Source organism: Bifidobacterium primatium (genome assembly GCF_002802875.1).
Lineage (GTDB): Bacteria > Actinomycetota > Actinomycetes > Actinomycetales > Bifidobacteriaceae > Galliscardovia > Galliscardovia primatium.
Window position 1 is genome coordinate 1 of record NZ_PEBI01000001.1, and the last position, 87819, is coordinate 87819.

The window sequence follows — 87819 nt, forward strand, 5'->3', positions numbered from 1 at the left end:
GCCTACCGTTTGCGCCGTGCAGAATCGTTGAAAATAAAGGGCTTACGGGTTTTGTATTCAATTCCCGCCGGCTCCACTGAGATAACTGAGATAAAGGGCAGAACGTCGGCAGGCGTTCTGCCTTTTTTCGTTTCCGCACTCGTCCATACATGCAACCATCACTCGCTGCCATCACTCGCTGTTTTCGGCCACTTGCTCCCCCAATCACTCACCGTTTCCGGACACTCGTTGTTTTCGGACGCGAAGGGACCGCTCCCCCGGCGTGTCGTGGCTGAAAACGATGAGTGACCACGGTTTTGAACGTGGCAAACGTGATTTGTGGCGGTATCGTTGATTGCATACACGACGAAACGCGACGCGCAGCGAAGGAAGGTCAATGATGACGGTTGCCGAATGCGGTTCCATATCCGCTCTGACGTTGGGATTGCCAAGGACCACGGCCATCCCCGCACAGAAGGGAACCCTGCCCAAGCAGGTGTTCTATGCCAAGGCGCCGATATCTTCACGATTGAAGAGGCAATTCACCGAACGCGTACAATCCATCACCATGCTCGGCCTCATCCGCCCGGCGAACGCCGGAGTCGCCGACGGCGCGCGATGTCATGAGGTTCTGGTCCTCGGCATCCTCATCGCCGGCGATGAGGTTCCCGAGGATGTGCTGGCGTTCATCGCCGCGCGACGAAAAAGCGGCATCGTGTTCGTCGTGGTCCGCGACTCCACAGCGGACGAATCGGCCGGAAAAGAGGAATGCGCGTTCGCCGTATGCCGCAAGGCGCCCGGCAGGGTCGGCCATGTCGCCGAAACGAAGACGTATGTGGGCTCGTGGAATCCGGCGGGCAACGTTCGTCTGACGTTGCATGGCGCGACATTGGATGAAATCTGGGATTCCCTCTGCGCACAGGCCATTCTTGGCAGCGAGGACGGAACGGACCTCGACGCCCGCATCCTCCGTCGAAGTGGAGTCGCCACGTTGCAGGACCAGATTGCCAAGCTGGAACGTGACCATGCCCGTGCAAAAGCCCCCGCGCAACGCAACGAAATCTATGCGAAACTGCATAAGGCGCGCAAGCAGCTGGAGGATCTGCAGGGGTGACAATTCCACGCGATGCGACCCACGCGGCATGACGTTCAACGCGACGTCCCGCCGAATCGTAGACTGAACCATATGCGTATCGTTGTACAGAAAGTATCACAGGCCTCGGTTTCCGTCGTACCGGAATCGGAGGAGGACGAACCGTTCAAGCCGCAGTCCATCGGCAGAGGATACATGTTGCTGGTGGGCGTCGCCGACGCCGACGGCCCCGAACAGGTGGCATGGCTGGCACGGAAGATCGCCCATCTGCGGGTGTTCGAGGATGAGAGCGGCAGGATGAACCGCTCACTGCTCGACGTCGGCGGCGAGGTGCTGTCGATATCCCAGTTCACGCTGTTCGCCGACGTGCGCAGGGGCAACCGTCCGGGATTCACCGGCGCAGGCAGGCCCGACCATGCCGAACGTGTCTGGCATGATTTCAATGCGGAGCTGACATCCTACGGCATCGTCGTGCGCGAAGGACGTTTCGGGGCGCATATGCAGGTGTCATTGGTCAACGACGGACCGGTGACCATCTCATATGACACTGATGTTCTTATGAAATAATCCCCAGGCCTTTACGGCGCAGAGGGCCGTTCGCCCGTCCACGGCAGGCAAGAACGGCCCTCTGTCGCATGCCACGGCTGTCCACGCATCGAATCCTCTTTTGGTTACTTGATGGTGGCCTTGTCGGGCGCGGCGACGTTGATGGTCTTCGCGCCGTCGAGCTGCTTCGGATTCTCCAGCAGCTTGTCGACCACGGCCTTCTTCAGGGCGATGTCCGACGAATTGCCCCAGATGATGGTATAGCCGTCGCTGAGCTTGGTCGTGACGGAGTCCTGGGTCTTCGCCTCGACCTTGACTATCTTGCGTCGCATCGATTCGTCGAGCGTGCCCAGGATCTTCAGCGCCTGCTGCACCGCCTTGTTGTCGAGGCTTTTCTCGGCGTTCTTCACGTTGATGACGGGAATGCCCTTCACCGAGGCGTTGACGGCGTTGAGCACGCGTCCTTCCCTGTCGACCGCGGTCAGGGAGCCGCCGTCGGACTTCAGCACGGCGGCGGGAACCTCGGCCTTGACGGTGACGCTCAGGCCGTGGGGATACCGTTTGGTCGCCTCGGCGGACGTGACTCCCGGCAGGTCGCCGATGTCGGTTTCTATCGTCGAGGTGTCGACGAGTATCAGTGATTTGCCGGCCTGCTCATGGGCGATGTCGAACACCTGGTTCTCGGAGACCCATGTGTTGGTTCCGGAGATGGTGATCTGGCTGGCCTGCAGCCGCAGCAGCGGGGAGAACAGCAACGCCCATGTCAGCAATGAGACGAGGACGACGATAAGCAGCGCGATGGCGGCGCGAATGATATTCCGACGCCGATACGCCTGACGACGTTCCGCGAGACGCTCGGGGAAGTTCACCACCTTGGGGCGGGCGAACAGTCCGGGACCGCCGAAATCGGGGCTGTCGAGACGTTCCGAGACCGATTTGCGACTTTCCATCCGCCGTGCGTCGACGAAATCCTCGGATTCCGTCCGATCGTCCTTCGTCAGGCGTGTCGACTTCGCCGCCACCTCGGATGCCGCCGATCTGACGGCACGGCGGCCCGACCTGCCGGCAACGCCTTCGGTGACACGACCGCGACGGACCTCACGGTCCGTGTCGCTGCGAAGCGTCCTTCCGCGGGGTTCGGCCCCGCCGTCGTCGGACTGTCCCGGATGCGACGAGACGACTCGTCCGGCCATGAATCACGCTCCTCCGTGCTGTCGTGTCACTGCTGGTCCTCCGCGCGTGTCTTGAGCACGCACAGCATGACGTCGGCCATGTCGGTGATGTCTCCGGCGCCGACGGTGAACATGACGTCGCCGGGCTTGCATCGCATCGCCAGCATCTTGGCGGCCTGGCACATGTCGGGCACCGATTCGATCCAGCCGTCGGACGGATCATGGGCGATGCCGGCCGCGGCATCGACGACCGTCCTGGAGCTGATGTCGGGATAGTCGGCCTGGCGTTCGCGCGCCGGGAAGATGCAGGTGACGATGACGTCGTCGGCCTTGGACAGCGCCTCGGCGAAATCATGGGCGAAGAACTTGGTGCGGGAGAACAGATGCGGCTGGAACAGCACGCGAATCGTGGATTCGGGGAAGCGACGACGGGCCGCGTCGAGCATGGCGGCGATCTCGGTGGGGTGATGGGCGTAGTCGTCGACCACGGTCACGCCGGCGGCCTCGCCTCGGATCTCGAAGCGGCGGGCGGCGCCACGGAACGCACCGGCGGCCTTCGCCGCATCGGCGGGGTCCATGCCCAGCAGCGCCGCGGCGATGATGGCGGCCGTGGCGTTGCGTGCATTATGAATGCCGGGGATGCGCAGATGCACCGGAATGTCGCCTGCGGCGTGCAGGGATTCGGGCATGTGCAGGATGAACGACTCCACCGCATCCGAAGCCGCGGCGTTGCCATGGCCTGCGGAGGCCTCGGCCTCATGGTCGATATGCACGAACATGGCCCCGTTGACGTCCCCGATTTCATCGAGGGTGTGCGTCGAATAGGCGACGGCACGGGAGGCGGCATCGGCGTCCATGGAACGCAGCACGGACAGCGCGCCCTCGTCGTCGGCGCACAGCACCACATGGCCCGTGGCGTGGTGGGCGTGGTCGACGAACGCCTGGCGGTAGGCCTCGGCCGTGCCGTAATGGTCGAGGTGCTCGGCCTCGACGTTGGTGATGACGGCGACTTCCGGATGGTATTTGGCGAAGCTGCCGTCGGATTCATCGGCTTCGGCGACCAATACCGCGCCCTTGCCGGCATGACCGCCGTCAACGGGACCGTCCGGCCCCTGGATCGAACCGCCGATGGCGTAGCTGGGGTCAGCGAGCTCTCCCTTGCCGCCGTGAACGAGGATGTGCGCGATCATGGCACTGGTCGTGGTCTTGCCATGTGCACCGGCGACGGTGACCGCGCGGGCCGATGTCATCAGCAACGCGAGCACATCGCTGCGGTGCATGAGCCGCGCACCGGCCTTGACCGCGGCGACGATCTCGGGATTGTCGGGCTTGATGGCGCTGGACCACACCACCGTGTCGACGCCTTCGACATTCCGGGCCTGCTGACCGACGAACACGGTGATTCCCAGCGACTGCAGGCGCCTGGCCTTCGGGCCGAGCTCCCTGTCCGAACCCTGGACCTCGACGCCACGCTCATGCAGGATCTCCGCCAACACGCTCATGCCCGCGCCGCCGATGCCGATGAAATGGGTCCGGCCCAAAGTCTGGACCGTCAGGGTTTCGGCGTCCTCGGGACGGCTGGTGGGCTCCAGCACGATGGACTTGCTGCAAGCGCAATCTGACACGACAATATCTCCTTTTGGAAAACGAACTCATTCCATTATCGACGCGGTCGGGATATTACGCGTCCGGCGTTCAGTGCCGCGCGAGGGCGAGCACGCGCCTCGCCATGGTCTCGGCCGCGTCACGGATGCCGTATCCCCATGCGGCGTGGGCGATGGATGCGAGACGATCCTTGTCGCCGAGCAGTCCGGGCACATGGGAGACCACCCATTCGCTGGTGAAGTCGTCGTCCTTCACGAGGAAGCCGCCACCGGCCTCGACGACCGGCTCCGCATTGTACTTCTGCTCGCCGTTGCCGATCGGCAGCGGCACGTAGACGGCGGGCAGGCCGAGTGCGGCGATCTCCGCGACGGTGCCGGCGCCGGAACGACACATGACCAGGTCGGCGCAGGCGAACGCCCGGTCGATGCGCTCCAGATATTCCGCGGCATGGTAGTCACCGACGCCGAGGCTGTCGGGACCGATGCCGGAAAGCACCTGCTCCCCCGCCGAGGCGGAGACGAGCTGACGCACCTGGCCGAGCTTGCCCTTGCCTGTGAGATGAATGACCTGGGCCACGTCGAGCAGCTCGCGTGCGGCGTTGGAGACGGCCACGTTCAGGCTTTGCGCGCCGAGCGAACCGCCGGTGATCAGCACGATGGGACGGTCGGGGTCGACTCCCAGCGCCTCGGCGCCCTCGCGGCGGGCGGCGGCACGATCCTGCTCCATCTTGGCCGCGACCTCGGCGATGGCGGGACGCAGCGGCAGACCGACGCGCTCGATGGTCGCGTGGGGGCCGGCCGTCAGTCCCGTATCCTCGTATACGGTGCCGATGAAGTCGGCCCAGCGGGCGCCGAGCTTGTTGGCCATGCCGGCGCGGGCGTTCTGCTCGTGGATGACCACGGGAATGCCCATGGCGTGTGCGGCGTAGTATGCGGGGGCCGAGGCGTATCCGCCGACGCCCACCAGCACGTCGGCGTGACGCTCCCGCAGAATCCTCTTCACCTTGCTGGTCTCGCTCACCCAGCGGAAGGGGAACCGGAATGCGTCGGCGTTGATGCTGCGGGGGAAGGGCACCTTCTCGATGGTGTCCATTTCGAATCCTGCAGCGGGGACGAGCCGCTGCTCAAGGCCGACCTTCGTGCCGATGACGCTGATCGAGGCGCTGGGGTCGATTTCGCGGATGCTTGACGCGATGCTCAGCAACGGATTGACATGACCTGCGGTGCCGCCACCGGCGAGCACGATGCTTACTCCTTCAGACATGCTTATGAGCATACCGCCCCATCCGCCCGAATCGACCCGTCGGGGCCGTTCAGGTGTTTCGCACCCCGTCAGACGCGGGATACCGCCGATTTGATCTCGCTTTGCGCCCGTGCCATGCGCACCGCCGTGCCCGACGCCGCAAGGCACATGACCAGCGCCGTTCCACCTGCGGAGACGAACGGCATGGGCAGGCCCATGACCGGCAGGATGCCGACGACCACGGAGATGTTGACCAGCGCCTGACCGGTGAGCCATACGGCGATGCACATGAGCACCATGCGGGCGTAGGCGTCCTGGTGACGTATGGCGATGTTGATGAGGCACCATCCGAGCACGACGAAGCCGAGCACCACGGCGCAGGTGCCGAGGAAACCGAGCTCCTCGCCGATGATCGCGAGGATGAAGTCGTTGTGGGCGGCCGGCAGGTAGTTCCATTTCTCGCGCGAATTGCCGAGGCCGACTCCGGCGAAACCGCCCGATGCCAAGGCATAGGTGCCGTGAATGGACTGGTAGCACACGGATTGCGCGTCCTCTGCGGAGCAGGTGCCGTATGTGGCCAGGATGCGGCTCATGCGGTTGGAGCTGCCGGTGACGAACAGCAGCAGGATGCCGGCGAATCCGAGGCCTCCGAGACCGAAGAACCACCGCAGCGGGAATCCTCCGCACAGCAGCGCCACGGCGCCGATGACCACGACGATCATGGCGGTTCCCAGGTCCTTGCCCACCATGACGGCCCCGAAGGCGGCTACGAAACCGCCGAGCGGAGCCGCATAGGCGCGCCAGCCGGGGAGCCGGAACGAACGCGACGCCAGCAGGGCCGACGGCATCCATATACAGACGCTCCATTTGAGAATCTCCGCCGGCTGGAAACGAATCGGACCGAGCACGATCCAGCCGACGTTGCCGCCGGCCGCGGAACCGATGCCCGGGACGAGCGTCAGCAGCTGGAGGAATATGGCGATGAGCAGCATGACCGGCGACAGTGTGCGGTAGAACTTCACCGGCAGCGTCGTCAGCACGAATCCGACGAACAGGCCGAGGCCTGAATACAGCAGCTGCGAGAGAATGGTGCTCCACGGGGAGTCGCCGCTGGCGACCGCGTCAACCGTGGAGCTGGAGAACACCATCATCATGCCGAACAACGTCAGCGCCGCCACGGAGATGATGAAGCCGTAATAGCACCATACTGGGTTGAGCAGGCAGCGGATGCCGGAATAGTTCACCGGACGGCGGTTCGGACGGCCACCGCTGGCGACCGGCGAGCCGTTCGTCACCAGGGCGACGGCCTTGTCCAGTCCCTTGAGCTGGACGTCGTCGCCGGGACGTTCGGCGTCGCGGACGACAAGCCGCTTCGAGGAGCCCGATGACCTGACGCCCGACGACGAAGAGCCCACCGCACGGGGGCCGGTCCTGCGTCGTTTATTCGGCATGGGCCGTCACCCAGCGGCGGGCCGCCTTCGCGAAGCGGTCGCCGCGGTCGGCGTATGACCGGAACTGGTCCATGGAGGCGCAGGCGGGTGCCATGAGCACCACGTCGCCCGGCTCCGCCATGGCTCCCGCCGCCTCGACGGCACGGTCCATCACGGTGTCGTTCGGTTCGGGTTCGATGAACGTGAGCGGGATGTCGGGGTCCTTGGCCGCGAACGCCGCCTTCATCGGCTCCTGATCGACACCGATGACGACCGCGGCGCGGATGGTCTTCGCCTGGTCGGCGACCAGATCCTCGAAACGGGAGCCCTTGGCGAGGCCACCGGCGATCCAGACGACGGACTTGGGCCCGAAGCTCGACAGCGAGGCCCTGGCCGCGTGCGCGTTGGTGGCCTTCGAATCGTCGACGAAGCGGATGACGCCGTTCTTCGACGAGGCCTCGGCCACCTTGACGATGCGATGGCCGCCCGGCTTGAACGCCTTCAATGCGGCGACGGCCACGCTGGTCGGGATGCCCCTGCCCAGCACCAGGGCAAGGGCGCACAGCGCGTCGGCCAGCAGGTGGGGGTATACCGTGCCATCGGGCTCGGTCAGATGGGCGAAGTCAAGGATCTTGGCCACGCGTTCGGGCGCGTCCGCGCTGCGCAGTCCGGAACGGTCCACGATCCAGCCGTCCTCCACGCCGATCTGCCCGGCGTGGGGCTCGTGCAGGGTGAATCCGACGCGGCGGCATCCTTCGGCGGGGCTGGCCGCCATGGCGAGTTCGCTTACGCGTTCGTCATCGGCGTTGTAGACCAGTGCTCGTTTCACGCCGTGGTAGACCTTGGCCTTGTCGGCGGCGTAGTTCTCGAATCCGCCGTGCCAGTCGAGATGGTCGTCGGCGAGGTTGGTGATCGCGGCGCAGTCCAGCTCCAACGAATCGGTGTAGTGCATCTGGAAGGAGCTCAGTTCCACGGCCAGGGCGTCGTTGCAGGGGTCGACGGCGGCGGCCGACACCGGCGTGCCGATGTTGCCCACGGCCGGCGCATGCAGTCCGGCGGCGCGCAGCATCTCCGAGGTCATCTCCGTCGTGGACGTCTTGCCGTTGGTGCCGGTGATGCCGATCCACGAGGCCGGCTTGCCGGTGTGGCTCGAGTCGACGCGCAGACGCCATGCGAGCTCGACCTCGCTCATGACGTCGAGGCCACGGCGTGCCGCCTCCTGAAGGAACGGCGTGGAGGGGGCGAACACCGGTGACGTCATGATGGCGTCGAGTCGGTCGAATTCGATCTCGTTCTCGGCGTGGTAGTCGGCTTCGGGCTTGCGCTCATCGAACGTCAGCACCGTGGCCCCGTGGTCGCGCAGCACCGTGCATGCGCTCCTTCCGGAGACCCCCAGTCCGGCCACCAGCACCGTTGCACCGGAAAAATCCTCAACTTTGGTCATACGACCTGCCTCCTTAGCATCGCCGCATGGCGTCGCGCCTCGGCACGGCCCCATGCGGCACATCCGAACGTCAGAACTGGCCCGATCCCACCAGCCAGTTGGAGTAGAACGCCACCAGTCCGACGAGCACGAACAGCATCTCGATCATCCAGAAGCGTACTACGACAGTGTTCTCCTGCCAGCCGCACAGTTCGAAATGGTGATGGATCGGCGCCATCTTGAAGACGCGCTTGTGCGTCATCTTGAAGTATCCGACCTGAATCACGTCGGAGCAGGTCTCCATGACGAACAGGCCGCCGAGGATGACGGCGAGCACTTCGGTGTGAGTGGTGATGGACAGCGCCGCGAACAGGCCTCCCAATGCCAGGGAACCGGTGTCGCCCATGAAGATCTTGGCGGGATTGGTGTTGTACCACAGGAATCCGAAGCAGGCGGCGACGGCGCAGGCGGCGATGATGGCCAGGTCCTGCGGATCGGAGACCGAGTAGGCGAATCCGGAGCCGGAACCGCCCTTGAGATGGTAGCTCTCCCAGTACGCGATGAGCGAGTATCCGACGAACGCGACCATGGAGCTGCCGGACGCCAGACCGTCGAGACCGTCGGTGAGGTTGAACGCGTTGGTCCATGCGGTCATGAGGAAGTTCACCCAGATGACGAAGATGACGATGGCGACGATGCGGCCGGCGAAATCGAACGACACGAACGGATGCTCGACGAATGCGATGCCCGCCTGCGCGCTGGGGAACCCGCTCTTCGTGGGCACGACGAGCGTGAGCACGGCGAACAGCGTGGCGAAGACGAACTGGCCGAAGAACTTGCCGCCGACCGAAAGGCCTTCGTTCTGCTTCTTGCGCACCTTGGCGAAGTCGTCGATGAAGCCCAGGGCGCCCATCGACAGCATGGCGAACAGCACGAGGATGGCCGTCCATGAGGGGGTGTCGTGATAGGCGAGGTGCCGGTACAGCGCAGAGCACGCCCAGCCGAGCACGATGGCGAGGTTGATCACGACGCCGCCGAGCGTCGGCGTGCCTCGCTTGACCAGATGGGACTGGGGACCGTCCTGACGGATGTACTGTCCGTAATGCAGCTTATGGACGATATGGATCAGCAGCGGTGTGCCGATGAGGGTCACTATCAGCGACACACCGAGACCGATGAGCAGCGAAATCACAGCGTTTCTCCATTCTGGATCGACTTGCCTTCCGAAAGACCGGCCAGGTCGGGGACCGAATCGTTGCGCTCCCACCGGGCGGCGAGTCCGCTCAGACCCGATGCATGCGAGCCCTTCAGCAATACCACGGCGTGCGGATGGCGCAGGGCCAGGCGCAGCACGGCCCTGTCGGCGGCGTCCACGTCATGCACCAGTTCGGCCGCGGTGCCTTCGCCGCCGGCGCGCACGCCTTCGACGAGGTCGCCGGCCAGGGAGTCGAGGGCGGGGTCGTGGTCACTGCCGACGGCGATCACCGCGTCGAGGCCCAGTCCGGCCGCGTATTCGCCGATGCCGCGGTGCAACGCCGCCTCGTCGCCGCCGAGCTCGAGCATCGAACCGAGCACCGCGATTCTGAACGGCGCGACGCCGCCCTCCGTGGCCTTCCATCCGGCGAGGCCGTCGAGGCCGGCCTTCATGGAATCGGGGTTGGCGTTGAAGGAATCGTCGATGACGGTGAAGGACGCGCCCGCACGCTCCAGCGTCGATACCGCCATGCGATGGGGGCTGATGCGCTTCTGCTCGCCGAGCACACGCACGATGTCCTCCGCGGGGACGTCCAGATACCATGCGGCGGCGGATGCGGCCAACGCGTTCATGACATTGTGACGTCCGGGGATGCCGAGACGGATGTGCAGCGGATCGGGCACGTCCGGCAACTTCATGTCGAAGCTTGCACGGTCGTGGTCGTCCGCGCTTACGTTCCAGGCGCGGATCTGTGCGTCGGAGCCCTGGCCGAACCAGTACACCAGTCCGGGGGCGAGGTTCGCCATGGGCACCACATGGTTGTCGTCGACGTTCAGGATGGCCACGCCGTCCTCGTCGAGGGCCCGGACGATCTCGCTCTTCGCCTGCTGGATGTTCTCCACGGAGCCGAATTCGCCGAGATGGGCGACACCGACCTTGAGCACGATGGAGATGTCGGGACGGGCGATCGACGTCAGGTAGGCGATCTCTCCGATATGGCTGGCGCCCATCTCGGAGACCAGATAGCGGGTCTGCGAATCCACTTCGAGCGCCGTCAGCGGCATGCCGATGTCGTTGTTGAACGATCCGATGGGAGCGATGGTCCTGGCCTGGCTCGACAACAGCGCCTTGAGCAGGTCCTTGGTCGTGGTCTTGCCGACCGATCCGGTGATGCCGACCACGGTGAACGGCTCGGACTCGGCGCGGCGACGGCGAATGTTCTCCCTGGCCAGCAGTCCGAGTGCGGCGACCGTGTCACTGACCACGATCTGGTCGATGTCCACATCGTCGACGACATGGTCCACCAGCGCGGCGACGGCACCGGCCTCAAGGGCCTTGCCAAGGAAGTCGTGACCGTCGACGCGTTCGCCGGCGATGGCCACGAACAGCGAGCCGGACTCGACCTTTCGCGAATCGGTCACCACCGACAAGATGGTCTCGGAGCCATCGTCCGCGGAGCCGCGGTGCAGCTCGCCGTCAACGGCCTGTGCCGCTTCCTTCACCGTTATGAGCATCATACGTAATCAACCTCTTCCGTCTTCTCGTGGTAGTTCGTAAGTCCCTTTCGGCGTCCACCCTCCGGTGGCCGCCGCCGACGCCTCCGTCAGCCCATTTCCTTGGTCACCCGCAAGGCGCTGCGAATATTGCCCTTGCGCACCCCGGCCTTCATCACCATCGCGATGGCGAGGGACAGCCGGCGGTTCGAGGACTCGTCGTTCGCCCCGTCGTAGTGGGCGGCCATATCGTCCGTCTCGGCGGTGCGGTGGGCCACATGGGTGCGTTCGCGCAGCACGGCGCCGTATCGCTCCATGGTCTCCTTGAGCGAGGGACGGGATGCCGCCGCGTCGTCGGGCTCGCTCAGCGCGCATACGTCGACGACGACGGACGAGAGCGCACCGGGCAGCAAGGTCTGATCGTCGGCACCGATGACGACCGCGGATGCGCCGTCCTCCACGAACACCGACAGCATGCGCTGGATGTCCAGGGCGTTGAGCGGATACTCCTCGACCAGATGACGTTCGAGGGACACGGAATGACGGAACCCGATCTGTCCGACGGGGTTGCCCAGCACGTGCAGCAGTCCGGCGATGTTCGACGCCTGCTTCGACGCCTGCTCGCCGGTCACCAGGAACACGGCGATGGCGTTGGACGGGTGTCCTGCGATGTCGGCGGCCATCTGCCCGTGCTCGGCATCGGTCAGGTCGCCGTAGAGAATCGGGATGTTGCCCGCGAACCCCTGGCCTTGCGCGGAGGACGGCAGCAGCACCGCATACGCTCCGCGACGTTCCGCCTGCAGCACCACGTCGGCGTTCAGCCCCATGGCCGGGGCGATATACAGCGCGCCGGGGCTCACGGAATCCATGTCGTTGGCCAGCGAGGTCACCGTGACCTTGCCGCAGGACCTGTTGTCGGTCATCAGACCGTACCGTTCACGGAGGTCGGCGATGGTGAGATGCTCCGTGCTCGCTTCGCTTAATGCGCTCATGCCTCACCTCTTGCTGCGTTGATCATGTTGTCTCGCATGGTCCCTTTCACCATTCTGTAGGAATAGCATTTTTCCTTGCGGACGAGGCAGGCACCTCGTACTTCTGCATAAGGAATTCACCAATGGTCGCGACGACCGGACCGGCGGTGATGCCGCCGTAGATGCCGTCGGGGTTCATCAGCACGACGGTGACCACATACCGGGGGTTGTCGGCGGGAATCGCGGCGATGAAATCGCCGATGTGGTTGTTGAGAGCGCCGCTGGAGTCGGCCACCTGCGCGGTGCCCGACTTGCCGGCGATACGGTAGCCCTTGATGCTGGCGACGTTCTTGTACTGGGAGGCCATCGACTCCATCATGTCCATGAGCTCGCTCGCCACGGATTCGTCGATGACCCGCACCGGCTGGTTGGCCGAGGGCGTGGTGTCGTTGCCGTCCGCGTCGGTCGACGATTCGATGATCGACTGGCCACAGCGCACGCCCTTGTTGGCGATGGTGGCGACGACGTTGGTCATCTGCAGCGCGGAGGCCGAATAGCCCTGACCGAACAGCACGGTGTTGCGTGTGCGCAGGTCCCATGACTGGTAGGGCGCCAGCTGTCCGCGCGATTCGCCGGGGAAGTTCAGTCCCGTGCTCTGTCCGATGCCGAATTTGGTGATGTAGTCGTAGCGCTGCTTGAGCGTGTAGTTCTTCGAGGCCATGACCGTGCCGACGTTCGACGACTCCTTGAGTATTCCGGCGAGCGTGAGGTTCTGCAGGCCGTGCTCGTGCGAGTCGTGGTAGGTCTGGCCGTTGATCTCGGTCTGGTACGGCACCTGGAACTTGTCGGTCGGCTTGTGCAGCCCCTCCTGCAGCAGCCCGGCGGCGGTGATGAGCTTGCCCGTCGAGCCCGGCTCGAACACCGTGGTCACGGCCTTGGACGCGTTCATCTTGGCCCCGTCGCTGCCGGCGGCGTAGGTGTCGGTGTCGGCGATGGCGCGGATCTTGCCGCTCTTGACCTCCTCGACCACGGCGATGCCCCAGTCGGCTCCTGTCTTCTTCTTGGCGTCCTGCAGGGCCTTCTTCACGTACCATTGGGTGTCCCAGTCGATGGTGAGCTTCACCTTGCCGCCATCCACCGGCTGCTCAGATTCGGTTCGTGTGCCGGGGATCTCCTGGCCGTTGGCGCCGCGCTGGTATCGGACGGAACCGTCCTTGCCGACCAGCGACGCGTTGGTCATCTTCTCGATTCCCGCGACTCCGGCACCGGAGTCGTCGACGCCGCCGAGCACGCCGCCGAGCAGGCCGTCCTTGTCGGAGTATTCGCGCTTGCTGGTGAGCTCGTAGTTGATGACCCCGGAGAGATGCAGCTTGTCGATGGATCGCTTGACCGCCGGCACCACGTTCTTCTTGAGGATCACGTACCGGCTTTCGCCCACGAGCTTGCCGCCAAGCTCCATGGTGTTCATGCCCAGCACCGGCGCCAGCAGCTTGGCCACTGCGGCGGCGCCCTCGGCGTTGACGTTCTTGCCGTCGATGGAGTGGCAGACGCTCTGGTTGTTGCCCTTGCAGTCGACGGGCTTGAAGTCGGCCACGGCCTTCTGATCGGCGTAGACCGTATAGCGCTCCACGCTCTGCGCCAGTACCACGCCATTGGTGTCGACGATGGTGCCGCGCTGCGATTGCAGCGGCTTGGTGACCGTACGGCTGGCGGTGGCCGCCTGCGCCATCGATTCGGCGGAGAACAGCTGGATGTACGACAGTCTCGCGATGCATGCCGACGCGAGCAGGGCGAGCACGATGCCGATGACCAGGGCGCGGCGCCGGAAGATGTCTCCCTGACTGCGTTGTGCCTTGCGGTTCACTTGCTTCCCTTCGCGTTGTTCGTTCCCGACTGGTATCCCTGCAGGTCGATGGTCAGGGCGTCCGAGCCGGGGACCATGCCCAGCTTCTGGGCCTTCTGCGGCAGGGACGCCTCAAGCGCGTCGAGCTTCGTCTGGCGTTCCTGCACATCCTGGGTGAGGCGTCCGATGGACTGCTGCGTATCGGTGATCGCGAACGAGTCCTCCACCATCTGGGTGCGCAGCACCAGCGAGCCGATCAGGCTGGCGGCGAGGAATACGATGGCGCAGACGAAATGGAGGATGCGCAGACGCTTCGGCCTCGCATTGCCCATCACCATCTTCAATCGTCCGCGCAGCGTGTCCGGGTCGGTCTGCTCGGCGGAGGACACCCGCAGATGGGGCCGCGACTGCGTCTGCGAGCGCATGCCGCGGGGTGCGGATTCGACGCGCTTGCGTGCGGTTCGTGATGATGCGCTCATCGGCGTCCCCTTCGTGTGGAGGTCCTGGTCGTTCTGGTGGTCTTCGTCGTCTTGGTCGCCGCGTACCCGGCATGCTGGCCTTCGGTGAACCGCCTGACCCATCGGTCGGGTATGGGGCGGGTCAGTTCCACGGCGCGCAGCCTCACCGATGCCGATCGAGGGTTCGAGGCGATCTCCTCGGCGTCGGCCTTGATGGCGCCTCGGGTGAGGTCACGGAAGAACGGTCGTGCGTCGTCGGGGATGACGGGCATGTCGGCCGGGACGTCGATCTTCAATCCGTTCGCCATGAACCGCTTGACGGTCTTGTCTTCGAGCGAATGATACGACTCGACGACCAGGCGGCCTCCCTCGGCGAGGTGCAGCGCGGCCTGCGGCAGGGTGGACGCCAGTTTGTCCAGTTCGCCGTTGACCTCGATGCGCAGTGCCTGGAACACCCGTTTCGCGGGGTTGCCGGCGGGCCTGTGGGCCTTCGGCACCACCCTGTCGACGAGGGCGTTGAGCTGCGCCGAGGTGCGTATGCGTTCGTGATTCCGGTTCTCCACGATGGCCTTTGCGATCGGTCCGGAGAACCGTTCCTCGCCGTATTCGCGGAAGATGCCGTGGAGTCGTTCCACGGGGTATTCGTTCAGCACGCTCTCCGCGGTGAGCGGCTGGGAGGGGTCCATGCGCATGTCCAGCGGGGCGTCATGGGAATAGGAGAAGCCCCGTTCCGTCTCGTCGATCTGCAGGCTGGAGAGTCCCAGGTCCATGAATACGGCGTTCACCTGGTCGATGCCTCGTTCGGCGAGCACGTCGGCGAGGGAGTCGAAGGCGGAGTGCACGGGGATGAAGCGATCGGCCAGACCGTTGTCCTCCATGCGTCGGGTTGCCAGGGCGAGGGCCTCCTCGTCGCGGTCTATGCCGATGAGGCGGGCGTCGGGAGCGGCCTTGAGGAATGCCGTGGCGTGGCCCGCGAGGCCAAGCGTGCAGTCCACGATGACGGAGCCGGGCCGCTGGGCCGCCCCCGAGACGAGACGAACGCAGTCCTCGAGCAGGACCGGCTGATGAATGGCTGTGATATCCATGTCTTTCCTAGAACTCCACCGTCGGTAATACGTCATCGGCAATATCGGCATACCCCTGTTCCTGTTCGGTCAGATAGGCCTCCCAGGATTCGCGGTTCCATATCTCGGCCCTGGTTCCGACGCCGATGACGACGACATCGTTGCCCAGTCCCGCGTAGTCCCGCAGCATGGGCGGGACCACCACCCTGCCCTGCTTGTCGGGAGCCTGGTCGACCGCTCCGGAAAGAAAGACACGCAGATAGTCCCGCGCGGCCTTGTTCCCCAGGGATGTGCGCTGAATCTGGGCGGCGACGCGTCGGAATTCGCTGTGGGGCAGCAGATACACGCATCGCTCCTGTCCTCGGGCCATGACCAGTCCGGAACCCAGCTGACCGCGCAGCTTTGCGGGAAGGGCCAGCCTTCCCTTGGCGTCGATCTTCGGAGTGTAGGTTCCCAGAAGCAGCGGCGGCAGATCCATCGAGGGCTCAGCGGCGGCGTCGGATGGCATAACGGAGTCATCGGCCATCGCGTTCACCTCCTTGCCCCACAATGCTGAACCGCGACCAACAGTTCACCACTCTACCCCACCAATCACCATTCTTCACCACCGAATGGCGTTTTTCACCCACATCTCATCACATTCGCCTCGTCGGACGCCACATCCGCGTCAGGAGAGGACGACCGGCCGTGGCCACGGGCCTTTTAGAGGGCTGGGCGTATAGTGGGCTGCCGAACTTTTTACGCCCCACATCTCAAGGAGCGACCTGAAATGTCGAATTATTCCTCGCAGTTGCGTGACGAACAGCATGCCGTCGACCGCGCCTATGGCAGGCTCGACGAGCTGCGCGCCCAGGCGTGGAAGAGACTGGAACGCGTAAGGGCGGCAGGCTCCCACGGGTCGCCGACCCAGCGCACGGAACGCGATTCGTTCGCCACCATGTACGAGGACCGTCTCACCCAGCTGAGGGCCGTCGAGGATCGGCTGGTGTTCGGACGTCTGGATGACTCCAAGGGAACCCGGCGCTATATCGGCCGCATCGGTCTTTCCAGCGCCGAACACGAGCCGATCCTGACCGACTGGAGGGCCGACGCGGCCCGACCGTTCTATGAGGCGACGCCGGCGCACCGCAGCGGCATCGTGATGAGACGACACATCACGCTCCGGTTCCGCGAGGTCGTGGGCATCGAGGACGAGGTGCTCGACGTCCACGCATCCCAGGTGGGCGAGGCCTCGGCATCCGGCACGCTTACCGGCGAGGGCGCGCTGCTCGCCTCGCTGAGCACCCGTCGCACCGGCAAGATGACCGATATCGTCGCCACCATCCAGGCCGAGCAGGACCGTATCATCCGCGCACCGCTGAACAGGGCCGTCGTGGTGCAGGGAGGTCCGGGAACAGGCAAGACCGCGGTGGCTCTGCACCGTGCCGCGTATCTCCTGTACACGCATCGCAAGATGCTGCAGCGTTCCGGGGTGCTGGTCGTGGGCCCAAGCCCGTCGTTCCTGCACTACATCGATCAGGTGCTCCCCTCGCTGGGCGAGACCGGCGTGGTTTCGCGCACCATGGCGAATCTCATCCCCGGCGTGGAGGCCGGCGCCGTGGATTCGCCGCGCGCCGCCGCCCTCAAGGGCGACAAGCGCATGGCCACCGTCATCGCCAATGCGGTCGCGGCCCGCGAGCGCGTTCCGCAGTCGCTGCCGTCGGTGAAGATCAACGGCTTCGTGGTGCCCATGCTGGCCAGCGACATCGCCACCGCGCTCAACGACGCGAAGCGCACCCGGCATCCCCATAACAAGGCCCGCGAGACCTTCGTCGATTCGATGCTGCATTTCATGGTCATGCGCTACACCGAGCAGCTGGACTACGATCCCGAGCGCTCCGAGCTCGCCCAGGTGCGCTCCACGCTGCGCATGAGCGATGATGTGCGCAGGGCCCTCAATCTCGCATGGCTGCCCATGACGGCGCAGTGGCTCATCGACGACCTGTGGGCCAAGCCGCACAAGCTGCGTCGGTACGCCCCATGGCTGAGCGACGACGACATCGCAGAACTGACCCGCGAGAAGGGTTCGCCGCTCACCGTCTCCGACGTCCCTCTGCTCGACGAGGCCATGGAGCTGCTCGGACCCGACCCGCGTGAGGCCGAGGCCCGCAACCGCAAGGCCGCGCAGCGTCGTCAGGACGAGGAGTTCGCCAAGGAGACGCTGGCACAGGCGGGCATCGGGTCGGGCATCGTCTCCTCGAGCATGCTGCTCGACCAGATCAACGGGCTCGACGAGGACACCACCGCGCAGCGCGCGGCCAGCGAACGGGAATGGACCTTCGGCCACATCGTCATCGACGAGGCGCAGGAGCTCACCGCCATGGACTGGCGGGCGCTGATCCGCCGCTGCCCCTCCCGCTCCTTCACCATCGTCGGCGACATCGCACAGACGTCGGCCCTGGCCGGGTCGCGGTCCTGGCGCAAGATGCTTGACCCGTTGTTCGGCCCGGAGGGCTGGGACCTCAACGAGCTGACGATCGACTACCGCAACCCGCAGGAGGTCTCCGACCTCGCCTCGCGGTTCGCGCAGGGCGAAGGACTGTATATCTCCACGGTCAAGGCGGTCCGGCACATACCCGATTCCGTCGAGAACATCGCGCTGCCGGACCTCGGCCAGGTGATGCAGACCGCCGGCGAGTACGCCGCCGACCTGGCCACGCGGTTCGTCTCCGAAGACGGGACCGGCCGTATCGCCGTCATCGCCGATCGGGAGCTGCTGCCTCGGCTCGGCGACGCCGTATGGCGATGCGTCGCACAGCGCCTGGGCGAGCATCGGACCGAATCCCTGCGCGCCCAAGCGGCATGGGAGAGCCAGGTGAGCCTGTGCACGCCCCAGGATGTCAAGGGCCTTGAATTCGATGCCGTCGTCGTGGTCGAGCCCGGTCTCATCGAGGACAACGCGCCGTCCCGTCTGGTGGCGGCGTCCGATCTCTACGTGGCCATGACCCGCCCCACCCAGAAGCTCGTTCTGGTGAGGACCCAGGATGACTTAGACCACCTTGCGATATAGAGTAGGGCACATGCCTAAAGCATTACTACTGGAAAACATCCATCCCTTCGCGTCGGAGAACCTGCGTCAGCACGGCTTCGAGGTCGTCACGACCAAGGGCGCGATGGATGAGGACGAGCTTATCGACGCCTTGGAGGGAGTCGACCTCCTGGGCGTCCGTTCGAAGACCAACGTCACCGCGAAGGTGATGGAGGCCCGACCGGATCTCACCGCCGTGGGCTGCTTCTCCATCGGCACCAACCAGGTCGACCTCGAGTACGCTGGGGCGCATGGCATCGCCGTGTTCAATGCGCCGTACTCCAACACCCGTTCGGTGGTCGAGCTGGTCATCTCCGACATCATCGCCCTGATGCGTCGGCTTCCGGCCCATTCGCACCATGTGCGTTCCGGCATCTGGGACAAGTCCGCCAGCGGATCGCATGAGGTGCGCGGCAAGACGCTCGGCATCATCGGCTACGGCAACATCGGTTCCCAGGTCTCGGTGCTCGCCGAGGCGCTGGGCATGCATGTGATCTTCTACGACATCGAGGAGAAGCTCGCTTTGGGCAACGCCGAACGCGCCGTCAGCCTCGAGGACCTGCTGGAGAAGTCCGACGCCGTCACGCTGCATGTCGATGGCCGCAAGTCGAACACGAACTTCTTCGGCGAGGCCCAGTTCGCGAGCATGAAGCAGGGATCGGTCTTCATCAACCTTTCCCGCGGCTTCGTGGCCGATCTCGACGCACTGAAGGAGCATCTCGACTCCGGTCATATCGCCGGCGCCGCCGTGGATGTGTACCCGGTGGAACCCAAGAAGTCGGGAGACGCCTTCCACACTCCGCTGAGCGAGGAGGACAATGTGATCCTCACCCCGCATATCGGAGGCTCCACCCTTGAGGCGCAGGAGGCCATCGGCCATTTCGTCTCGCACAAACTGCTTGACTACTGGCAGAACGGAGTCACCTCGCTGTCGGTGAACCTGCCCACGCTGAACATGAACGCGCGTCGCGGCGCCGCCCGCATCGCCCATCTGCACGCCAACCTTCCCGGCGTGCTGGCCAGCGTGAATCACGTGCTCGGCTCCGAGAACATCAACATCGCCGCGCAGGCCCTGGCCACCGAGGACGAACTCGGTTACGTGGTGACCGATGTGGCGACGATGCCCAGCCAGGCGGCCCTGGATGCATTGCGCTCGTTGCAGGGCACCATCCGAGTCCGCGTCATGAAGGACTGATTCCATATCGTCCTGCGCATCGGCGTGAATCGATGTAAAACGATATGGCGATGGCGGCCACCAGGTACTCCGGTGGCCGCCATCGCCATATTTACTGGCTGCTCAGCGTTGTTCACCGCATCGGGCGGCAACGCATTACGCCTCTTATCGAGACTCTTATCGACCTCTTATCAAAAAACTAATCCGCGTCCTGGGCACGTAGATCGCGGATGGCGCGCTCGAAATCGTCAAGACTGTTGAATTCCTGATAGACGCTGGCGAACCGCATGTAGGCGACCTCGTCAAGATTGCGCAGAGGCTTGAGGATGGCAAGGCCCACTTCCTCGGACTTGACCTGCGCAAGCCCCCGTGACCGCAGATCCTCCTCGACCTTCTGTCCCAGCTGCTTGAGGTCCTCCTCGCGGATCGGACGGCCCTGGCATGCCTTGCGCACACCGGAGATCACCTTGTCGCGGCTGAACGGCTCCACGTTCCCGGATCGTTTCACCACCATCAGCGTGGCGGTCTCAACGGTGGTGAAACGCTTCTGGCATTTCGGGCATTCGCGTCGACGACGAATGGCGTAGCCGTCCTCCCCCACACGGGTGTCGACGACCTTGGTATCAGGATTCTGACAGAAAGGACAATGCATATGCACAAGAGTAAACGCTGGTATTCCCATCCGCGTGTCTTCTGAGCCCGGTCCCATCCCGTGACGCCATTTACCGGTGCGCCACGTCGTCACGCGTCGCCGTGCCGGACCGGCACCACGATGCGTTGACCGACCTGCAACGCCGGCGAATCCAACTGGTTGACCCTCATCAGCTCGTCTACGGCATCGTTCACGTTTCCGCCACGCGGGGTTATCGTCTGCGCATATGACCACAATGTGTCGCCCGGTCCCACCGTATAGCTCGTGACTTCCATGGGTCCCGTGGCGGAATCCGCCTCCATGGCCGGCACCGCCATCGAATACGCGATGCAGGACAGCACCAAGGTCAGCATGGCGACGACGATGCGAGCATGCCACGCATTCCTCCGCGCAACGTCATGATGCCATACGCCATGCATCATCCCGCGGGATTCCCCGCCCACCGCGAATCGGCATCCCGCAGAGTCCACACACATTCGAACCTCGACGTCCCGCATGTCAACCACCCTTCTCGAACAGATGTTCTATCGAACAGCTGTTCTGATTATGGCACAGATGTTCGAATGTCGCAACCACCCTCGAACATCTGTTTGATTTCGCGAACGATTACGGGTAGTGTTGACATATATATGAAAGGAGCCCCCGTGAGTACCATCCCCTTTGCCTCATACGGCCACACGCCGAAAGGCCCCGCCGAGGATGCGCTCACCGAGCGTCAGCGCAGAATCCTCGACGCCATCCAATCGCATATCCGCCAGCGCGGATTCCCCCCGTCATTCCGCGAGATCGGCGAGGCGGTCGGACTGAAAAGCCCATCCTCCGTGAAGCACCAGCTCCGTGCGCTTGAGGACAAGGGCTTCATCCGCATCAGCGCCAACAAGGGGCGCGCCATCGAACTCATACGGGAATATCCCGATACCGACGAACAGCAGCCTACGGTGGCATCCGCGCATCTGCTGGCCTTCCCCGTACAGGCCGACTCGGCAGAGACCACCAGCGAATCCATCGCCGAGTCAAGGGACGTTCCGCTCGTCGGACGCATCGCCGCCGGAACGCCCATCACGGCCGAGCAGCATATCGACGATGTCATGCGTCTGCCCGAGCGTCTTACCGGCTCAGGCAATCTTTTCATGCTCGAGGTCCATGGCGACTCCATGATCGACGCCGCGATCTGCGATGGCGACTTCGTTGTGGTTCGCGAACAACATGAGGCCGAGAACGGCGATATCGTCGCAGCGCTGCTTGACGGCGAGGCCACGGTGAAGACATTCCGCAAGGAGAAGGGCCACATCTGGCTCATCCCCCACAATCCCGCCTACTCCCCCATCGACGGCAACAGCGCCAGCGTGATGGGCAAGGTCGTCACCGTCCTGCGCAAAATCTGAAATCGGTGGCGCAGGGAACGAAGGGGCATAACGGTACGTCCCAAGCTCCCTGCAACGTCAGTGCTGCCACTCCCTACGGTAAAAGGGGACCGATGCGTGCCACATCAAGGCGCGAGAAGTGAAGCACAAAGGTACGTCGAACCTGTTGAAGATAAAAAAGACTTCCACGTGTGTGGCCGCAAGGCGTGGGGAACGAAGACGTACAAAGGTACGTCGAGTTCCCCGCAACGCGGCGGACACTCCGTGGAAGTCTTTTTTATCAGAAGCCGAACTGGGCTGCGGTCTCCTTCAGCGTCTCGGCCGAGCGCTTGAGGGCGGCGAGCTCGCCGTCGGAAAGCGGGGTGTTGATGCGGGTGTTGACGCCCTGACGGTTCAGCACGGAGGGGACGGACATGCACACGTCGGAGATGCCGTGGAAGTCGTCGAGGAGCGAGGAGACGGGGAGGATGCGGTTGGAGTCCTTGAGGATGGACTCGATGATGTCGACGCCGGACATGGCGATGGCGTAGTTGGTCGCGCCCTTGCCTTCGATGATGCGGTAGGCGGCGTTCTTGACCTCCTGGTGGATCTCCTCGCGCTTGGCGGCATCGAGCGGCTCGTGACCGGGCAGTTCCTTCCAGTCGCACATGGGAACGCCACCGATGGTGGCGGAGGACCACAGCGGGACTTCGGAATCGCCGTGCTCGCCGGCGATGTAGGCGTGGACGTTCTTGACGTTGACACCGGTCTGCTGGGCGATGAGGAAGCGCAGTCGCGCGGAGTCGAGGTTGGTGCCGGAGCCGAAGATCTGGTTGGCGGGCAGGCCGGAGATCTTCATGGAAACGTGGGTGACGATGTCGACGGGGTTGGTGACGAGCATGTAGATGGCGTCGGGGGCCACGTTGACGACACCGGGGATGATCGACTTCATGATGTTGATGGTGGCGCCGGCGAGGTCCAGTCGGGACTGGCCGGGCTTCTGACGGGCGCCGGCGGTGATGACGACGACGTCGGCATCACGGCAGATCTCGACGTCGTCGGAGCCGCTGATCGAAACCGTGGGATAGAAGCTGGAGCCGTGCTGCATATCCAGCACCTCGGCCTCGACGCGCTTGGCGGCGATGTCCTCAAGGACGATTTCGCGGGCGATACCGCGCTGTGCGGCGGCGAAGGCCATGGTCGAGCCGACCGCGCCTGCACCGATGATCGCAAGCTTTGTGGGACGAATCGGTGAATTTGCCATAAAGGCACCTCTCTTTGAAATTGCTTTCAACCGTGACAAATCATGCCAACTTCGGGAAACACTATATCTACACCTTCTGACTATTGACAGAGACGGACCGAACATTCATCCCAATATATGAACCGGCATGTGAACGCTCACAGAACTCGCGGCAACGCCATGCCGGACCCTCCGGCCTCAGTGAGATCCCCGGCAGCGGAACGGTGGGAGATCACACCGCATCGTCGATGGAGCGGTCGACGATACGGGCGGCGAGATGACGGTCGACGTCGGCTTCGATGTATACGCCCTCGGGCCGGTAGTCGATGACGGAGACGACGCCGTTCTCACGGACGGACGACAGCAGCGATCCCGCATCATAGGGCAGCAGCGCGGTCACATGCACGTCGGGAACGGGAAGCAGCGCCTCGACGGCGGCCAACAGATCGTCAATGCCCTCGCCGGTCGCGGCGGAGACGATAAAGGCGTCCGGAGCGAGCTCGTGCAGCCTCGCGCGGGTGGCCTCGTCAATCATGTCGGCCTTGTTGAAGGCCAGCAGACGCGGAATGCCCTCCACGCCGGCGATGTCGGCGAGCACGTCGTTGACGGCGTCGATCTGCGAGAACGGGTCGGGATGGGACCCGTCGACGACGTGAAGGATGACGTCGGACTCGCCGACCTCCTCCAACGTGGATTTGAACGCCTCGACCAGCTGCGTGGGCAACCGTCGCACGAAACCGACGGTATCGACATACGTGTAGATGCGGCCGTTGGCCGACCTGGCACGTCTGACTGCGGTGTCGAGCGTGGCGAACAGGGCGTTCTCGACCAGTTCCGCCGACCCGGTCAGACGGTTGGTCAGCGAGGATTTGCCGGCGTTCGTGTATCCGACGACGGCGACGGACGGCAGCGCATTGCGTCGGCGGGAGCCGCGCTTGACCTCGCGGGCCGGAGCCATCTGACGAATCTGGCGACGCAGACGCGCCATGCGCGTGCGGATCACACGACGGTCCATCTCGATCTGCGTCTCGCCCGGCCCTCGCGAACCGATGCCGCCGGCCTGACCCGCCGCCTGACCGCCGGCCTGACGGGAGAGCGAGCCGCCCCAGCCGCGCAGTCGCGGCAGCATGTATTCCAGCTGGGCGAGCTCGACCTGCGCCTTGCCCTCCCTGCTGGTGGCATGCTGGGCGAAGATGTCGAGGATGACGGCGGTGCGGTCGACGACCTTCACCTTGGCCACGTCCTCAAGACCTCGTCGCTGCGACGGAGGAAGATCCGCGTCCACGACGATGGTGTCGGCGCCGAGCTCGTCGACGATGCGCGCGATCTCCTTGGCCTTGCCCGAACCCACATAGGTGGCCGAATCCGGTCGAATGCGATGCTGCAGCAGACCGTCCATGACTTCGGCGCCGGCGGTCTGCGCCAATGCGGCGAGCTCGCGCAGCGACTCCTCGGCCTTGGCCTGCGTGGTCTCCTGGCTCGACCACACGCCGACGAGCACCACACGTTCGAGCCTGACCTTGCGGTATTCGACCTCGGTGACGTCCTGCAGCTCACCGAGTCCGGCGATGTGCTTCAGCTGGTTGCGTGATTCGCGCTCGGCCCACTCCTCGCCGTCGCCGCCGACCGGCACGGCGCCGGTATGGTCCTGCAATACCTCGGAATGCTCCGCAAGCACCTCCGACGACTCGTCGCCACGGTCCCCGAAGGGCTCGAATTGCTGTTGCTGCATGCTGGTCTTTGCCACTGGCACCTCTCGAACGCTGTTCTATTCTGCCTTCTTATTATCATCGTGTGAGAAGACATGGCCGTTACGCCCACGGCACAGGGACACGACAGCGACGGATCCGGACGGATCCCAAGGAGATGCGATGACGACGACACCCAACGAACAGTATTTTTCGGCCTCCCCCTCCTCCGACGACGTGCGCCGAACGCTTCATGTGAAGCTGCGGGGCCGCAAGCTGGACGTGCAGACGTCGAACGGGGTGTTCTCGTCGGGCAGGCTCGACCTCGGCACATCGGTGCTGCTGCGCCACGCGCCCATGCCGCCGGCCAAGGGCGTTCTGCTGGACATCGGCTGCGGATGGGGACCCATTACGCTGGCGCTCGCGATGGAGTCGCCCGAGGCCGAGGTCTGGGGCATCGATGTCAACGAACGCGCGGTGGGGCTCGCCACCGAGAACGCTGCGGCGAATGGATGCGGCAACGTGCACGCCGTACTGGGCGATCAGCTGCCCGAGGATCTTGCCTTCGACACGATCTGGTCGAATCCGCCCATCCGCATCGGCAAGCAGGCGCTTCATGAACTGCTCATGGCATATCTTCCCAGGCTCAAGAAGGGCGGCGAGGCGTATCTCGTGGTGCAGCGCAACCTCGGCGCGGACTCGCTGATCCCCTGGCTGGCGAACGAGCTCGGCGATGGTTTCACCGTGGGCAAATACGCCTCCTCCAAGGGGTACCGTGTGATTGCAGTCGTGCGCCGGTGAGTTCTCGCGGCGGCGCGAACGAACGGACAGAGGAACAGACGAGGAACAGGAATCAGTGAAGTTTACATACCCTGCCGAGCTGCCGGTCAGCGCGGCGAAGGATGAGATCGCCGAGGCGGTGCGCACCCATCAGGTGGTGATCGTCTCCGGACAGACGGGTTCGGGCAAGACCACGCAGCTGCCGAAGATCCTGCTGGAGCTCGGCCGCGGCACCCACGGCCATCAGATCGTGCATACGCAGCCGCGGCGCATCGCCGCCAGGACCGTCGCCGAACGCATCGCAGCGGAGATGGATGTCCGCCTCGGCGACGAGATCGGCTTCCAGGTGCGGTTCACCGACGAGAGCTCGCCGAAGACGCGGCTGCGTGTGGTGACCGACGGCATCCTGCTGGCGCAGATCCAGCGCGACCCGAAGCTCAGCGCATACGACACCATCATCATCGACGAGGCGCACGAACGCAGCCTCAACATCGACTTTCTGCTCGGATATCTCACCGCGCTGCTGCCGCAGCGACGCGACCTGAAGCTCATCATCACGTCGGCGACCATCGATTCGGTGAAGTTCCAGGAGCATTTCGCCAAGGCATTGCACGCCGACGTGCCGGTGATCGAGGTCTCGGGACGCACCTATCCCGTGCAGGTCGTGTACGAGCCATTGGGCTCGGCACCGGCCCTCATGCACTATGTCCCCGGATTCGAGCGCACCTCGGACGATGACGACGACGCCGACATGGACATGCCGACGGCCGTGGCGCGTGCCTGCGCCGAACTGGTCATCCATTCGTCGCATGAGCCGGGCGCCCGCGACATCCTGGTGTTCGCGTCCGGCGAGCGCGACATCCATGATTTCGAATCGGCGCTTCGTCGTCATTTCGGCCAGCGTGCCGTGGACATGAATCGTTCGGACGCCATCGAGATCATGCCCCTGTTCGCACGCCTTTCGGCGAAGGAGCAGCATCGGGTCTTCGAGGCGCATACGCATCAGCGCATCGTGCTGGCCACGAATGTGGCGGAGACGTCGCTGACGGTGCCGGGCATCCGTTACGTGGTCGATCCGGGCACCGCGCGCATTTCCCGGTATTCGAAGGCGGCGAAGGTTCAGCGCCTGCCGATCGAACCGATCAGCCAGGCGAGCGCCGACCAGCGTGCCGGCCGATGCGGCCGTGTGGCGGACGGCATCGCGATTCGCCTGTACGACCGCACCGACTATGAGACCCGCCCCCGGTTCACGGAGCCGGAGATTCTGCGCACGGCGCTCGCCTCGGTGGTGCTGCACATGCTGTCGGTGGGCGTGGCCCGTACGGCGGAGGACGTGACGGGGTTCGGATTCATCGATCCGCCGGATACGCGCGCGGTGGCGAACGGCTTCAACGATCTGACGGAGCTGCGCGCGATCTCACGCTCCCGTGGCCGCGGCGACGTGCGACTGACGCATATCGGCCGTCAGCTGGCACGGCTGCCCATCGACGTGCGTCTGGCCCGTATGGTGGTCGAGGCGGCGAAGGATACGCCGAACACGCTGGCCGCCGTGCTGGTGGTCGTGGCGTTCCTGAGTCTGCAGGATCCGCGCGAGCGTCCGGAGGACAAGCGCGAGGAGGCGGACCGCGTCCATAACCGGTATGCGGACGAGTCGAGTGATTTTCTTACGGCGCTGAACATCTGGGACCGGTTCTTCCAGGCGGATGGCGAGACGTCGCATTCGGCGTTACGCCGCCTGTGCAAGGCCGAGTTCATGAACTATCCCCGTATGCGCCAGTGGCGCGACCTGTATCGTCAGCTTGTGCAGATGTGCCGGGAGCTGAAGTTCGAGGCGGGCGAGCCGCTGCCGTCGTCGCGGCCACCGCTCGAGGTGCGCCAGCTGCCGATGAACCAGCAGGCGGCGCATTCGCTCACCTGCTCGTGGGATGCCGTGGGCATCCATAAGGCGATGCTTTCGGGCCTGCTGTCGAGCATCGGCATGCAGCAGGTGCGCGAGCCGAAGGCGTCGGATTTCGCCGGCCTTCACGGGGCCGCCCGCGCGCGGGCCATGAAGCGCGCGCAGAAGCAGTCGAGGAACGAGTATCTGGGTTCCCGCGGCACCAGGTTCGCGCTGTTTCCCGCATCGGCGGTGGCGAAGTCCACGCCGCAGTGGGTGATGGCTGCGGAACTGGTGGAGACGTCGCGTCTGTGGGCGCGTTCGGCGGCGGCGATCGATCCGGCCTGGGCGGAGCCTCTGGCCGGCAGTCTCACCCGTACCACGTATGCGGAGCCGCATTGGTCGGCGTCGAAGGGTGCGGCCGTGGCGAGCGCGAAGATTCTGCTGTACGGTCTGCCGATCGTGCAGGACAGGACGGTGCAGTGGGGCGCCATCAACCCGGTGGAGGCGCGTGATTTCCTGATTCGTGAGGGATTGGTCGCCGGCGAGGTGCAGCAGCGCTTCCCGTATGACGATTTCATCGACGACAACCGCGCGGTGCTGGAGGAATCGGATGCGGAGACGGCCCGCACCCGTCATATGGTCGACAGGGTGACGGACGAGGATCTCGTCGACTTCTATGATGCGAAGCTGCCGGCGGACATCACGTCGATGGCGAAGCTGGGAGCGTGGTGGCGTCGTCATCATGACGAGGATCCGACGCTGCTGGACTTCGACCCGTCGAAGGTGGAGCGTCTGGCCGAGGCCGAGGAGGTCAGTCTTGACGACTATCCCGACCATTGGCATACGTTGGGTTCGGACGGCTCCCCCATCGATCTGAAGCTCTCGTACGTATACGATCCGCAGGCAGAGAACGATGGCGTGACGGTGCATGTGCCGTTGAAGTTCCTTTCGCGCATCTCCCCCGAGCAGTTCACGTGGAATGTGCCGGGACTGCTGGATGAGTTGATCGTCGCGATGATCAAGTCGCTGCCGAAGGCGCTGCGCGTGCAGTTCGTGCCCGCACCGGACACGGCGAGGAAGATCCGCGCATGGATCGACGAGCATTTCGACGCGCTGCCGGGATCGGGCGAGCAGGGCCGTCCGGCCGCCGCCCCGGTCGACGAGACGACAGGAGCGGCGCAGTGGCCCGATCTGAGGCACGTCTTCACACAGGCTGCGATTCATGTGGTCGGCGCGCAGCTGCATCCCGAGGTCTTCAACGAGGAGCAGCTGGAGCGTCTGCCTAAGCATGTGCGCATGACGTTCGTGGTGGAGAAGCCGGTCGCGTCGCGCGGCAACCGTCGTGGACGGGGTCGTGGGCGGGGCCCTCAGCGTATGACGGCTCTGGCGTCGTCGAAGTCGTTGACCGACCTTCAGGCGCGTTTCGCCGAGCAGGCGGCCGAGTCGGCCCGCCAGACGGTGAGGAAGCAGGCGACGAAGGCGGCGGACCAGGGCAAGGTGGTGCAGTCGGCGAACCTGCTGCACAAGGCCGGCGCCACGATGGTCTCGCGCTCGTCGATGCTGTGGAAGGCGGCATTGGATGCGCTGCGTCTGCCGGATGAACGCGTTTCGTCGCGTTGGCTGGGAGGCGAGGCGCTGATGCTGGCCTCCGCACCGTATAAGAGCACGAAGGACCTCGTGGAGGACCTGCAGCTGGCGGCGGTCAAGCGTCTGCTGCCGAACGTGGAGAGGATCAAGGACGATGCGCAGCTGGCGGATGCGGTCGGCGACGTGACGCAGGTGTACGAGGACACGGTCTATCAGGTGGCGCATGACGTGATCGCCGCGCTGCGTCGCTACGCCGAGGTGGACAAGGCCGTTTCGGGCACGGCCTCATTGCCGCTGCTGTCGGTGCTGCAGTCCATCCGCGAGCATATCGGCACGCTGGTCGTGCCGGGCTTCATCGGCGCGATGCCGCCGGACGCGCTACGCTCGCTGGAACGGTATCTGCATGCCGATCTGCTGCGTTTGGAGAAGGCGAAGGCGAACAAGTCCCGCGATGTGAACTGGGCGTGGGAGGTCGACGAGGCGCAGCGGCTCGTCGACAAGGCCCGTGAGCAGGCGGGCAAGCTGCCGGCCGGTCCGCGCCATGACGAGATGACGGCCCGTGTGGAGAAGGCCCGCTGGATGGTCGAGGAGTTCCGCGTGAGCCTGTGGGCCCAGGAGCTCGGCACGCCAAGGCCGGTGAGTCTCAAACGCATCACCAAGGCGTTGAAGGAATAGCCCACGCCTTCGGGTGATGCAATCGAAGAGCGGGCGGTCACGTTCCATGGGAACCGTGGCCGCCCGCTCTTATGCGTCGACGATGCTCGGCCGTTCAGCGGCGGCCGATGTTGTGGCGAAGGTTGCGTTCGGCGTGGTGGGTGTGCTGGTCGTTCATCACGGCGAAGTTGATGCCGATGAGCAATCCTCCGCCGACGAAGTTGCCGAGGATGACGACGATTATGGCGAGCACCTCCATGAGCGGGTCGCCCACGCCGTGCAGGCCCATGATGAGGAACAGCACGGAGTCGGCGACGGAGTGCTCGAAGCCGAGGTAGGCGAACACGAACACGGCGACCATCATGATGATGCACTTGGTGAAGTCGTTGACGATCTTGCCGTTGTAGCACATGAGCATGGCGATGTTGATGCAGAAGTTGCAGAAGATGGCGCGTACGAACAGGTCGGCGATGCCGAAGGCGCCCTGGGTGAGGTAGCCGGTCTTGGTGGCGACGGCGGCGACCATGACGGTGTAGATGTCGCCGCTGATGATGGTGGAGAACCGCATGAGCGCGGCCACGACGAGGCCGCCGAGCAGGTTGCCGACGAGGCACAGGCCGAGGATGCGCAGGCTGTGCAGCCAGCTGATGCGCTTGTGGTAGACGCCGATGGACACGATCATCATGTTCGAGGTGAGGAGCTCGGAGTTCGTGTAGTAGATGAGCACAAGCGCCCAGCCGAAGGTGCAGGCGCCGAGCACCTTGCCGGCGAGCGCCATGGCGGGGCCGGCGGCGGCGAACGTGGCGCTGATGGCGAAGAACGCGGTGAAGAAGATGCCGACGAACAGGCCGGCCATGAGGGCGCGCTGCATGTATTTGCTCACGAGGCGGCCGGTCATGGTCTCCTTGCTGTTGAGCACGTCGAGCACGGTGGAGACGAAGATGTTGCCGGGGAACAGGGGATGGAGCTTGGGGGCGGCGCCGAGCGGGGACGCGGGTGCTGCGGCCGGCGCGGCGGTTGCCGTGGCTGCGGTGTTGGCCGCGCTGTTGGCGGCGTCGGCTGCGGTAGCGGCCGCTGATGCGGCTGCTGCGGCCGCCGTTGCAGCCGCTGCCGCGGCTGCGGTAGCGGCTTCGGGGGCGGAGGCGGGCACGGCGGCTGCCGCCGCGTTCTGGGTGGATGCTGTCGTCTGTTCGGGATTCGATGACATGAATCGTCTCTCTATTCGTGATTTACTGCGTTTTCCTCTGGATACCGTCTCCACGGTAATTCACGATGGCGCCCCCATGCGTCATGTTGCCGTGAGATTCCCCACATCGCACTGTGAGCTAGCCGACGTTATCAGGACGATATACGACCGGAGAATCCCGATCAGAGGCCGGCCTCTCGGCATGGATTGATTGGTTTGATACGGATTGAATGGATTTGTGGGTCCGGACCATTGAATAACCGTGGACCAGACGGCTCATATGGAGGTTGGTGGGTCTGTGACGTACATGGGGACGTCGAAAACCGGCTCCTCGTGAAGCGTTAGGCCCACTTCCCCATTCTTGCAATCGGATAGACCCACAAACCCCTGGAAAAATAAAAATCCGTTTCACGTGTGCGGTATCGGACATTGGAAGACGAAGGCGTACAACAGTACGTCGAGTCTTCCAATGTCCGATAACGCTCCGTGAAACGGATTTTCCCTACAGCTTGGGGAGGTAGTGCTGCAGCTCGTAGGGGGTAATCTGCCCGCGGTAGTCCTCCCATTCCTTGCGCTTGTTGCGCAGGAAGTAGCGGAAGACGTGTTCGCCGAGGACGTCGGCGACGAAGTCGGATTTCTCCATGATCTTCAGGGCGGTGTCGAGGGAGTCGGGCAGGGGTTCGATGCCCATGGCCTGACGCTCCTCGTCGGTGAGCTCCCAGACGTCGTCACTGGTGGGCTCGCCGAGGGTCATCTGCTTGTCGACGCCGTCGAGGCCGGCGGCGAGGAGCAGCGAGTAGGCGAGGTAGGGGTTGGTGACGGGGTCGAGAGCGCGGAACTCCATGCGGGCGGAGTTGCCCTTGCCGGGCTTGTACTGCGGCACGCGGAGCAGGGCGGAGCGGTTGTTGTGGCCCCAGCAGATGTAGCTCGGTGCCTCGTTGCCGCCCCACAGACGCTTGTAGGAGTTGACGAACTGGTCGCACACGGCGGTGATTTCGGCGGCGTGGTAGAGGATGCCGGCGGCGAACTGGCGTGCGGTGAGCGACATGTTGAATTCCTGGCCGGCTTCGTAGAAGGCGTTGGAGTCGCCCTCGAAGAGGCTCAGGTGGGTGTGCATGCCGGAACCGGGGTGGTCCGCGAACGGCTTGGGCATGAAGCTGGCGTGGATGCCGCGTTCGAGGGAGATCTCCTTGACGACGGTGCGGAAGGTCATGATGTTGTCGGCCATGGTGAGGGCGTCCGCGTAGCGCAGGTCGATCTCGTTCTGGCCTGGGCCGCCCTCATGGTGCGAGTATTCGACGGAGATGCCCATCTGCTCGAGCATGTTGACGGTGGCGCGGCGGAAGTCCATGCCGGGGCTGCGCGGCACATGGTCGAAGTAGCCGCCTTCGTCGACGGGCTTGGGCGACTTGGACCAGTCGTCCTGCATTTCGAAGAGGTAGAACTCGATTTCGGGATGGATGTAGAAGGTGAAGCCCTTCTCCTTGGCCTTGGCAAGGGTGCGCTTGAGCACGTGGCGCGGGTCGCCGAGGCTGGGCTCGCCTTCGGGGGTGAGCACGTCGCAGAACATGCGGGCGGTGCCTTGCGGACCTCCTCGCCAGGGCAGGATCTGGAAGGTGGAGGGGTCCGGCTTGACGATCATGTCGTCTTCGGAGACTCGGGTCAGGCCTTCGATGGCGGAACCGTCGAAGCCGAGGCCTTCTTCGAAGGCGGCTTCGAGTTCGGCCGGTGCGATGGCCACGGACTTGAGTGTTCCGAGCACGTCGGTGAACCACAAACGAATAAAGCGCACGTCGCGTTCTTCGACCGTGCGCAAAGCAAACTCTTGCTGTCTGTCCATGTGTGTCATGGTTTCACGAGTTTGTTTCGTGTGCAGTTAACAGAGGCTCGCGTGTCGCATTGTGGACGGGAATGCGGGTATGGTGTTAGGGTCGGCCGTCCGGCGGACGGCATGTCGATTCGTGTGGATTCTCGTGTGAAGGAGTGTTGTTCATGGCTGCGATTGGAATTCCCGCAATGTCGCGGGGTTCGGTCCCGTTCGGTGATGGTGCGGATGGTGTGCAGGAGCCTCCGGTGGTGTTGGATTGGATCGAGGCGACGAATCCGAAGGATCGTATGCTGATGGGAACGATCGCGCGTCGTCGTGCGCCGTTGGGCAGTCATGCGATGTGGCATCCGATGCCGAACCGGGCGGAGAAGCTTGATTTGCTGGAGGAGCAGTCGGCGATTCGCGTGCAGGAGCTGATTCCGCTGCGGTATGCGAGGATGAGCGTCTCGCCGTTCACGTTCTACCGCGGCACGGCGCTGATCATGGCGTCGGATCTGGCGGCCACGCCGGTCAGCGGGATTCCGGTGCAGTGCGTGGGCGATGCGCATATCGCGAATTTCGGCATCTTCATGTCGCCGACGCGTCATCTGGTGTTCGATGTGAACGATTTCGACGAGACGCTGCCCGGACCGTGGGAGTGGGATGTGAAGCGTCTGGTGACGAGCGTGGAGATCTGCGCGCGCGACCGCGGCTTCGATAAGGCGACGCGTCGCCGTGCGGTGCAGGAATGCATCCGCTCCTATCATGCGTCGATGGACGAGTTCGCGCAGATGGACAATCTCGACGTCTGGTATGCGAACCTCGATGTGGAGAAGACGCTTCAGGAGTATACGAAGAACGGCATGCCCAGCAAGACGCTGCGCAAGGCGGTGAACAAGGCGCTGTCGAAGGATTCGAACCATGCGGCGCAGAAGTTCGGCGAACTGGTCGACGGCGAGCCCCGCTTCCGTTCGGATCCGCCGGAATTGGTGCCGATCGACGAGTTGAAGGGCTATGACCATGAGGGGCCGTTGGATGTGACGATCCGTACGCTGTTCGACCGGTACAAGGACAACCTGTATGCGGACCGCCGCCAGGTGCTGGATTCGTATCACCGTTATCATGATGCGGCGCGCAAGGTCGTGGGTGTGGGCAGCGTGGGCACGCGCGTGTGGGTGATGCTGCTTTCCGGCCGTGATGTGAACGACGCGTTGGTGCTGCAGATCAAGGAGGCGGAGACCTCGGTGCTGGAACGTTTCGTGGGGCGCAGCCGGTTCCGTACGCATGGCGAACGCGTGGTGCAGGGGCAGAAGGTCATTCAGACGACGTCCGACGTGCTGCTGGGCTGGACGAGCATGACGACGCCGGAGGGCCTGCGCAAGGATTACTATGTGCGTCAGCTGTGGAACGGCAAGGGGTCGATCGACCTGGACCATGCCGGCAAGGAGGGCATCATCAACACGGCCCGCATGAGCGCGTGGGCGTTGGCCCATGCGCATGCGCGCACGGGCGATGCGATGGCGATCAGCGCGTATATGGGCGACGACGATACGTTCGACAATGCGATCGTGACGTTCGCGAAGCAGTATGCGGACCAGAACGAGCTTGACTACGAGGTGTTCATGGACGCCATCAAGTCCGGTCGTCTGCCCTGCGCTAAGTAGCCGGGAAAACGAAATGCCGTCGATGATGCGGAATCGGTCCGTATCATCGACGGCAATTCATATGTTTGCGGCTACTGCATGAGCGTCGTCACGCGTTGGCTACCTCGAGGGCCTCCTCGAGGGTGAAGGCGCGGGCGTAGAGGGACTTGCCGAGGATGGCGGAGTCCACGCCGAGACCGTCGAGCGTCTTGATGGCGCGCAGGTCGTCGAGGCTGGAGATGCCGCCGGAGGCGGTGACCTTGGCGTCGGTGCGTTCGGCGACCTCGCGCAGCAGTTCGATGTTCGGGCCGCTCATCATGCCGTCGCGGGCCACGTCGGTGACGACGTAGCGGGAGCAGCCGACCGAGTCGAGGAACTTCATGGTCTCGAACAGATCGCCGCCTTCCTTGACCCAGCCGCGGGCGGCGAGGGTGTGGCCGCGCACGTCGAGACCGACGGCCACGCGGTCGCCGTACTTCCTGATGACGTCGGCGGTCCATTCGGGGTTCTCAAGCGCGGCGGTGCCGATGTTGACGCGGGCGGCGCCGGCGTCGAGCGCGGCGTCGAGGCTGGCGTCGTCGCGCACGCCGCCGCTCATCTCGATGTTGACCTTGTCGCCGAGTTCGCCGACGATGGCCTTGAGCTGGGCGCGGTTGTCGCCGGTGCCGAAGGCGGCGTCGAGGTCGACGAGGTGAATCCACTGGGCGCCGGATTCGACCCAGGTGCGGGCCGCGTCGAGCGGGCTGCCGTAGTCGGTTTCGGAGCCGGATTCGCCCTGACGCAGGCGGACGGCCTTGCCGTCGCGTACGTCGACGGCGGGAAGAAGGGTGAGCATGTTGTGGTCCTTTCGGGAATGTCAGAAGGTGGCGATCCAGTTGCGCAGGAGCTGGGCTCCGGCCTCGGCGGATTTTTCGGGGTGGAACTGGGTGGCGCTGAGCGGCCCCTGCTCCACGGCCGCGACGAAGCGGCTGCGGCCGTATTCGCACCAGGTGATGCGTTCGTCGCTTCCGGCGAGCACGCCGCCGTTCGCGCCGTCGCCGCTCGGATGGCCTACGGCGTAGGAGTGCACGAAGTAGAAGCGCTCGTTCTCCAGCCCCTTGAGGAGTCTGGAGCCTTCGGCCGCCTCGACGGTGTTCCATCCCATGTGGGGCACCACGTCGGCGTCGAGCGGTTCGACCACTCCCCCGAGGTATCCGAGGCCGTCGGCCGGGGTACCGCCTTCGACGCCCTGGGAGAACATCACCTGAAGTCCCACGCAGACGCCGAGCACGGGCTTGCCGGCACGCAGACGCTCATCGATGACGCGGTCGCCTCCCACGGTCTTCAGACCCTCCACGCAGGCGGCGAATGCGCCCACGCCCGGGACGACGAGACCGTCGGCGTCCATGGCCTGCCGGTAATCGCTGGTCAGGGTCACGTCGATGTCGAGGTTCGCCAGGGCGCGCACCATGGAGCGCACATTGCCGAAACCGTAGTCGAACACCACTACTGAAGTCATGCTTCTGCCTTTCTTCCGGCGTGCATCGCGCCGGTGCCGTCACGGCCGACCGGTCAGTCGACCTTCGATCCGCGGGTGGATCCGCCTCGTCCGAACTTCGTGTGCTTGGCGATGACGTTGAGGGCGTCGCCGCGTTCCATCGTGCCGGAGTCGACGATGGTGAGGTTCTGCCGTTCAAGTCCGGACACGTCGATCGCGCCGATGAGCAGATCCTCGACGAAGTCGGGCGTGGACATGAACAGCACGGGGGGCGCGAACTGCGTGCCGGGCTTGCCGTTGACCCATAGGGTGGCCTCGAGCTTGTCGGCGCGGTTCACGGCCAGCACGGCGGAGAGACCGGAGATCACGGTGGTCAGGTCCCTTGCCGCGGCCTCGGGGCCGTCGCCGTCGACGTTGCGCAGCACCGCCACCGCACCGGCGTCGGAGGCGACGCATTGCGCGGAGATGTCGGAAAGCTGGCAGAACGCGGCGAGCAGATCGGCGGCGCTCAGCTGGGTGATGAGCACGGCGGCCTTGGCCTTGTTGCCGAGCAGGCCCTGCAGTTCGGCGTCGAAGGAGTCCATGCCATTGAGCTCGTCCTCGAATCCGGCGAGCGCGGCGTTGATCTCCTCGTCGCTGAACGAGTCGGGGTCCCGGTCCGTGTTGCTGGGGGTGTTGGGGGTCTGGTCGCTCATAGCGATCCCTTCGTGCTGGGGATGAGGCCCTGGATGCGCGGGTCGGGTTCGACGGCGAAGCGCAGTGCGCGTGCGACGGCCTTGAATTCGGCCTCGGCGATGTGGTGGGGGTCTCGTCCGGCGATGAGCTGCAGGTGCAGGCACAGGCCGGCGTGCAGTGCGATGGATTCCATGACGTGCCGCACCATGGAGCCGGTGAAGTGGCCGCCAATCATGGCGTATTCGAAGCCTTCGGGCTCGCCGGTGCATACGGCGTAGGGTCGGCCGGAGATGTCGATGACGGCCTTGGCGAGGGCTTCGTCGAGCGGCACGGTGGCGTCGGCGAAGCGGCGGATGCCGCGTTTGTCGCCGAGGGCCTGCCTGAGGGCCTCGCCGAAGACGATGGCGGTGTCCTCGACGGTGTGGTGCACGTCGATGTCGGTGTCGCCATGGGCCTTGATGTCGAGGTCGATGAGCGAGTGCTTGCCGAGGGCGGTCATCATGTGGTTGTAGAAGGGCACGGAGGTGTCGATGCTGGTCTTTCCGGTGCCGTCGAGGTTGAGCGTCAGCTCGATGCTCGATTCGCTGGTCTCGCGTTTGATGGTGGCGGTTCTTGCCATGTCTCAGGCCTCCTTTTCGGCCGCTGCGAGCACTTCGACGAACGCCTTGCGGAAGGCGTCCATCTCCTCGTCGGTGCCCATGCATACGCGCAGCCAGCCGTCGGGGCCGACGTCGCGGATGAGCACGCCGCGCTTGAGCAGCTCGTTGAAGATGTAGTCGCGGTTGTCGAAGACGCCGAAGTACACGAAGTTCGACTCCGAGTGTGCCACGGTGAGGTTACGTCCCTTGTAGGTGAGCGTTTCGAGCCATGCCGCGGTCCGTTCGCGGGTCTCGCGCAGGTGGGCGACGGTGCTGAGCTGTTCGTCGGTGTGCTCGAGTGCGGCGAGGGCCGCGGCCTGCGTGACGGCGCTCAGATGGTACGGCATGCGTACGATGCGCATGGAGTCGATGATGCCCTTGTCGGCGGCGATGTAGCCGACGCGGGCGCCGGCGTAGGCGAACGCCTTGCTCATGGTGCGGCTGACGGCGAGGTTCGGATGCCCGTCGATGAGGCTGACCGCGGAGGGCACGCCGGGCGTGCGGAACTCCACGTAGGCCTCATCCACCACGAGGATGGGGTGTACGCCTTCGGGTGCGCCGTCGACCCCCGCCTCCTCGCAGGCGGCGAGCAGGGTCCGGGTCTGGTCCATGGGCAGCGGGGTGCCGGTGGGATTGTTCGGGCTGGTCACGAGCACCATGGCGGGCCGGACGTCCTTGATGGCGGCGACCGCCGCGTCGAGGTCGAGCGTGAAGTCGTCGTTGCGGGGCACGGTCACCCATTCGGTGAAGGTGTCGCGCGCGTATTCGGGGTACATCGAGTACGTGGGCGTGAAGCTCAGGGCCTTGCGGCCCGGTCCGCCGAACGCCTGGAACAGCTGGAGCATGATCTCGTTGGACCCGTTGGCGGCCCACAGCTGTTCGACGGCGAGCCGCGTGCCGGACTCCTTGGCGAGGTAGTCGCCGAACGCCTTGCGCAATGCGATGTGCTCGCGGTCCGGGTAGCGGTTGAGCGTCGGGGCGATCTCGCGTACGCGTTCGGCGATGGTGTCGACCACGTCGGGTGCGGGCGGGTACGGATTCTCGTTGACGTTGAGGCAGACGGGAACGTCGAGCTGGGGGGCGCCGTACGGCTCCTCGCCCCGCAGGTCGTTGCGCAGCGGCAGGCTTGCGGGGATGGCGTTGCTGGTGGTCTCGCTCATCGAAGGCCCGCTTCCTTCTCCTGCTCGCGCAGGGTGGCCTTGTCGTACGGGTCCTTGACGAAGCGGGACAGCACGCATTCGCCGTGGGCGGGCAGGTCTTCGGAGACGGCGAACGCGTTGATGCGCGCGGCCAGGGCCTTGAGACCCTCCTCGTCGTATTCGATGACCTCGACCGGCTTCATAAAGGTGTGCACGCCGAGGCCTGCGGCGAAGCGGGCGGTGCCGCCGGTGGGCAGCACGTGGTTGGAGCCGGACATGTAGTCGCCGAGCGGAACCGGCGAGTAGGGTCCACGGAAGATGGCGCCGGCGTTCTTGATGCGCTTGACGACCGCGTCGGCGTCCTTGGTCTGAATCTCGAGGTGCTCGGCGGCGTAGGCGTTGGCGGCGTCGATGGACTGGTCGAGGCCGTCGGTCAGCACGATGGCGGACTGGGTGCCGTTGAGCGACGTGTGGACGCGTTCGGCGTGTTCGGTGCGCGGCACGCGGTAGTTGAGGTTCTCCTGCACCTTGTCGGCGAGTTCAGGCGAATCGGTGAACAGCACGGATCCGGCGAGCTCGTCGTGCTCGGCCTGGCCGATGAGGTCGGCGGCCAGCAGGCTCGGGTTGGCGTCCTTGTCGGCGATGATGCCGATCTCGGTGGGGCCGGCGACGGCGTCGATGCCCACGAACGCGGAGACGAGGGATTTGGCGGTGGCCACGAAGATGTTGCCGGGGCCGGTGATCTTGTCGACCGGGTCGCACAGCACGGCACCGTCCTGAGGCTCGGAGCCCTTGGCGCCGTAAGCGAACATGGCGATGGCCTGGGCACCGCCGACGGCGTAGACCTCGTCGACGCCGAGGATGGCGCAGGTGGCGAGGATGGTCTTGTTCGGCAGGCCCTCCTCGTTGTCGCGGGCCGGCGGGGTGGCGATGGCGAGCGACTCGACGCCCGCGGCCTGGGCCGGCACGGCGTTCATGATCACGGACGAGGGGTAGACGGCCTTGCCGCCGGGCACGTAGAGGCCCACGCGCTGGATGGGGATCCAGCGTTCGGCCACGCGGGCGCCTTCGGCGAGGTCGGTGTGGAAGTCCTTCGGCACCTGGTTGGCGGCCACGGCGCGGGCGCGGCGCACGGATTCCTCGATGGCGGCGCGTACCTCGGGATCGAGGGTGTCGAGCGCGGCGGCGATGGCCTCCTTGGGCACACGCAGGTTGGCCGGGCGCACGTGGTCGAACTTCTCCTCGAAGTCGCGCAGCGCGGCGGCGCCACGCTCCTTCACGTCGTCGAGGATGGGACGCACGAGGTCGGTGGCCTCGGAGGTTCCCATCGCGGCACGCGGCATCGCGGCCAGCAGTTCGGCTCGGCTGAGGCTCTTGCCTCGAAGGTCAATGATTCGCATAATGTTCTCTGCCATGCTAACGATGGTAAGAACCGCCAATGACGAAAACGACCGTATTATGCACCTTGTCTCATACTTCGGAGACGAAAACGCCGTCCGGCCCATCGGGGCGCGGACGGCATGGACGAAAAGGCCGGTACGAAGGCGGCGGATCAGCCCTTCCACCAGGGACGCAGCGGATACCAGTCGCCCATCGGATGCCCCTCGCGGTCGGGCTTGACGGCGAGGAACTGGTGCACCTGAATGCCGTCGAGCTCGAAGTTCAGCGCGCATGCGGCCAGGTACAGGCCGTATACCTTGGCGCGCTCGAAGCCCACCTCGGCCACTTCGGCGTCCCAGTTGGCCTTGAGGTTGCGGTTCCAGTTGTGCAGGGTGAGCGCGTAGTGCTGGCGTAGGTTCTCCTGGTGCACCACGTTGAATCCTGCGTCGTGGATGCGCGATTCGATGAAGCCGGGCGAGGCGAGGTCGCCGTCGGGGAAGATGTAGCGGTCGAGGAACTCGTCGGTGCCGGGCCTGCCGTTCGGCCGGTTGTGGCTGATGGTGATCTGGTGGTTGAGCAGCCTGCCCATGGGCTTGACGAGCTTGAACATCTCGTTGAAGTAATGCTGGTAGTTCTTGGCGCCCACATGCTCCATCATGCCGATGGAGCATACGCCGTCGAAGTCGCGCTCGGGCACTTCGCGGTAGTCCATCACGCGCAGCTCGGCGAGGTCCTCGAGGCCTTCGCGGCGAATCCACTCCTGACCGTATTCGATCTGCTCGCGGGAGAGCGAGACGCCCAGCGCCTTGATGCCGCGTCTGGCGGCAGCGATGACCATGGAGCCCCAGCCGCAGCCGATGTCGAGCAGCCGCTGGCCGGGCTTGAGGTCGAGCTTGTCGAGCACGAGGTCGAGTTTGCGCTGCTGGGCCACGTCGAGGCTGGTCTCCGGGGTGTCGAACACGGCGCAGGTGTATGTCATCGACGGGCCGAGGAACCGCGAATAGAACTCGTTCGAAAGATCGTAGTGGAAGCTCACGGTCTCGGAGTCGGCCTTCTCGGTGTGCGGAATGAGCCCGTGCGTGATGCGCTCGAACCTGGACGGCCCCTCGGACTCGGGCACCTCCACCTTGTGGATGCCGTGACTGAGAACGGCGGCCGCAAGACGGGCCAGTTCGGCCGGCGAGGGCTTGCGCACGTAGGGCGACAGCGCCACGAGCTGCCGTAGCTGCGGATACGGGTCCGCGTAGTCGATGCCCTTGATGTCGAAGTAGCCGAGGATGTATGAGCGGGCCACGCCGATCTCGTTGGGATTGTGCACCAGCTGGTACATCATCTTCGGGCTGGTGATGGATATCTGCAGGTCGGCGTCGGACGGGCCGAACGACGACCCGTCGAACGCGTCGATCCTCACCGGGGCGTCCGGTTCGAGGAACGTGCCGATCATCTCGCTGACTTTCATGGATTTTCCGTTGCCCATACATCGCCCCTTTTCACGAATGACTCACGGAACAGTCTGCACTGATATTCGGCTATTCAGCCAAGCAGCAGTGTAGTCCGCTCACATCACCGTCATGGCCGGGAAAATCCGAATGCCGGAACATCATGACGTACGTTCATCGTTGGGCGAACACCAATCGACATATCACGGCGAGATGTCAGACGAACACCATCTGGACGAGCGCCATGTAGAGGATGGTGCCGCCGGCGATGGACAGCAGCATATTGCGCTTCCACGCATGCAGCGCGACGATGGCCGCCATGGCGATGAGTTCGGGGATGCCGTGACTGCCTGTCATGGGCGAGACGTCCTTGAGCGAGTACACGACCAGCAGGCCGGTCATCGCGTACGGCAGCACCTTGCCGAGGTATTCGATGAAGCGCGGCGGCTCCTTCGACTCGGGGAACAGCAGGAACGGCAGGAATCGGGTGAGGATGGTGCCCAACGACACCACCGCAATGGTCAGTACGCTCTGCAGCACGGTCATCGTCATGACGTCGCCTCCATATCCTCGGTGTCCTTCACGGCATCGCCGGCACTCCCATCGCCCTTCGGCCGCGGGTCGTCGAGATACGGCCGCAGCACGATGAACAGCACAAGCATGAGCACCAACGACGGAACCATGAACCGGTCGGGACCGAGCACGATAAGGCACGCCAGTGACGCAAGCACTCCCACCATGGCGGGCAGGTGCCGCCTCTCCCCCATCCACTGGTCGAGGAAGATGACGAGGAACAATGCAGTGAGCACGAATTCGATGCCCTTGGTGCTGAACGGCAGCAGGCCGCCGACGAGCCATCCGAGTGCGGTGCCGCCTATCCAGTACCAACGGTTGAGCAGGTTCACGAACAGCATGAACCATCCTCGGTCGACGTCGTCGGGAATGTGCGCCGAGGAGTTGATGGCGAAGCTTTCGTCGCACATCGCGAAGATGAGGTACGGCTTCTTCCATCCCATGTTCTTGTATTTGCCGAGCATCGACAGTCCATAGAACAGATGCCTGGCGTTGACCATCAGCGCCAGCATGAACGCGGCGAGGGGGTTGAACGCGCTGAGCAGCAGGTTCACCGTGACGAACTCCATCGACCCGGCGAAGATGAAATACGCCATGCACACCGGATAGAGGAACGCGAAACCCTTGGCATGCATGAGCAGGCCATACGAACAGCCAAGGAACAGGAAGCCTGCGGCGATGGGCAGGGTGAGTGGGAGCGCGGTCCGGAACGCCTTGCCGACGACTCCCGATTGCGACGGTGAATGCACGGGAGCTCCTTTCTTTTCCTTCCGTGGAACGACCCGATTCATGATAATCCCATGGAGGACAACCCGCCCGTACACGGCCCATACGGCCGCGTTACGCGGCGGCGAGGCAGGCCGGGCCGAAGACCGTCTTGATCTCGCCGAACAGGGACGTGTCCCTTCGCACGCGGAAGTTGTCGCCGAAGGTGAGCATCGTGGCCCCACCCTTGGCGTCGGTCACGGCAAGCCGCACCTCGCAGTATCCCGGATGCTGGCGCAGGATGCGGGCGAGGGCCTCCACATGCGCCCTGTCGATGGCGGTGGCCGGCAGCATGATGACCAGCGTGCGCTCGTCCTCGGCCTCGAGCGTGGGCACCTCCATCTCGGAGGCGCGCAGCGACACGGTCTCGTCGCGCACGTCGACCATGCCGCGGATGCGCACGACGGTGTCGAGCGCCATGTCGGCGGCGGCGGACTCGTAGGCCTTGCCGAAGAACATGCACTGGATGGAGCTCTCCAGATCCTCGATGGTGACGATGGCCCAGGGGTTGCCCTTCTTCGACACACGGCGGTCGATGTTGGTGATCAGTCCGGCGAGCGTCACCTGCTCGCGGTCCGGCATCGTCGGCGCGCGGTCGATGAGCTGGGCGATGGACATGTCTCGCAGTCCGGCGAGCACCGAGCTCATGCCGCTGAGCGGATGGTCGGAGACATACAGGCCGAGCATCTCGCGTTCGAAGTTGAGCTTGGTCTTCTTGTCCCATTCCTCGATGTCGGGGATCTGCACGTCGGCGTCGCCCATCACGTCGTCGCCATCCGCGTCGTCGTCGCCGAGGCCGGCGAACAGGTCGAACTGACCTTCGGCCTCCTTGCGTTTGAGCGGCACGATCTGGTTGATGGCCGTCTCGTGGATCTGGAACAGGGCGCGGCGGTTCGGGTCGATGGAGTCGAAGGCGCCGGCCTTGATGAGCGATTCGACGAGGCGGCGGTTGAGCGCGGTCAGCGGCACGCGCTTGATGTAGTCCATGAAGTTCACGAACCTGCCGTGGGAGCCCTTGCGCTCGGCGATGATGTCCTCCACGGCCTTCTCGCCGACGTTGCGGATGGCGCCGAGGCCGAAGCGCACGACGTCGCCGACTGCGGAGTACTCGTACACGGATTCGTTGACGTCCGGGGAGAGCACCTGGATGCCCATGCGCCTGGCCTCGCCGAGGTACAGTGCCGTCTTGTCCTTGTTGGTGCTGGCGCCCTGCAGCAGCGCGGCCATGAACTCCGTCGGATAGTGGGTCTTGAGGTAGGCGGTCCAGTAGGAGATCAGGCCGTATGCGGCGGAGTGCGCCTTGTTGAACGCGTATCCGGAGAACGGCACGAGGATCTCCCACACGGCCTCGGCGGCCTCCTCGGAGTAGCCGTGCTCCTTCATGCCGGCGAAGAACGGAATCTTCTCCTTGGCCAGCACCTCCGGCTTCTTCTTGCCCATGGCGCGCCTGAGCACATCGGCCTTGCCCAGGGAGTAGCCCGCGAGGATTCGCGCGGCGGACTGCACCTGCTCCTGGTAGATGATGAGGCCGTACGTCTCGTCGAGCACCTGCTTGAGCGGCTTCTCGAGCTCGGGGTGGATGGGCACGATCTTCTGCAGACCGTTCTTGCGCTTGGCGTAGTTGGTGTGCGAGTCCATGCTCATGGGGCCCGGACGGTACAGGGCGATGAGTGCGGAGATGTCGTTGAAGTTGTCGGGCTTGAGCGTCTTGAGCAGTGCGCGCATGCCGTCGGAATCGAGCTGGAACACGCCGAGCGTGTCGCCGCGGGAGAGCAGCTCGTACGTGGCCTTGTCGTCCAGGGGGATCTTGGTGTAGTCGAGTGTGCCCTTGCCGTTGTGCTCGATGTTCTTGAGCGTGTCGCGGATCACCGTGAGGTTGGAAAGCCCTAGGAAGTCCATCTTGACCAGACCCAGCGTCTCGCAGGTGTGGTACTCGAACGTGGTGGTCACCGTGCCGTCGGTGCGTTCCAGCAGCGGCGACGTGTCGGTGATCGGCTCGCTTCCCATGATGGTGGCGCAGGCGTGCACACCGGTCTGGCGGATTAGGCCCTCGATGCCCATGGCCTCCTCGGTGATGCGCTTGACGTCCGGGTCGGAATCGTAGAGCTCGCGGTATTCCCTCGCCTCGGCGTATCGCTTGGCGCCGGGGTCGAAGATGTCGTGCAGGCTGATGTCCTTGCCGCCGGTCGCGGCGGGCGGCAGCGCCTTGGTGACGCGCTCGCCCATCGAAAACTCGTAGCCCATGATGCGTGCGGAGTCCTTCAGTGCCTGCTTGGTCTTGATGGTGCCGTAGATCACGCACTGCGCCACCTTGTCGTGGCCGTACTTGTCGGCCACGTAGTCGAGCACCTTCATACGGCCCTCGGGGTCGAAGTCGACGTCGATATCCGGCAGGGAGACGCGTTCGGGGTTGAGGAACCTCTCGAAGATCAGGCCGTGTTCGAGTGGGTCGAGCTCGGTGATGCCCATGGCGTAGGCGACCATGGCGCCTGCAGCGGAGCCTCGGCCGGGGCCGACCATGATGCCGTGCTCCTTCGCCCAGTTGATGTAGTCGGAGACGACGAGGAAGTAGCCGGGGAACTGCATCTGGCAGATCACGCCGCACTCGTAGTCGGCCTGCTTGGAGACCTCGACGGGCACATTGCCCTCGTAACGCTTCTCCAGGCCCTCCTCGACCTTCTTGAGGAAGAGCGAGGTCTCGTCCCAGCCTTCGGGGCAGTCGAACCGCGGCATGAACGCGCCGTCCTCGCCGTCGTCGAACATCACGTTGCAGCGTTCGGCGATCTCCAGCGTGTTGTCGCATGCCTCGGGCAGGTCGCGGAACAGTTCGCGCATCTCCTCGGCGGATTTGATGTAGTAGCCGGAGCCGTCGAACTTGAAGCGGTCGGGATCGTCGAGACGCGAGCCGGAGTTGATGCACAGCATGGCGTCCTGGGCGCCGCGGTCCGCCTCCAGCACGTAGTGGGAGTCGTTCGTGGCGAGCAGCGGGGCGTTCAGCTTCCTGGCAATGGTCAGCAGGTCCTCGGTCACCTGGGTCTCGATCTTCAGACCGTGGTCCATGAGTTCGATGTAGAAGCTGTCCTTGCCGAAGATGTCCTGCAGCTCCCCCGCCGCGCGCAGGGCCTCGTCGAACTGGCCGAGCCTGAGCCTGGTCTGGATGATGCCGGATGGGCATCCGGAGGAGGCGATCACGCCTTTGGAGTAGGTGGCGAGCACCTCCTTGTCCATACGCGGATAGCGCATCACGCGACCTTCGAGGTTGGCCACGGAACTGGCCTTAGTGAGGTTGACGAGTCCCTCGTCGTTCTCCGCCCACATGGTCAGGTGGGTGATGAGGCCGCCGCCGGAGACGTCGTCGCGGCGCTGCGCCTCGGTGCCCCAGTGCACGCGGGACTTGTCCTGTCGGGCGGTCTCCGGGGTCACATATGCCTCGATGCCGATGATCGGCTTGACGCCGGCCTTCACTGCGGTGCTCCACATCTCGTAGGCGCCGTGCATGTTGCCGTGGTCGGTGATGCCGACGGCGGGCATGCCCAGTTCCTTGACCCGGTTCACCAGATTCGGGATCTTCGAGGCCCCATCCAGCAGGGAGTAGTGGGTGTGGTTGTGAAGCTGCACAAAGTTCTTCGCCGGTTCAGTCATACGTTCCACCATACCTCACGCCCTGCTGGAGGCATGGCGGCGGGTGGACGGGGCATCGGCCGACGGACCGGCGCCATGGTCCGCCGGCCGATGTGGACGGACGGTCACGTTTGTCCACATTCCCCCGGGAGCTTGATTTTCCCGTCCCGAGCGTCCGACCATGGAACCGATGGCCCGCATGACGGCCGTATGAAGGGAGTCGACGACGATGAACGAGCAGCATCCGGCGGTCGGTCATATCGAGGGAATGGGCCCTCGCCCGTTCTCCAAGGCGGCCATGGCGGCCTTCGGCCTCGCCATGGCCTGTGTGCTGTGCATGGGAGCGGCCGCGGGAGGGTATTGGCATCTCAATCGCGGCGAGTATGATCCCGCCGATGCATTGATGCTGCTGGCCGCGATCGCAGCCGCGCTGGCCGGTATCTGCTGCGCGGCCGCGGCGATCATCGTGGGTGTCGTGTCGCTGGTGGAATGCCTTCGACCGAACCCGCGCACGGGAATGAGGGCCCGCGGCCTGTGGCTGGCCGTCGCCGCCATGGCAATCGCCGCGATGCCGTTGGCGGCGCTGCTGTGGCTGCGCGCCGCCAACGGCTGATGCGAGCCGTTCAGCGAGCCGTGTCGTCCGTATGACGTTCGCGCAGTATGTCGAGCGCGTGCTGCAGATCGGCGGGGTAATGCGAGGCGACATGCGTCCACAACCTGGTGCGGGGATGTTTGAAGTCGAGCTCCATGGCATGGAGCCATTGCCTCTCGAGTCCGAGTTCGGCGGCGAGCTTCGGATTGGCGCCGTACATGTGGTCGCCGACGAGGGGGTGGCCGATGGACGAGAAGTGCACGCGGATCTGATGGGTGCGTCCCGTCTCGAGATTGATCTTCGCGAGCGTGGCCTCGCCGAAGCGCTCGAGAACATCCCAATGGGTGACCGCCGGCTTGCCTCCGGGTGTGACGGTGAATCGGAAATCCGACACCTTGGCGCGTCCGATCGGCGCCTCGATGGTGGCCTTGTCCTGCGGCAGGTCGCCCTGTGCCACTGCATGGTAGGTCTTGACCACCTCATGTTCGGAGAACTGTCGGCGCATCTCCTTGTAGGCGAGCTCGGACTTGCATACGAGCATGAGGCCGCTGGTGCCGACGTCGAGACGACTGACGATGCCCTGCCGTCCGGGGGCGCCGTAGTCGGTGATGTGAACGCCGCGGTGCAGCAGGCTGCCGAGCACGGTCGGTCCCGTCCATCCGACGGATGCATGGGCGGCAACGCCCACGGGCTTGTCGACCACGACGATGTCGTCGTCCTCATAGGCGATGGCCATGTCGTCAGCGATGGGCTCGGGCTTGGCCTGCGGGGTGACGATGTCGAACTCGACCATGTCACCGGCCGCGAGCGTGGTCGAACGGTCGCATGGGCGGTGCAGCAGCCTCACCTGGCCGGATGTGATGAGTTCGCTGGCCTTGGACCGTGACTCGCCAGTCATCTTGGCGACGGCCACGTCGAAGCGGCGGCCGATGAGCGCATCCGGTGCGGGAACGATCGTGGACATCAGCGAACCTCCGTGGCGTGTGTCGTGGCGGGGGCCGAACCGTCTTCCTTCCTCCGTGGGTCACGCAGCGGAATCGACAGGAAGACGAGTGCCACCAGTCCGATTCCCGCGACCATCAGCCAGATGTCGGCGACGTTGCCCACCGACCAGCCGTAGTCGAGGAAATCCACGACGCTGCCGTTGAGCATGCCGGAGGCATAGATGATGCGGTCGATGAGGTTGCCGACCGCTCCGCCGAATGCCAGACCGAGGCATGTCGACCACCATGGCGAGTCGGTGATGAGCCCGGCCACAAGCATGGCCGCAGACATGACGACGGCCAGCAGGGATATCGCCCATGTGGTCGACGATCCCATGCCGAGCGACGCGCCGGGGTTGTGCAGCAGGCGCAGCGACAGCAGATGGGGCACCACGGTGACGGAGGAATCGGTGCCCAGATGCCCGAGCGCCATGACTTTGGTCAGACGGTCGAGGCCGAGCGCCACTGCGGCGACGCATGCGAAGACGGTCACGCAGAAACCACGTGACCGTCTTGCGGAGAATAGTTCAGTCATACCTGATGATCGGCCGTCAGTGCTTCAGGCCGCTGGTTTCCATGGACTGATAGTTGTTCGTGTCCGAGATCTGGTTGGTCAGCTGGCCGAGGAACTCGGTCAGGCGGCTGCGGTACTCGGCCTCGAACTGCTTGAGGCCCTCGATGTTGCCCTCGATGACCTTGGAGTCGGCGTAGAGCTTGTCCTTGACCTCCTGCGCGTAGTTGTCGGCGGCGTCGCGCGTGCGGCGATCGTACTGATCGGCCACGTCGCGGGTCTTCTTCGCGTTCTCCTCGGCGTTGCGACGGGTCTGGGAAGCGTAGCTGTCGGCGTCCGTGCGGGTCTGCTTGCTGTACTCCTCGGATTCCTCGTGGGTCTTCTTGGAGTACTGGTCGGCCTGGCTGCGGGTCTTCACCGAGTAGTTGTCGGCCTCGGTGCGGGTCTTCTTGCTGTAGGCGTCGGCCTCGGAGTGGACTCGCTGCGAGTAGTTGTCGGCGTCCTGATGGATGCGCTTGCTGTAGGCGTCGGCCTTCTGGATGACATCCTCGTGCTTGGCCTGACCGTCGGAGATGAGCTGGTCGCGCTGGGCCTTGCCCTTGTTCACGTACTGGTCGTGCAGCTGCATGGCGAGGGCGAGCATCGCGGTGGCGCGCTCGGGTTCGGTGCTGGCGCCGTCGCCCGCGCCGGCGATCTTACGCAGGCTGCCGGTTTCGGTGGGCGGCTCGACCTTGGAGAGCTGCTCGCGCAGCTGCTCCTCACGGGCCTTGGAGGCTTCGAGCTCGCGGGTCAGGTTGGCGATCTGCGTGTTCGCCTGGGCGGCCTGGCCGTTGGAGCTGTTCTGGGAGTGCTGCAGGTTGGCAATCTGCTGCTTGGCCGCGTTGAGCTGGTTGTTCAGCTCGGCGGAGCGTCGGCGCTCGGCATCGAGCTGGGCGGCGGCACCGTCGCTCTTGGCGCTCTGGGCGGTGAGCTGGTCGATCTGGGCGTTGAGCTGGTCCACCTGGGACTTGAGCTGGGCGTTCTGGTTCACCAGCGCCTGCACCTGCTCGGCGTCGGCGCCCTGAGCCGGCTCCTTGGTGCTGGACTTGGCCTGGGCGAGCTCGTTGCGCAGCGAGTTGTTCTCATTGGTCAGCTGCGAGATCTTGTCGTTCAGCGCGGCCACATCCGGACCGAGAGACTGGGTGGAACCCGACTGCGCTGCCTGGCTGCCAAGGGCCTCTACCGTCTCGGTGACCTCATCGAGGAAGTCATCGACCTCGTCGATGTCGTAGCCTTCCTTGAAACGAACCGTCTGGAAAATATGGTTACGAATATCATTCGGTGTCAACAGGGCCATTGCAGATCCCAACCTCACTCTCAGCTCAACAAACGAGCTTATGAAATTACGTACTCAAACTCATGCTAGCACGCAGCCTAAGACTGCACGGCATTTTCTACGCGCATTCTCGCGTTTTGGAACGGGTGTGCCCCCGTCGCATCAGATCAGTATCTGGAGTATCACCAATGCAAAATACAGCACGATGAAACTCACGTCAAGATAGACCGCACCGAGCGGGACGGGACGGATGTACCTCCGCAGCCAGCGCAGCGGCGGCTCCGTCAAACCGTATATGACGTCGATGACCGACAGCAGTACGCCGCGCGGACGCCATCGCGGGGCCAGCACATTGGCCCAGTCGAGGATCATACGCACGAACAGCACGAAGATATAGGCGTTGATGAGCCAGTCGAGAACGAGTCGCAACAGATAGATCAGAGTCATACCGCAACAGTATCAGCGTAGGGGACGCCGTTCGCCACGCGTGGAATCACGCGCCGAAGATATCGGCGTTCTTGTCGGCCGAGGTCTCCTCCACCTTGATGTTGACCTGCGCCGGGCTGAGCAGGAACACACGCGGGGTGACGCGTTCGATCGATCCGCGTACGCCGAACACGACCCCGGCGGAGAAATCGACGATGCGATAGGCGATGCTCTCCTCGACGCCGGTGAGATTCAGGACCACGGGCACGCCGTCGCGGATGGCGCGACCGACCAGCTGGGCCTCCTCATATGACTTCGGGTGAATCGTGGTGATCCGGTTCAGCTGTCCCTTGAACGGCGTGGCATGCGACCTGGGCGCGGAGGCGACCGGCGTGGAGGCCGGCGCCGCCGCGGGGGTGACGGTACGGTCGGAATCAAACGACGACGAATCCTCGGTGTACGGGTCGTCCTGCACGATGTCGTCATCCTCGTCGACGACATCGGCCATACCGAGATACGACATTGTCTTCTTCATGAAACCGGCCATAGCTGCCCTCCAGTACCAGTATTATCAGCGCAGGAAATCGGGGATGTCCAGATCGCCGGGATCGGAATCCGGCATCGTGGTGTGCGGCGCGACGACATGCTGCTCGCTCGTGTCGTCATAGGACGGACGGGCCGGGGCGGCCGGCTGTGCCGGAGCCACGGGGGCCGGGGCGGGAGCGGGGGCCGCCGGTTCCTCCTGAGCCGGGGCGGCCTGCTGCTTCGGCTGCTGCGACTTGGCGTTCATGGCGTCGAGACGCAGCTCGGGAATCTGCGGCACGCTCACGTCGGAGCGATCGGCCGGACGGTACGAGTTGACCGTGTTCTTCTTGGAATCGAAGCCGGCCGCGATGACGGTGACGCGCACCTCGTCGCCGTAGGAGTCGTCGAGTGCCAGACCCCAGATGATCTGCGCCTCGGGGTGGATGGCCTCGCGGACCAGTTCGGCGGCCTCGCTGGCCTCCTGCATCGTGAGGTCGGTCGGACCGGCGATGTTGAGCAGCGCGCCGTGGGCGCCCTCGATGCTCGATTCGAGCAGCGGGGAGCTGATGGCGATCTCGGCGGCCTGGCTGGCGCGGTCCTCCCCGCGGGCGGAGCCGATGCCGAACAGCGCCGTGCCCGCGTCCTTGAGGATGGCGGTGACGTCGGCGAAGTCCACGTGGATGTAGGAGTTCATCGTGATCAGGTCGGTGATGCCCTGAACGCCGGCCAGCAGGGCCGAATCGGCGGTCTTGAAGGCGTCTATGACGCTGACGGAGCGATCGGACAGATCGAGCAGCCTGTCGTTCGGAATGACGATGAGCGCGTCGACTTCCTTGCTCAGGTTCTCGATGCCGGAGTCCGCGGAGGCGGAGCGACGCGGACCCTCGAAGCTGAACGGACGGGTGACCACGGCGATGGTGAGTGCGCCGAGCTGGCGGGCGCAACGGGCGACCAGCGGGCTGGCGCCGGTTCCGGTGCCGCCGCCCTCGCCGCAGGTGACGAACACCATATCGGCGCCCTTGAGGGCCTCCTCGATGTCGGACTGGTGGTCCTGGGCCGCCTTGGCGCCCTTCTCCGGGTCGGCGCCGGCGCCCAGACCGCGGTTCGAGGCGTCGGAAAGAGAGATCTTGACATCGGCATCCGAGCGCAGCAAATCCTTGGCATCGGTGTTGACGGCAACGAATTCAACGTTCTGTAGTCCCTCGGCGATCATGCGGTTCACCGCGTTACCGCCGGCTCCGCCCACACCGACGACCTTGATGAGGGTCTTATCGCTGAAGTTCTCAGCCTGGGCAATGTCGCTCACTGTATGCTCCTGTCACTCACGGTTATGCCTAACTTTATCGCAGTATTACCGTTCAATCGTGAATATTCTATAGCGTGTATGGGTTTTTCAATCAGTACGAGGCATCAAGCGGGTCGGCGCTGATCACCGTGCGCCGCTGCTCCTCGGTCAGCTCCTGCGAATCCAGCCACCCGTAGGGCAGGTGGACCTTCCTCGCATAGCGCACACGACCTCTTGGCTTGTTCTCGACGGCCTTCGGATAGGGAATATCCGCATCCAGCATAGCAACCTGACGACGAATATCCGCCAAGTCTTCACATTCCATGAACGCCCGACGGGTGCCCCCGCCCACCGGGAAGCCCTTGAGGTACCACGCCACATGCTTGCGCAGGTCATGCGCGGCCATCATCTCGTCGCCGTCGTAGAACTCGGTGAGCAGCTCCGCGTGGCGCAGGATGATGCCGCCGACCTCGCCCAATGTGGGGTCGATGCGCTCATCGGAACCGGCGAAGGCGTTCCTGATGTCGCCGAACAGCCACGGACGGCCCTGGCATCCGCGACCGATGGCCACGCCCGCGCAGCCGGTCTCGCGCACCATGGCCATGGCGTCCTCGGCGCTCCAGATGTCGCCGTTGCCGAACACTGGGATGTCGAGGCTCTCGACGAGTTCGGCGATGCGGCTCCAGTCGGAATGCCCGCCATAGTATTCGGCGGTCGTCCGCGCGTGCAGCGTCACCGCCGCGCAGCCCTCCTCCTGGGCGATATGGCCGGCCTCGAGGAATGTCTCGTGCTCATGGTCGATGCCGACCCGGATCTTCGCGGTGACGGGTATCCCCGCAGGCTCGCACACGGCGACCACGCGTCGCAGGATCTCGCGGAACAGCCCCGTCTTCCACGGCAGGGCGGATCCGCCGCCGCGCCGCGTGACCTTGGGCACGGGACAGCCGAAGTTCAGGTCGACATGGTCGGCCATATGCTCATCCACGACGATCTTCGCCGCCAGCTCCGTGATGCCGGGGCTCACGCCGTACAGCTGCAGGGACCTCGGCGATTCGGTGGGAGCGAACCGGCACAGGCGCAATGCCTTGGGATTGCGGGCGACCAGGGCGCGCGCCGTGATCATCTCGGCGACGTACAGCCCTTCGGGGCCGTATTCCTCGCACAGCACGCGGAACGGCCAGTTGGTCACGCCCGCCATCGGGGACAGCACGACCGGGGTCTTGACCCGGATCGGCCCGAGGTCGACCGGGGGAAGGGAGATGTTCTCGTCCATAATCCTTACATGAGATAGATGCTTGGCGAATGTCTTGCGAGGCCCCGACCGTCCGGGACCGGGTGCCGATACAGCGCAATCGGGTCCCCCGTCGCATTTCCTGCGGCCGAGGGACCCGATCCGTCGATTGGTCTCAGACTCAGTACAGGCCGCCGGCCTCGTTGATCTTCACGGATTCCGGCCACGGGTCGCCGCCCATCGACACCGGCTTCTGCGGCACGCGCACGCGCTTCTCGCCGATGCGGTCGGCCACGTAGTCGGCCACCTTGTCGAGGGCCACTCGCTCCTGCTTCATGGTGTCGCGTTCGCGGATGGTCACGGCCTGGTCGTCGAGCGTATCGAAGTCGACGGTGATGCACAGCGGGGTGCCGATCTCGTCCTGGCGGCGGTAGCGGCGGCCGATGGCGCCGGACTCGTCGTAGTCGATCATCCACTCGTTCTGACGCAGGTCGGCGGCGAGGTTCTGCGCGACCTCCTGCAGCGCCGGCTTCTTGCTCAGCGGCAGCACCGCGGCCTTGACCGGGGCCAGACGCGGGTCGAGGCGCAGCACGGTGCGCTTGTCGACGCCGCCCTTGGTGTTCGGGGCCTCGTCCACATCGTAGGCGTCGACGAGGAAGCACATGAGGGAGCGGGTCAGGCCGGCGGCCGGCTCGATGACGTACGGCACGTACTTCTCGCCGGTGGCCTGGTTGAAGTAGCTCAGGTCCTCGCCCGAATGCTTGGCATGAGCGGACAGGTCGAAGTCGGTGCGGTTGGCCACGCCCTCGAGCTCTCCCCAGTCGGAGCCCTGGAAGCCGAACTTGTACTCGATGTCGACGGTGCGCTTGGAGTAGTGGGCGAGCTTCTCCTTCGGATGCTCGTAGTGGCGCAGGTTCTCCGGCTTGACGCCGAGGTCCAGATACCACTGGGTGCGGGCGTCGATCCAGTACTGGTGCCAGTCCTCGTCGGTGCCGGGCTCGACGAAGAACTCCATCTCCATCTGCTCGAACTCGCGGGTGCGGAAGATGAAGTTGCCGGGCGTGATCTCGTTGCGGAAGCTCTTGCCGATGTTCGCGATGCCGAACGGCGGCTTGGAGCGCGAGGAGGTCATCACGTTCTTGAAGTCGACGAAGATGCCCTGCGCGGTCTCGGGACGCAGGTAGTGCAGGCTGTTCTCGTCCTCGACCGGGCCGAGGTGGGTGCGCAGCATCATGTTGAAGTCTCGCGGCTCGGTCCACTTGCCGCGGGTGCCGCAGTTGGGGCAGACGATGTCGGCCATGCCGTTCTCCGGCAGCTTGTCGCCGTGCTTCTCCGCATAGCTCTCCTCGAGCTTGTCGGCGCGGTTGCGCTTGTGGCAGCTGAGGCACTCGACGAGCGGGTCGTTGAACACGGAGACGTGGCCTGAGGCGACCCACACCTCGGAGGGCAGGATGATGGAGGTGTCGACGCCCACGACGTCGCCTCGCGTGACGACCATGGAGCGCCACCACTCGCGCTTGATGTTGTCCTTCAGCGCGACGCCGAGCGGGCCGTAATCCCAAGCGGAGCGCGTACCGCCATAGATCTCGCCCGCGGGGAACACGAATCCGCGACGCTTCGCCAGGGACACCACCGCATCAAGTTTCGATTCAGCCACAATCCACCTTCTATATATGGTCAACGATGTCGGAATAGTCGGCATTGACTCTACCGCCCAGCACTGACACAAGGCCGCGGCCGCCGGACGGCGGACGACGACCGCGCGGACGGGGTGTCCTCGGTGACGCATACGTTGTGAAACACATCATGTCGGGGGAACCTGCGCGGTCCCGTCCGCGCCGCCGCGGCAAAGGCGGCGGACGGCCTCCGCCGCGCGGTTGAGAAGGCCTTGGCCTGACCCTTGGAACCTGTTGGCTAACACCATCGTAGGGAGGCATACCCATGAACACCGCATACGACGACGCCCACGGCACCGACAGCCGCAATCTCGACATCAACGACCCCCTTCGGGCCCGGGTCGCCCAGGCGGTGGCGCAGGTGCGGGCCACCACGCCGCTCGCGCAGTCGCTCACCAACTTCGTCACCATCAATCTCGTCGCCAACGCCCAGCTCGCCGTCGGCGGAACCGCCGCCATGCACTACAGCGGCGAGGAGGCCGCGGCGCTGGACCACGGCGCGTCCAAGGCCACCTACATCAACATGGGCACGCTGCTCGAACCATTCCGAACCGAATACCCGGCCGCGGCGCGGGACGCCGCCGAACACGGTCTGCCATGGGTGCTCGACCCGGTGGGCGCCGGTGCAGGAGAGCTTCGAGGCGACATCCTGCGCGCATTCGCGGCGACTCCCCCGACCATCATCCGCTGCAACGCCTCCGAGGCCATCGCGCTGGCCGGCATCTGGCACCTCGACGGCGCCGACGCCAGGGCGCGCGCCGGCGTGGAGGCCAGCGACGAGGTCGACGAGGCCATCGACGCGGCGCATGCACTGGCCCGATTCACCGGCGGGATCGTGTCGGTCTCCGGCGCCGTCGACCTCGTGACCGACGGCGAACGCGACTTCCGTCTGCCCGGCGGCAGCGTGTGGATGACGAAGATCACCGGCGCGGGCTGCTCGCTCGGCGGCGTGACCGCCACCTACGCATGCGTCGCAGACCCGCTGACCGCCGCCATGGCGGCCGCGCTGCATTACAACAGGGCCGCGGACAGCGCCGAGCGCGAGTCGAACGGCCCCGGCTCGTTCCAGGTGGCGTTCCTCGATGCACTGTGGAACACCACGGCCGACGAGATCGCCCAGTCTCCCATCTACGTCTCGTAAGGCCACGCCGCACCACCGCATCCGCCCCCATCCCAGACCGACCAGTTTCCCGCAAGGAGCATCATGACCATCCGCTTCCCATACGCGTCGATGCGCGACGCCTTCGACCTGTCCGCCTATCTGGTGCTTGGTCCGGACGACACCAAGGGCCGTCCGGTGACCGACGTCGTCCGCCAGGCACTGGAGGGAGGCGTGACCATGGTGCAGCTGCGCGCCAAGCACGCCGATGCCGGCGAGATCATCGACATGGCACGGGACCTCGCCCGCACGATCGCCGAAGCCGGCAAGAGCGAGACGGTGCCGCTGCTCATCGACGACCGTCTCGACGCGGTGCTTGCCGCGCGCGATCTCGGCATCAAGGTGGACGGCGTCCATGTGGGCCAGACCGACGTGCCGGCCACGTCCTGCCGCAAACTGCTCGGCCCCGACGCCATCGTCGGGCTTTCCGCCAACACCACGGAGCTGTTCGACATCATCGAACGGCTTGACGCGGGGGTCGTGGACTACATCGGCGCCGGAGCCGTGCATCCGACGTCCACCAAACCGGAGGCGACGCTGATCGAGAAGGCCGACACCGACGCCGATTCCATCGCCGCGATCGCGAAGCTGTGCGAGACCAGCGAATATCCCGTCGTGGCGGGCGGCGGCGTCAAGCTCGCCGACATCGCGCCCCTCGCCCGCACGAAGGCGGGCGGCTGGTTCGTGGTCTCGGCGATCGCCGGCGCCGACGACCCGTGCAAGGCGGCCAAAAGCCTGGTGGACGCATGGCGGGCCGTGCGCGGCGACGAACGCCATGGATACGCCGCCCGTCCGCAGGCGGTGCTCACCCGCGAGACGCTGAACGAGGCGAACCGCTATGTCAACACGCTCGCCCAGCTCACCATCTGGCCCACGGGCGTGGGCGAGGAGCTGAGCGAATACGTGGCCGAGGTGATCCGGGTCATCAGGCAGTCCGGTCTCGACAACTCCACGCATGCCATGAGCACCGATATCGAAGGTGACTATGATGATGTGCTGGATCTGGTGAAACGCGCGGCGTTCGTGCTGTACGACCACGGCTATCGCACGCAGGTGAGCCTGCAGCTGGACATGCGCCCCGGATTCAGCGGCCAGATGCGGCACAAGGTCGAACTGGTCGATGAGATTCTGAATGAACGATAGGCATCAGCATCATATAAAAGGAACAACATAATACCCATGACCACGATGAAGGAGATCGCGGAACGTACCGGGGTGTCGATATCGACGGTGTCCTTGGTATTGAACAAGCGTGACGCCGGCCGGGTGAAGCCCCAGGTCGCCGCCAAGGTACGCGAGACCGCAACGCAGCTCGGATATCGACCGAATCCGCTGGCGCGAAGCCTGCGGACGAGCAAGACCAGCATCCTCGGATTCGTCAGCGACGAGATCGCCACGACGCCGTACGCCGGACGGCTGATCCTCGGCGCGCAGGATGCGGCACGGGCTCTGGGCTATATGATCCTGACGGTGAACACGAACGGCGAGACCGACCTCGAGGAGCATGAGATCAGCACGCTCAAACAGTACGGCGTCGACGGGTTCATCTATGCGCGCATGTTCAACCAACGCACGACCGTGCCCGAAAGCCTGCTGTCGCTGCCCACGGTGCTGCTGGACGGCACCGACGACACCGGCCGCGTCCCCAGCATCATCCCCGACGAGGAGGCCATCGGCTACGAGGCCACCCGTCATCTGCTGGACGCCGGCTGCCGGAACATCGCCTACGTCGGCGCCTCGGACCGCGCATATGCGGCCGATTCCGGCCGACGCGCGGGATACCGCCGCGCCCTGCGTGAGGCCGGACTGGAGACGGATGCGGGCCTCGAGGTGGGCACGACGTTCAACCAGCCCGCGCTCGACGTCGTCGGGGACCTGTTCGACGCCCGTCATCCCGACGGATTCTTCTGCTTCAACGACGCTCGCGCATGGTACGTATACGAGTCGGCGGCGAGACGCGGCCTGACCGTCGGCCGCGACATCAGCGTCGTCGGCGTGGACAACCATCGCATCTTCGCCGAGACGCTCGCACCGCGGCTGACCACCATGGACCTGCCGCATTACGAGATGGGATACTGGGCCACGCTGAAGCTGGTCTCTCTGATCGAGCGGAGGACTCCCCGGATCGACCTGCCGCATACCACGTCGCCGCTGCCGTCGCTGGACGACCACGACGCGAGGATTCGCTGCACGCTCATCCGCAAGGAATCCGTCGTCTGAGCTCCCGACGGGTCCGGGGACGCGATGACGCGCCGCCGGACCCCTTTCCCCTATAATCGTTTGACGTAGGAAAAGGAAAGGCTTTCAATGACGAACAGCATCAACAACGAGTTCGTTTCCCACGCTTCGGCACTGGACAGGGCGCAGGCCGGCGTCGCCGATCTGGCGAGGTCGCGCAACGACCGCTGGTATCCGCGGTTCCACATCGCCTCCGACGGCGGATGGATCAACAGTCCGAACGGATTCTGCTTCTTCAGGGGACGCTGGCACGTGTTCTACCAGCTCAACCCCTTCGACACCCAATGGGGCACCATGCACTGCGGCCATGTCTCCAGCGAGGACCTGGTCACATGGCGTCGCGAGCCCATCGCGCTCGCCCCGAGCCTCGAGGCCGACAGGGACGGCATCTACTCCGGATCGGCGGTCGTCGGCGACGACGGGCGGCTGTGGCTGTTCTACACCGGCCACCGCTGGGCCAACGGCGTGGACCCCTCCGGCGGCAACTTCGAGGTGCAGTGCGCCGCGGTCTCCGACGACGGCGTCCATTTCGAGAAGATCGGCATGGTGATCGACAACGTGGACGGGTTCAACCACTTCCGCGACCCGAAGGTGTGGAAGCAGGACGGCCTGTGGTACATGGTCTTCGGCATGAGCACGAAGAACCGTCGAGGCCAGGTGCTGCTCTATGTTTCGGAGGATATGCTCATCTGGCATTTCCACAGCATCCTGTACCGCCACCCGAACCCCGGCGTGTTCATGCTCGAGTCGCTGGACTTCTTCCCGCTGCGCGACAAGGAGGGCAACGAGCACTGGGTCCTGAGCTTCTCCGCGCTGGGCGAGCGTCCGAACGGATTCGCCAACCGCAACCCCCACACCGCAAGCTACGTCATCGGCTCGTGGGCGCCCGGCGAGGAGTTCGCGCCGCGCACCGAGTTCCGCATGTGGGATTGGGGCCACAACTTCTACGCTCCGCAGACCGTCCGCGCCGACGACGGTCGCACGCTGCAATACGGCTGGATGAGCCCGTTCACTCCCGCGAGGCCGAATCAGGGGGACGGCTGGTGCGGCCAGCTTTCCATCCCCCGCGAGATCTCGCTGGACTCCTACGGATGCATCCGCATCAATCCGGCTCGGGAACTGACGAGGCTGCGTACGGACACCATCGACTTCGGCGCCGTGCATCTGGACGCGAACGAGACGACGACCGTCATGGCCGACTGCGATGCCGTCGAGATAGAGATGGAGATCGACATCAACGAGTCCACCGCGGAATTCGGCGGCCTCAAGGTGCATTCGACCAAGGACAACGCGCATTCCTCCGTCTTCTACGACGCGCAGACGCATCGCATCCTCATCGACCGGCATGCCAACGCCCGCGGCGACCGCGGCTACCGTGCGGCGCCGTTCACCAGCAACACGCTGAAACTGCGCGTGTTCGTCGACCGCGCCAGCATCGAGGTGTTCATCAACGACGGCGAGCAGGCCATGAGCTCCTACAGCTTCCCCTCGGAGGGTCCGCGTGCCATCGAACTGAGTGCGGAGTCGGGAACGCTGGAGATTCCGACGCTGCGCGTGCATCACCTCTCCCCCATCGGATTGTAGGATCCGCATCGTCTATACTGGTAGACGATCCATCCCTGCAGACCCGTGTTCGCGCGACAGCGTCGCCGCGCGAACACGGGTCGGTCCCGAAGCGCCCGCTTCGACGAAAACACCCATGACCGACACCGCTTCCCGACAATCCGCCCTTCGACAAGATTCGTTGGAAAAAGTGACGTCAATCGTTTGACTTAAAACGATTGACGTATTAATATCATTAACAAGACCACGGCAACGAGACGATTCGGTCGCCGCAGACACAATCTCGCACAACGCACTGGCCTCGACGTCGGGTCACGAGTGATCCACAACCGCAAAGCCGCGGCTTTCGGAAACACTGAGAGAAAAGGAAACGATTATGGCAAGCAAAAAGGTCTGGCAGAACCCCTCGTATCTGCAGAGCTCCTTCGGCATCTTTCTGTTCTTCTGCTCCTGGGGCATCTGGTGGTCGTTCTTCCAGCGCTGGCTCATCTCCGGCGTGGGGCTGACCAACGCCGAGGTCGGCACCATCTACTCCATCAACTCGCTGGCCACGCTGGTCATCATGTTCATCTACGGCACCATCCAGGACCAGCTCGGCATCAAGCGCAAGCTCGTGGTCTTCGTGGCCCTGGTCGCTGCGCTCGTCGGCCCGTTCGTGCAGTTCGTCTACGCGCCGATGATCCTCGCCGGCGGCACCACGCGCTACATCGGCGCGTTCATCGGCGCCGTCGTGCTCTCCGCCGGATTCATGTCGGGCTGCTCGCTGTTCGAGGCGGTCACCGAACGCTACTCGCGTAAGTTCGGCTTCGAATACGGCCAGTCCCGCGCCTGGGGCTCCTTCGGCTACGCCATCGTCGCCCTGTGCGCCGGCTTCCTGTTCAACATCAACCCGCTGCTCAACTTCTGGGTCGGTTCCGCGTTCGGCGTGTGCATGCTGCTCGTCTACGCCTTCTGAGTGCCGAGCGAGCAGAAGGCCGAGCTGAAGAAGGAATCCGATCCGAACGCCGAACCCACCAACCCCTCCTTCAAGGAGATGGTAGGTGTACTCAAGATGCCGACCCTGTGGGTGCTCATCGTCTTCATGCTGCTGACCAACACCTTCTACACCGTGTTCGACCAGCAGATGTTCCCGACCTACTACGCCAACCTGTTCCCCACCGAGGCCATCGGCAACGCCACCTACGGCACGCTCAACGGCTTCCAGGTGTTCCTCGAGTCCGCCATGATGGGCGTCGTGCCGATCATCATGAAGAAGGTCGGCGTGCGCAACGCCCTGCTGCTCGGCGCCACCGTGATGTTCCTGCGCATCGGCCTGTGCGGCGTGTTCCACGACCCGATCACCGTCTCCATCGTCAAGCTGTTCCACTCCATCGAGGTGCCGCTGTTCTGCCTGCCGGCGTTCCGCTACTTCACCCTGCACTTCGACACCAAGCTCTCCGCCACGCTGTACATGGTGGGCTTCCAGATCGCCTCGCAGGTCGGTCAGGTCATCTTCTCCACGCCGCTGGGCGCCTTCCACGACAAGATGGCCCAGATCCTGCCGAACAACGACATGGGCTCCCGCGTGACCTTCTGGGTCATCTCCGCCATCGTGCTGTGCGCGCTGATCTACGGCTTCTTCGTCATCAAGCGCGACGACCAGGAGGTCGGTGGCGACCCGTTCTACACCGACAGGCAGCTGCGCGAGATGGAGGCCGCCAAGGCTTCCGAGGCCAAGGCCTGATTCCACAAGCGCATCCGGCTCCCCTCGTCCCGACGAGGGGAGCCTCGGCATAATCGTCATACCAAATCCAACCCACAACCCAAGGAAAGGACCATTCAACGATGAGTGATTTCAAGCCCGTCTACTCCCCCATCAAGGACCATGCCGAGGAGCTCGCCAAGGCCGAGGCCGGCGTGGCCAGGATGGCCGACGAACGCAACGACCGCTGGTATCCGAAGTTCCACATCGCCTCCAACGGCGGATGGATCAACGACCCGAACGGACTGTGCTACTACAACGGCCGCTGGCACGTCTACTACCAGCTGCACCCCTACGGCACCCAGTGGGGCCCGATGCACTGGGGCCACGTCTCCTCCGACGACATGATCACATGGCGTCGTGAGCCCATCGCCTTCGCGCCGAGCCTCGAAGAGGAGAAGAACGGCGTGTTCTCCGGTTCCGCCGTGATCGGCGACGACGGCAAGCCGAGGTTCTACTACACCGGTCACCGCTGGGCCAACGGCATCGACGGCTCCGGCGGCGAATGGCAGGTGCAGATGCTCGCCGAACCGACCGACGACACGCTGAACTCCTTCGAGAAGAAGGGCATGGTCGTCGACTGCCCGCGCGACAAGGTGCACTGGCACTTCCGCGACCCGAAGGTGTGGAAGACGAACGGCGTGTGGTACATGACGTTCGGCGTCTCCTCCGCCGAGCAGCGCGGCCAGATGTGGCTCTACACCTCCGACGACATGGTCGAGTGGACGTTCAAGACCGTGCTGTTCGAGCATCCCGACCCCGACGTGTTCATGCTCGAATGCCCCGACTTCTTCCCCGTCACCGACAAGGACGGCAACGAGAAGTGGGTCATCGGCTTCTCCGCCATGGGCTCGAAGCCGAGCGGTTTCATGAACCGCAACGTCAACAACGCCGGATACATGATCGGCACATGGGAGCCGGGAGGCGCGTTCATCCCCGAAACCGACTTCCGTCTGTGGGATTGCGGCCACAACTTCTACGCGCCGCAGTCGTTCAACACCACGCCCGGCGACACCGCGAGCAACACCGACGGCCGTCAGATCATGTACGGCTGGCTCAGCCCGTTCGTCGCCCCTGTTCCGATGCAGGAGGACGGCTGGTGCGGTCAGCTGACGCTGCCGCGCGAGGTGTTCCTCGGCGATGACGGCGACGTGCACACGGTTCCGGCCGCCGAGGTCGAGGGCCTGCGCGAGGACACCAAGGAGTTCGGCGCGGTCGAGGTCGCCTCCGGCACCGAGTTCACGGTGGCCGACGACGCCGAGGCGCTGGAGATCGAGCTGACCATCGACCTGAAGAACTCCACGGCCGAACGCACGGGAATCAAGGTTCATGCCACCGAGGACGGCTCCTACACGTACGTGGCCTACGACGACCAGATCGGCGGCGTGGTCGTGGACCGTCAGGCCAACAAGTACGGCGACCGCGGCTACCGCATGGCCCCGCTCGACCCGGCCGAGCTCGAGGCCGGCGAGCTGAAGCTGCGCGTGTTCGTCGACCGCGGATCCGTGGAGGTCTACGTGAACGACGGCCATCAGGCGATGAGCTCCTACAGCTACGCGGCCGAGGGACCGCGCGCCGTGAGGCTCGCCGCCGAATCCGGCGACCTCAAGGTCGCGTCGCTGACCACCCACCATCTCAAGTCCATCGGACTGGAGTAGGCAGGCGCGGGAGAGACCCCGCCCATAAACGAGGAATCGGCCTTCGGATACTGTTTTACGAAGGCCGATTCTATTTCCGCCGTCTATCGGTCGCCGGTCACATCTCCCTGCGTTCGTAAATGCGCACGGACGCGAGATACGAGACCGCAAGCGCGATGACGGCGACGACCACGCCGAGTGCGACCGTAAGCCCCATCGACGAGAACACGTGTCCACCCAGCCATTCGGCCACCGCGCGGACCTGGTCCTCGAACCGCATCGTCACCACGAATCCGAGGATCAGCAGTGCGGATCCGCCGAAGACCACGACGTACATGAGCGTCTGCCCTTTGAACCGGTAGGAGCATACGAGTACCAACGCGGAGCATAGCGCGTAGACGAGCCCTTGGATGGCAATCGTCCTCCATGGCATCGCGCCCATGGTGCCCAACGCTCCCGCGGCGGCGAAGCCGAGGGGATACATCACGGTGTTCTCCACGACGAGCATGATGCCGAACAGCAGCAGATACACGTAGCGTCCGATCACCTGGTTGCGACGTGAGACCGGCATCAGGCCGTTCATGTCGGCGTTGTTGCCGGTGTCCTGGTAGACGGCGGGGAAGGTGACGAAGCTGACGAACATCAGCAGGTTCATGCCGCTGATGTATTGGTACAGCCAGGCGATGGCGCCGGCCGAATCGTCGCCGCCGAACAGGATGCCGAACAGTGCCATCATCGCCGGGCTCATCAGCATGTAGCCGGCGATCATACCCCATCCTCCGCTGGTGATGCGCGCCCAGTCGACGCGCATGGATTTCACTACCGCGTTCATCGTGCGTTTCCTTTCCTCACGTTGGTCAGTCGGATGATGTCGTCGATGCCTGCCGGTTCGACGAGCAGCTGCGGCCGCCGGTCTCCGGCGAGCGCCTTCACGTCCTCCACGCGCAGGAGGGCGTCGAATCCGGTCTCGTACCGGTGGATGCCGACGGCCTTGGCCCGTAGCGTTTCGTCGAGGTCGGCGAGGCCTCCTTTGACCACGCGGAACGCGTCGAGGAACTCGTCCTTGGGGCCGGTGAAGTAGAGCCGGCCGTGGGTGATGTAGGTGATGAAGTCGGCGGCGCTTTCCAGGTCGGAGGTGATGTGCGTGCTGAACAGCACGGTATGTTCGCCGTCCTCGATGTATTCGTGGAGGATGTCCATGAGTTCGTCGCGCGAAAGCACGTCCAGGCCACTGGTGGGTTCGTCGAGGATGAGCAGACGCGCATCATGGCTCAAGGCCACGGCAAGCATGAGCTTCATAAGCATGCCACGCGAGAGTTCCTTGACCTTCTTTCGGCGGTCGAGGCCGAATCGTTTGCAATACTGTTCGAACCGGCGGTGGTTCCATGTGGCGTAGAGGCCGCGCATGGCCTGTTCGACCTTGTTGACGGTCCATACCTCGACGAAGTAGCCGGAGTCGAAGACGACGCCTAGCTGCTCCTTGACCCGCTCCTCGTCGGCGATGTTGTCGAGGCCGAGCACCTCGATGCCGCCGGCGTCGCGCCGGACCATGTTGAGGATGAGTTTGATGAGCGTGGATTTTCCCGCGCCGTTGGGTCCGATGAGTCCCATGATGTATCCGGCCGGCAGGTCGAAGGTGATGTCGTCGAGCCGGAATCCGGAATCGTATTGCTTGGATACGCCGTTCACGCTGAGCGCGAACGGCGTGCTGCCGGAGAGTGCGTCAAGCACCATGGCTTTCTCCTTTACGGTTCATGATGTGGATACGGGCCCGTCGGGGCTACGTACCCAAGGCCATGTGTCCATGTTTTTCGGGCCACCCCATCAGCGGCCGTCACGGTCGCCGGCGGCGTCCTGCGTGGCATAGGTCTCGTCGAGTATGGCGTGCAGTTCGGCGGGCGGGATCCCCGCCGCCTTCGCCGCCGCGACGACGTCGCCGAGACCTTTGCGCACCCGTCGGGCCAATTGCGCCTTCATCACGTCGTTGCCTTTCGGCATGACGAAGGTGCCCTTGCCCTGGATGTTCCTCACCACTCCCTCATCGGCCAGTTCGCTGTACGCCCTGGTGATGGTGAGCACGGAGACGCGTAGCTCCTTGGCGAGCTTGCGCAGCGAGGGCAACGCCTCGCCCGCCTCGAGTTCGCCGGAGAGCACCGCCGAGCGGATCTGCGTCTTGATCTGCTCGTAGATGGGTTCGCCGGACACGGAAGAGATGATCAGCCTCATTCCTTGCCCCCTTTCCTTGTTCATGGCAGCACCAGTACTGTTGTGCTGTCATGTAGAACAGTACAACAGTTTTGCCAACTGTGCAACACAGCGACATAACAGTTGTCGGACACTTTCCGGCACGGGCGCTTCCGTACCCGATTCACATACCCTCTATAAGACCCCCTGAAGAGTTGATATGGGGGAACTCTTAATCGGCATAATTACGTAGTTTCCCCTACCTCTTACATCACCCCCATAGTCCCACTAGACTCGAAGGTGTTGTGGGGTTTTGTTTGGTGATGCTGTGACGAATGAGGCCGCATGACGCCCCTCCCCGACAATCACGGAGGGGCCGATTTAGAGACAAGGAAGTTCACCCATGACAATCATGGAGACGAAGAAACGCCGGCTCGGCCGTGCGGCCGCCGGCCTGCTCGCCGCGGCATTGACCATCGGCATGGCCGGATTCACCGGCACCGCCGCCGCATCCGCCGCCGAGAATACGACGACCTACGATTTCAATCTGTCGGGACTGCCGGCGCATAACGACCTCATGAAGACCAGCGCCCTCGGCATCGTCGCCGTCAACAGCGAGAAGGACGTCCCGACCGCCGTGCTGAACAACGGCACGACCACGAAGGACGACCACACCGTCGAAACCAAGTACGTCGGCGTCAAGCCCGGCGAATACAACGTGACATACACGGCCACCGGCGACCAGCAGAAGACCATACAGGTCGGCATGTACTCCGGTTCCGCGACCAGTGACGGCATCTTCCACTCCAGCGGCCAGTACAGTCACTTCTCCCTCTCCATCAAGGGATACAACGCCAACACCGCCGTCGAGTCCGAAAAGGTGGACCTCTCCCCCGCCGGCGCATACCTGACGATTCTCGGCGGCGACAAGGTCGGCACCATCCATCTGACCAGCACCACGCCCTCCCAGCCCGATCCGCAGCCGACCAAGTCGGCGAGCATCGTCGGCAAGGACGGCGAGGCGTTCGCTGACAACAAGACCACGCTGACCGTCGACGACGAGCTCGGACTGAGCGCCAAGCTCAAGAACTCGAACAAAGCCGACTTCGAATGGGGTCTCACGCAGGCCGACAAGTACATCGGATTCGTCGACATGGGCGCCAGCCCGGCCACCGACATCCGCATCAAGGCGCTGAAGGCCGGCACCGCCACAGTCAGCCTGACCGGCAAGAAGAGCACCGCGGCCGAAGGCGTCTCCGCCACGCTGACCATCACCGTCAACCCGAAGAAGGAAGACCCCAAGCCCGTCGATCCGCTGGCCGGGTTCAGCGCCAAGGAACGCGCCTACCTCGAGGCCTCGTACTGGTACTTCAACACCCAAGCCGACAGCAGCAAGGGCTTCGACGGATGGTCCCCGAAGACCACCATATACACGAAACTCGCCGACCTCAACGGCCTGAAGAACTCGGTGCCCGGCTACTCCGCGCAGGACGGCGACGCGCTGTTCCACTACACCGGAGCCAACGGCAAGGACCAGGGAGGCTACCATGCCACCACATACAAGAACGGCAAGAAGGTGACCTTCTCCGATGACTACGACACGAAGGTCGTGATCTACACCGGCCGCGATTCTGGCGCGACCATCAAATACGTGTTCACCACGCTTGACAAGGTCGTACTGCCGAACGGCAACAACAGCGGCACCACGCCGAACAGCGGCAAGGACAACCCCGCCGCGAAGCCGTCCGGCGACACCACCAAGAAGCCCGCAGCGACCACCAACGGCACGAACACCGCAACCAACGGCACCGCCAAGGCCAGCGGTCTCGCCAAGACGGGCGCCGACGTCACCGGCGGCATCGTCGCCATGCTCACCCTGCTGGGTGCGGGCGCCGCTCTGATGCTGCGCAAGCGCGCCTGAGCATTCGAACCGCTTTCGGCATAATTCACCGAGCAAGAGGACCGGTTCCGTAAATCGACGGAGCCGGTCCTCTTTTTCGTTCACATGCCAGCCAGACATCGACATGCACGACCCCCTGAAAGTCAGTGCAGACCAAGAGACTCGCAGGAGGCACGTAGGGCGTCGATGATGCGCGCGATGTCGGCATCGGCAAGCGGACGACGGAAGGTGAGTCGCAAGGCGGACTTGGCCACGGCGGGCTCTAACCCCATGGCCAGCAGCGTGGATGGAATCTCGTGGCGGCCGATGGCACAGGCCGAGCCGGAGGAGCATTCGATGCCACGGGCGTCGAGATCGACGAGCAGCGCCTCGCCGGTGACGCCGGGAAAGATGAACGACGCGTGGCCGGGAAGACGATGCTCCGGGTCGCCGGTCAGTCGCGCCTGAGGTATGGCTTCCAGTACGCCGCGGATGAGCCGATCGCGCGATGCGACGAGTTCGGCATGATGCTCGCGCATGAACGTGATGGATTCATCCAAGGCAATGGCGAGCCCGACCGCTCCGGCCACGTTCTGCGTGCCGGAACGCAGACCACGCTCCTGGCCTCCACCGCTGAGCAGCGGTTCTATGGGCACGCGGCCGCGCACCAGTAGCGCGCCGAGACCCTTGGGCGTGCCGAACTTGTGACCGGAGACGCTGAGCGCGTCCACATCCCAGTCGCGCATATGAATCGGAACCTGGCCGGCGGCCTGTACGGCGTCCACATGCACGGGCACATGATGTCGATGCGCGATGCGTACGACATCCTCGACCGGCTGGATGGCGCCGACCTCGTTGTTGGCGAGCATGACCGACACGAGCACGGGCCGCGAACCCGCACCATCACCGGCGACGAGTGCCCCCTCCAAGGCGTCGAGCCGTATGCGCCCCCGCCCGTCGACGGGAACCGTAATCACGTCGGCATCGAAGAACCGCGCCATCCACCGTGCGGATTCGGCGACGGCTGGGTGCTCCACCGCGGAGACGACGATGCGCGGGCGCACGCCCTGCGGCAGTCGTCGCATGGCCGCCAACGCGATGCCCTTGATGGCGAGATTGTCGGATTCGGTGCCGCCGGAGGTGAAGATGACGTCGTCGGCATGGGCGCCGAGGTCGCCGGCGAACGAACGGCGGGCGGCGTCGAGCGCACGGGCGGCGGTCTTGCCGTCCTGATGCACGCTGGCGGGGTTCGCATAGGCGTCGGTCATGAACGGCAGCATGGCGTCGATGACGTTGCGCGACACCGGTTCGGTGGCGGCGGCGTCGAGATAGAGCGTGGCGTCAGTCATAGTCGAGTCCGAGGTCGATGCTGCGGACGCTGTGGGTGAGCGCGCCGACGGAGATGATGTCCACGCCGGTGGCGGCGACCGCGGCCACGCGGTCGAGCGTCATGTTGCCGCTGGCTTCCACGAGCGCACGGCCGTCGATGAGTTCGACGCCCTGGCGCGTGTCGTCCAGGGTGAAATTGTCGAGCATGATGGTGTCGGCGCCGCCGTCGAGAGCGCCTGGAATCTGGTCGAGACGGTCGACCTCCACTTCGATGTGCGTGGTGTGGCCGACCTGTTCGCGCACGTGTCGGATGGCGTCGGCCAGGTCGAGGCCTCGGGCGGCGAGCGCGGCGAGGTGGTTGTCCTTGAGCATGACGGCGTCGGAGAGACCGAACCGGTGGTTGTGGCCGCCGCCGCAGGTGACGGCGTATTTTTCGAAGGCGCGTAGCAGCGGCGTGGTCTTGCGGGTGTCGACGATGCGCGTGCGTTCGAATCCGCGGGGGTGTGTGGCGTCGGGCAGTGAGTTGCCGCGCGCCGCCTCCCTGACGAAGTCGGCGGTCATGGTGGCGATGCCGCTCATGCGCTGGGTGAGGTTCAGGGCCACGCGTTCGGCGGTGAGGATGTCTCGGATGGGGCCGCCGACCGTGGCGAGTGTCTGCCTTGCGGAGAACCGTTGTCCGTCGTGGATGGACGGATTGACGTCGATGATGGGGTTTTGTGTGGTGAAGACGGCCTTGAAGACGTCGATGCCGCTTATGACGCCGGGGTCGCGGGCGACGAGCGAGACCTCGCCGGTCTCGTCGGCCGGGATAGTGGCCGCGCAGGTGATGTCGCCGTAGGGTGCGTCTTCGGCCAGAGCTGCCTCGACGACCGTATGGATGAGATGTTCGGTAAGCAATGCTGTTCCTTTTGGAGGAGGTGGATTCACTGCAGGGGCATGCGGTAGGCGACGGAGTGCGCCCATTCGTCGCGCGGTTCGGGACAGTCGGTCCTGGAGTGGGCACCGCGGGATTCGGTGCGGGCGAGCGCCGCGTTGGCGGCCACGTAGCCGACGGTGAGCATGTTGCGGTTTTCGAGACGATGCGTCTGTTCGTCATACGACGAATCGACGTCGTGATCCGGGCCGGCGTCGGCATTGGCGAGGGCCAGCCCCTCGCCCAGCCGGCGCACCGCCGTCCGGAGGCCGTCGGCGTCGCGCAGCACGCCAACGCCATGCCACATCGCAGCCTCGATATGGCCGCGATCCCATGCGTCGGATGGATCGGTCCGGTCGTCGGTTGCGGGAACGGCAAGCGTCACCGGCTGTTCGCCGGATGGCTTGCCGGTGGCGGAGTTCGCGAACGGTACGGGATGCCATATGGCGTCCCGCCCGTCGGCGACGGCGGCAAGACCGGCGCGTCTGCCGAACACGAGGCCTTCGAGCAGTGAGTTGGAGGCCAGGCGGTTCGATCCCATGACGCCGGTGCGGGCGCACTCCCCCGCCGCATACAGGCCGGGAATGCTCGCGCGGCCGTTGAGGTCCGTTCGGATGCCGCCCATGTAGTAGTGGGCGGCCGGTGCGACGGGGATGGGTTCGCGGCTCCAGTCGAAGCCCAGGGACCTGGTGTAGGCGTCGATGGTCGGGAAACGGTGGGCGAGGAACGCGGCCAGGTCGGGGTGTTCGCGTGCCATCGGGGATACGTCGAGCATGACGGGACGGCCGTTCTGCCGCTGCATCACACGGAAGTTCTCGCGGGCGACCACGTCGCGCGGGGCGAGTTCGGCCCGTGGGTCGATGCGGGTCATGTACCGTTCGCCGTGTTCGTCGAGCAGGATCGCGCCTTCGCCGCGCACGGCTTCGGAGACGAGGAAGTGCTCGCCGACGGCCATCGCGGTGGGGTGGAACTGGTAGAACTCGAGGTCGGCGGTTTCGGCGCCGGCGCGCAGGGCGGCGGCGAGACCGTCGGCTGTGGCGACCTGCGGGTTGGTGGTGTACGGGTACATGCGGCCGGCGCCGCCGGTGGCGAGGATGACGCGGGTCGCGGGAAGCACATCACCTCCCGACTTCGTCAGCAGCCGCACTCCGGCGATGACGCCGTCACGGAGAACGAGGTCTTCGAGGAAAGCGTGCTCGATGATGTGGATGCGCGGGTTGGTGCGGACCATGGCGGCCACGTCGAGCTCGAGCACCCTGCCGGTGGCGTCTCCGCCGGCGTGCACCACGCGGGCACGGCAGTGGGCGGCTTCGAGCCCCCGCAGCATATGGCCTTCGGCGTCCCGGTCGAAACGCACGCCGGCCGCGGCGAATTCACGTACGCGGTCCACACCCTCACGGGTGAGGATCTCCACGGCCTTCGGCTCGCACAGGCCATGGCCGGCGGCCATGGTGTCCTGCGCGTGGAGCTTCGGGGCGTCGTCGGCGAAGATGGCGGCGGCGATACCTCCTTGCGCATGGTAGGTGTTGGATTCCACGAGTTCGGCCTTGGTGACCAGCGTGACGTCATGGCCGGTGGATGCCACGGCGAGTGCTGCGGACAGTCCGGCGACGCCGGCTCCGATGACGACGATGTTGTGTTCAGGATTCACGGTTTTTCTCCCCTCAGTCCACTTACGCGGACGACTCCCCTCATTGGGGGAGCCGGAAACGGCTCACGGGTGAACGCGCAGCATGCGCTCGAGCGCCACCTTGGCCTCGCGGGCGGTGTCGTCGTCCACGGTGATGCGGTTGACGATGTCGCCGCGCTCGATGCTTTCCAAGGCCCAGGCGAGATATGCCGGGTGGATGCGGTACATGGTGGAGCAGGGGCAGACGACCGGGTCGAGGCAGAAGACGGTCTTGTCGGGGTACTGCGCGGCGAGCCTGTTGACGAGGTTGATCTCGGTACCCACGGCGATGACGGAGCCGGCGGGCGCGTTGGCGATCTCCCTGACGATATAGGCGGTCGATCCGGTGCCGTCGGCGGCGTCGACGACCTGCATGGAGCATTCGGGATGTACGATCACCTTCACGCCGGGATATGCGCGGCGGGCGCGTTCGATCTGGTCGACGGTGAAGCGCTGGTGCACGGAGCAGAAGCCCTTCCACAGGATCATCTTCGCTTTGGCGTAGTCGGCGGGATTGCTGGCGCCGCCCTGCGGTTTGTACGGGTCCCACAACGGCATTTGGCTCAGCGGGATGCCCATGGCGCGGGCGGTGTTGCGGCCGAGGTGCTGGTCGGGGAAGAACAGTACGCGCTTGCCGCGGGCGAACGCCCATTCAAGTACGGCGTGCGCGTTGGAAGACGTGCATACGATGCCGCCGTTGCGGCCGCAGAATGCCTTGAGCGAGGCGGCGGAGTTCATGTAGGTCACGGGGATGATCTGCTGCAGCCCGTCGGCGTCCGGTCTGGTGCCGCAGATCTCGCCGAGCTGCTGCCAGCAGTCCTCGACCTGGTCGATGTCGGCCATGTCGGCCATGGAGCATCCGGCGGAGAGGTTCGGCAGGGTAACGCTCTGTTCGGGAGTGGAGAGGATGTCGGCGGTTTCGGCCATGAAGTGCACGCCGCAGAACACGATGTGCTCGGCGTCGGGGCATTGCGTGGCGTTCTTGGCGAGCTGGAAGGAGTCGCCCACGTAGTCGGCGTGCACGATGATCTCGTCGCGCTGATAGAAGTGGCCGAGGATGAGCAGCTTGGAGCCGAGACGCGCCTTCGCGTCGCGGATGCGCTCCTGCAGCTCGTCGTCGGAGGCGTCGCGGTATTCGACCGGCAGAGACTGCTGGCGCGGGGCGTTCCTCGGAATCATGTCCAGCGCCGACGCGCCGGGGCCGTAGGTCGGCCGGGTGGCGTCGAACGCCCATGGATCCTTGGTCAGGCCCGCGTCGCAGGTGCTGGTGGCGCCGAGCCGTTCGATGATGTCGTTTACTGAAGCCACGCTCATGGCAGTGTCCTTCTCTGATGTCCGTATCCGTCGCACGACGGCGGGAGACATCGGTTCGTCGCCGAGGCTCCCGCCGTGAAATCAGTAAGAGCATACCACATATAGTCAAGTTGACTATAACTGATGCCGTCGTAAACGAACACACCTTCTTCACTGTTCGGTCAGACGTCTGCAATGCCATATGACTAGGCTGTGCCGTAACGATGAACGCAGCAGGCAAGGAGGAAGCCATGGGGATCTGGGACAGGCTGTTCGGCGGCAGGGGCTCAAAGGAAAACCGGGACATCGTCCGCAACACCCCGAATCCCGTGGCCGCCGACATCACCGGCATCCAACGGGACGAAGCCTATTCGGACACACAGCGCATCCCCCAGCTGACCGACTACGTGGCGCAGATGATCGTGTCGATGGTCCGTCACGAAACGCAACGCCCCGCCGTCAACCTCCTCCCCACGGATGATGCGCCGTCCATCACCGACACGAAGGTCGGAGGGGCGTTCTACGTGCCTCCCGCCATGGGCGTCCCCAAGAACCGGGAGACCGGAGAACCGCTGTTCCTCATAGCCCAGCTGAATTTCGCCCAGCTCCCCCATCTGCATGATTTTCCGCAGGACGGTCTGCTGCAGTTCTTCATCGCCGGCGACGACTCGATGTTCGGCAAGGATTTCGACCGGCTGGATTCGCAGCGTTCATGGCGCATACGATACATCCCCGAGCCCGACGACGTCACGCGGGGCCGTATCATCCGCCCCCATTGGAAGGACGACACCGACCTGCCGCTGCACGACCCCGATGTCGAGTTCCGTCTTGAACCGCAGCTGGCCACGCAGGCGATGTCGACGACGGACTTCCGGTTCGAGTCCACGTTGCAGCGCTGCCTGGGCGCATTGAACGACCGCGACCGCGACTTCTTCGACACGCACGACGCCGATATCCGAGACACGTTGAACGACATGCTGGGCGGTGACGGCCTTCGTGTCGGCGGCTACCCGGTCTTCACGCAGGATGATCCCCGAGAGGACGACCCGGACCTCGGCCGGGCCACCACACTGCTGCTGCAGCTCGACTCGCTCGACGACAATCGGCTCATGTTCGGCGACACGGGTGTGATGAACTTCTTCATCGAGCCCGATCGCCTGCGTCGTCTGGACTTCTCCCGGGTCCTCTACACGTGGGATTGCTACTGACCGCGCCGAGCCGCACCATATCGACCTCGCCGCTCGAGAGATCGCGGCTCGACAGTCAAGCGCCGTCAGCGCTTGGCCTCCCGCAAGAACAGACGGCCTTGCGGCCGCGCCTTCCAGGCCTCGCCGCTCGATGCAATCGCGGCTCGACAGTCAAGCGCCGTCAGCGCTTGACTCCCCCAAACCGTCGGTCGCGGTGGATGTAGTGGTCGATGGAACGCCACAGGACCTCGCGGCCGCAGTCGGGGAACAGTTCCGGCACGAAGTCGAGTTCCGCGTAGGCCGCCTCCCACGGCAGAAAGTTGCTCGTACGCTGCTCTCCCGACGTGCGGATCACCAGGTCGCAGTCGGGGATGTCGGGATTGTAGAGGTGCTGGGCGATCATCTTCTCGGTCACGCGGTCGCCGGAGATGCGGCCGTCGCGCACCTCCTTCGCGATGGCGGCGCAGGCGTCGGCGATCTCGGCGCGGCCGCCGTAGTTGATGCAGAACACCACGTCGATGGTCCTGTTGTGCTTCGTGCGCTCCATGGCGGTCTCAAGCTCGTCGATGACCGATTTCCACAGCCGGGGGCGGCGTCCGGACCAGCGCACGCGCACGCCCCATTCGTCCATCTGCGCCACGCGGCGGTGGATGATCTCGCGGCTGAAGCCCATGAGGAACCGCACCTCGGATGGCGAGCGCTTCCAGTTTTCGGTGGAGAACGTGTACAGGCTCAGATAGCGCACACCGGCCTCGATGGCGCCGGCGATGGTGTCGAACACCACGGGTTCGGCAGCCTGATGGCCGTTCGTGCGCACGAGACCGCGCTGCTGCGCCCAGCGTCCGTTGCCGTCCATGATGACGCCGACGTGGCGGGGCACCTTGTCCTTGGGGAAGTCGGGAATGATCGAGGGGTCGGAGAAGGGGGCCGCGGGGATATCCAACGACGTATAGTCCACATGTTCAAAAGCCATGTCTACGAATCTAGCAAGTGCGCGGAACGAATCGGCCGTTCGAGGTAATACTCGGCCCAGTGTTCGACGATGTCATGCACCCTCGAAACCGAATCCCCGCCATCGGCGCCGCCTGCCGGCCGGACGTCAAGCGTCCCCCAGTCTCCGGCGAGCAGCGCCTTCAGCCGCATGACGTCGTCCCTCGTCACCCGAATCGCCTCGGGAGTGCGGCCCCTGGCGCACATCACGCCGCCTCCGGGTATCGAGAACGCGGCGAGATCGTCGCCCCCGCCGCATACCACGCAGGAGTCGAGACGCGGGGTCCATCCAGCTATGGACAACGCGCGCAGCACGTAGGAGTCGCCGATGTCCGTCGGCGCATGCAGCCGACGGGCCAGCGCGGAGACCGCGCCCACGGCCAGCATGTACTGGGACGGCGAAGGTTCGTCGAGGGCGGCGAACAGCCGGTCGGCGGTCTCCGCGACCACGCTGGCGTTCACGTAGCTGTCGTAGTCGCCGATGATGCGGTCGCCGTACATGCCTTTGGCCGAGGCCTGCGAGACCACGTCGAGCGAACGGCCGGTGGCGATGAGCAGGTCGGCGCGCATGAACGGTTCGAGCCGTGCGCCGAACCGCGACTTCAGCCGTCGAACGCCTTTCGCCACGGCACGGATCTTGCCGTGGTCACGGGTGAGGATGGTGATGATGCGGTCGGCCTCGCCGAGCTTCACCGTACGCAGCACCAGTCCCTCGTCGCTGTACAGCGCCATGGATGCGCTTCCTTTCCGCCGTGCGATGCACGTCAGTAGATGAACAGTCCCCAGAAGGCCAGCACCAGCAGCACGCCGAACATCGCGAGCGCCGTCACCACGAACAGCGCCACACCGAGTCTGGTCGAGGCGACGACCGGTCCGGGATGCCAGTCGCGGATGCGCAGCACGGGTCTGCCGGTGAGCCGTTTCACACGGAAGTCGGCCTTCCATTCCTCCGGCGTGCGCAGCAGGCCCTTTACGGACGCGGTGTGCAGTATCTCGCACAGCACTCTCGACCACGCCCATACCACGATGGCGCAGGCCGCCTGGATCGCATACCAGCTCCAGTAGATCATGCCGGGCGGCTCCGGCGCGGCTCCCCAGATCAGCTGGACCATGCGCCATACGATCTGGCCGATGCCGGCGAAGAACAGCATCAGCGAGGCCATAGTGGTGACGGATATCATGACCAGCACCCTCCGGTACCCGCGCACCAGGCCGAGGGCCCTGCCACGGCGCCCGGCAAGGCACCGGATCTTGCGGATGACGGCCACGACGGCGAGTATCAGCGTGGCGACGAGCATGACCGCGGTGGATGCGTGCACGATGACGCCGTACATGGTCAGACGGGGGTGGGCGTGCAGGTTCGTCGGCACGGCGATGGACTGGTAGATGGTGGTGCCGGCGATGGATGCCGACGTCTCCTCGAGCCCTCGGGTCTTGCCGACGGCCCAGTCGACCATGTCGTCCTCGTATCCGTCGACCAGGGGCGTGCCCTCCTCGGCCTCGTCGCCGAGCCGCATCACATGGTTGGCGACCGGATAGTTGCGCACGGTCACGTCCCAGTTGTCCTCCTGCCGGGCCATGCCCTCGATCTCGGTGATGCCGTCGACCTGTGCGGTCATGACGTCCTTCGAACCGTAGGCCACGAATGTGGGGATGGCGTAGCCCTGCGCGACGAGCGGGTCGAAGTCGAGGTTGTCGAGTCCGAACCGTGCGGTGTCGGCGCTGAACACGCGGCGGACGATGGACTGGTAGCCGGGATTGGCGCCGACGATGGCGAAGTCCTGCGCGACGAAGAACCCGAGCGCATGCCGCGGCGAATACACCATGGGCGACAGCAGTATCTGGAAGGCGATATGGCCGTCGTCACGCACGAGATAGGGCGATATCCATGTGCTTTCGGAGGTGGCGTACAGTCCCACCTTGTCGGGGTCCACGGTGTCGAGCGATCTGAGGTAGTCCACAACTTGGCCGTAGGCGTGTGCGGACGCCTTGTAGTCGCGGGTGATGTCGTTCGTCGACCAGACGGGCTTGTCGACGGTCGCCGTCACGAATCCCGCGGAGCTGAGGTCGTCGGCGACGTCGCCGAACGAATTGTCGGCCGTGCCGTATCCGGCGCCGTGCATGAACACGGCGGCCGGCAGACTGTGCTTCGCGGTGACGCCCTTGGGCGAGCGGACGAGCACGTGGGCCCGTTGTCGCTCGCCGGTCGATGGGCGGACGAGTTCCAGCCAGGCGTCGGCGGTGACGACGTCATAGGTGCCGCGTTCCGGCAGTTTTTCTCCGCCGGGGTTATCGTAGGTCACGGAGGTGTCTGCGGCCAGTGTCTCCACGCTGCGGTCGGTCGGCTCGTTCTTCCATTCGACCGTCGTGATATGCGAGACCGAGGTCAGTATGCCCATCAGGATGATGAAGATGGGGATGCTGACCAGCATCTTCTTCGACCACTTCCATTCGACATCGTCGTTTACGGCAGTCGTCGCGGTTTTCCGGCGTTTCAACACGGAAGGTATTCTATACGCCGAACCTTACCGGCGCGGGCCGGCCCGAAGCCGGCCACGCGCCGCCGCCTTCCACGTCCGTCAGCGGACGACGGTCCCTGCCTTGGGATCCTGGATCGGCACGACGACGGGACCGGCGCCCTCGAGCGGGGTGCCGTTGGCCTCGGCCTCCTCCTTCATGCGTTCGGCGATCTCGTGCGCCTTGTCGAGCAGCGTGTCGACGATGCGGTCCTCGGGCACCGTCTCGATGACCTTGCCCTTGATGAAGATCTGCCCCTTGCCGTTGCCGGAGGCCACGCCGAGGTCGGCCTCGCGCGCCTCGCCGGGACCGTTGACGATGCAGCCCATGACGGCCACGCGGATGGGGGCGGTGATGCCCTTGAGACCGTCGGTCACGGCGTTGGCCAGCTGGATAACGTCCACCTGCGCACGGCCGCAGCTCGGGCACGAGATGATGTCGAACTTGCGTGCGCGCAGCCCCAGGTATTCGAGCAGCTTGCAGCCGACCTTGACCTCCTCGACCGGCGGGGCGGAGAGGGACACGCGGATGGTGTCGCCGATGCCTTCGGATAGGAGCGAGCCGAACGCCAGACAGGACTTGATGGTGCCCTGCCATGCGGGACCGGCCTCGGTGACGCCGAGATGCAGCGGCCAGTCGCCCTTGGACGCCAGCAGGCGGTAAGTCTGGACCATGGTGACGACGTCGTGGTGTTTGACGGAGATCTTGAAGTCATGGAAGCCGACGTCCTCGAACATGTGGGCCTCCTTGAGCGCGGATGCGACGAGCGCCTCGGGCGTCGGACCGCCGTATTTGGCGTAGAGCGCCTTGTCAAGAGAGCCGGCGTTGACGCCGATGCGCAGCGAGATGCCCGCGTCGGTGGCGGCCTTGCAGATGTCGGGACCGACCTGGTCGAACTTGCGGATGTTGCCGGGGTTCACACGCACGGCAGCGCATCCGGCATCGATGGCCTGGAACACGTACTTCGACTGGAAGTGGATGTCGGCGATGACCGGGATCGGGGACTTCGCCACGATGGACGGCAGGGCGTCGGCATCGTCCTGGCTGGGTACCGCGACACGGACGATGTCGCAGCCCGCCTGCGCCAGCTCGCCGATCTGACGCAACGTGGCGTTCGCGTCGGCGGTGACGGTGTTCGTCATCGACTGCACGCTGACGGGCGCGCCGCCGCCGACCGGCACCGGGCCGACCATGATGCGGCGGGAGCGGCGGCGGGGATGCAGCGGCGACTCGCTGATCGCGGCGTCGCCGGTCTTACGGAATGCGGTATTCGAATCAGTCACGGTTGTTGTTTATCAGATCGTCGGCGAGCCGGCGGGCGAAAAGCTCCACTTGGCTCATTTCCTCCACGGACTCGAACAGCGGCGCGCCGCGCAGCTCGCCGTCCATCTCGTCGAGCACCTCACGGACCGTGTCGGCGATGGCCAGATACGGCAGACGGTGTTCGAGGAAGGCGTGCACGGCCTGCTCGTTGGCGGCGTTGAGCACCGCCGTGTGCTTCTCGGAGGCCTCGAGGCAGTGTCGCGCGAGGGCGACGGCGGGAAACACCTCGTCGTCCAGCGGTTCGAAGGTCCACTGCGCGGCACGGGTCCAATCGCACGGCCTGGCGATATTCGGCAGGCGGTCGGGGGCCGACAGCCCCAGTGCGATGGGCAGACGCATGTCGGGCGGCGAGGCCTGGCAGATGGTGGCGCCGTCGCGGAACTCGACCATGGAATGCACGATGGACTGCGGGTGCACGGTGACGCTGATGCGGCTCGGCGGGATGGAGAACAGCCGGCTGGCCTCGATGACCTCGAGGCCCTTGTTCATCAGCGTGGAGGAGTTGATGGTGACGACCGGCCCCATGTTCCAGGTGGGATGGTGCAGCGCCTGCTCGGGCGTCACGTCGGCGAGCTCGTCGCGCGTGCGGCCGCGGAACGGACCGCCGGACGCGGTGACGACCAGCCGTTCGACCTCATGATGCATGCCGGAGCGCAACGACTGCCATATGGCCGAATGCTCGGAATCGACGGGATTGATCTGCGCCTCGCGCACCTGTGCATCGAACAGCAGATGGCCGCCGGCGACGACGGACTCCTTGTTGGCGAGCGCCAGCTGGGAGCCGGCCCGCAGCGCGGCGATGGAGGGTTCGAGTCCGATGGAGCCGGTGATGCCGTTCAATACGACGTCCGCGCCGGCACCGGCCAGGTCGATGACGGCCTGCGCGCCGGCCTCGACGACGATGTCCTTCGCACCGAGCTCCGCGAGGGCGTCGCGCACGGCGGGCAGCGCCTCCTCATGGAACACGGCCACATGCCTCACATGGAAACGCGCCGCCTGCTCGGCGAGCAGACGGGGATGGGCTCCCCCGGCGGCCAGCCCCGTGACGTCGAAGCGTTCGGGATGCCGGCCGATGACATCAAGACCCTGCGTGCCGATGGACCCCGTCGATCCGAGGATGATCACCGTGCGCCGCCACGACACCTCGTCGAGATGCGCGTCGACGCACGTCTGCGCAGACATGTCCGCTTGTTCGCTCAACTGTTTTCTCCTGACTGTCCGATGATGTCTTGGTGTGCTTCGACAACCGCCTAGTATTTGCCCGAACCGTTGCCGTCCTTGCCGTCCCTGTCATCGGCGGAGGGGAACGTCAGGCTGGGGATGTGGAAGTCGACGGACGGGATGGAGCTGGTGTCGAGCAGCGACGAGAAGTAGTCGCCGGCCTCGTCGCCCGAGAACGGGCTGTCGGAGGCATGGGCGTCCCGATCGCGGGACGCGCCGCCGGAGCCGGAGGCGGCATCGTCGGCCGGCACGGAGTCGGTCGATGCATCGAACGCGTCGGATGCACCGGCCGCGCGGGACGAGGCGGACGACCAGATGGACGGCTCCGCGCCCGCCGCCGTGGAACGCGGCGCGGCGGGCGTATCGGCGGAGTCCACGGAAGCGGAGGCGCCGGTATCATCACCGGAGACGAAATCGAACGAATGGGACGTCGGCTCGTATGACGGGATCCTGGAATCGACGAGCGGGAAGGACGGCTCCTGCGCCGGCAGTGCGTCCGGAAGCGGGGGGATGGCCGTGGTCGGCATGTCGTTGGATGACGGAGCCGGTTCCGGTTCGGCCTGAGCGGCGACGGACGAAGTGCCGTTCACCAGGCCGGCCAGCGAGCCGCTGACGGCCGCGGCGGGCGTGTCGGCGGCCGGGGTGGAGTCCGTCGTGCTGTTCACCAGCGCGCTTTCCGCCTGCCGCAGGTCGTAGAACGACGAGTCCCTCTCGGAACGGGCGTCATCCTTGGACGGTTCCTCGACGACGGACTGCGCCGCGGCGGCGGGAACGGATTCGACGGCAGGCGCCGGAGGCACGGCATATCCGTAGCCCTCCTGTCCGGCACGCACATCGGCCTTGGCCTGCGGGACCGCGCCGAACAATGCCTGCGTGGGCCGGGACTGCGAGGACTGCGGCTCGGCGTCCAACGGCTCCATGTCGTCCAGGTGCAGCGATCCCTCCAGACGGGCGAAGGATTCCAGGCGGGACAGCACCTGCACGGCGCGGTTGAGGTAGGCGTCCACCTGACGCTCGCTGTAGCCGCGTTTGCCCTTGCGCTGGGTGAAGATCACGTTCGACACCTTGACGGAGGTCAGTTCGGCCTCCGCCCTGGCGGCGGCGTCGGACTGGTGCTGGCGGGTCTCGCCGAGCTCGTGGCGGATCTTCTCCACGATCTGGTCCACGAGACGGTCCACCTGCTTGCGGTCGTAGGAGGGGCGCTTGTCCGCGCCGGGGGCGAACCGCTCCTTCGCCGGCCTCTTGGCACGGGGATACAGGCTGTGCGCCAGCTGTTCGGTGGTCGCACGCCATGCCACCCGGCCCGTGGTGTTCACATCCCACTGGGTCTGCTTGTCGACCACGGCCTTCTCCAGACGGTTCAGCGCCGCATCGACCTGAGAGATCACGTAGCCGTCCTTTTCCAGCGCGAAGGAGACGTTCTGGATGTCCTCCTGGGTCATCTTGGGTTCGGCATCCTCATACAGGGTATGGGCACGCTCCAGGAACGAATCCACCTGCCCCACGTCATAGCCCCACTTACGCTTGCCTGCTCGTGCGATCGAAGCACCGTTACGGTCTGCAGCGCGCTGCTGTGCCATAGAACCGACCTCCTTGGCCGCGTGGATAAACAATCTCGACTACAGTCACCTTACGTGATTGCGCGGTCAAATGCGTGGGATCCGACGCATGGAATCGCGCGATTGCCACGATACCCGCACACATGCGCCGACGGGCGCATACGCGGCCGCAGGCCGGAACAGGGGCGGAAAATCGCGACACGCGGATGCATCACCGGTAGCGGATACGTTATTCTATTGGTTTGCGGGCGATTAGCTCAGTTGGTTAGAGCGCCACCTTTACACGGTGGATGTCGGGGGTTCGAATCCCTCATCGCCCACGTTTCAGGGCCGCTGGAATTCCAGCGGCCCTTATTTCTTTGCATCCGGCCGTCGGGCTTCCATGCCCGCTCTCCGCCCTGTTTTCCTATGAAAAACGTCCTTCCCCATCCGGGGAAGGACGTCATACGTTTCATATCGGCTACGGCATCCATGTCGACCGACGACGGCGGACCGTCGGGGTCTAGGGGTCTATCAGCGACCCTTGCCGAAGGCGCGCAGACGGACGGCGTTCCAGTCGCGGTTCAGCGTCTGCGGCGTCGCCGCGTTCATGCCGGAGGTCTTCGCCGCGTTCTCGATGGTCGTGGCGGCCGGTGCGCCCTCACGACCGGGCTTCGGGGTCAGCACCCAGAAGGGACCGCCCTCGTCGAGCACATCGACGGCATCCATGATGGTGTCTGACAACGCGTCCTCGTCATCGCCGTCACGCCACCACACGATGACGCCGTCGACGGCGGAATCGTAATCCTCGTCTACGAGATCCTCCCCCGTGACGGATTCGATGCCTTCGCGGATGGAGTCATCCACGTCGTCGTCCCACAACCATTCCTGGATGATATCGCCGGAATGGAATCCAAAAACATCAGACTCTTGTCTAGTAGTTTCAGCCACGGAAATAGCATAACAACACTTGCGGAACAACGGCTGCACCGAAACCGTGTTTTTTCGTCACGGCCGTGAGACGGCCCCGTATGCGAGCGTCAGGCGGTGCAGTGCGGCAGGGAGTCCCCCCTGCCCTGTCCGATGGCGACGAGCGCCTTGTACGCCTCGGCGAGCGTGCCGACCTTCACGTCACGCAGTCCCGCGGGAACATGGCCGACCACCTCGGAGCAGTTGTCCGCAGGGGCCAGGAACCATGTGGCGCCGTCGCGCCGGGCCCCCAGCATCTTGAGCCGTATGCCTCCGATGGCCCCCACCTTGCCGTCGGACTCCATGGTTCCCGTGCCGGCGATGGTCCGGCCTCCGGTCTCGTCGGATGCGGTGAGCTTGTCGATGACGCCCAGCGAGTACATCATGCCGGCCGAGGGCCCGCCGATCTTGTCGACGTGCATGGAAACCTTCACATTCGAGGTGTCCACTCCTTGAGACGACAGGTAGCGCAACGCCTGCTGCGATGCCGAATCCTGCGCGCCGCTCATCTCCTTCTTCGTGGTCTTCTGATAGTCCTCGGAGCTCTGGCCGGGCGGGATGACGGCCTCCCTGGGCAATACTCCCGCATGGGGGTTCGCCCAGGCGTACAGCACCTCGGCGTTCGTGGCCGGCCAGTCTATGCCGTAGCTGTTCACCGTGGTCAGCAGCAGACGACCGGAGTCGCGGTACGTCTTCGCCCCGTGGATCTCGATCATCGCCACGTCGGAGCCGTCGCCGTCGGCACGCACCGTACCAAGCACGTCCCTGGTGGGGCCGGGCCCCTCGGTGACGAACCCGCTGGGCATGCACAGCAGGATCACGCACAGCAGCGCGCCGAAGAGGCCCAGGCAGTGACGCAGCCCGCGAGCGCGGAAATACCGCGCTATGCGGGAGGGAATGGAGCTGAGCGCGAACTTGGCGCGTTTGTTGTGCATGATCGGCATACCTCCCATAGTATGGATGCAACAGACTTCATACAATGAGGTCGATACGGACGTTCATGCGCTAGCGATAGATGGTGAAGGTATGGAAGACAACGAACTGCATCAGTGGCTTATCGATTCCTTTGGCCCGATTCAGGGGGAAATGGCGTGGAGGCAATTCTCGTCCCTGCCTGATTCGATTCGCGACCAGATCATGAGCCAGGGCGTCGAGGGACTGCCCAAGCCCTCCGAGGTCCGTTCCCTTGCGGAGGCGCTGACCGCCGGCGGGCTCAACACCGCCGGCGATGTGCATCGAACCATCGAGGAGGGGCCGATCAACGTCAAGCTCGCCCAGTCCATCGCGTTGAACAAGACGCGTGACGCCGGCGCCGCCTCCACCGTGAGCGCCGAGGACGGCGCCGCCGCCCGCGCATCGCTCAGCGAGGCGAACCTGTGGCTCGACACCGTGACCGAGTTCGATCCCGTCAAGGGACAGGCCGACGTGCTGACGCGCGCCGAATGGGTGGAGCGCACGCTGCCGTCGTGGGCGTCGTTCGCCGGCCCGGTCGCCGAATCCATGAACGACGCGCTGGCGTCGGTGCTTTCCGAACGGCTCGGCGGCTCGCTGGGCGGCGAGGTCTCCGGCATGTTCGCCGGTCCCGTGCCCATCCCGATTCCCGACGACCTCAAGGACCCGGCCATGCTGATGAAGCTGCTGGGCAACACCTCGTTCGCCATGCAGCTGGGCAGCGCGGCCGGCGACCTTTCCAGCGAGGTGCACGGCAGCTTCGACCAGGGCATCGCACTGCTGAAGAACCCTGCGGGCGCGCTCATTCCCGAGAACATCAACGCCTACGCCAAGGAGCTGGAGATCGACAAGGGCGAGGTGATGGGCTTCCTGGCACTGCACGAGGTGGCGCATGCCCGCCTGTACGCCGGCGTGCCGTGGCTGATGCCGAGGTTCGAGGCGCTGATCGGCAAGTACGCGCGAGGCATCAGCATCGATCTCGACGCCATGGAGGAGCAGCTGCGCGAGGCCGAGATGATGAACCCCGAGTCCATCGCCGGAGCGGTGAACCTCAATAAGGTCGGCATCAACGATTCACCGGAGCAGCGCGAGGCCCTCAGCAGCCTCGAGACCCTGCTGGCCCTGGTGGAGGGCTGGGTCGACTGCGTGGTGTGGCGGGCCGGCATGGCGCATCTGCCGCATATCGAGCAGCTGCGTGAGATGATGCGCCGCGAGCGTGCGGTCGGCGGTCCGGCCGAACGGACCTTCGAATCTCTGCTCGGCCTGAAGCTCCGTCCGAAGCGCCTGCGCGAGGCAGCCGATCTGTGGGAGGCCATCACCGTGGCCGAGGGTCCGCAGGAGCGCGACGGCCGGTGGGGACACCCCGATCTGTTGCCGACGCTGGCCGACGGAGACAACGGCAACAGCGAAGCACCGGCCGATTCCGGTACCGCCGCAGCCGCTCAGGCCGGATCCTCCGCGACTTCGGTGGATTGGGACGCCGAGCTCAGCAAGCTGCTGGACGAACACGGCAACGGCGACGGTAGCGACGAAGCCGGTACGGCCCCAGACCAGAACTAGTCCCAGCATCCTTCGACTTTCCTTTCGAATCCCGCTTCTCTGCGCTGACGCCCCCAGTTCCCGACCAGGACGTCAGCGCAGGAACCTGCTGGGCGTCCGTCGCTGCATGCTCATGGAGTCCTTGCTGGAGGCGAACGACAGATCCACGGTGTCCTCGCCGCGGGTGACGCCCACATACAGCAGTCGCCGCTCCTCCTCGAGCACGTCGCCCGGAGCCGGCGAGCCGAACGGGATGAGCCCTTCAGAGCATCCGATGATGAACACATGCTTCCATTCCAGGCCCTTGGCGGCATGAATGGTGGAGATGCTCACCGCACCGGTCTGGCCGGCGGCAAGGTCGATGGCCGCGGCCTTCGCCGCCGCACCCGAGGAGTCGATGAGCGTGGCCTCGCTCTGCCCGTATTCCGTGCGCACACGGGAGCGGATGCGCAGCTGGTTCAATGCGGCGCGCACCATCGCGCCCTGCGCGTTGATGCGCATCAGCACCGCGATGTCGTTGGGACTCACGCCATCCGCCAGCAGACGTGCGATGCGTCTGGCCACACCCTGGGCCTCCTGCTCGTCGGTGGCGTACGACGTGCATTGGATGCGGCGGCCGGCCTGACGCCCCGAACGCAGCACCAGATAGTCGTCGGCGTATGGCGAGGCCGCAAGAATCCTGTTCGCGTAGTGCACCACCTGCGGCGTGGAACGGTAGTCGGTCTCCAGCCGGATGTCCGCGCGCATGGCATGGAACTCCTCGGGGAAGTGCAGCAGGTAATGGCTGGTCGCCCCGGCGAACGAGTAGATGGTCTGCGCGGGGTCGCCCACCACGCATACGGAGTCGCGCCCTCCCAGCCACAGCCGCATCAGCCGGTGCTGCAACGGGGAGACGTCCTGATACTCGTCGACGGTGATCCACCGCACGCGCGAACGGATCGTCGCCGCGGCCTCCTCGAACCGTTCCATCACATGGCAGGCCATCAGCAGGATGTCGTTGAAGTCCATCCGGTTCCGGTTCGTCTTCTCCTGCTCGTACGCGTCGATGACGTCCGCCATCTGATCGGGCGTCAGATCGGCGGGCGGCTGACGGTGTGTCGCCGCACATACACGCGCATAGTCCGCCGGGGCGATCAGCGACACCTTCGTCCAGTTGATTTCGGCCAGCAGCGCCCTGAGCGCGACGTCATCGACGTCACGGCCGACGACCCGCGAGAACGCCTTCTCCACGAGGAGACGAGGCTGTTCCACGATGGAGGGGAAGTATGCCTCGCTGAGCTCGGGCCATACCTGCCGCAGCTGATGCAGGGCCGCCGAATGGAACGTCGCGGCCTTCACCTGCGGCACTCCCAGAGCGGACAGGCGTGACCGCATCTCCGCGGCCGCCTTCACCGAGAACGTCACGGCAAGCGTGGCCGACGGATTCCACGCCCCCGATTCGCAGGCGTAGGCGATGCGGTGCGTGATGGTGCGGGTCTTGCCGGCGCCGGCACCCGCCATGATGCGCACGGGGCCGTCCACCGCCTGCGCCGCGGCGGCCTGGCCGTCGTCCAGGCCTTCGAGGATTTCCTGAGCTTTTGACTTCACATGCCCATTCTCTCAGGTGTTATGAACGGTTTGAAAGCGGAAGTGCATTAGAGTGGAATGCGTGAGTGAACGTTCAGTATTTACTTTGGCGGCCCTGGCATCCGCCGCCATGCCGAATCTTGCCGTGGCCAGTACTCGCGAGTCCGAGCAGTACATGCTGTCGGGCGCCAACGGCATCGACGTGGCCGTGGTCACCGACACCACCGGCCGTGAATTCGACGTCAACGTCTCCGACACGCCGAAGGGCAAGAAGCAGCTGCTGGGCCGGGCGAACTCCTCGGCCGCGCTGCTGCGCGCCAAGGAACCTGCAGGACTCGGCTTCGCATTGGAACGCACCGTCGCCTTCCAATCCGGCGAGCACGCCAAGGCCCCCACCGGCACCACCGCCGTGCTCATCACCGTCCACAACGACGGTCTCGCCACGCCGCTCGACCAGCTCACGGAAAGCCAGTGCGTCTCCGTCGGCACGGCCATCGGCGCCATTCACCGTCTGCGTCCGGCGTTTCTGGAAAAGGAGGGCTACCCCTCCTACACGGCCGCGCAGATTCGTCAGCAGCTTGTGGCCTGGATCTCCCGGCTGAAGGAATCCGGCCACGTGCCCGACGAGATCACCGACAGCTGGGAGCATATCGTCGGCACCGAGGGACTGTGGTCGTTCCACACCTGCCCGGTGCACGGCGGATTCGAGGACGGGGACATGCTGTTCTCCAGCACGGGCCTCAACGCCATCTACCACTGGAACAACATGCAGGTCAACGACCCCGCCCGCGATCTGGCCTGGATCTTCGCCAAACTGGACGCCAAGCACCGCAACAGCGTATTGTCCGCCTACGCGCGTCTCATCGGTTCGAGGCTCGATGACCTCATCATGCTGCGCGCCAGCCTATGGCTGCAGATGGAGCAGGTGGGCGAGTTCATCCAGGCGCTCGACCGTGCGGACAACGACAAGATCATCGAATTCAAGGCCCATGTGGAACGTCTGGCCCATCAGCTGTCGGTCCGAACCACCAAGGCGTCCACGCCGCGCTCCGAGGCGGCCGATGGCAAGCGCCCCTCCACCATCACCGTCGGCACGCTGCTGGAGAAGGACGGCGACGCCGGTCGGGACGCCCGCAGGCCGGACGCCACGACCGCCCACGCAGCCGCACCGCGCAGGAACCCTGCACCCACGCGCGGCCATGCGACCCCGGAATCGTTCCGTCCCACGACGGCGGCGACCCGCACCGCAGAATCCGCCGACGCCGGACCTGAATCACGGACCGCCGTCGTGCAGACGCCGGACGCCAACAGCGACGACACCGCCACGGTGTCGCTGCCGGCGCTGCGCCCCGAGGACTTCAACGATGCGAAAACCGGCAAGCCGACCGATGACGAAGTCAAGGACGCCAAGACCCCGACCGACGCCACGGACACCGGTGCCGTCTCCATCGACGGCAAGCCCAGCGAGTACATCTCGCTGGTCGACGATGACAAGTCCCATGCGCCGGCCGATGCCACGGACACCGACCATGACGGCAACGCCGGACCGGACGCCAAGAGCGAGCCCGACGCCAAGAGCGAAGAGCCGGCCGAAACGTCCGATGACGGCGATGAGACTCGCTAGAATCCAGTAATAGTGTTCGACCGACTCCCAAGGAGGAATCATGGATGTTGAAATCGGTATTCAGAATGTGGCACGCCCGGTGAGCTTCGTCACCGACAAGTCGGCCGACGAGATCAGCGACGCCATTGCCGCCGCGGTCGCCGACGGCACCGTCGTCGACGTGACCGACACCAAGGGCCGTCGCATCGTCGTCCCCGGCAAGGTCATCGGATACGCCATCGTCGGCTCCGATACCACGCATCCTGTTGGTTTCGGTGCTCTGAACTAGCACCTCCACCAACAGCATGCACGTGCGCGGCCTTCGCGGCCGCTCCCATCGCC

At 64.9% G+C, this 87819-nt stretch carries 71 protein-coding genes, 1 tRNA gene and 2 pseudogenes; 22 read left to right on the top strand and 52 right to left on the bottom strand.

The window, feature by feature from the left end:
* Window positions 1-376: 376 nt before the first annotated feature.
* Both CS006_RS00005 and dtd read left to right on the top strand, forming a co-directional pair.
* Window positions 377-1093 (top strand): DUF4391 domain-containing protein, encoded by a 717-nt coding sequence (locus tag CS006_RS00005; RefSeq protein ID WP_100509770.1) that lies wholly within the window; start codon window positions 377-379, stop codon window positions 1091-1093.
* A 72-nt stretch (window positions 1094-1165) separates the two neighbouring features.
* The gene (dtd, locus tag CS006_RS00010) at window positions 1166-1639 is read left to right on the top strand and encodes a D-aminoacyl-tRNA deacylase (protein ID WP_100509771.1); all 474 of its coding nucleotides are present in this window, start codon (window positions 1166-1168) and stop codon (window positions 1637-1639) included.
* A 104-nt stretch (window positions 1640-1743) separates the two neighbouring features.
* Here the strand turns inward: dtd and CS006_RS00015 are convergent, their stop codons facing one another.
* From CS006_RS00015 to mraZ, 12 genes are all read right to left on the bottom strand, one after another.
* Window positions 1744-2811 (bottom strand): cell division protein FtsQ/DivIB, encoded by a 1068-nt coding sequence (locus CS006_RS00015; RefSeq protein ID WP_100509772.1) that lies wholly within the window; start codon window positions 2809-2811, stop codon window positions 1744-1746.
* Window positions 2812-2837: 26 nt separating this feature from the next.
* Window positions 2838-4415 carry a UDP-N-acetylmuramate--L-alanine ligase gene (murC, locus tag CS006_RS00020; RefSeq protein ID WP_100509773.1) on the bottom strand — a complete coding sequence of 526 codons (1578 nt, stop codon included), beginning with the start codon at window positions 4413-4415 and terminating at the stop codon, window positions 2838-2840.
* A 70-nt stretch (window positions 4416-4485) separates the two neighbouring features.
* Window positions 4486-5658, bottom strand: coding sequence for a UDP-N-acetylglucosamine--N-acetylmuramyl-(pentapeptide) pyrophosphoryl-undecaprenol N-acetylglucosamine transferase (locus CS006_RS00025; protein WP_100510408.1), 1173 nt, complete (start codon window positions 5656-5658; stop codon window positions 4486-4488).
* 68 nt (window positions 5659-5726) lie between these two features.
* The gene (locus CS006_RS00030; RefSeq protein ID WP_423734825.1) at window positions 5727-6935 is read right to left on the bottom strand and encodes a peptidoglycan glycosyltransferase FtsW; all 1209 of its coding nucleotides are present in this window, start codon (window positions 6933-6935) and stop codon (window positions 5727-5729) included.
* Window positions 6936-7077: 142 nt separating this feature from the next.
* Window positions 7078-8511 carry a UDP-N-acetylmuramoyl-L-alanine--D-glutamate ligase gene (gene murD / locus CS006_RS00035; protein WP_100509775.1) on the bottom strand — a complete coding sequence of 478 codons (1434 nt, stop codon included), beginning with the start codon at window positions 8509-8511 and terminating at the stop codon, window positions 7078-7080.
* A 70-nt stretch (window positions 8512-8581) separates the two neighbouring features.
* The gene (mraY, locus tag CS006_RS00040) at window positions 8582-9682 is read right to left on the bottom strand and encodes a phospho-N-acetylmuramoyl-pentapeptide-transferase (protein WP_100509776.1); all 1101 of its coding nucleotides are present in this window, start codon (window positions 9680-9682) and stop codon (window positions 8582-8584) included.
* The gene (locus CS006_RS00045; protein ID WP_100509777.1) at window positions 9679-11202 is read right to left on the bottom strand and encodes a UDP-N-acetylmuramoyl-tripeptide--D-alanyl-D-alanine ligase; all 1524 of its coding nucleotides are present in this window, start codon (window positions 11200-11202) and stop codon (window positions 9679-9681) included. Before CS006_RS00045 ends, mraY begins: the two co-directional genes overlap by 4 nt.
* 86 nt (window positions 11203-11288) lie before the next feature.
* Complete coding sequence (locus CS006_RS00050) at window positions 11289-12170, bottom strand: UDP-N-acetylmuramyl peptide synthase (RefSeq protein ID WP_100509778.1); 882 nt, start codon at window positions 12168-12170, stop codon at window positions 11289-11291.
* A 46-nt stretch (window positions 12171-12216) separates the two neighbouring features.
* Window positions 12217-14013 carry a peptidoglycan D,D-transpeptidase FtsI family protein gene (locus tag CS006_RS00055; protein WP_100509779.1) on the bottom strand — a complete coding sequence of 599 codons (1797 nt, stop codon included), beginning with the start codon at window positions 14011-14013 and terminating at the stop codon, window positions 12217-12219.
* Entirely contained in the window at window positions 14010-14471 is a 462-nt protein-coding gene (gene ftsL, locus CS006_RS00060; RefSeq protein WP_100509780.1) for a cell division protein FtsL, read from the bottom strand. The genes CS006_RS00055 and ftsL overlap by 4 nt, the downstream gene beginning before the upstream one ends.
* Entirely contained in the window at window positions 14468-15535 is a 1068-nt protein-coding gene (gene rsmH / locus CS006_RS00065) for a 16S rRNA (cytosine(1402)-N(4))-methyltransferase RsmH (protein WP_100509781.1), read from the bottom strand. Before rsmH ends, ftsL begins: the two co-directional genes overlap by 4 nt.
* 7 nt (window positions 15536-15542) lie before the next feature.
* Complete coding sequence (mraZ, locus tag CS006_RS00070; protein WP_100509782.1) at window positions 15543-16040, bottom strand: division/cell wall cluster transcriptional repressor MraZ; 498 nt, start codon at window positions 16038-16040, stop codon at window positions 15543-15545.
* A gap of 243 nt (window positions 16041-16283) precedes the next feature.
* Between mraZ and CS006_RS00075 the strand changes: the two genes are divergently transcribed.
* Together CS006_RS00075 and serA are read left to right on the top strand one after the other, a co-directional pair.
* Window positions 16284-18563, top strand: coding sequence for a HelD family protein (locus CS006_RS00075; protein WP_100509783.1), 2280 nt, complete (start codon window positions 16284-16286; stop codon window positions 18561-18563).
* A 10-nt stretch (window positions 18564-18573) separates the two neighbouring features.
* On the top strand, window positions 18574-19776 hold the full coding sequence (gene serA, locus CS006_RS00080) for a phosphoglycerate dehydrogenase (RefSeq protein ID WP_100509784.1): 1203 nt from the start codon (window positions 18574-18576) through the stop codon (window positions 19774-19776).
* A 178-nt stretch (window positions 19777-19954) separates the two neighbouring features.
* On the opposite strand, the gene nrdR is transcribed toward serA, so the two are convergent.
* Both nrdR and CS006_RS10870 read right to left on the bottom strand, forming a co-directional pair.
* Window positions 19955-20407, bottom strand: coding sequence for a transcriptional regulator NrdR (gene nrdR, locus CS006_RS00085; RefSeq protein WP_100509785.1), 453 nt, complete (start codon window positions 20405-20407; stop codon window positions 19955-19957).
* 89 nt (window positions 20408-20496) lie between these two features.
* Window positions 20497-20904, bottom strand: coding sequence for a LysM peptidoglycan-binding domain-containing protein (locus tag CS006_RS10870; protein ID WP_243386519.1), 408 nt, complete (start codon window positions 20902-20904; stop codon window positions 20497-20499).
* 147 nt (window positions 20905-21051) lie between these two features.
* On the opposite strand from CS006_RS10870, the gene lexA reads away from it, so the two are divergent.
* Window positions 21052-21792 (top strand): transcriptional repressor LexA, encoded by a 741-nt coding sequence (gene lexA, locus CS006_RS00095; protein ID WP_243386520.1) that lies wholly within the window; start codon window positions 21052-21054, stop codon window positions 21790-21792.
* A 259-nt stretch (window positions 21793-22051) separates the two neighbouring features.
* Here the strand turns inward: lexA and CS006_RS00100 are convergent, their stop codons facing one another.
* Complete coding sequence (locus CS006_RS00100) at window positions 22052-23014, bottom strand: L-lactate dehydrogenase (protein WP_100509787.1); 963 nt, start codon at window positions 23012-23014, stop codon at window positions 22052-22054.
* A gap of 211 nt (window positions 23015-23225) precedes the next feature.
* Window positions 23226-24725, bottom strand: a complete 1500-nt coding sequence (gene hflX / locus CS006_RS00105; RefSeq protein ID WP_100509788.1) for a GTPase HflX — start codon at window positions 24723-24725, stop codon at window positions 23226-23228.
* Window positions 24726-24864: 139 nt separating this feature from the next.
* Between hflX and CS006_RS00110 the strand changes: the two genes are divergently transcribed.
* Together CS006_RS00110 and hrpA are read left to right on the top strand one after the other, a co-directional pair.
* Window positions 24865-25482, top strand: a complete 618-nt coding sequence (locus tag CS006_RS00110; RefSeq protein WP_243386522.1) for a class I SAM-dependent methyltransferase — start codon at window positions 24865-24867, stop codon at window positions 25480-25482.
* 55 nt (window positions 25483-25537) lie between these two features.
* Complete coding sequence (hrpA, locus tag CS006_RS00115; protein WP_243386532.1) at window positions 25538-29602, top strand: ATP-dependent RNA helicase HrpA; 4065 nt, start codon at window positions 25538-25540, stop codon at window positions 29600-29602.
* 94 nt (window positions 29603-29696) lie between these two features.
* On the opposite strand, the gene CS006_RS00120 is transcribed toward hrpA, so the two are convergent.
* Together CS006_RS00120 and glnA are read right to left on the bottom strand one after the other, a co-directional pair.
* Window positions 29697-30788: a formate/nitrite transporter family protein gene (locus tag CS006_RS00120; RefSeq protein ID WP_165777160.1), complete on the bottom strand. Its 1092-nt coding sequence runs from the start codon at window positions 30786-30788 to the stop codon at window positions 29697-29699.
* Window positions 30789-31269: 481 nt separating this feature from the next.
* Entirely contained in the window at window positions 31270-32607 is a 1338-nt protein-coding gene (gene glnA, locus CS006_RS00125; RefSeq protein WP_100509792.1) for a type I glutamate--ammonia ligase, read from the bottom strand.
* A gap of 176 nt (window positions 32608-32783) precedes the next feature.
* On the opposite strand from glnA, the gene CS006_RS00130 reads away from it, so the two are divergent.
* Window positions 32784-34238: a DUF2252 domain-containing protein gene (locus CS006_RS00130; protein WP_100509793.1), complete on the top strand. Its 1455-nt coding sequence runs from the start codon at window positions 32784-32786 to the stop codon at window positions 34236-34238.
* An 88-nt stretch (window positions 34239-34326) separates the two neighbouring features.
* On the opposite strand, the gene priA is transcribed toward CS006_RS00130, so the two are convergent.
* The 10 genes from priA to dnaE all read right to left on the bottom strand — a co-directional run bounded on the left by priA (window position 34327) and on the right by dnaE (window position 45945).
* Window positions 34327-35052 carry a bifunctional 1-(5-phosphoribosyl)-5-((5-phosphoribosylamino)methylideneamino)imidazole-4-carboxamide isomerase/phosphoribosylanthranilate isomerase PriA gene (gene priA / locus CS006_RS00135; protein ID WP_100509794.1) on the bottom strand — a complete coding sequence of 242 codons (726 nt, stop codon included), beginning with the start codon at window positions 35050-35052 and terminating at the stop codon, window positions 34327-34329.
* A gap of 21 nt (window positions 35053-35073) precedes the next feature.
* Window positions 35074-35715, bottom strand: a complete 642-nt coding sequence (hisH, locus tag CS006_RS00140) for an imidazole glycerol phosphate synthase subunit HisH (protein WP_100509795.1) — start codon at window positions 35713-35715, stop codon at window positions 35074-35076.
* A 53-nt stretch (window positions 35716-35768) separates the two neighbouring features.
* Window positions 35769-36389, bottom strand: a complete 621-nt coding sequence (locus tag CS006_RS00145; RefSeq protein ID WP_100509796.1) for a hypothetical protein — start codon at window positions 36387-36389, stop codon at window positions 35769-35771.
* Window positions 36386-36988: an imidazoleglycerol-phosphate dehydratase HisB gene (hisB, locus tag CS006_RS00150; protein WP_100509797.1), complete on the bottom strand. Its 603-nt coding sequence runs from the start codon at window positions 36986-36988 to the stop codon at window positions 36386-36388. The genes CS006_RS00145 and hisB overlap by 4 nt, the downstream gene beginning before the upstream one ends.
* A gap of 3 nt (window positions 36989-36991) precedes the next feature.
* Complete coding sequence (locus CS006_RS00155; protein WP_100509798.1) at window positions 36992-38167, bottom strand: histidinol-phosphate transaminase; 1176 nt, start codon at window positions 38165-38167, stop codon at window positions 36992-36994.
* Window positions 38164-39561: a histidinol dehydrogenase gene (gene hisD, locus CS006_RS00160; RefSeq protein WP_165777161.1), complete on the bottom strand. Its 1398-nt coding sequence runs from the start codon at window positions 39559-39561 to the stop codon at window positions 38164-38166. Before hisD ends, CS006_RS00155 begins: the two co-directional genes overlap by 4 nt.
* Window positions 39562-39698: 137 nt before the next feature.
* A complete protein-coding gene (locus CS006_RS00165) occupies window positions 39699-41003 on the bottom strand; it encodes a class I SAM-dependent methyltransferase (protein ID WP_100509800.1) in 1305 nt (434 codons plus the stop codon).
* A 178-nt stretch (window positions 41004-41181) separates the two neighbouring features.
* A complete protein-coding gene (locus CS006_RS00170; RefSeq protein ID WP_100509801.1) occupies window positions 41182-41517 on the bottom strand; it encodes a branched-chain amino acid transporter permease in 336 nt (111 codons plus the stop codon).
* The gene (locus CS006_RS00175) at window positions 41514-42287 is read right to left on the bottom strand and encodes an AzlC family ABC transporter permease (protein WP_243386535.1); all 774 of its coding nucleotides are present in this window, start codon (window positions 42285-42287) and stop codon (window positions 41514-41516) included. Before CS006_RS00175 ends, CS006_RS00170 begins: the two co-directional genes overlap by 4 nt.
* A gap of 91 nt (window positions 42288-42378) precedes the next feature.
* Complete coding sequence (gene dnaE / locus CS006_RS00180; protein WP_165777162.1) at window positions 42379-45945, bottom strand: DNA polymerase III subunit alpha; 3567 nt, start codon at window positions 45943-45945, stop codon at window positions 42379-42381.
* 208 nt (window positions 45946-46153) lie between these two features.
* Here dnaE and CS006_RS00185 point away from each other — a divergent pair, with 208 nt between their 5' ends.
* Complete coding sequence (locus tag CS006_RS00185; protein ID WP_100509804.1) at window positions 46154-46537, top strand: hypothetical protein; 384 nt, start codon at window positions 46154-46156, stop codon at window positions 46535-46537.
* A 10-nt stretch (window positions 46538-46547) separates the two neighbouring features.
* Here CS006_RS00185 and CS006_RS00190 read toward each other — a convergent pair whose 3' ends face one another.
* From CS006_RS00190 to CS006_RS00225, 8 genes are all read right to left on the bottom strand, one after another.
* Window positions 46548-47480 (bottom strand): RluA family pseudouridine synthase, encoded by a 933-nt coding sequence (locus CS006_RS00190; RefSeq protein ID WP_100509805.1) that lies wholly within the window; start codon window positions 47478-47480, stop codon window positions 46548-46550.
* Window positions 47480-47992 (bottom strand): signal peptidase II, encoded by a 513-nt coding sequence (locus tag CS006_RS00195; protein ID WP_243386537.1) that lies wholly within the window; start codon window positions 47990-47992, stop codon window positions 47480-47482. The genes CS006_RS00190 and CS006_RS00195 overlap by 1 nt, the downstream gene beginning before the upstream one ends.
* A gap of 58 nt (window positions 47993-48050) precedes the next feature.
* A complete protein-coding gene (locus CS006_RS00200) occupies window positions 48051-49346 on the bottom strand; it encodes a DivIVA domain-containing protein (protein WP_100509807.1) in 1296 nt (431 codons plus the stop codon).
* 141 nt (window positions 49347-49487) lie between these two features.
* Entirely contained in the window at window positions 49488-49772 is a 285-nt protein-coding gene (locus CS006_RS00205; protein WP_100509808.1) for a YggT family protein, read from the bottom strand.
* Between the two features lie 46 nt (window positions 49773-49818).
* Window positions 49819-50298, bottom strand: a complete 480-nt coding sequence (locus tag CS006_RS00210) for a cell division protein SepF (protein ID WP_100509809.1) — start codon at window positions 50296-50298, stop codon at window positions 49819-49821.
* Between the two features lie 24 nt (window positions 50299-50322).
* Window positions 50323-51582, bottom strand: a complete 1260-nt coding sequence (gene ftsZ, locus CS006_RS00215) for a cell division protein FtsZ (protein ID WP_100509810.1) — start codon at window positions 51580-51582, stop codon at window positions 50323-50325.
* 91 nt (window positions 51583-51673) lie between these two features.
* The gene (gene dusB, locus CS006_RS00220; protein ID WP_100509811.1) at window positions 51674-52834 is read right to left on the bottom strand and encodes a tRNA dihydrouridine synthase DusB; all 1161 of its coding nucleotides are present in this window, start codon (window positions 52832-52834) and stop codon (window positions 51674-51676) included.
* A 139-nt stretch (window positions 52835-52973) separates the two neighbouring features.
* The gene (locus tag CS006_RS00225) at window positions 52974-54449 is read right to left on the bottom strand and encodes a glycine--tRNA ligase (RefSeq protein WP_100509812.1); all 1476 of its coding nucleotides are present in this window, start codon (window positions 54447-54449) and stop codon (window positions 52974-52976) included.
* Window positions 54450-54733: 284 nt separating this feature from the next.
* Between CS006_RS00225 and thiM the strand changes: the two genes are divergently transcribed.
* The 7 genes and pseudogenes from thiM (at window position 54734) to CS006_RS00255 (ending at window position 62827) form a co-directional block, all read left to right on the top strand.
* Complete coding sequence (gene thiM / locus CS006_RS00230) at window positions 54734-55609, top strand: hydroxyethylthiazole kinase (RefSeq protein WP_100509813.1); 876 nt, start codon at window positions 54734-54736, stop codon at window positions 55607-55609.
* Window positions 55610-55699: 90 nt separating this feature from the next.
* Window positions 55700-56353 (top strand): annotated as a pseudogene (locus CS006_RS00235) (thiamine phosphate synthase); the annotation flags it as partial.
* Between the two features lie 75 nt (window positions 56354-56428).
* Window positions 56429-56770 carry an MTH1187 family thiamine-binding protein gene (locus CS006_RS10700; protein WP_165777221.1) on the top strand — a complete coding sequence of 114 codons (342 nt, stop codon included), beginning with the start codon at window positions 56429-56431 and terminating at the stop codon, window positions 56768-56770.
* Window positions 56771-56806: 36 nt separating this feature from the next.
* Window positions 56807-57847, top strand: a complete 1041-nt coding sequence (locus CS006_RS00240) for a LacI family DNA-binding transcriptional regulator (RefSeq protein WP_100509814.1) — start codon at window positions 56807-56809, stop codon at window positions 57845-57847.
* Window positions 57848-57934: 87 nt separating this feature from the next.
* On the top strand, window positions 57935-59449 hold the full coding sequence (locus tag CS006_RS00245; RefSeq protein WP_100509815.1) for a glycoside hydrolase family 32 protein: 1515 nt from the start codon (window positions 57935-57937) through the stop codon (window positions 59447-59449).
* A gap of 355 nt (window positions 59450-59804) precedes the next feature.
* Window positions 59805-61151, top strand: a pseudogene (locus CS006_RS00250) (oligosaccharide MFS transporter).
* Between the two features lie 101 nt (window positions 61152-61252).
* The gene (locus CS006_RS00255; RefSeq protein WP_100509816.1) at window positions 61253-62827 is read left to right on the top strand and encodes a glycoside hydrolase family 32 protein; all 1575 of its coding nucleotides are present in this window, start codon (window positions 61253-61255) and stop codon (window positions 62825-62827) included.
* Window positions 62828-62924: 97 nt separating this feature from the next.
* Here CS006_RS00255 and CS006_RS00260 read toward each other — a convergent pair whose 3' ends face one another.
* The 3 genes from CS006_RS00260 to CS006_RS00270 form a co-directional block, all read right to left on the bottom strand.
* Window positions 62925-63638, bottom strand: a complete 714-nt coding sequence (locus CS006_RS00260) for an ABC-2 transporter permease (protein WP_100509817.1) — start codon at window positions 63636-63638, stop codon at window positions 62925-62927.
* Window positions 63635-64540 carry an ABC transporter ATP-binding protein gene (locus CS006_RS00265; protein WP_100509818.1) on the bottom strand — a complete coding sequence of 302 codons (906 nt, stop codon included), beginning with the start codon at window positions 64538-64540 and terminating at the stop codon, window positions 63635-63637. Before CS006_RS00265 ends, CS006_RS00260 begins: the two co-directional genes overlap by 4 nt.
* Before the next feature lie 90 nt (window positions 64541-64630).
* A complete protein-coding gene (locus CS006_RS00270) occupies window positions 64631-65032 on the bottom strand; it encodes a GntR family transcriptional regulator (protein WP_100509819.1) in 402 nt (133 codons plus the stop codon).
* Window positions 65033-65393: 361 nt separating this feature from the next.
* Between CS006_RS00270 and CS006_RS00275 the strand changes: the two genes are divergently transcribed.
* The gene (locus CS006_RS00275; protein ID WP_100509820.1) at window positions 65394-66911 is read left to right on the top strand and encodes a hypothetical protein; all 1518 of its coding nucleotides are present in this window, start codon (window positions 65394-65396) and stop codon (window positions 66909-66911) included.
* Between the two features lie 122 nt (window positions 66912-67033).
* Here CS006_RS00275 and CS006_RS00280 read toward each other — a convergent pair whose 3' ends face one another.
* The 4 genes from CS006_RS00280 to nadA all read right to left on the bottom strand — a co-directional run bounded on the left by CS006_RS00280 (window position 67034) and on the right by nadA (window position 72094).
* Window positions 67034-68218, bottom strand: a complete 1185-nt coding sequence (locus CS006_RS00280; RefSeq protein ID WP_100509821.1) for a cysteine desulfurase family protein — start codon at window positions 68216-68218, stop codon at window positions 67034-67036.
* Window positions 68211-69095, bottom strand: a complete 885-nt coding sequence (gene nadC / locus CS006_RS00285) for a carboxylating nicotinate-nucleotide diphosphorylase (RefSeq protein ID WP_100509822.1) — start codon at window positions 69093-69095, stop codon at window positions 68211-68213. The genes CS006_RS00280 and nadC overlap by 8 nt, the downstream gene beginning before the upstream one ends.
* Before the next feature lie 26 nt (window positions 69096-69121).
* Window positions 69122-70762 carry an L-aspartate oxidase gene (gene nadB, locus CS006_RS00290; RefSeq protein WP_165777163.1) on the bottom strand — a complete coding sequence of 547 codons (1641 nt, stop codon included), beginning with the start codon at window positions 70760-70762 and terminating at the stop codon, window positions 69122-69124.
* A 63-nt stretch (window positions 70763-70825) separates the two neighbouring features.
* Entirely contained in the window at window positions 70826-72094 is a 1269-nt protein-coding gene (gene nadA / locus CS006_RS00295; protein ID WP_100509823.1) for a quinolinate synthase NadA, read from the bottom strand.
* 230 nt (window positions 72095-72324) lie between these two features.
* Between nadA and CS006_RS00300 the strand changes: the two genes are divergently transcribed.
* On the top strand, window positions 72325-73281 hold the full coding sequence (locus CS006_RS00300; RefSeq protein WP_100509824.1) for a YwqG family protein: 957 nt from the start codon (window positions 72325-72327) through the stop codon (window positions 73279-73281).
* 160 nt (window positions 73282-73441) lie between these two features.
* On the opposite strand, the gene CS006_RS00305 is transcribed toward CS006_RS00300, so the two are convergent.
* The 6 genes from CS006_RS00305 to CS006_RS00330 all read right to left on the bottom strand — a co-directional run bounded on the left by CS006_RS00305 (window position 73442) and on the right by CS006_RS00330 (window position 80891).
* Window positions 73442-74233 (bottom strand): isoprenyl transferase, encoded by a 792-nt coding sequence (locus tag CS006_RS00305; RefSeq protein WP_100509825.1) that lies wholly within the window; start codon window positions 74231-74233, stop codon window positions 73442-73444.
* A gap of 2 nt (window positions 74234-74235) precedes the next feature.
* Entirely contained in the window at window positions 74236-74982 is a 747-nt protein-coding gene (gene recO / locus CS006_RS00310) for a DNA repair protein RecO (protein ID WP_100509826.1), read from the bottom strand.
* Window positions 74983-75014: 32 nt separating this feature from the next.
* Window positions 75015-76682 carry an alpha/beta hydrolase family protein gene (locus tag CS006_RS00315; RefSeq protein WP_243386545.1) on the bottom strand — a complete coding sequence of 556 codons (1668 nt, stop codon included), beginning with the start codon at window positions 76680-76682 and terminating at the stop codon, window positions 75015-75017.
* A gap of 147 nt (window positions 76683-76829) precedes the next feature.
* Complete coding sequence (gene ispG / locus CS006_RS00320) at window positions 76830-78050, bottom strand: flavodoxin-dependent (E)-4-hydroxy-3-methylbut-2-enyl-diphosphate synthase (RefSeq protein ID WP_100509827.1); 1221 nt, start codon at window positions 78048-78050, stop codon at window positions 76830-76832.
* Window positions 78043-79272: a 1-deoxy-D-xylulose-5-phosphate reductoisomerase gene (gene dxr, locus CS006_RS00325; protein WP_100509828.1), complete on the bottom strand. Its 1230-nt coding sequence runs from the start codon at window positions 79270-79272 to the stop codon at window positions 78043-78045. Before dxr ends, ispG begins: the two co-directional genes overlap by 8 nt.
* Window positions 79273-79340: 68 nt before the next feature.
* On the bottom strand, window positions 79341-80891 hold the full coding sequence (locus tag CS006_RS00330) for a DivIVA domain-containing protein (RefSeq protein WP_100509829.1): 1551 nt from the start codon (window positions 80889-80891) through the stop codon (window positions 79341-79343).
* 225 nt (window positions 80892-81116) lie between these two features.
* Here CS006_RS00330 and CS006_RS00335 point away from each other — a divergent pair.
* A tRNA-Val gene (locus CS006_RS00335) sits at window positions 81117-81190 on the top strand.
* Between the two features lie 193 nt (window positions 81191-81383).
* Here CS006_RS00335 and CS006_RS00340 read toward each other — a convergent pair.
* Complete coding sequence (locus tag CS006_RS00340) at window positions 81384-81800, bottom strand: DUF3052 domain-containing protein (protein ID WP_100509830.1); 417 nt, start codon at window positions 81798-81800, stop codon at window positions 81384-81386.
* An 89-nt stretch (window positions 81801-81889) separates the two neighbouring features.
* Window positions 81890-82771 (bottom strand): YlbL family protein, encoded by an 882-nt coding sequence (locus tag CS006_RS00345; protein ID WP_423734815.1) that lies wholly within the window; start codon window positions 82769-82771, stop codon window positions 81890-81892.
* A 73-nt stretch (window positions 82772-82844) separates the two neighbouring features.
* On the opposite strand from CS006_RS00345, the gene CS006_RS00350 reads away from it, so the two are divergent.
* Complete coding sequence (locus tag CS006_RS00350; RefSeq protein WP_100509832.1) at window positions 82845-84329, top strand: zinc-dependent metalloprotease; 1485 nt, start codon at window positions 82845-82847, stop codon at window positions 84327-84329.
* 72 nt (window positions 84330-84401) lie between these two features.
* Here CS006_RS00350 and CS006_RS00355 read toward each other — a convergent pair whose 3' ends face one another.
* Window positions 84402-85895, bottom strand: a complete 1494-nt coding sequence (locus CS006_RS00355; protein ID WP_100509833.1) for an ATP-dependent helicase — start codon at window positions 85893-85895, stop codon at window positions 84402-84404.
* Window positions 85896-86004: 109 nt separating this feature from the next.
* On the opposite strand from CS006_RS00355, the gene CS006_RS00360 reads away from it, so the two are divergent.
* Together CS006_RS00360 and CS006_RS00365 are read left to right on the top strand one after the other, a co-directional pair.
* Window positions 86005-87498, top strand: a complete 1494-nt coding sequence (locus CS006_RS00360) for a phosphotransferase (RefSeq protein ID WP_117434898.1) — start codon at window positions 86005-86007, stop codon at window positions 87496-87498.
* Window positions 87499-87538: 40 nt separating this feature from the next.
* Window positions 87539-87766 carry a DUF3107 domain-containing protein gene (locus CS006_RS00365; protein WP_100509835.1) on the top strand — a complete coding sequence of 76 codons (228 nt, stop codon included), beginning with the start codon at window positions 87539-87541 and terminating at the stop codon, window positions 87764-87766.
* The last annotated feature ends 53 nt before the right edge of the window (window positions 87767-87819 follow it).

Excerpts from the sequence above, each read along its gene's own strand:
- CS006_RS00005 (WP_100509770.1), top strand. The coding sequence starts at position 377 with ATGATGACGGTTGCCGAATGCGGTTCCATATCCGCTCTGACGTTGGGA.
- dtd (WP_100509771.1), top strand. The coding sequence starts at position 1,166 with ATGCGTATCGTTGTACAGAAAGTATCACAGGCCTCGGTTTCCGTCGTA.
- CS006_RS00015 (WP_100509772.1), bottom strand. The coding sequence starts at position 2,811 with ATGGCCGGACGAGTCGTCTCGTCGCATCCGGGACAGTCCGACGACGGC.
- CS006_RS00025 (WP_100510408.1), bottom strand. The coding sequence starts at position 5,658 with ATGTCTGAAGGAGTAAGCATCGTGCTCGCCGGTGGCGGCACCGCAGGT.
- murD (WP_100509775.1), bottom strand. The coding sequence starts at position 8,511 with ATGACCAAAGTTGAGGATTTTTCCGGTGCAACGGTGCTGGTGGCCGGA.
- CS006_RS00045 (WP_100509777.1), bottom strand. The coding sequence starts at position 11,202 with ATGATGCTCATAACGGTGAAGGAAGCGGCACAGGCCGTTGACGGCGAG.
- CS006_RS00050 (WP_100509778.1), bottom strand. The coding sequence starts at position 12,170 with ATGAGCGCATTAAGCGAAGCGAGCACGGAGCATCTCACCATCGCCGAC.
- ftsL (WP_100509780.1), bottom strand. The coding sequence starts at position 14,471 with ATGAGCGCATCATCACGAACCGCACGCAAGCGCGTCGAATCCGCACCC.
- rsmH (WP_100509781.1), bottom strand. The coding sequence starts at position 15,535 with ATGGATATCACAGCCATTCATCAGCCGGTCCTGCTCGAGGACTGCGTT.
- mraZ (WP_100509782.1), bottom strand. The coding sequence starts at position 16,040 with ATGGCCGATGACTCCGTTATGCCATCCGACGCCGCCGCTGAGCCCTCG.
- CS006_RS00075 (WP_100509783.1), top strand. The coding sequence starts at position 16,284 with ATGTCGAATTATTCCTCGCAGTTGCGTGACGAACAGCATGCCGTCGAC.
- serA (WP_100509784.1), top strand. The coding sequence starts at position 18,574 with ATGCCTAAAGCATTACTACTGGAAAACATCCATCCCTTCGCGTCGGAG.
- nrdR (WP_100509785.1), bottom strand. The coding sequence starts at position 20,407 with ATGCATTGTCCTTTCTGTCAGAATCCTGATACCAAGGTCGTCGACACC.
- CS006_RS10870 (WP_243386519.1), bottom strand. The coding sequence starts at position 20,904 with ATGCGGGACGTCGAGGTTCGAATGTGTGTGGACTCTGCGGGATGCCGA.
- CS006_RS00100 (WP_100509787.1), bottom strand. The coding sequence starts at position 23,014 with ATGGCAAATTCACCGATTCGTCCCACAAAGCTTGCGATCATCGGTGCA.
- hflX (WP_100509788.1), bottom strand. The coding sequence starts at position 24,725 with ATGCAGCAACAGCAATTCGAGCCCTTCGGGGACCGTGGCGACGAGTCG.
- CS006_RS00110 (WP_243386522.1), top strand. The coding sequence starts at position 24,865 with ATGACGACGACACCCAACGAACAGTATTTTTCGGCCTCCCCCTCCTCC.
- CS006_RS00120 (WP_165777160.1), bottom strand. The coding sequence starts at position 30,788 with ATGTCATCGAATCCCGAACAGACGACAGCATCCACCCAGAACGCGGCG.
- glnA (WP_100509792.1), bottom strand. The coding sequence starts at position 32,607 with ATGGACAGACAGCAAGAGTTTGCTTTGCGCACGGTCGAAGAACGCGAC.
- CS006_RS00130 (WP_100509793.1), top strand. The coding sequence starts at position 32,784 with ATGTCGCGGGGTTCGGTCCCGTTCGGTGATGGTGCGGATGGTGTGCAG.
- priA (WP_100509794.1), bottom strand. The coding sequence starts at position 35,052 with ATGCTCACCCTTCTTCCCGCCGTCGACGTACGCGACGGCAAGGCCGTC.
- hisH (WP_100509795.1), bottom strand. The coding sequence starts at position 35,715 with ATGACTTCAGTAGTGGTGTTCGACTACGGTTTCGGCAATGTGCGCTCC.
- CS006_RS00145 (WP_100509796.1), bottom strand. The coding sequence starts at position 36,389 with ATGAGCGACCAGACCCCCAACACCCCCAGCAACACGGACCGGGACCCC.
- hisB (WP_100509797.1), bottom strand. The coding sequence starts at position 36,988 with ATGGCAAGAACCGCCACCATCAAACGCGAGACCAGCGAATCGAGCATC.
- CS006_RS00155 (WP_100509798.1), bottom strand. The coding sequence starts at position 38,167 with ATGAGCGAGACCACCAGCAACGCCATCCCCGCAAGCCTGCCGCTGCGC.
- hisD (WP_165777161.1), bottom strand. The coding sequence starts at position 39,561 with ATGGCAGAGAACATTATGCGAATCATTGACCTTCGAGGCAAGAGCCTC.
- CS006_RS00165 (WP_100509800.1), bottom strand. The coding sequence starts at position 41,003 with ATGGGCAACGGAAAATCCATGAAAGTCAGCGAGATGATCGGCACGTTC.
- CS006_RS00170 (WP_100509801.1), bottom strand. The coding sequence starts at position 41,517 with ATGACGATGACCGTGCTGCAGAGCGTACTGACCATTGCGGTGGTGTCG.
- dnaE (WP_165777162.1), bottom strand. The coding sequence starts at position 45,945 with ATGACTGAACCGGCGAAGAACTTTGTGCAGCTTCACAACCACACCCAC.
- CS006_RS00185 (WP_100509804.1), top strand. The coding sequence starts at position 46,154 with ATGAACGAGCAGCATCCGGCGGTCGGTCATATCGAGGGAATGGGCCCT.
- CS006_RS00190 (WP_100509805.1), bottom strand. The coding sequence starts at position 47,480 with ATGTCCACGATCGTTCCCGCACCGGATGCGCTCATCGGCCGCCGCTTC.
- CS006_RS00200 (WP_100509807.1), bottom strand. The coding sequence starts at position 49,346 with ATGGCCCTGTTGACACCGAATGATATTCGTAACCATATTTTCCAGACG.
- CS006_RS00205 (WP_100509808.1), bottom strand. The coding sequence starts at position 49,772 with ATGACTCTGATCTATCTGTTGCGACTCGTTCTCGACTGGCTCATCAAC.
- CS006_RS00210 (WP_100509809.1), bottom strand. The coding sequence starts at position 50,298 with ATGGCCGGTTTCATGAAGAAGACAATGTCGTATCTCGGTATGGCCGAT.
- dusB (WP_100509811.1), bottom strand. The coding sequence starts at position 52,834 with ATGGACGAGAACATCTCCCTTCCCCCGGTCGACCTCGGGCCGATCCGG.
- thiM (WP_100509813.1), top strand. The coding sequence starts at position 54,734 with ATGAACACCGCATACGACGACGCCCACGGCACCGACAGCCGCAATCTC.
- CS006_RS00240 (WP_100509814.1), top strand. The coding sequence starts at position 56,807 with ATGACCACGATGAAGGAGATCGCGGAACGTACCGGGGTGTCGATATCG.
- CS006_RS00245 (WP_100509815.1), top strand. The coding sequence starts at position 57,935 with ATGACGAACAGCATCAACAACGAGTTCGTTTCCCACGCTTCGGCACTG.
- CS006_RS00255 (WP_100509816.1), top strand. The coding sequence starts at position 61,253 with ATGAGTGATTTCAAGCCCGTCTACTCCCCCATCAAGGACCATGCCGAG.
- CS006_RS00260 (WP_100509817.1), bottom strand. The coding sequence starts at position 63,638 with ATGAACGCGGTAGTGAAATCCATGCGCGTCGACTGGGCGCGCATCACC.
- CS006_RS00265 (WP_100509818.1), bottom strand. The coding sequence starts at position 64,540 with ATGGTGCTTGACGCACTCTCCGGCAGCACGCCGTTCGCGCTCAGCGTG.
- CS006_RS00270 (WP_100509819.1), bottom strand. The coding sequence starts at position 65,032 with ATGAGGCTGATCATCTCTTCCGTGTCCGGCGAACCCATCTACGAGCAG.
- CS006_RS00275 (WP_100509820.1), top strand. The coding sequence starts at position 65,394 with ATGACAATCATGGAGACGAAGAAACGCCGGCTCGGCCGTGCGGCCGCC.
- CS006_RS00280 (WP_100509821.1), bottom strand. The coding sequence starts at position 68,218 with ATGACTGACGCCACGCTCTATCTCGACGCCGCCGCCACCGAACCGGTG.
- nadA (WP_100509823.1), bottom strand. The coding sequence starts at position 72,094 with ATGAGCGTGGCTTCAGTAAACGACATCATCGAACGGCTCGGCGCCACC.
- CS006_RS00300 (WP_100509824.1), top strand. The coding sequence starts at position 72,325 with ATGGGGATCTGGGACAGGCTGTTCGGCGGCAGGGGCTCAAAGGAAAAC.
- CS006_RS00305 (WP_100509825.1), bottom strand. The coding sequence starts at position 74,233 with ATGGCTTTTGAACATGTGGACTATACGTCGTTGGATATCCCCGCGGCC.
- recO (WP_100509826.1), bottom strand. The coding sequence starts at position 74,982 with ATGGCGCTGTACAGCGACGAGGGACTGGTGCTGCGTACGGTGAAGCTC.
- CS006_RS00315 (WP_243386545.1), bottom strand. The coding sequence starts at position 76,682 with ATGCTGGTCAGCATCCCCATCTTCATCATCCTGATGGGCATACTGACC.
- dxr (WP_100509828.1), bottom strand. The coding sequence starts at position 79,272 with ATGTCTGCGCAGACGTGCGTCGACGCGCATCTCGACGAGGTGTCGTGG.
- CS006_RS00330 (WP_100509829.1), bottom strand. The coding sequence starts at position 80,891 with ATGGCACAGCAGCGCGCTGCAGACCGTAACGGTGCTTCGATCGCACGA.
- CS006_RS00345 (WP_423734815.1), bottom strand. The coding sequence starts at position 82,771 with ATGGGAGGTATGCCGATCATGCACAACAAACGCGCCAAGTTCGCGCTC.
- CS006_RS00350 (WP_100509832.1), top strand. The coding sequence starts at position 82,845 with ATGGAAGACAACGAACTGCATCAGTGGCTTATCGATTCCTTTGGCCCG.
- CS006_RS00360 (WP_117434898.1), top strand. The coding sequence starts at position 86,005 with ATGCCGAATCTTGCCGTGGCCAGTACTCGCGAGTCCGAGCAGTACATG.
- CS006_RS00365 (WP_100509835.1), top strand. The coding sequence starts at position 87,539 with ATGGATGTTGAAATCGGTATTCAGAATGTGGCACGCCCGGTGAGCTTC.